Genomic DNA, 87,966 nt, shown 5'->3' on the forward strand with positions numbered 1-87,966 from the left:
TGCCCGCCTGAGGTGCAAGATGCAAAGCTGAAGGAAGCGACAGCATTCGCCAGAAACTGGAATGGCAAGGCTGATGGGCGTATTACAACCATGATGTCACCACATGCACCCTATACATGTCCTCCTGATTATATAGAACGGATCGTTCAAGCAGCACATGATCTGGATTTGCCGATACATACGCATATGTCTGAAACACTCCGTGAAGTTCTTGCCAATGAACAGCAGTATGGCTTAAGACCTGTAGAGCATCTGGAGAAGCTTGGCGTGTTTACGCGTCCTACCCTGGTTGCTCATGGTGTGCATCTGACAAATGAGGAAATCTCGATACTTGCTAAATATTCGGTCCATGTTTCCCATAATCCGGGCAGCAATCTAAAGCTGGCAAGTGGTATCGCGCGTGTGCAGGAGCTGCAGCATGCAGGGGTTAAAGTTTCCCTGGGGACGGATTCATCTGCTTCTAATAATAATCTTGACATGTTCGAAGAGATGAGGCTGGCAGCGCTGATTCACAAAGGAGTGTCAGGCGATCCGCTGGCGGTTCCGGCAAAGGAAGCATTAAGAATGGCTACACTGACAGGTGCGGAGTCTCTCTGGCTTCCGGATGTGGGTCAGCTTAAGGCTGGCATGAAGGCAGATTTTATCGCACTGGATCTCGACCAGCCCCACTTACTTCCGAAAACAGATTTCATCTCTCATATTGTTTACTCGGCTTCGGCAAAAGATGTAATCGATGTGTGTGTTGACGGAAATTGGATCGTTCGCGGCGGAGCCTGTCTGACCCTTGATGAAGAACGGATTAAACGTGAGTTTGAGCTATGTTTTGAAGGGCTGCTTGGTTAGCTTATCTTTAGCTGCGCTTAAAGCTCTTGGATCTAGGCCGCTAAGAAAGGAGCTGACACAATTTGATGACCTGGAAAAGGAATTTGATTATTACTGTATTTATCCTTGGAACTTTGATTTTTGTGCTCAGTCGTTTTTACATAAATGTGCAGAGCGAGTATTGGAGTGAGGAGTCCAAGGCGGTTCAAACTGCTTACGCGAAATCGGCTTTGAAGAAAGCTTCCAAAGTTGAAGCCTTCTATGGGGACAAGCCTCTTCAGATCATATCCGGTGAAGACGAGAACGGTGAACAGATTTTCGTCTGGGTTGCTGGTGAAGAGGTTCATGTTGAGAAGGCTGCTGACGCTGCTTCGGAGCAGCAAATTCGCGACACGATGAAACAAAAGGACCCAGCACTCGAGCTAATGCGAGTGATGCCTGGCTTAATCGAAGGCAAGTATGTATGGGAAGTTTTTTACAAGAAGAAAGAAGCCTCCGGAACCCGGTATTATTATGACTATTACCATTTTCATGATGGAAGCTTTATCGACACGTATCGGCTCAGCCTGCAATAAGGTTGGGCTTTTCAAACTTCCCTTCCACACTTTACATCACCATTTTTGATATATAGTATGCTATACTATTCGTATAGTAATTTGTATTAAAAATCGTTTATAGAAAGGGGGCGTTGGCTGATGAAGCTGCGTCTCTTACCCGTAGCTATAAGTGTGATTGTTTCTTTCGTTATTTTATTCGGGGGCTGGTTCGCCTATCATAGCTTGGCCATGGAACAGCCCTTAACAGGAGTCATCAATAAGCTGCCAGGTGTAGAGCATTCTAGTATAGCTATGAATAGCGCACAGGTTAAGATAGAATTAACTTTAAAGGAAGATGCAGACCTTCGGGAAATTGTTCGTAACATTAACTTGGAGGGTGCTTCCATTGTTGGCAAACGGCAGCTGGTTATTAAGCCTGTTGGCAATACCTCTCCTGAGCTGGAAGCTTGGTGGTCCAAGGCTTTATTCGATGTGGCACAAGCGATGGAAAACAGGCAGTATTCAGATATACCGAAAAATTTGGAAGAGCTGGCCTTATCCGATCAGGGAATGAAGGTAGATACGCAGATGGATGACAGCTATGTATACGTCAGACTTACGGATGGGACAAACAGTAAATTTCTTATGCTGCCCCGCATATCCGCTAAGATAGGAGTGTGGCCTAATGAGTAAGCTCGGTAAAGAGATATGTATTGGATTTATTCCTGTGTTATTGATTTTTCTGATGTATGTTGGAATTAATGTTATGCCGATTTTATTTATTGGTGCTGTTGCCTTCTTTTTATTTTTTATGATACGCGGCAGAGCAGGTATGGGAGCGGCTCCTGGCGACCGGAAAAATAAAGGACGTACACCGGCGTTCTTAAATTTTGATCAGATCGGCGGGCAGGATCGTGCCAAGAAAGAGCTGATGGAAGGGCTCGATTTTCTGATCAAGCATGAACAGATTAAGAAGCTTGGTATTCGGCCCCTTAAGGGGATTTTGCTCACTGGGCCTCCAGGAACGGGTAAAACCTTAATGGCCAAAGCATCCGCCCATTATACGAATTCTGTTTATGTAGCTGCTTCAGGCAGTGAATTTGTGGAGATGTATGTAGGTGTCGGAGCTAGCCGAGTGCGTGACCTGTTTAAAGAAGCGCGTACCAAAGCACAAAAGGAAGGCAAGGACAGCGCAATCGTATTTATTGATGAAATCGATGTGATCGGCGGCAGCCGTGACGGTGGTCAGCACCGTGAGTATGATCAGACGCTTAACCAATTGCTGACAGAGATGGACGGCATTCATACGGACGAAAGTCCCCGAATTCTAATCATGGCGGCGACTAACCGCAAGGAAATGCTGGATAGTGCTCTGCTGCGTCCTGGCAGGTTTGACCGGCATATCGATGTGGAGCTTCCTGATAAAAAAGGGCGCTTGTCTATTTTGTCCATTCATATGAAAAACAAACCGATTGCGAAGGACGTTTCCATGGAGCAAATCGCAGAGGAAACCTTCGGATTTTCCGGAGCCCAGCTTGAAAGCGTGCTGAATGAAGGAGCTATTTATGCGCTTCGTGAAGAGAAACCGGCCATTGAGCAGCAGCATTTGTCATCGGCCATAGACAAGGTGATGATGGGTGAACGGACAGATCGTGAGTCCACTCAAGAAGAGAAGGAACGGGTAGCTTATCATGAGCTGGGACATGCTATCGTTGCCGAAATCATGCGTCCGGGCTCAGTCTCCCAGGTGACAGTAAGTCCGCGGGGGAAGGCGTTAGGTTATGTAAGACATAATCCGCAGCAGGATCAGTATTTGTATACCAAGGAACATATCGAGCAGCAGATTATGATTGCGCTTGGCGGCTCAGTAGCTGAAGAAATATTCTACGGAGGACGGAGCACCGGATCGCGCAACGACTTTGAACAAGCTCTGCAAATGGTTCGCAACATGATGGATTCAGGCTTAACCTCACTTGGCATTGTCCATCGTGATATGGTCACGAAGGAAGAGCTAATGAAGGAGAATGCAGCCATTATGGAGGAGTTGACGAACCGTACAAGAGAACTGCTCGATAAGCAGCGGAATGTATTTGAACATTCCTTCCAAATCTTGATGAAGGAAGAGGTTCTTTCAGGTACAGCATTCCGGGAGCTTCTAACAAGCAGCAGCTCTAGAATTGCTTAGTCCAATGTTACCGCCGCCCTTCCCGGGGATTGGCGGTTTTTTAATGAAATATGCGGTGGAACGATGTATCATAGAGGAAGAAGGGTTATCCTAATATCCTATGTCAGATGAATGTTCATGGAAAGGAGCAGCGTACATATGACCTACAAAACAATTGGCGTCGTGGGCGGAGGCACTATGGGACAAGGCATTGCCGAAATGCTGGCTGCTCGCGGATTGGATGTAAGGCTAGTTGAAAAATCACCGGAAATACTTGAGCATGCTCTAAATATGATCACAGTCAGTCTTGATAAACAAATTAATCGCTGGGCTTTAACCGAAGCAGAGAAAAAGCTGATACTTTCAAGAATACATAAAGCCGATGCCCTTGAAGACTTGGCTGGCTGCGATATGGTCATTGAAACGATCAGTGAGGATATGAACGCGAAGAAGCATATTTTTTTTCAGCTGACTCAAATTTGTCCTCCTCCTACTATATTGGCCAGCAATACTTCAGCTTTAAGCCTGACGGAAATCGCTGCCGTAACGACAAGCCCGGAGCGTATTATCGGGATGCATTTTCTGCATCCTGTGGCCAAAATCCATTTGGTAGAAGTTGTCCGCGGTATGAAAACCTCTGATGCAACCTTTGAAGCGACTCGTCGCTTTGTAGATGATATTATCCAGAAAAAAAGTATTAAGGTATACGAATCGCCCGGCTATATCACAAGCCGCTTAATCTGTACATTGATCAACGAAGCCTTGCATACTTTATCAGAGGGGGTTGCTTCTGCTGAGGATATCGATACAGCTATGCGCATCGGCTATGGCTTTCGTTTTGGCCCGCTTGAAATGTGTGACCGCTTCGGACTCGATTCTGTACAAGCTGCGCTGGAGGAAATGTTCCGTGAATTTGGCGACATCAAATATCGTCCATCTCATCTGCTTAAGCAAATGGTACGGGCTGGTCATCTTGGTGTCAAAACGGGAGAGGGCTTCTTTCGTTACGATGAGGACGGTGATCGGCTATGAGAATTCTAGTTATCAATGCAGGAAGCTCGTCACTCAAATATCAACTGTTTGATATGGCGAATGAAACTGTTCTGGCTAAAGGTAAGGTAGAGAGAATCGGGATGGATACAGCCATTCTGACCCATGAGCCGGATAGTAAACCGGAAGTCCGTGAAGTAAGCGAAATTCTTGATCACACAACGGCTATTCGCAGAGTGCTGGATATGCTTGTTCATCCCAGGGATGGATTGCTGCGGGTAATCTCAGAAATTGATGCAGTCGGTCACAGGGTGGTTCACGGAGGAGAAGCCTTTAAAGGCTCTGTGCTTGTAGATAGTGAAGTGAAGCGGGAAATCAAGAAACTTTTTGACCTTGCTCCGCTTCATAATCCTGCCCATATATTGGGCATTGAGGCTGTAGAGACCAATATGCCGCATGTACCGCAGGTTGTTGTTTTTGATACTGCGTTTCATCAAACGATGCCTCCGGCTGCTTACTTATATCCGGTTCCAATGGCCTTCTACCGCAAACATAAGGTGCGCCGTTATGGCTTTCATGGAACTTCCCATCAGTATGTCAGCGAGCGGGCTGCCGCTTTTCTGGGGCGGTCACTTGAGCAGCTCAAGATTATTACCTGTCACATAGGAAATGGTGCGAGCCTGAGTGCCGTTATGGGTGGTAAATCGGTGGATACCAGTATGGGGATGACTCCATTGGAGGGACTGATGATGGGGACGCGCAGCGGCGATCTTGACCCCGCTATCGTTCCTTATGCCATGGGCAAGGAGGACTTAACGATCGGAGAGGTTAACTCCATGCTTAACAGACACAGCGGCCTGCTGGCGATCTCAGGAACAAGCAGCGATATGCGGGAAATTGAAGAAGCAAAAGCAGCCGGAGATAAACAGGCGACCCTGGCGTTTGATATGTTTGAGTACCGCTTGCGGAAATATATCGGAGCTTACGCCGCGGCAATGGATGGCGTGGATGTGCTCGTGTTCACAGCAGGAATTGGGGAAAATTCCGAGCTGCTGCGCCGTTCAGTATGCGAACGCTTAACCTTTCTTGGCATTGATCTAGATGAAGAGCTTAACCGTACTGGCAGTGGGACGGAGCGAACCATTTCACGACCGGGCTCAAGAGTCGAGGTGCTGGTTATTCCAACGAATGAAGAGTGGATGATCGCAAGAGACACTTATGTCCTCGTAAAGGAAAGGGGATTGTTGAAGCCGAATGTTGTACAATAAGAGGAATATTATGAATTCCAATTCCATTACGGGGGGAAATCCATTTGAGCACTAAAAGTACAATCGGAGAAGTGAAGCATCATTTAGGTGAATCCGTGACGATCGGCTGCTGGCTGAACAAGAAAAGATCCAGCGGAAAAATCCAATTTTTACAGCTTCGGGACGGTTCAGGCTATGTGCAGGGCGTTGTCGTTAAAAGCGAGGTTAGCAGCGAAGTATGGGAAGCCGCGAATGCGCTGACGCAGGAAAGCTCGCTATACATTACTGGAAAGGTAAAGGAAGATACCCGCAGCAAGGGTGGCTTTGAGCTTGATGTTGAACATATCGAGATTATTCAAATAACAGAAGACTATCCGATTACGCCTAAAGAGCATGGCGTTGATTTCTTGATGGATCATCGTCATCTATGGATTCGCAGTCCTCGTCAGCGTGCTGTTCTGGTTATCCGTGCGCAAATCATTCAGGCTGTTCAGCAGTTTTTTAATGAAAGAGGCTTTCATCTGGTAGATCCCCCAATTTTGACGCCTTCCTCCTGTGAGGGAACGACCAATTTATTTCATACCAAATATTTTGACGAGGATGCTTTTTTAACTCAGAGCGGTCAGCTTTACATGGAAGCGGCAGCTATGGCACTAGGGAAGGTGTATTCATTCGGTCCAACCTTTCGTGCAGAGAAATCGAAAACTCGCCGGCATTTAATCGAATTCTGGATGATAGAGCCTGAGATGGCTTTTATAGATCATGAGGAGAGTTTGCAGATTCAAGAGCAATTTGTCGCTTACATTGTGCAAAATGTGCTTACGCATTGTCGGGCGGAACTGGAGGTTCTTGAAAGGGATACGGATAAACTGGCTAAGGTTGCAGGTGCGTTCCCGAGAATCTCGTATGATAAAGCGGTGGAGCTGCTGAAAGAAAAGGGCTTTGAATTTGAATGGGGAGAAGATTTCGGCGCTCCTCATGAAACAGTAATTGCTGAGCAGTATGAAACGCCTGTGTTTATTACCCACTATCCGACTGCACTCAAGTCCTTCTACATGAAGCCAGATCCTAATCGGCCGGAGGTGGTGCTTTGTGCGGACATGATCGCGCCAGAAGGCTATGGAGAAATTATTGGGGGCAGTCAGCGCATTGATGACCCACAGCTAATGGAGCAGCGATTCCAAGAGCATGAGCTCTCAAAGGAAGCCTATCAATGGTATTTGGATCTGCGTAAATATGGCACCGTGCCACATTCCGGATTCGGCCTCGGGCTTGAGCGTACCGTTTCCTGGATTTGCGGCTTGGAGCATGTGCGCGAGACGATTCCGTTTCCAAGACTGCTTTACCGCCTTTACCCTTAAATGTTAACTGAGCAGAGAGAGAAGACAGAAGGAAGTAGAGAGGGGAGAGCGGGAATGAAAACAACAAGCATAGAGCAGAAGCATGAGCAAGCACTACTACAGGCAGCTATGAAGGAAGGGACTGTGGCGGTTCCTACGCTGCTTTTAAAATATTACAAGAGACTAAAGCTTAGCGAGCTTGAGGCCATGATTCTCATCCAGCTTATTGCTTTTCTCGATAAAGTGAAAAATGATTTTCCAACAATCGAAGAAATTCAAGCGCTAATGTCAGCGGCGCCAGAGCAGGTTATTGCTGGCATACAGAGGCTGCTGAAGGAAAAGTTTATTTCTATAGATGAAGATATCGATGAGATATCGGGTATCCAGTATGAAAGGTACAACCTGGATCCACTGTATACTAAGCTGGCCGCTGCTTATTTAGAGGAGCAGGCAGCTAAGCGAATACGTCCAAGTAAAACCATTCATGCTGATAAAGGCAAGGATATCTTTTCAATTATTGAGAAGGAATTTGCCAGGCCTCTTACACCAATGGAGCTTGAAGGCATTAGCAGCTGGCTGGACAAAGATAATTATCGGGAAGAACTGATATTGGCAGCTTTGAAAGAAGCTGTATTCGCCGGTAAAGTACACTTTCGCTACATGGACCGTATCCTGCTGGAATGGAGCAGAAACCGGGTTGCTACGGTCGAACAGGCCAAAGAGTTTACACAGCGGTTCCGCAATTCCCGATAAAATTGGCTGGATGACAGCAAACACGAGATAACAATCTGAAAAAGATTTGAAAATAACAAGCGCCCCTAGTTTCTTGCGAGGAACTTAGGCGCTTGTTGTTTGTGATTGTGAGGCTGAACGGGTTACTGGTAAGGGAACATTCCATATTCTCGGCCCTTACAGCGGACACGATTGCCCCTGCCAACGCACACAACCTAGAGGAGCTGGTGCTTTAACGATGTTTTTCATCGCTAAAAGTATCAGGTGCTCTCCACAACCTTGGTTAGCGATGTTTTTCATCGTTAAATCCCTGTTATTCAACTTGAGTGGGCCATCCGACCTCTTTTAACGATGAATCATCATTAACGTGCGGATTGACCTGGAAAGGACTTGCTTTAACGATGAAAAACATCGTTAAGTGAAGCACACCACACACACTCAAACCCTTTACCGGTGTAATACTCAACATAATCAAAGTAGTCACTCCAGATTTCCACTCAACACATATACATTCCAGTAAGTTCACAAAAAAGACCGCTCATGATGCATGAAGGAGCGGTCTTTCTAAACCTATAAGAAAGCTTGAATGCATAATACCGATAAAGTAGTCACTATCCCTTTCCATCAGGAAAGAAAAGTCTGCAGGCTGTCCCTTTGAGTTTAGGGTATTCATCACTCGGAAGAAGCCATAGCTGACTTAGCACCGTTATCAACACACGCCTCAAAAGGACGCAGCAGCAAGATGCTTATTTAGACGAAGGGTTCAGCAAATTCCAGCGATACACATATTCGAACAAATATTCAAATGCCTCCAAGTGACGTTTGGCCTCAAAGGAGTTAGCTCCCCACGCATAAATGCCATGCTTTCTTAGCACGATACCAGGAATTTTGGGCTGCAGGGCGCCTTCAACTAGTGCTGCAATCCGAGGTATTTCCGCATAATTAGGCAGGATCGGAATTTCAATATGAGCATCCTCCTCCCAGATGTTAAAGCCTTTGATCAATTCTACACCATCTACGGGAATATGCCCCTTACTCCAGTAAAGCTCCGAAACTATATTATTAAACACAGTATGAACGTGAAAAATTGCGCCAGCACCCGTCAAACGGTATATTTCCGAGTGAATCAGCGTCTCTGCAGAAGGCTTAAGCGCTGTGGCTTCTGTAGGAAGGCCTTTCTCATTTACGAGCAGAAAATCCTCCGGGGTTTCTACAGATTTGTCTTTACCACTTGAGGTTATAGCAAAGGTAAAGGATTCAGGATCAAAGCCGCCAACGCGAACGGAGAGGTTGCCGCTAGTAGCTGGAAACCAGCCTTTTGCTGCAAAGCCTGCTTTGATGCTGCGCAGCTCGGCAAAAGCCCGCTGCTTATCTTCCAAACGTATAGGTTCAGTCATTGTAGTTCATTTGCTCCAATCTATCGATAATGTCAAAGAAGGTTTCGAAAGGTGTGAAAGGAAGCCCCAGTTCATCGCAAAGTCCGATCAGATGGGATCTGGCAAAAATCGTTTCAACCAGCTGTGCTCCAGCAAAATCAGTAACGCTATCTCCGATTAAAATACGCTTATACTGCTCGCTGTCGTAGGATCGGATAATCGTTGTTTTGCACATGCCGCATTCGTTGTGACAATGCTCGTCACAGGGGTGAGGCCAGAGAATTTCTATCGTTTCTCCGTCAAAAGAGCTGGAGTTGCAGTAAATATTTTCTGCTTTAATATCAAAGGGAGCCAGCAGCGGGTAAACAAAAAAATCAATGCCCCCGCTGGTTACCAGCAGTTTGATATCATTAAGCTTGCAATAATCGATAAAATCACTAAAGCCATCGCGAATAACAGCATTATGAATGGAATAGCTAACGATCTCTTCTCTGAGAGAGGAAGGAAGTAGGGCGAACATATCACCTACACCTTTACGCACGGATACCTTTTTGCTGAGAACCTGATCCACAATTCCCTGCCAGCCTGGCGGGTCAAAGTGCTTCATAATAGCTACAATATTATCACTAAGGGTAATTGTGCCATCAAAGTCGCAAAAAATAACAGAAGGCTTGCGTGCTGACATGTTAATCTTTAACCCCCCAGGTTTCTATAGCAATCTGCAGCTCCTTATGCGTGCTGGCGTACTCCCGAAGAGGAATCTGCCGCTGGCTCGCTTCAATAGCTTGTCTAAATGCTTGACCGCCAGCAATTGTACCTAATGGGTGCCCATGGATACCTCCGCCTGCATTGACAACGACTTCTTCTCCGAAATCACGCAGGATGTGAGGGACAAGGCCCGGATGGATGCCAGCGGATGGAACCGGGAAACTTGGCGCAAGCTGTGACTTTTCTCCATCTGAAGCGTACAAGTAATCTTTGTTCAAATCAGTCGTAAGCAGCATGTGCTTAATAGCTAAATTTTCTTCGAGCGGCATAACAACCGATCCATACGGAGAAGGGAACAGGACCAGATCGGCACCAGCCAGCCTCATCAGCTTGCCCAGCAAAACTGAGGCAGTAATACCGTAATGTGGAGATGGATAAAAAGCCCCGGCCATTGCGGGATGAGCCATAATCGGGACGTTGATTTCCGGATCAGAGCTAAGCTCGTGAAGCACGTCAAAGCCATAGGCAAGCACATTGAAAAGGATGGCGTTGGCCCCGGCCCGGATCGCCTTCTTGGCCTGTTCAGCCAGCTTTGAGGTAGGTCCGGTTATGTTGACTGCATAGAGCAGCTTTTGACCGGTTTCCTGACTTGCTTTAGCAGCGGCTTCCATACATACTTCAATTCGCTTCTCAAGCGGCGTAAGTGGATTCTCGAACAGGATCTCATCATCCTTAATCAGGTCTACGCCCCCAGCTGCCTGCAAATAAAACTGCTCTCGCAGCGCTGGCAGCTCATAGCCTACAACGGATTTAAATATACTCATCAGCAGCGGACGGTCGTGAACACCCAGCAAGTTGCGAATTCCTTGTATGCCGAATTTAGGACCTGGGAAGGACGAAAGGAAATCGGAGGAGAAGGAGAGATCTGTGAGCTTGATTCTTCCATCCATCGAAAGCTTGCCAAATATAGTAACGAGCAGTGCGGGGATATCGCGGCTGAAATTGACATCGGGATATGCAATGCTGATGTCCGCATACCGGTCTGCAGAACTTTCCCCATTCACAGGCTCATGTACAATCACTGAAATAACTTTTCCCAAATGCTTTTCCATTTGCGCTTTCTGCGCTTCGGGCAGCTCAGTCCAGCTTCCTACGGTTAGACCAACTGCGATCCCGTTTGCTTTTTTGGTAAAATCGGCTTTTTCGTCGTAGCAGCGATAAGTTGCTAGGCAGTATGCATTCAAATAAGTCACCTGCTTTTCTTTGATCGTTTTGAAACATATGTTAAACGATATATTGTTAAAAGATACAATTTAATAATTATATTTTTAAAAGTTACAAGGTTAGAAGATATAAATTTGTTATTCCATTATAATCCTGGATTAGTCTTGCTTAGCTGTGATGATTTGCTCGCCCATTTGCTTAGCGCGTTCTGCTGAGCTAGTTACGGCAGTAACAACGCCCTCTTTAAACTGATAACGGTCCAAAGCTTCAATAGCTGCTTGCGTAGCTCCACCAGGCGAAGTTACTTTCCGGCGAAGCTCAGCTGGATCTTCTTGTGTTTGCTGAACCATGTGCGCTGCTCCAAGTAAAGTTTGGATAGTTAATTTCCGTGCTTCTTGCTCCGGTAATCCGCCTTCTACAGCAGCATGAATCATTGCTTCAATAAAATAATATACGTATGCGGGTCCGCTGCCGGATAAGCCGGTTACGATTTCCAGCTTTGCTTCTTCTACGATCGTAACGATACCAACAGCTTCGAACATCTGGATGACCAGCTGGCGGTAAGCCTCCCCAACGCTGGCAGAAAAGCTGATTCCCGTCGCCCCTAGGCCTATAGTGCTCGAAGTATTTGGCATCGTGCGGGCAATAGGCATGCGGGAGCCTAATAAAGTCTCCATTTTCTCAATGGAAAGTCCGGCAATAACAGATATGAGCAGCTGGCGTTCATTTAACAGCACCTTAAGCTCTTGAAAAGCTGTGACAGCATCCTTTGGCTTCATACAGACAACAACGACATCTGCTTGGCTGATGTAAGCTTCACGCTGGGAAGTATCTGAGGATACATGAACGCCATATTGTTTGTGAATGCGATCCAGCTTAGCCTGATCCGAGCGATTCATTACGTAAAGCTGCTCGGGCTGGGTTATATTGCGCTCAATGAGGCCGCGGAATAAAGCTTCCGCCATGGAACCGGCGCCAACGAAGGCAATGCGTTTTTGAGCTATAGAAGAAGTCATAAGTGCCTCCTGATTGATTTAAATGAAATCTAAATGAAATGATCTTAGAGCAAGTATATGGCTGATTTTTATAAATTAGCGAATTTGTCCACTTCCGTAAACGCGGAATTTGGTTGTCGTAAGTGCAGGCAAGCCCATAGGACCACGGGCATGAAGTTTCTGTGTGCTAATACCAATTTCCGCGCCAAAGCCGAATTCAAAGCCGTCAGTGAAGCGGGTGGAAGCATTGTGATACACGGCTGCTGCGTCCACTTCCTGAAGAAAGCGGCTGGCATTTGCTGCATCTTCGGTTACAATGCATTCGGAATGCATGGTTCCATGCTGACGGATATGATCCATGGCTTCGTCCAGATTGCTGACAACCTTAACGGACAAAATGTAATCACCATATTCCGTATCCCAATCCTCTGATGAAGCATCCTTCATATAAGGAACCAGGGCTTTGGCCTTTTCTTCTCCACGCAGCTCGACATTAGCCTGGGAAAAAGCATCAGCCAATGAGGCTAGGTGTTGAGCTGCATAAGCTTCGTGAACAAGCAAGGTTTCCATGGAATTACATACAGAAGGGCGTTGGACCTTAGCGTTTAAGGCTATCTGCACAGCCATTTCGTGTATAGCAGATTGATCGATAAAAGTATGGCATATACCAGCTCCGGTTTCAATGACAGGAACGGTGGCATTTTTGACCACATTTTGAATAAGTGAATGGCCGCCTCTTGGAATAAGCACATCAATCAATCCGTTAAGTTTAAGCATCTCATCTACAGATGAACGATCTGGACTCAGTATGAGCTGTAAAGCATTCACTGGAATAGCTGACTGACTAAGCGCGGAATGAAGCACTTCGACGATCCGCTCGTTGGAATTCAGAGCAGAGGAGCCGCCGCGAAGCACAACAGCATTGCCTGTTTTGAGACATAGTGCGGCTGCATCCACAGTTACGTTCGGTCTGGCTTCATAAATAATGCCGATAACACCTAGGGGTACGCGAATTTTTTCGACCAGCAGACCATTGGGCCGGCTAAATGTTTCCAGCTTATCGCCAATTGGATCCGGCAGCTCAATAACTTGCTTGAGACCTTCAGCCATGGCTGCGATGCGCTGTTCATTTAATGCTAGCCGATCCAATAGGGAGGCGCCAATTCCGGATTCTTCGCCCCTTTTCAGATCGAGCTTATTTGCTTGTATAATGGATTCCTGCTCGGCAACTAACGCATCGGCCATAAGGAGCAAGGCATCGTTCTTTTGTTGTGTGCTGAGGTTTCCCATTGATTGAGCTGCTTGTTTAGCCAGCATTGCTTTTTCTTTGACTTCACTCATTGTTTTTACCTCCTGTGTGTAGATAGACTCTTATATTTTAACATATTTTCATTTAGCGCAGAGGCACCCATTCATCGCGGTGAATAACCTCGATTCGAGTGACCTCGACTCTCTTTTGTACTTCCTCTGTGGAGAGTCCGGCAGCAGCAAGCAGCTGCCAGGAGGCGTAGTTGACAACCCCGCGGCCGATAGGCAATTTGTCCAAGCCAACAACCTCGACGACATCACCGGGGTGAAAGTCGCCCTCAACCTCCCTGACACCAGCCGGCAGCAGGCTTCTTCCTTCGGAAAGGAGTGCCGTCTCAGCCCCGCTGTCAACGATAATGGTGCCCATCGTCAGCGAGTGGAAGCCGACCCACTGCTTCTTCATCGACAGGTTGCCGAGCTGTGTGTCGAAGTAAGTGCCTTTGCCGCTACCATCAGCGGCCAGTGACAGGTCGCCGGGTGCATCGACCCGGCCGACAAATACAGGCACGCCGCCGCGCATCGCTATGCGGGCCGCTTCAAGCTTGGAGCGCATGCCGCCTGTGCCGACAGAGCTCCCCGAGCCTCCCGCCATGCGATAAAGCTCATCGCTGATTTGATCCACACGCTCGATACGCTGGGCGCTCGCGTTCTTTCTGGGGTCATCCGTGTAGAGGCCGTCCATGTCTGTAATGATCAGCAGCATGGCTGCTTTCACCAGATTTGCTACCAGTGCCGACAAGGTGTCATTGTCGCCGAACTTTAATTCATCTACCGAGACAGTATCGTTCTCGTTAATAATCGGAATGACACCGCGGCGAAGCAGCTCGTCAATCGTCAGCAGGGCGTTGTTCACCCGCTTCCGGTTAGAGAAATCATAACGCGTCAACAGAATCTGCGCGACGCCGATATCATGTCCTGCAAACGCTTCGTGGTAAGCCTGCATGAGGAGAGCTTGCCCGACAGCTGCGGCTGCTTGTTTTTCGTGGAGCACTTTGGGACGCGTCTTGTATCCAAGTGACGTGAAGCCTGCTGCAACAGCTCCGGATGTTACAAGAAGAATTTGCTGGCCGGATTGTTGAAGCCGGGCAAGCTCGGAGGCGAAAAAACGAATTTTATCGGGATTAAGTCCGCCTGCTTCTGATGTTAAAGAGCTGCTGCCAATTTTGATTACTACTCGCTGCTGCATGTTTGTAACACATCCTTAATTGAGTCCTGAATGCAAAAAAGACCTCCGTCCTTGTAAAGGACGAAAGCCTGGGAACTTCCGCGGTACCACCTTAAATTGACGCTTGAGGGCGTCCAACTCTGGTTCCCTTGGTAACAGAAGGGTGCTGTTCAACTCATCGCTGACCGTTCAGGGGCGGGTTCGGTGCCGTTACATGGTAAGCTCTCTCAGCCAGTGAAGCTTACTCTCTGATGCATGATGCTCGGTTCCTACTATTCCCATCACTACGTTCATTTTCTTTTTTATAAGAATAGCATGGGGGACGATCTTTGTAAAGGAAGCTGAGCCTGGAAGTACAGCCTGGAAGTCAAGCTTGGAAGTCAAATCTGGAAGGCAAGCCGCCTGCTAATCAAATAGATGCAGCTTGCCTATACGCTGAACAGCTTCTTCGAGCCGTGCTTCTGAGGAAAGCAGACCGAGCCGCACATAGCCTTCCCCATGCGTACCAAATCCAATGCCCGGAGCTGCAACTACTTTAGCCTCCTGCAGAATAAGGTCAGCGAGCTCAGCAGAATTGCGTCCTTTGGGGACGGGAAGCCAGGCGAAGAAGGAGCCGCCTGATGGCTGTGCCTGCCAGCCAATCGTATCCAGCGCACGAAAGAGTGCATTACGCCGACCTTCATAGAGCGTACTCATCTGGAAGACACTGTCCTGTGGACCCGTGAGGGCAACGGCAGCTGCAGCCTGAATGCCCCCAAAAAGTGAGCAGAAATAGTGATCCTGAATCTGGTTGATCAAAGAAATAACCTTGCGGTTGCCTAGCGCGAAGCCAACGCGCCACCCCGCCATATTGTACGTTTTGGACAAGGTGTAGAATTCCACGCCTACTTCCTTGGCGCCAGGGGTCTGCAGAAAGCTAATAGGCTTCTGACCATCAAAACCGATAGCTCCATAAGCAAAATCACTAGCAACGACGATACCATGTTTTTCAGCAAAGGCTACCGTATCCTCGTAGAAAGAAGCAGGAGCAGTAACTGCAGTAGGATTGTTAGGGTAATTGACGAACATAAGTTTTGCACGTTTCAAGTCCGCTTCGCGCAGTGCCGACAAATCAGGCAGGAATTGATGCTCTTCCTTCAGCGGCATGAACACCATCTCCGCTCCTGCCAGTGCAACACCAGACCAATAGTCGGGATAGCCGGGATCAGGTACGAGGCAGACATCCCCCGGGTTCAGCAGACACTGGCTGATTTCGACCAGGCCGGTTTTGCCGCCGAAAAGAATAGCCACTTCGGTCTCGGGATCCAGATCTACATCGTAATCCTCTTTATACCGCTTGGCGATCGCTTCTTTCAAAAACGGATAACCGGTGAAGGGGGGATAACGGTGATAAAGCGGATTTGTCGAAGCCTCCTGCAAAGCTTGCACAATATGCGGGGGCGTAGGTTGATCCGGATTACCTTGACCCAGATTAATAACATCATGGCCAGCAGCAATTTGCTCATTGGCTTTGCGTACTAAATTAGCGAAAAATTGGGTAGGCAGATGAAGCATCCGCTCCGCTGGTTGAATAAGCATAGGGCTTTTATTTGCAGATGATATTTCCATAGTATCACACTCCGAAAAGAAGGAATTAAGCTATCAGCAATAATGTAACATGATTTCGGTGCGCTGTATAGTGAGCATTGAACTCAGCCACCAATTCCTCTAATATAGAATCAAAAGTATCAAAGAATCAAATTCTCTAGTTATGAAAGGAGCTTTCAATGTCTGCAATAGATAAATTAACCATCTCACTTTTGCAAATGGATATTGCATTGGGGGATCCTGACGCCAATTTCAATCGGCTGGAGCAGCTTATGAACGAGGCCGTTACAGCAGAAGTAAAGCCAGATATATTAATGTTTCCCGAAATGTGGAATACCGGCTATGCCTTAGAAGAAATTCATCAGTTGGCGGATAAAGCGGGAGAACGCACGAAAGCGTTTATTTCGGAATTTGCCGCTAAGCATGGCGTTCATGTGATTGCCGGATCTATCGCGGAAAAACAGGGTGAGCATGTGCGCAATACCGTGTATATATTTGACCGAGAAGGCAAAGAGACGGCTGAATATTCGAAAATCCACCTTTTCCGGCTGATGGAGGAAGAAAAGTATTTGACCGAAGGTGAACAAATCGGCAGCTTTGAGCTGGAGGGTATACCGGCTGGAGTTATGATTTGTTACGACATTCGTTTTCCCGAGCTGGCCCGTAAGCTTGCGCTGGGAGGAGCGCGTATTTTGTTCGTGCCTGCAGAATGGCCTAATCCGAGGCTGCATCATTGGCGCACTCTTTTAATGGCAAGAGCTATTGAAAATCAAATGTATGTTGTTTCTTGCAACAGGGTCGGGAAGAGCGGCAGTACCGAATTTTTTGGTCATTCAATGGTTATTAATCCTTGGGGAGAAGTGCTTGTTGAAGGTGGAGAAGCTGAGGAAATTCTGCAAGCAACGTTTGAACTTAGTGAGGTAGATCAGGTCCGCAGCCGCATACCGATTTTCGAGGATCGCCGTCCACAGCTGTACTGAAGCTTCAATCCTGTATAATTGCATTAGAAATAAGTCAAGAGGAGTTGGAAGCGATGATTAAGCCTTATTTGCTGCCGCATGGCAAAAATATCAAGCTGAAAGACTACGATCCTCAGGATACAGGCGGTTTGGAAAATAGTGAGAAGCTGAAGGCAGAGGTCCAGAATTTAAAGGAAAAGCTTGAGAACTTGCAGGACAAGCTGATTGCTGATAAAAAGCGCTCGCTCTTAATCGTATTTCAAGGGATGGATTGCAGCGGGAAGGATGGCGTGATCAAAAAGGTCCTGTCTTCCATAAACCCGCAGGGCTTTCAGGTAACAAGCTTCAAGAAGCCAAGCGAGGAAGAGCTTTCCCATGATTTCTTGTGGCGTGCGCATAAAGCCGTCCCAGCTGCCGGTCACATAACCGCTTTCAACCGCTCTTATTATGAGGATGTGCTTATAACCCGTGTTCATGGAAACATATCCAATAAAGAAGTAAAACGCAGATTTAATCATATACGAAATTTTGAGCAGCTCCTGGTTGATGAGCAGGTAAGTGTCGTTAAAATATTTTTGCATATTTCGAAGGATTTTCAGATCGAAAAAATCAATGACCGTCTTACCAATCCGAAAAAGAAATGGAAATTCGATCCCAGTGATCTTGAGGAAAGAAAGTATTGGGACGATTATTGCAGTGCCTATGAGGACGTATTTCGTGAGTGCAGCTCCAAAGAAGCCCCGTGGTATATCGTTCCGGCCAATGAGCGATGGTTCCGTGATTATTTGGTGCTGCGGATTATAGTGAAGGCACTTGAGAAAATGAAGCTTGAGTATCCTGAGCCAAGTCCAGAGCTGGAAACGATCATCCGATCCATGAAGCTCGATCCTCAAAATCGGAGTGCTGCGCTAGATTCGGCAAATATTTGATTTTTTTGAGATTCTTTTGTACAATATACGCAATATGCAAATCACATTAGGAATTCGGCAATGAAGGACCAATAGTATCTGCAAGACCTTATGTACAGCGAGCCGGGGAAGGTGCAAGCCCGGTCAGAAGGAGCAGAGAAAGGGCAGTCTGGAGTCGGTTTTTGAAAAAGAGGGTACGCCAGATGACTGGCGCATCAACTAGGGTGGAACCGCGGGTGCAAAGCTCCCGTCCCTAGGCATTTTAGATGCCTGTAGGGATGGTGGCTTTTTTTGTGATTTTTTAATGCTTTACAGGTTTGACTTACAGCTGCAGTTTTGATGAGTTAGTATGTGAACAAACAAATGAAGAGGGGCGAATTGGAAATGAGTATAAGTATGGAGCAAATCGTGGCTTTGGCTAAGCATAGGGGCTTTGTTTTTCCGGGATCAGAGGTTTACGGCGGCCTGGCAAATACATGGGATTATGGTCCTCTTGGCGTAGAGCTGAAAAATAATATTAAACGGGCCTGGTGGAAAAAATTTATTCAGGAATCTCCTTATAATGTTGGCTTGGACGCGGCAATTCTGATGAATCCGCAGGCTTGGGTCGCTTCCGGACATGTAGGCAACTTTAATGATCCAATGATCGATTGCAAACAGTGTAAAGCCCGTCACCGTGCTGACAAACTGATCGAAGGCAAGCTGGCTGAGAAAGATATTGAAATTATTGTAGACGGTATGACATTTGCCGAAATGCAAAAGCTGATCCAGGATCATGATGTGGTTTGTCCGGATTGCGGCAGCAAGGATTTCACAGACATTCGCCAGTTCAATCTGATGTTCAAGACTTTCCAAGGCGTGACTGAATCCAGCTCCAACACCGTTTACCTGCGTCCAGAAACGGCCCAGGGAATTTTCGTCAACTTCAAGAATGTTCAGCGCACTATGCGCAAAAAGCTTCCTTTTGGAATCGGCCAGATTGGCAAAAGCTTCCGTAACGAAATCACTCCGGGGAATTTTACGTTCCGTACCCGCGAGTTTGAGCAAATGGAGCTTGAATTTTTCTGCAAGCCTGGTGAGGATATGGAGTGGTTTGCTTACTGGCGCAGCTTCTGTCATAACTGGCTGCTAAACCTAGGCTTGAAGCCGGATAATTTGCGTTTGCGCGACCATTCGGATGATGAGCTGTCCCATTATAGCAATGCAACGACGGATATTGAATATAAATTCCCGTTCGGCTGGGGCGAGCTTTGGGGAATTGCCGATCGTACCGATTTTGATTTAAAGCAGCATATGGAGCACTCGGGTGAGGATTTCAATTATATCGATGCTGAAACTAAAGAACGTTATATCGCTTACTGCATCGAACCTTCGCTGGGAGCAGATCGCGTGACGCTTTCTTTCCTGATCGATGCCTTTGAGGAGCAGCAGCTTGAAGGGGACGATAGCCGGACTGTATTGCGTTTTCATCCCGCTCTAGCGCCAATTAAAGCAGCGGTATTTCCACTCTCGAAGAAGCTTGCGGAAGGAGCCCAGCAAGTTTTCGCGGATCTGTCAAAGTATTATATGACCGATTATGATGATTCGGGTTCCATCGGCAAAAGATACCGCCGCCATGATGAAATTGGCACTCCGTTCTGTATTACTTACGATTTTGATTCCGAGCAGGATGGTCAGGTTACGGTGCGTGACCGTGATACGATGCAGCAAACACGTATGCCAATTACCGAGCTGAAATCATTTATCGAAGAGAAGCTGCAGTTCTAAGTTAGATGACGAAATCAAGTACCTCGCTATAGGGAAAGTACGTCATCATATTGTGCAGCGGAGGCGAATACACATGTACAGAAATCATCGCCTCCCTGCCAGTGTTGCTCATTTGATGAATGAGTCCGGCAGGTACGATGAGTGTTTCTCCAGTCTTGACAGTACATTGTCCAGCTTGCACGGGGTATCCGTACTTGTCTGTTAAGTAGGTCGTATTCATAAATTCACCTTCAATAACAAACACACAGCCTATAGAATTTCCATGGCCATGGATGGCAGTTGCTCTCCCGGCAGGTATCTGAACAACGACAGCCTCGACCGCATCATTACGAAACAATGTTTTTCTCGAGTAGGGAAGACTTCCGGGATCGCTGCTATACTTTGGGGCCTGCTTCAGCAAATCGCTTAGGGAATTAAATAAGCCTTTTATTTGCTCTATAGTAGGATTTTCTAGCGTGCGGAACTCTTGCTCCAGTCGACTGATAAGCTCCATGTAATCTCCATCTCCTCACTGAACTTGTTTCATCAAGAAACCTTTGATTTCTCATAAGAAACTTTGATACATGGTATGCTTTAACAACAAGCTGGGTGTCAGGAGTGTTTGAAATTATTCGTTAGCACACTTTATGGATTTGTATACATAACAAAGAAGCAAGGCATCCTTGCTTCTTTGTTATGTGTTTTACTGAGCTAAAGGATAAGAGAGGTTATCATTTCTAATTGAACTAAGAAAGCTTAGGTTTTAAGGAAGAGTATCCCTTAGCAGCCATGAAGCAGCCCGCCTCCGTCTAATTGTCCCCAATTCTGCCCATTATGCTTTTGCAGTTTATTTTACGATGTTTTTTATCGTTAAGTAAGTGTTCCCAGGTCAATCTGTCACTTTAGTGATGTTTTTCATCGTTAAAAGCGGACAGATGGCCTTTCTAGGTGCATAAAAGAGATTTTAACGATGTTTTTCATTGTTAAAGTAAGGTTGTGGGGGCGACCTCGTGCTTTTAGCGATGAAAAACATCGTTAAAGTAGCAGACAATCTCGGTTGCGCGCGCTGGCAGGGGCCATCTTCATCCCCAGCGCTTGCTCCCGCTAGGAATCTCCTCCAGCAAAGAGAAAACTTCTTGTTGGCTGTCCGTTTGAAGCTTGGTGTTCGTGAGGTAGTAGCTGGAAGAGGGAGTGGCTGTGGGTGGAGGAGCGATAGCGCCCGCCTTTAAAGATTTGTTCCAACCCCCTATCCATTTCATTCGAAGGAACAAATCTTTAACAGCGGCTGGAGCCCACAGCCATTCCCTCCATAACGCTCCTAAGTTTCGAACACGCACCTCAAAGGATCGCGACAAGGCGTCCTTTTTTACGATCTTGCATCCATAATTTGTTTCATGGTTGCAATAAAGGCTTCAGCAGCTTTAGAAATGTATCTGCCTTTGCGATAGGCGATGACCAGCGTTCGAGTCGGGTGTCCTTCTAGGTGCAGGTAAGTGGGAGCCAGCTCGCTTCTACTTCTTTTGGAAATAAGAAAAGGCACAAAAGCAATACCCATACCAGCAGCAACAAGGGACTGTATAGTTTCCATGTTACTGGATTCAAATACAATATTCGGTGAAATGCCTGCCTGTTGGCAAAGCTGGGTGGTGAGCTTGCGAAAGCCCTGCCCGTTCTTTAAAGCTATAAAGGGCTCCTGCTTTAGCTCTCCCAAATGAATAGGATCGGAACGTGAAGCCAATGGATGCTGAGGATGAACAGCCAGTACAATTTCTTCTTCTAATAAAGTTTCATAATAAAGCGAGTCATCTCTAAGCGGAAGGGAGAGCAGGCTAATATCGGTTTGGCCGCTGCTTGTAAGTGTCTCCAGGTTAAAGGAGGTTTCCTCGACCAGCGAAACTTCAATTTCCGGGTAGGCAGCCTGGAACGCAGGGACGACATAAGGGAGAATGGTTGAGCCTGTGATAGGCATGCTGCCGACGATGAGCCGTCCTTTTTTCATCTGTGAGATATCTTCCATTTCTTTTTTCAGCTGCTCCACCAGGTCGAGAATTTGTTGTGATTTCTCTACAAAAAGCGACCCGGCATGTGTGAGCTCAACAGAGCTTGTGCTGCGCTGAAAGAGCAATACTCCCAGCTCTTTTTCCAGCTTGGACAGCTGCTGGCTGAGAGAAGGCTGAGCGATATGCAGCTTTTCTGCGGCTCTGGAGAAATTGCGTTCAATGGCAATTTGAATGGCATATTGAAGCTGTCGTAATTCCATGTTTTTCGCCTCCCGAGTCAAATTATAACCTGCTGTAATCATAAAAGAAAATAAATCTGGATGGATATAGAATGGAGGTAGGATGGAGATAGGACGGATATAGGTTGGATATCATGCATTCATTAGAAAGAGACCACTTATAGTTATTACTTATCAGACTGATAGGTTTTATGTCTTGCTGCAATAACCGAGGAATGTTACAATTCTATTACAAGCTTTTGTGCGCTCCAAATGGAACGGACTTAACAAATAAGAGGTGATTGCAAATGAGTAAGCAAACTATGTTCGAGAAGATTTGGAATAATCACGTTATTCATCAGGAAGAAGGCAAGCCGAGCGTTATTTATATCGATTTGCAGCTAGTTCATGAAGTGACATCGCCCCAAGCTTTTGAAGGGCTTCGTTTAAGTGGACGGAAAGTCCGCAGACCGGATTTAACTTTTGCAACGATGGATCATAACGTGCCAACGAAAGACCGCTTTAACATTTCCGATCCGATTTCCAAGCAGCAGATTGACACGCTTTCCCAAAACTGTCGCGATTTCGGCGTTACCTTGTTTGATCTGGACAGCATTGACCAAGGCGTAGTTCACGTTATGGGTCCTGAACTTGGCCTTACACATCCTGGCAAAACAATCGTTTGCGGGGACAGTCATACATCTACGCATGGCGCGTTTGGCGCTCTTGCTTTTGGTATTGGTACGAGTGAGGTTGAGCATGTTATGGCGACACAAACTTTGCAGCAGTCCAAGGCAAAAACACTTGAGGTCCGCATTGACGGCAGACTGAATCCGGGCGTTACAGCCAAGGATTTGATTCTGGGCGTTATTGCCAAATACGGAACTGATTTCGCAACCGGCTATGTGATCGAGTACACGGGCGAAGCCATCCGCGGCCTTTCCATGGAAGAAAGAATGACTGTATGTAATATGTCTATTGAAGCAGGAGCAAGAGCAGGTTTGATCGCTCCGGATGAGACTACTTTCAACTACCTGCGCGGACGTGAGTATGTTCCTCAAGGTGAAGCTTTCGATACGGCAGTTGAAGCTTGGAAGTATTACACAACTGACGAAGGTGCAGTGTATGATTATGTGGTTGATTTTGATGCTGCATCCTTAGTACCACAAGTAACTTGGGGTACCAGCCCTGGTATGGGAACAAGTGTAACTTCTCTAGTACCGGATCCGCAAAGCTTTCCTACGGAAAATGAGCGCAAAGCATCGGAGAAAGCACTTGAATATATGGGTCTTACACCCGGTACGCCAATTACCGATTTGAAGCTGGATGTTGTATTTATTGGCTCCTGCACAAACGGACGTATCGAAGATCTGCGCGCTGCAGCTGCAGTAGCCGAAGGCTATCAGGTAGCTTCGCATGTTCAGGCGATTGTTGTGCCAGGCTCTGGCCGAGTGAAAATTCAAGCTGAGAAGGAAGGCCTGGATCGCATCTTTACTGAAGCGGGCTTCGAATGGCGCGATGCCGGATGCAGCATGTGTTTGGCTATGAATCCGGATTACCTGACTCCTGGTCAACGCTGTGCTTCCACGTCTAACCGTAATTTCGAAGGGCGTCAGGGACGCGACGGACGTACGCATCTGGTTTCACCAGCAATGGCGGCGGCAGCTGCTATTGAAGGACACTTTGTAGATGTGCGTGATTGGGAATTCAAAGCTTATCAACAAGCTTAATTTATAGAAGTAAAGGAGAATCACCCATATGGAAGCATTCCAAAAGCATACCGGCCTGGTTGCTCCGGTAGATCGTGTAAACGTAGATACTGACGCCATCATTCCAAAGCAATTTTTGAAACGAATTGAACGTACCGGCTTCGGCCAATTTCTTTTCTTCGAGTGGAGATTTGATCAAAGTGGTGCTGTCATTCCTGATTTTTCGTTAAACCAACCACGTTATGAAGGAGCATCCGTGCTTATTTCAAGAGCAAATTTCGGCTGCGGTTCTTCTCGTGAGCATGCACCTTGGGCTATTCTTGATTATGGATTCAAGGTTGTAATTGCACCGTCTTATGCTGATATTTTTTACAACAATTGCTTTAAAAATGGTATTTTGCCACTCAAGCTGTCAGAAGAACAGGTCGAGGATTTGTTCCAGCGTACCGCGAAGCATGAAAACTACAAGCTGCATGTTGATCTGGAAAACAATAAGTTAACGGATGACTACGGTCTTCACATTGAGTTCACTCTTGATGAGCATCGCCGCCAGTTCTTATTGCAAGGTCTGGATGATATCGGTCTGACACTTCAACATGCAGATGCGATTTCGGCGTATGAAGTAAAGCATAAAGAGCGTTTGGCATACAAATAAAAGCAATATACATGAAGGAACAACAGACAATTGCTGCAATAAATTTGGCCGCTGAATTTTAGCGGTCTTTTTTTTGCAACTTTTGGTATTTTTTTGCGTCTAATAGGTTAATAGTTTGTCGAAGGATCGGGGGTTTTGCACGATATCAAGCGATTTTACCGCACGAATAGCTAAACTGCATAATATGTCGCTATGTCGCTAGGTTTCTTTGGAGGTCCAATTATTTTTTAATATTATTTCTAAACTACATAGAGGTGAATAATGAAAATATCAGCAGCTTTTTTGTCACTGTTAGTTTGCATGCTTTTATTGCCTAGCTTTGTACTGGGGGCGAAGCCCGTTGAAGCAGCGAAAGCAGTTACTCCTGTTACCCCGCCTAAACCGATCAAATTATTTATGGATGGAAAAGAATTAAATCCTGAAGTTGCACCCCTTATCAAGAATGATAATACGCTTGTACCTGTGCGGATTATTGCTGAGGAAATAGGGGCCAAAGTGAGCTGGGATGGGAAGAAACGCCTGGTTACCGTGGAAAAGGAAGATGTTGTCATCCAACTGACGATTGATAACAGACAAGTCATGGTCAAAGACAAAAAACAAGAGATTGAGGTTGCACCTATCATATTGGAAGGCAATACAATGCTTCCCGTCCGTTTCATCGGCGAACTGCTTGGTGTAAAATTTAATTGGGACAAGGTGACTTATTCCGTACATATGTTTAAGCCGGAGGTGCCTGCTCCGAGTACACCACCTACTACTGAAGAACCGGAAACACCCGGCGAGAAGCCAAACCCGGATCCGAATACGCCTACTCCGAGTCCAAGTCCGGATCCGAAGCCAGATCCCGGTTCTGAGGGGGGCACTAAGGATCCTGGAACGGGAACTGAACCAGGAACAGATGGCGGTAAAGATGTGCCGGTCGATCAGACGATCCATGTCGTACAATCTATCGAAACAAATGGTACTGATTTGATCGTCAGAACGAGCAATGGTGTGATCAAGCCAACGGCTTTCAAATTGGACAATCCTAACCGTATTGTTTTTGATCTGCCCTACGCAGAGCTGGATACAGCGCTGAAGAATCAGATGGTAGGAACTGCTGGAGAGCTTGTGTCCAATCACCCGCTCGTTCAAAAAATCCGTTATTCCAATTTTTCAAGTACGCCGCCAACAGTTAGAATCACGCTTGACTTAATTGGCATGGCGGATTTCCAAATGCTCACATCAACAGACCCGAATGTTTGGAGTGCAACTATTTCTGAGCATAAGATTACTGTTGTTATTGATGCGGGACATGGGGGGACGGATCCTGGGGCAATTTCGTTAACTGGGAAAAAGGAGAAGGATTTTACCCTGCCGATGGCGAAGAAAGTGAGTGAACTGCTCGCACAGGATAAGAGGATCACTGTTTTGCAATCCCGACCAGACGATGTTTATGTGGATCTGGATGGCAGAGTCAAATTTGCAAATGATGCGGGGGCCGATCTATTTCTTTCTATTCATGGAAACAAGCACACGCCAACAGTTACAGGTGTAGAAACTTACTACTATAGACCGGAAAGTCTAGCTTTTGCGAACATTATTCATAAATATACGGTTGCTGGAACAGGATTTACAGATAGAAGGGTACGAAAAGAAGATTTTAGGGTAATTAATAAGACTAAGATGCCGGCAGTGCTGGTGGAGGTCGGTTACTTATCCAACAAAAACGATGAAGCCGCCATGTATAAAGATGATTTCCAAAATCAAGTAGCAGCCTCCTTAGCCGCCGCCATCAAAGAATACTTGAACCTCAAATAAGGAGTGTGAGTACTATCATGAGAAAACGATTATTTCAAGGGATGCTGCTAACAGGTGTTATTGTGCTGGCTGCAGCAGGATGTGCTAAAAATGAAAAACCGCTGACACCGGCCCAGCCGCAAGAAACGGCAGTGTCTACTCCAATTACACCGGAGCAGACCCCTGTACCGACGCAAGAACCGACACCAGAACCAACGCCTGAAATGAAGAGAAAAGCTGTTAAGCTGTATTACACAGATTCAGAAATAACCAAGCTTATCGAAAAGGACGCTGAGATCACCTACGCTAAGGATGAAGATGTATACGCAGCTGCCCTTGAAGCTTTGAAAGAAAGTGACGATACAAGCCTGGTTTCACTCTTTAAAGATATTACCTTTAAAGTTTCCGGGGATGTTAAGGAAAAAGGAGAGCTCAAGGTCGATCTGATCTTTGGACCTGATGCACAGCTAGGATCTATGGGAGAATCCTATTTTCTCCAGGCAATTCATAAAACCGTCTTTCAATTTCCAGAAGTGAAGTCACTTTATATAACCAAAGATGGCCAGCAAGTAGAAAGCTTAATGGGGCATGTGGACTTTCCGTATCCAATCAAGCGGGTTGACTAATTTCAAGATAGAGGAGCTATATCGGAATATGAAGAAACACAAGTTAAATAAATTGATTTTAAGCTCGATGATTGCTACAAGTCTTGTTGCGAGTCCTGTATATGCAGAATTAAATAATGGAAGCGGCTCTTCCGTATCCGGTAAAGTTAAGCTTTCCTTTCCTGATGTGAAAGAAAGCTATTGGGGAACCCGCCATATTACTAAATTAGCGATAGAAGGAATCATAGACGGTTACGAGGACGGTACTTATCGTGCCGAGAATTCTGTGACACAGCAGGAAGCTATCGTCATGGCGATACGGATGATGGACCTGGAGGGTGAAGTAAAAGCATTGAAAGAAACGACTGTTTTTCCGGAGTTTCTTGGAGTCGATGACTTTTTCAGAAATTATGTCGCAGTAGCCCTTAACAAAGGTTTGATTACACTTCCAGAAGAGAAGCTGAATACCGACGGATCAAAGACAAAATGGGGGGCTCGCAAGGCTACAAGAGAATGGGTGGCCAAAATTGCTATACGTGCTATCGGTCAGCAATCCATTGCGGAAAGCCTTGCTTCAACACCTACTTCTTTTACAGATAATAGCAAGATCGATTATTCCGAGCTCGGTTATATCAATGCAGCGGTTTCTCTGAAAATTGTAGATGGATTCGAAGACGGAACGTTCCGTCCCAAAGGTGCTGTAACACGTGCACAGATTGCCACATTCCTGAGCCGTTCCCAAAAGGATTTGGCTAAGCCTTCTTCCAAAATTGCCAGAGGCTACATGAGCAGCTTGACGGGCGACAGCATTGCGCTTATGGACAAAAATGGCGAGGTAACGAACTATAAGCTGTCTAATGATGCCACTTTTTACGGTAACAAGAACGATACTAAAATATCGCCTGAGGCGATTAAAGAAACCTATGAGATTTCGGTCGTGCAAGTCGATGGAACTGTATACATGGTGGAATTGATTAGTGACCAGCTGCAAATGGACGTTTATGAAGGTGAATTGCTGGCCACTTATGTAGACAAGATGTCCCTTGCTCTTCTAAGAAATAATCAATACGAGAACTATAACTTGTCACAAAATGTGTCTATAACAGACGCGGCGGGGAAAGAGCTGAGCTTAAGTTCACTAGTCAAAGGAAGCCAGATTGAATTAAGAAAAAGCAAGATTGCCAAAAATCCGGAAATTACCCAAATCGTCGTCAAGCAGGTTCCGGTGAGCAAGTCCTCCGAAGGTACGATTCAAACGATTAGCAGGGAAGAGAATGCGCTGCAAATTCTGGAGGCATCTACCAGCAAGTCTGAAACCTTCAAATTTTCCAACCAGGCGATTTTCTTATTTGCTGATAATTCTTCAGCTGATTTTAATTCAATTCATGTTGGAGACACCATTGCCTATGAAGTTGTGAACAATCAAATCGCTAAAGTAATCATTAAGAAACAGGCGGATATTGGCATAACTGTTGAAGGAACCCTTACTGGGATCGATGCCGATAAAACGTATATTACGATTAGTAAGTCTAATGGCGAGGCGCTCGCATCTTACTTTTTGGCTGACAACGTTCAGGTTCAAATTGATGGTCTTACTACAGCCGGTGTATTCGATTTGGAAAAGGGCGATGTACTAAAGCTGGATTTGCTGAACAATAAAATTACAAAGATTACTGCGACTAACCGGAGCATTAACAATCAGTATTTTGCGAGGATTGTCAGCTATGAGCCTACTTCTAAATTTTTGATGCTGGAAGATTATAAAGGCAAGCCACTCGCGTACAAATTATCGGAAAGCACACTGCTTTACTATTATTCCACTACAATGCCTTTTGCTAATTTCGGTAGTGTGTTTACACCAGGGAAAAGAGTAGATTTGCAAATATCTAATGATAAAGTCATCTCGATTCGTTTTGCAACGCAAATGGAGGGGACGATCAGCCAGCTCAATTTACTGACAAATGATATCACCATAAAGGGTGAAGGCGGTCAGCTAGTCAGCTTTAAGCTGGTGCAGGTTCCCGGAGTGGAAATCCCGAACAGAACATCAAGCAAATTAGCTGATTTGATTATTGGTGATCCGGTTACAATTACCTTTAGTCCCGATCAAGTAAATATCAGTAAAATCACTGTAAATAAAACGTTTTTATATAAAACGATTCTTACTAACAGCACGACCAAAAGAGTGACCGTACAAAACAATCTAAATACTACCTATGAGTATTCGCTGGATCAGGTTCCGTTAGTTAGAGAGGATCAAACAACAGCAGCTTTCAGTGATGTATTAGCCGATGAATATATAAAGCTGAGCTTTAAAGGTAATGTAGTTACAAAGGCAGAGCTGATCACGCCGATCCGGGCTGAAATTACGGCTGTGGATGCGGCCAGCACAAGCATTACGGTGCAGGACTTCGCTGGAAAAAGCAAGGTGGTTGGTCTCGGAGCTAATTACGCTGTTAAAGGCAATGGCGGAACTGCACTAACCTTCGCTAATCTAAAGGTCGGTGACCGTGTGCAAGTGCTGAAGGATGCGGAAGGCAAAATGGTCATCCAGGTAGCCTCTGCGTTCCAGAAGGAATTTGCTTCCTACAACAATGTGCTGAATCAGCTGGTGTTTAAGGCTGGAAATGCGGGAGACAAAAATACGTATAACTTATATCCAAGAGCTTATTATCATAAAGGCAGCGAGGTTTTGTCATTAACTTCCTTCGCAGCAAATGATGCTGTGATGATTTATGTGCTGGATGATAAAATCGTTGAAATGTCAAAGAAATAACCCCGTATTCAAAAATAACGAACATGCTTGAAACATATGTAATCTATCATCCGTCTGTTTGGGTAGAGTCTATCTATCCTTGCAGACGGATTGTTTTTGAGGACATTTCGTTAAATTTTTGCGGAAATTGATAAAAAATTTGTAAATTAGCTGTTTCAAGGATTGATTCTAGACTCACAATTCGCTACACTTGAACATATTACACCTAGGAAAGAGGAGCTATGAAGCAGAAGCAGGTCAGGCATATTTTAGACATTATGGGTGAAATGTTTCCGGACGCACATTGCGAGTTGAATCACAGCAATCCTTTTGAATTGACGATTGCAGTTCTGCTTTCAGCACAGTGTACGGACGAGACCGTGAATAAAGTAACGCAGAGCTTGTTTCAAAAATATAAGCTGCCTCAAGATTATTTATCTGTTCCTTTGGAGGAGCTTGAGCAGGATATACGCCGGATCGGATTGTTCCGCAATAAGGCAAAAAATATCCAAAAGCTGTGCCAGCTCCTGCTGGACAAATATGACGGACAACTTCCACAGACACATGAAGCCTTGGTTGAACTTCCTGGAGTTGGGAGAAAAACGGCGAATGTTGTCGTCTCAAATGCTTTCGGTGTACCGGCAATTGCGGTAGATACTCACGTAGAACGCGTTTCCAAAAGGCTCGGACTAGCAGGCTGGGATGACTCGGTGCTGGAGGTCGAAAAAAAGCTGATGCGGATGGTTCCAGAGGATGAGTGGACCCTTACTCATCATCGTTTTATATTTTTTGGCCGCTATCATTGTAAGGCACAAAACCCGCAATGTCCTCTTTGTCCGCTGCTTGAAAGCTGTAAAGAAGGAAAAAAACGTATGAAACCAGCCGTATCTAGGAAGGCTAGCAGTAAGAAGGAAATACTAGAAAAATGAAATGAAGGATGGGATGGAAATGAAATGCATCGCTGTTTACACCAATAATTTTGAAGTGTTTTCCGATATTTACGAACAGGTGTTGAGCACACCCCTTAAGGAAAACGAAGAAAAGGAAATCGATGGAGTGACAGTCAGCGAAGCAGGAGAAGTGCCGCAAAACTACATAGACCGGATGAAGGCGAAGCCGGAAGTCGTAGTTATGAAAGAAAAAGGCAGAGATATTACGATCCTTCAGCACCGCAACGTGTTTGAAATCTTTTTGCCGGAAAAAGAAAAATCAGCGATTTCCTAATTCGGATTTCACGTTAGTCTGACGATCAGACTTAAAATCTCCCTAGTGGAGATTTTTTCTTGCAGCTTTAGAAAGTTTAAGCTCCCGCATGATTGAGGCGAGGAGCCTTCTTTCTGGGTTTATCTCATAGGCACGGAGGAAATGATGGATGAATAAAGTCGAAGCTGCCGGCGCAGTGACCATGCCGGAAGCGCTACAACGTATACAATTGGCTTTACTTGAAGCTGGTGATAAGAATCATGGGGACAAGCTGCAGGAATTGCTCGAGAAAATGAATGTCGGGCGGATGAATATTGCTTTTTGCGGTCATTTCTCGGCAGGGAAGTCGACGCTCATCAACCAGCTTTGCGGTTATCCGCTGCTGCCCTCTAGTCCGATACCTACAAGCGCTAATATCGTAAGTATCCGAAATGGAGTATCGGGGGCTGCTGTAACCCACAAAGAAAATGATGTCAAGGGAAGATTGCAGGAGATAGCGCTGGATGATCTTGAGGCCTATTGTGTGAATGGTACAGATATAGAAAGTGTAGCTATTACGTATCCGATTCCACTGCTTGGCGATCACACTGCACTGCTGGATACACCAGGTATTGATTCAACGGATGATGCACATCATCAATCGACAGAATCTGCACTGCATTTAGCGGACGTTGTGTTCTATATCATGGATTATAATCATGTGCAGTCCGAAATCAATCTCGCTTTTACAAAGAAAATGAAGGAATGGGGAAAACCGCTCTATTTACTTGTTAATATGATTGATAAGCATAAGGAGCACGAGCTTCCTTTCTCCCGGTATAAGGAGGATACGCTGCAGGCATTTCGCAGCTGGGGCGTTGAACCTGACGGCTTGCTGTTTGTGACGATGAAGGAGCCCGGGCATGTCCATAATGAGTGGAGCAAGCTTCGTTGGCTGATTAAAGGATTGATTGAACGGGGCGAAGAGCTTCGTTTATATAGTGTGGATGCTTCTGCGCATTATTTGATTCAAGAGCATGGCACGTGGCTTTCGGAACGCAATGCGCCGCTCAGAGCCGAGCTCCTGGAGGAAGCCTCGCAGGCTAGCGAGGATGGCGAGAAGCAGGAACAACAGGCAGCGGAGACTCAGGTTGAGCTGGAGAGAGTTCAGGCTTTTCCTGAGGATCTGTCAGCTGCACTGCGTAAGGAGATCAGCAGCATTATTGAAAATGCGAATATAACTCCGGCTTTGACTAGAGACAGGGCCGATGCTTATTTGCAAAGCCGAAAACCCGGTTTTAAGGTTGGATTTTTTTCCCGTGCAGCTCAGACAGCAGCTGAGCAAAGCAAACGGCTGCAGGCGTTTACCGAGGATCTCGCTGAGCAGGTGGAAGCTCAGCTAGACTGGCATCTAAGAGGGGCCTTGAAGAAGGCATCCGCTGCAAACGCGCTGCAAACGGAGCAATTAACTGCGGAGATTGAAGCGCTTCGGGTAGAAGTGAAGCCTGAATGGCTGGCGGAGCAGGTCAATGCTGGAGCCAGCTTCGATGGCGAATATACACTTGTTTATACGAGGCTGGTTGCGGCCGAGATTAAGCAGCTTTACCGCAAGCAGGCGTTTGCGGTCATAGATTTGCTTGCGGCTGCAAGCAGTGAGCAGGCTGCGGAAGCGGCCAGCGTGCTTACGCAGCAGCTGGCGGCGCTGGCTGAGCGCTTGCGTGCCGCAAGAGCGCTGCAGCAGCTCGCGCACGATGAAGCCGCTGCGCAGCAGCAGCTGCTGCAAATGGCAGCCTGGCGGAAGGTGCTTCCGCCACAGCTGCCTGATTTGCAGCGCTTTACGCCCATGGAGGAGACTGCTGCCGCCCCGCTAAGCGGGGGGCTGCACGTCGTGTCCTCCATGGACACGATTTTGAAGGCTGCCGCTGCATCGGCAGCCCAGTCCGCGGCAGCGCAGCCGGAGGCCGCTGCTGCGGCGCCTACCGTGACCGCAGCAGGCGGGCACGGGCGGCGCATGGAGCGCAAAGCCGCAGCGCTGCTGGCGGCTTCGAGTCTCATCGAGGCGCAGCCGTCGATGAGGTCGCTCGCGCGTTCCATGCGCGAGAAGGCGGAACGTCTGCGCGAGCGGACGTTCACGATTGCCTTGTTCGGCGCCTTCAGCGCCGGCAAGTCGTCCTTCGCCAATGCGCTGCTTGGCGAGCGGGTGCTGCCGGTTTCGCCGAACCCGACGACGGCGGCGATCAACCGCATAGTGCCGCCGCAGGAAGGCTGGCCGCATGGCACAGCCAGGGTAAGGATGAAATCAGCTGCTGTCATCTTGCAGGACATCTTGTATTCGCTGGAGCTGCTTGGCCTTCAGGCACATGATATGACTTCGGCATTAGCACGTATAAGCGGCTTGTCTCCTTCGCAGGTAACAGCTAAAGGAAAGCCTCATTACTCATTTCTGAAGGCGGTCGAAAAAGGCTGGGAAGACGCGAAGGATAACCTGGGCAGCGAGCTGAGGATCAGCAAGGAGCAGTTTACCAGCTATGTGGCTGATGAAGCGAAATCCTGCTTTGTTGAGCTGATTGATTTATTTTATTCCAATCCTTTGACGGACCAAGGTATTATTTTTGTCGATACACCGGGGGCAGATTCGATTCATGCCCGGCACACGGGGGTCGCATTCAATTATATCAAAAATGCAGATGCCATTTTGTTCGTCACTTATTATAATCATGCCTTTTCTCAAGCCGACCGTGAATTTCTGCTCCAGCTGGGGCGGGTGAAGGACAGCTTTGAAATGGATAAAATGTTTTTTATCGTCAATGCAGCTGATTTAGCCGCTAGTGAAAATGAACTATCCGGTGTGATCAAACATGTAGAAACGAATCTGCTCCAACAGGGCATCCGAAATCCAAGAATTTATCCGATATCGAGCTATTTGGCTGCTGAAGGAAAAATTAACGGGAATAACGAGCTTGTACAAGGATCAGGCATCGAAACGTTTGAAAAAGATTTTATCCGTTTTACTTTCGAGGAGCTAAGTGAGGTAGCCATTCATGCTGCTAATTTGGAGCTTTCCAGGGCTGATCATATGATGCAGCAGTGGATTGAGGGAGCTCAGGAAAGTGAAGCAGAGCGTAAAGCAAGAAGCGCGCAGCTTAAGCAAGCGGAGGTAAAGGCGATACAGTTTATTGCAAGCGCGGATGTGCTGCCTGAGCAAAAGGAGCTGGCCAAAGAGATCCAAGAGCTGCTTTATTATGTGAAACAGAGGACGACATACCGCTTTGGAGAGCTGTATACACTGGCCTTTAATCCGGCTTCTTTCCGGGAAGATACACATGACCTCAAGAAAGCTTTGCTCTCTGCCTGGCAGGAGCTGCGGCGAATGATTGCTTTTGATTTGTCTCAGGAAGTGCTGGCTACAACGCTGCGGGTGGAAAATCGGATGAATCTTCTTGCGTCGAACAAATATAAGGAATGGAACGAACAGATAGGTGCATGGATTGAGGGCTATGAGAGCGGTGCATACGAGAATCGTTCTTTCGCCACCCCGGAGATAGCCGCCCAATTGGTTGCTCCTGAGGTCTCAGAGAAGCTTCTGTCGAGTTTGTTCCGCAACGCCAAATATTTCTTTGAAGGCGAAGGGAAAGCGAAGCTGCGTGCGGAGCTGGAAACGAGGCTGAATGAGCCGATCGCAATATTAGTAGAGCAGCAGGGCAAGGAGCTTATAGAAGCTTATGCAGATCAATTTGAAGCTTGGTTAGGAGCGCTAAAACAGCAGCATGAACAGCAGCTTTCCGAACATGTCAGGGGACTGCTTGATGCTCTGGAAATGAAGATTGACATTGGCGAGCTTAATAGATTGCAGGAGCAGTTAAAAAGCCACATGTAGTTAGCAGAAGCCTGGCCTATGGCCAGGTTTTTTGCTGCTATTAATCCCTAATCATTAACAGCGTCGTAGCAGCCCGTCTCCCCCTGCCTTGGAGGCCAAGCCTTGGACTCTACCCATAGTAAATTCTGCAAAAGTGCAGGATTTTTCACCTGAAATTGGGTATTGGCCGAGAATTGCTGCAAAAGTGCAGGAAAATAGTCACTTGGAGCGCTCAAACGGACAAGAGAGGCCTAAAATCCTGCGGATTTGCAGTATTTTCCTTTTATAGGTGCATTCGGGTCCGAAAATGATGTACTTATGCATCTTTTTTGTCTCCCATGGTTGGTTCTTATTGAAATGTATGCTATAGGCGGGGAAAGAGAGTAGTGGAAATAAACATGTATGTTAATCAACAGGGCTTGGCACATCTATTTTTTATCCACAGTTAATCGACAGCCACTTTTTGATCGCTAAATGAAGTGTTTTCAGATCAATGTGTCAGTTAATGATGATTTTCATCGTTAAAAGAAGAGGGATGGCCCCTTTGGGGGGATAAAAGGGATTTTAAGGATGTTTTTCATTATTAAAGTCAGGTTGTGGAGACGGTCCGTGCTTTTAGCGATGAAAATCATCGGTAAAGTAGAGCAGCAGGTACTCGCAGCTCCATTTCCTCATCTAATCTTCATCTATTCATCAGATCTTCTTCCTCATCTATTCCTCAGCTCTTGTCTATTCCATTTAAGAGAAGTGGAACAAATATTTACCAGCTGTTTGACCTCATACCCAACCCTTATAACATACACAAGGGATGAATACGCCCTCTAAGGACGCCTCAAGTCGTACCTCAAAGAACACTGCAAGTCGTTTTCCTAATGTTCACTGAACCTCTGTTTTAGACCTTTTAACCATAGAAAAAGAGTAGATTACCACCTCATACTAACTCATCCAAAATTGTCCATAGAACGGCTTATTTAGTTTATTTTGGGCTAATTTGAGCTTTTGGGCTGGCAGCCAACGGTCAAAAAAAGACCTAGTAATCCGATTCACAAGCTATAAAGGAAGCGCTTACAAATTGTATTTTAGTAGGTGATTTATTTCACTAACTCTTTATGTGGAAATAAAAAAATAGAATTGTTTTTAAAAGGCTTATAAGCGGGGTATTTGGATGATTTCGGAGATTGAAGCTGATTAGGTACCGTTTTCGTGTGGATATGAAGCTATTAGCTTTTATATTCCGATATCCTCTGATTGCTCCCTGCAGGGGATGATGTTACTATTCATAAAGATAAATTGCAAACGCAATTTATTACCAATTTAGCCCGCTTAAGGAGGGTGTCCCGAGTGGACGTATTTAGGCAATTGAAATCATTTTATTGGCCAGAAAAAAAGCTTTTGTTCGTATCTATCTTCTGTTTGATAGCTGCAACGGCACTAGGTTTGGTGTATCCGAATTTGCTTCGTTATTTAATTGATGAAGTGATCGCCAAGCGTCAATTCGAGCTAGTCCCCATGCTCTCGATTTTTGTAGTAGTGGTCGTATCCTTCAAAGGACTGCTGCAATTTCTTCATGGATTTACGGGGGGGAGACTCGGCAACAGGGTAGCTCATTCTATGAGAACTGCTCTTTACAAAAAGCTTCAGTATTTATCTTTTCAGTATTACGATCAGGCTAGAACAGGAGATTTGATGTCACGCTTAACGGCCGATTTGGAAGCGATTCGCCAGTTTATTGGCTTCGGCTTTGCACAAATTCTGAATGTGTTCCTGATGCTGATTTTTGGAATGTCGATGATGTTTACGATTAATTGGCAGCTTACGCTGTTAACCATGGTTACAATGCCATTTCTGGCGTTTACCGCAATTCGTTTCGAAGGCAAGGTACATCCGGCATTTCGTATGGTTCGCCAATCGATGAGCACGATGACAACTGCTGTACAGGAGAACATCACTGGGGTACGTACAGTAAAGTCTTTTGCCAGAGAACCGCATGAGGTTGATAAATTTACGATTCGTAACAACGATTTCAAAGCCAATAACATTGAGACGGCCAGTATTTGGGCTAAATACTTTCCGGTAATGGAAGTACTTGCGAACCTTAGTGTAGTCATTTTGCTAGGAGTCGGGGGTTTCATGGTTATAAGGGGTCAAATGACACTTGGTGAGCTGGTCGCATTTTTCAGCTTAATCTGGTACATTATCGGTCCTATGTGGGGACTTGGCTTCCAAATCAATAACTTTACCCAATCCAAAGCATCGGGTGAAAAGATTCTGGAAATTTTGCATCAATATGTGCATGTCAAGGATCATCCGGATTCGATTGAATTAAAGGCCAAGGATGTAAAAGGGGATGTGGTCATGGATCATGTGACCTTTGCCTATCCGGATAAGCAGCCTTCGTTATATGATTTTTCAGTCCATGCGCCTGCCGGTTCAGTAATCGGTTTACTAGGCGGGACAGGATCTGGTAAAACCACCGTGGTCAGTCTTTTAATGAGAGCTTATAACGTTAAGGACGGTTCAATTTCGCTGGATGGTACAGATATTAAAGACATTAAGGTAGACAGCTTGCGGAAGCAGGTTGCTACAGTGTTCCAGGAAACCTTTCTGTTCTCCTCCAACATCCGGAACAATATTGCTTATGGCAGGAAAGATGTGACGATGGAAGAGATCATTCACGCGGCCAAGCTGGCAAAAGCGCATGATTTTATTATGGAGCTGCCCTTAGGTTATGAAACAATTGTGGGAGAAAGAGGATTAGGTTTATCAGGCGGCCAAAAGCAGCGGATTGCTATAGCCAGAGCCCTGATTAAGGATCCTAAAATTCTAATTCTCGATGACGCTACAAGCGCCGTAGATATGGAAACCGAGCAGGAGATTCAAGCAGGCTTCAAGGAGGTTATGCAGGGCAGAACGACCTTTATTATTGCTCACCGTATTTCCTCGCTCAAGCATGCTGATGAAATCATTGTGTTGAAAGAAGGACGTATTGTGCAGCGTGGAAAGCATCATGAACTCTTAGAGCAGGAAGGTCCATACCGGGAAACCTATAATATCCAGTATGCAGACCGTCCGGAAACCCGCAGCTATCAAACTCAGTTAGAAGGAAGGTTGGCCAATTGAGTACTTCATCTAAGCAAAGCGACGATCCTTTATTTACTGAAGCTGAGCTCAAACAAGCTTCCAAGCAGAAGGAGCAGCAGCAGCGTTTTGTTTATCAGGATGACGAGCTGTTCGACAAGCCTTTTGACTGGAAGCAAGTGAAGCGGCTGGCCGGCTATATGAAGCCATACAGCAAGCAAATTCTCCCGATTATCATTATTATGATGATTGTTGGTGCTATTACGAAGCTGACCGTGCCGCTGCTAATCAGTTTTTCCATTGATAATGCAATAAAAGGTGAGAACGTCAAGCTGCTCCTTATTCTCGTTGGCACTATGCTGGCTGTGTATATTATCCAGTGGCTTGCTAACGTGTATCGGATCCGTTATACGAATGCAATTGGTCAACGAGTGATCTTTGATTTGCGGCATGAGCTGTTCAGTCATATTCAGAAGCTTTCCTTCCGATATTTTGATACGAGACCTGCGGGTTCCGTGCTAGTCAGGGTTACGAATTATATTAACTCTCTGCAGGACTTATTTACAAATGGTGTCGTCAATTTAATGATTGACTGTGTTCAGCTTTTGGGTATCATCGTTATTTTACTTTCGATTAATTTCAAGCTGGGTGCTGCGATTATCATCACGGTTCCTATCATGTTTCTTGTCTCTACAAAACTGCGTCAGAAAATACGCATGGCTTGGCAGGTAGTACAAATCAAACAATCGAGAATCAACTCGCATTTGAATGAATGTATTCAAGGAATCAGGGTAACTCAAGCTTATACGCAGGAAAAAGAAAATATCGATTACTTCGAGGACATGAACGTCGACAACCGCTCCGCCTGGAACAAAGCTTCTGCATTGAACCAAGCATTCGGGCCGATTATTGAAGTGACGGGTGCTATCGGTTATTGTATTCTTTTCTGGCTGGGTGCTAATCTCATTAAATCAGAGGAAATTACAATCGGGCTTTTGGTTGCTTTTGCGACGTACATCGGATATTTCTGGGAGCCTATCAACCGTATGGGACAAATGTATTCCCAGCTTTTGGTTGCTATGGCTTCAGCAGAACGAATTTTTGAAACGATCGACGAAGAGCCTTCCGTAGCTGAAAAGCCAGGTGCCAAAGCGCTCCCAAGCATTCAAGGAAACGTCAAATTTGAGAATTTGGTCTTTGAATATGAGAAGGGCAGACCTGCACTGAAGGGGATTAATCTGGATGTTAAGGCCGGCGAGTCGATTGCACTGGTAGGCCATACGGGTTCTGGTAAAAGTACGATCATGAATCTATTGTGCCGCTTTTACGATCCAGTTGAAGGCAAAGTGCTCATCGATGGACAAAATGTTCGTGATGTTACGATTCAAAGCTTACGTTCACAGGTAGGTGTCGTGCTGCAGGATACCTTTATCTTCTCGGGAACGATCCGCGATAATATCCGCTTCGGCCGTCTGGAAGCTACAGATGAAGAAGTGGAGGAAGCGGCTAAATCTGTGGATGCTTATGATTTCATCATGAATCTTCCGCACGGATTTAATACAGAGGTTGAGGAGCGGGGCAACATGCTTTCCATGGGCCAACGTCAGTTGATTTCATTCGCCCGCGCACTTCTGGCCAATCCGCGTATTCTTATTTTGGATGAGGCGACAGCGAGCATTGATACGGAGACTGAGCTGAAAATTCAGGAAGCGCTGAAAATTTTGCTGGCTGGGCGAACCTCCTTTATCGTAGCTCACCGTTTATCGACCATTCGTAATTGTGATAAAATTATCGTGCTCGATCATGGCAGAGTGATGGAAAGCGGCAGTCATGAACAATTGATGGAGCAGCAAAAGATCTACTACGGCCTCATTCAGGCACAATATAAGTATCTCCAGGACGCAGTTTGATCGATCTTAGACACAAGTCGTCTCTAAAGTGTATTAAAATGTTTGCACCTCTCTCTGCTAAAGCAGGGAGGGGTTTTTTTGACTTTTCTTTAATGAGAAAAACGCTTCGCGGCGTCCTTTGAGGTGCGTGTTCGTGACTTGAGTGCGTTGCGGAGAGAATGGCTGTGTGTTCCAGCCGCTGTTAAAGATTGGTTCCCTTAATTGGAATGGATGAGGAGGCAGGAACAAATCTTTAAAGGCAGACGCTACCGCTCTTCCGCGCACAGCCATTCCCTCTCTTTAGCTACAATCGCACGAATCACACGAACACCTAGCTCAAACGGACAGCCAGCAAGGGTTTTTCTCTAATGCATGGGAACGCTCTGATTCCATTTACATTTTTACCGGCGAAGTCCCCTTAGGATGTCTTTGATTTTCGGATTTTCAATTCCGCTGCCAAGTCACATTGCCCATCTATTGCATCTGCAATAATTGGTCCGATGTAATGTCAAGCACAAGTCCCTAGGTTGCAAATTGATTCAAGAAGCTTTACTCTTAAAGTTAATTCATTGGTATTAAGAGTATAGGGGGCTTCAACGTGAAGACATCACGCATGACATGGGGGATAGTGGGTGTAACTGCGTCCCTGGCAACTTTGCTTTTTGTAGGAGGCTTTATTTATGCTTCGGGGCAGATTCTCTTTCCCAGCGCGGCTTCCAGTGATTTAATTGTTACACCATCCAAGCAGCAGCCGGATCAGGCTGTAGAAGTGAAAAATAAGCTGGAAATTGTTGCTTTAGGGGATTCCTTGACCGCGGGAACAGGAGATGGTGCAGGCAAGGGGGGCTATGTAGGACGTGTACGGGAAAAGCTTGAGAAACAGACAGGCAAGCCGGTTTATGTAACTAATAATTTGGCCATTCCGGGTTACAGGGCGGATCAACTGCTGGAGGATTTATCCCAGACTAATACCACTGATGCTTTAGCTGATGCTGATGTCGTAGTTTTAACGATTGGTGCAAATGATATTTTTCAAGGCGGCGAAGGTATTTTTAGTGGTGATAACTGGGAAGAATTTAACGTTAAAGCAGCCGAGGAGAGATTGGAGCCAACACTTGGGAAAGTGGAGCAAATTTTGACCCTGATTCATAAGGCTAGTCCAGAGGCTATCATTTTCTATGTAGGTCTTTACCATCCTTTTTTAGATTTAGACCCTGAGCGGGAAGGCTCGGTTGTTGTACAGAAATGGAATGACAGCGTATTTCAAGTGACCAATCGGTATTCCAATATGGTACTGGTTCCTACTTATGATTTATTTGAGCGGAATTTGATTAAATATTTGTCGCCGTCGGATCATTTTCACCCTAATCAGGATGGTTATGAGCGTATTGCTGATCGAATTGCCCAAATTTTGAAGTAGAAAGGAGGAATTCAGGGTGCCGAAGCAGAAGATGGAGCCTGAGGTTGTACTTAAGGTCAGTAATGTCAAAAAGACAATCAAGAATAAAGAAATCATTAAAGGGATTTCCTTTGAGGTGTATGCGGGTGAAATCTTTGGGTTTCTAGGACCTAACGGTTCCGGCAAAACAACGACGATCCGGATGCTCGTGGATTTGATTCGTCCTTCCGAGGGCTCTATTTCGATATGTGGCTATGATGTACATAAGAATCATAACGAAGCGTTACAATATGTGGGATGTATAGTGGAAAACCCTGAGCTCTATTCTTATTTGACAGGCTGGGAGAACCTGGAGCACTTCGCCAGAATGCTTCCGGATGTCGATGAACGGCGCATTCAGGAGGTAGTGGAGATTGTCGGGATGGATCAACGAATTCAGGACAAGGTCCGGACCTATTCACTTGGTATGAGACAAAGGCTGGGAATCGCTCAGGCGCTTCTGGGACGGCCTAAGCTGCTGATTCTCGATGAGCCTACCAATGGTCTCGATCCTCAGGGGATTAAGGAAATGCGCGAATTTATCCGTAAGCTTGCCGAAGGTGGACTCAGCTTATTCGTTTCCAGCCATTTGCTTGGGGAAATTCAACAGATGTGCGATAGAGTAGCTATTATAAGCCGTGGCCAGGTTATTCAGGTGGGTGAGGTAGAGGACCTGATCAGTAAGGCGGGAAACAAAATCGTTTGGACGGTAGCACCCGGTGACCAGGCAGAGACTTTGATGAAGGCGTCATCTCTTGTACAAGCTATCGAGGGAAGCGGGATTGCTCCAAGGTTAACAGACCCGGATATCAGGCAAATCGTCACGCAAATGAAGGATGAACAGGTGCCTGAGCTGAGCCGTCTGCTGATGGAAGCAGGGATTAGGCTGTATGCTGTTGAAATAAAAAACCCAACGCTCGAAGATTTGTTCTTGAGCCTTACGGAGGGTGAGAGAATTGAATAATCTGTATGCACTTGTTAAGAACGAATGTATAAAAATGATCAAAAAGAAACGTTTCTACGTGATTATTTTAATCCTACTCGCTCTAATTCCGATCTTTACATACGCACAAATGAAAGTGGCTCAGAATGCTCAGAAGCAGTTTGGCACGACAGACTGGAAGGTAGATCAGCGGCAGAGCATCAACGATATGCAGAAGCGGCTTGGCAGCTCGCGGATTCCTGATGAATGGAAGATGAACCTGAAAGCACAAATAGAAATCGCGACGTATTATTTGGAGAAAGATGTAAATCCCAGCTCTCCGAATGCGGTCACATTCACCCGCGAATTTGTGAAAAATGCGGTAGGTTTATTCATCCCGCTTATCATTATGGTTATTTCCGCAGACATCGTATCATCAGAGCATTCTACGGGTACGATTAAATTATTATTGACAAGACCGGTCAGACGGTGGAAAATCCTAATGAGCAAGTTAATTACACTCGTACTATTTACATCTCTGGTTGTGCTTGCCACAGGACTCCTGTGTTATCTTATATCAGGTAGTGTTTTTGGTTACGGAGGATGGGATTTACCAGTCTTCATAGGCATGCAGGTAAACGGGGGAGAAGTAGATTTCAGTCATGTCAGGGCTGTCAGTCAATGGCTGTTTATTGTGATGGAATTCGGTCTTGTCTGGGTTTCGGCTCTTGTTGTAGCCCTCATATCGCTGATGCTTTCAGTGCTGGTGCGCTCAACGGCGGCTGGTATGGGAATTATGCTTGCTGTTCTGATATCTGGAACCATTCTTTCGAATATGGTTTCCTCATGGGAGACGGCAAAGTATTTGTTTATGGTTAACCTGGAGCTTACGGATTATTTGACAGGTGACACTCCGCCAATTGAAGGTATGAATCTTGCCTTTTCGCTAAGTGTGCTTGCCATATGGGCCATTGCTTCATTGCTTGTTTCCTTCTCGGTCTTTACCCGAAAGGATATTTATAATTAATACTTGTTATGACTAAAAGGAGGCTCTTTAATGGCCGATCAGCTAGAACAATTTGCGAATCAAGCTACCCGTGAATCGGATTACAATGCTGATGACATTCAGGTGCTGGAGGGGCTTGTTGCGGTTCGTAAAAGACCAGGGATGTACATCGGCAGCACGAGCACTTCAGGACTTCATCATCTAATCTGGGAAATTGTGGATAATGCAGTGGATGAGCATCTCGCTAAATACTGCTCGAAAATCCAAGTGACAATTCATAAAGATCAGTCTGTAACGGTACAGGATAATGGGCGGGGTATTCCTACGGGGATGCATAAGACAGGCATTCCAACACCACAGGTTGTTTTCACCATCCTTCATGCCGGCGGCAAGTTTGGAGGTTCAGGGTATAAGAAATCCGGTGGTCTGCATGGTGTGGGCGCGTCGGTAACGAACGCGCTGTCTGAATGGCTGGAAGCAGAGATATACCGGGACGGCAAAATTCACAAGCAGCGGTTCGAATATTGGATCGATAAGGACGGCAAGGAGCATGTTGGCGAGCCAGTTGGCGGCTTGGAGGTCATCGGGAACACAAACCGGACCGGTACAAAGGTTACATTTAAACCTGATAAAAGAGTGTTTCAGGGGGGGACAACCATCCATTATGAAACGCTGGCAGAACGTCTGCAGGAAATTGCTTTCCTGAATTCCGGTTTGCAGGTTTCGATCAAGGATGAGCGTACAGACAAGCAGGATACCTTCCAATATGAAGGAGGGGCCAGTCAATTCGTTGCTTTTCTGAATGAAGACAAGACCGTGCTTCACAATGTGATTCATTTTGCCTCTGAGAAGGATGATATTGAGGTTGAGGTGGCCCTGCAGTATAACGATGGATATACGGAGACGATTGCCTCTTTCGTTAATTCAATTCCAACACGCGGAGGCGGAACACACGAGACAGGATTCAAGACAGCTTACACACGTGTAATGAATGAATATGCCCGCAAGGCTGGTCTTGTCAAAGAGAAGGAAAAGAACCTGGACGGTACTGACCTGCGGGAAGGTATGATGTCCGTTATTAATATTAAGATGGGCGAAGTTGAATTTGTTGGACAGACTAAGGATCAGCTAGGCAGTGCAGTAGCACGGAGTGTAGTTGATGCGATTGTTTCGGAGCAAATGGCGGTCTTTCTTGAAGAGAATCCGCAGGTTGCCCAGATGATGCTGAAAAAAGCCGTTCAGGCTTCCAAAGCCCGGGAGGCAGCACGTAAAGCCCGCGAAGAAATCCGCAGCGGCAAAAAGGGAAGGAGCGAAAGCTCCAATCTGAATGGCAAGCTGACCCCGGCGCAATCCAAGGATTTTGCCCGCAATGAGCTGTTTATCGTTGAGGGAGATTCAGCGGGAGGATCGGCCAAGCAGGGCCGTGATTCGAAGCATCAGGCGATCCTGCCGTTAAAAGGGAAGCCGATGAACCCTGAGAAATCCAAATTGATCGACGTGATGAAAAATGATGAGTACAAAGCAATTATAGCCGCCATTGGGGCAGGTGTAGGCCCGGAGTTCGAGCTGGAAGAAAGCAATTATGGCAAAATTATTATTATGACCGATGCGGATACGGATGGCGCCCATATCCAGGTGCTGCTGTTGACCTTCCTGTACCGCTACATGAAGCCTTTGATCGATGCGGGCAAAGTATATATTGCACAGCCACCGCTCTACAAGGTGACCAAAAAAGCAGGTAAAAACTCAACGATCCGATACGCTTGGACAGACGACGAGCTAATGGCGTTGAACAAGGAGCTTGGAAAGTCAACGGAGCTGCAGCGTTACAAGGGACTTGGAGAGATGAATCCGGATCAGCTGTGGGAGACGACAATGAATCCGGAAACACGCACGCTCTTGCACGTGCAAATTGAAGATGCGGCAAAGGCGGAACGCAGGGTATCGACGCTCATGGGCGATAAGGTAGACCCACGGAAACGATGGATTATCGAGAATGTGGATTTCACGGAGTATGTGGAATAAAGATAAAAAAAGAGTGGTGACTTAGATTGAGCATGGAGGAGAAATATTTACCAGCGTTACTTGAAGAGGTTGTAGGGGATCGATTCGGTCGTTATTCCAAATATATTATTCAAGACAGGGCTATTCCGGACGTCCGGGATGGCTTGAAGCCTGTCCAACGGAGAATTCTGTACGCGATGTATGATGCCGGAAATACGCCTGACAAGATTTATCGGAAGTCGGCGAAGACGGTTGGGGATGTCATGGGGAACTATCACCCACACGGAGATTCTTCCATCTACGAAGGGATGGTCCGTATGGCACAGCCATGGAAGATGGGGCACGTGCTAATCGACGGACACGGCAACTGGGGATCGCAAGATGATGATCCTGCTGCTGCTATGCGGTATACAGAGGCGCGTCTATCTGAGATTGCTATGGAGCTGCTGCGTGATCTTGAGAAGAGGACCGTTTTGTTCAAGGATAACTTCGACAATACTACGAAGGAGCCCGTTGTGTTGCCTTCAAGGTATCCGAATTTGCTCGTGAACGGTGTAAGCGGAATTTCATCAGGCTTTGCGACTGAAATTCCACCCCATAATTTGCGTGAAATCATAGATGCCTGCATCGCTTTTATTGATAAACCGGATATTACGCTCGAGGAAATAATGGGCATCGTCAAAGGGCCGGATTTCCCTACAGGCGGCATTATTATGGGTGAGGATGGCATCCGCGATGCTTATCTAAGTGGTAAAGGGCGTATTTACATACGCGCGAAAACGGCTATAGAGGATATGCGCGGCGGTAAACAGCAAATCGTTATTACGGAAATTCCTTATCAGGTCGTGAAGTCCAGGCTAGTTACTGCCATGGAAAATATTCGTCTGGAGAAAAAGGTGGAGGGAATCGCCGAGGTTCGCGACGAAAGCGGACGCAACGGACTGCGGATTGTCATTGAGCTTAAGAAGGAAGCGGACGCTCAGGGAATCCTGGCGTATTTGTTGAAAAAGACAGACCTTCAAGTGACTTATAATTCCAATATGGTTGCTATTGTCAACAAAACACCCCGGCAGCTCGGTATTAAAGAGATGCTCGAAGCGTACATCCAGCATCAGAAGGAAGTTGTGACGAACCGCTCGCAATTCGATCTGGAGAAAGCGGAGGATCGGGCCCATGTGCTCGAAGGCCTGGTTAAGGCGCTTAACATTCTGGACGAAGTTATCGCGGCCATCAAAGCATCGAAAAACCGCCAGGACGCGCAAAATAATCTGGTTGCGATGTTTGGCTTCACAGAACGCCAGGCGGATGCAATTCTTGTGCTGCAGCTCTATCGACTGACTAATTTGGAGATAACCTCTCTTGAAAAGGAATTGCGCGATGTACAGAAAACCATTGCTTATTTGCGCGGCATTCTCGGCAGCCTTAAGAAGCTGATGTCTGTCATCAAGGATGAAATGGGCGAAATCCGCAAAAAGTTCGGCATTGACCGCCGATCCGAGATTCAAGGCGAGGTAGAGGAGCTGAAGGTGAATCTGGAGGTCATGGTGAATCCGGAGGACGTTTTCGTTACGCTATCGAACGAAGGATACCTGAAACGCACGAGTAAGCTTTCCTTTACCCGCTCTGGCGGGGAACTCGAGAGCAGTGGTGTCAAGGGTGGCGATTATATCCGTTTTTTACTCGATGTTAATACAATCGAAAGCCTGCTGATTTTCACCAAGAGAGGCCAGTATTATTTACTGCCGGTTCATCAGGTCCCAGAATACAAATGGAAAGAGAACGGAACTGCGATCGTAAACGTAATCCCGATACCCAAAGAGGATCGTATTGCTGCAGTCATTCCGATTAAAGGTTTCGATGATCCTGATAAATCGCTAGTTTTTGTTACCAGCAAGGGACAGGTTAAGCGTACAGAGCTCAAAGAGTATATGACCAACCGTTCCGGTGGCATCGTAGCTTGTAAGGTAGCTGAGCAGGACGAGGTCATTCATGTCCAGCTCAGCGACAACACAAAGGATATTTTGTTAGTTTCCAGGCTGGGAATGAGCATCCGCTTCCGTGAGCAGGAAGTCAATACGATGGGCCGAGCGGCAGCCGGCGTTCGGGGAATTGCACTTAAGGCAGACGATGAATTGGTGTCTGCGGAATGGATTTATGGGGATGAGGGCGAGGTGCTGGTCATCTCCGATCTTGGATTCGCGAAACGATCGCTGGTCGTCGATTATCTGCTTCAAGGACGCGGCGGCAAGGGCATACCAACCTTTGAATTCAAAGAAGGGAAGCGTGTCAAACCAAACGGTTCGGCGTTAATCCGCACCTTTATTGTCAAGATGGATTATGTGATTACGGCTATTATGTCCAGTGGGGAGCGGGTTCGCTTTTCGACGGAAAGGGCTCCGCTCGAGGACCGCAAATCACAGGGCAAGCAGCTTATACCTGTAACAAAAACAGACTTCATACTGGAGGTTCTCAGAGCCCCTCAATCATAACTGATAGACGGTGGATCCAGCTTATCTGCAAGCTGAAGAACCAACTCTACTACGGCCCACAATGGCATTGGATCATCCATTCGATCCAGGCATTGCGGGTCTTTTATTATGCCTAATTCCAAAGCCCTTTTCCCAAGCTCAAGTTTCCAAGCCTCCACAACACATCATCCCTTCTTGGCCGTTTGCTATGAGTATTATATGTGGGCACCTGGCAAAAGGTTAATCCTGCGCCTATCGACATTTTCCTTATCCGTAAACTCTAATATCGACATTTTCCTTGATGCGCTGCGGTTTTTGTCTGAAAATATTAATGCCGTTAATCTTTATTCCACTGCTTAATAGTGCTATACTTCTTGTACACAGGTTCCTGAGGACGGATGTTTCCGGAGCTGTTCTTGGAGCTTTCCTGTAAGTTAGGGTTTGGGAGGGTACTAAGATGTATACGGATGATTTCGGTAAAATATGGACGAAGTTAACAAAGGAATTGAGAATGCAAATGGAGACCGGGCTCGCACCAACCCTGACGGAGGGACAGCTTCATGTGCTTGAGCTGCTGATTGCCGGGGAACGAATGAAGCCTTCGGATCTGATTGAATTTCTGACAACGACTCCGGCAGCTATTACAACTTTGCTCGACCGGATGGAAAAAAATGAGTTGATTGCCCGCGAACGCGATGAGAAGGACCGCCGTGTTGTCTGGGTCAACGTTACAAACAAAGGAAAAGCGGAATGCAAGCGAGGCATGGACATTCGGGACAAGCTGCTGAATGCCTACCTGAGCCGCGTTTCCGCTCATAATCAAAAACTGCTGATTTACTTACTCGGGAAAGTTGCGAATTAATTCCGGCCAGAGCTGCCAGGGATGCTGCTCCGGAGGGAGTGAACGAAAGCGGAGCTCCTCCTTCAAGGTTGGGTGCTCGAACGCAAGCCCGGTTGACCATAGGGCCAACTGCTGACCAGGCCGATTCACGCTGCTTCCATAACGCTGGTCGCCATAAAGCGGAGACCCGGCAGCCGCCAGCTGGACACGGATTTGATGGGAACGTCCGGTGTGAAGCTTAATACGGACCAGGCTGAGGCCGTCCTTGCTCCCCAATAGCTGGTAATCGAGTATGGCTTGCTTAGCCCCGGCACTTCCTTCACTGACGACATGAACCGTATTGGTTTTCGTATCCTTCAGCAGCCAATCAATGAGGGTTCCCTGAGGATGCTTCAGCTTCCCATGGATAACCGCGGTGTAGATCTTGTCCAAAGATCGGCTGCGCACGGTTTCCGATAACCTGGAAGCGGCTTTAGACGTTTTGGCGAACACCATAACGCCTCCCACAGGCCTGTCCAGACGATGGACGAGCCCGAGGTATACATTGCCAGGTTTGCCGTGCCGAAGCTTTAAATCGGCTTTCAAGACGCTCAGCAGGTCAGGATCTCTGGACTCATCCTCCTGAGTCGGCATATTGACAGGCTTGACGACGACAAGGATATGATTATCCTCATAGAGTACCTGAATACTTGCCATACGTTATTGCTCCCAACGGCCTAAGATGCCACAAGGAAGCTTTAAGCCGGAATGTGTAATCGGCAGTCCGATTTCGCCACTAGTAATAGTACCAGCGAATTCACGCTTCATGGCCAAGGTTAGAATATTTGACAATACGGTTGAGGAAATACCTGTCGTATAGGAATTGATGAGCAAGAACAATGGATTGTCAGATAAAATGGACATGCAGGACTGAATGAAGGGGAAGAGATCATCTTCAAGCTTCCAGGTTTCACCCGCGGGTCCCCGTCCATAAGAGGGCGGATCCATAATTATGGCATCATATTTGCTGCCGCGGCGCTGCTCCCGCTGCACGAATTTAAATACATCATCGGTAATGAAGCGCACCGGACGGGAGCCTAGACCGGAGAGATGAAGATTCTCCTTGGCCCATTGCACGACACCCTTGGAGGCATCCACATGGCATACCTCGGCACCGGCATAAGCGCAGGCAACGCTAGCTCCGCCTGTATAGGCGAACAGATTGAGCACTTTGATGGGGCGCCCGCTACTAGAGATTTTATCCATCATCCATTTCCAATTAACGGCCTGCTCCGGGAATAAACCGGTATGTTTAAAGCTCGTTGGCTTGATGTGGAAGGTCAGCTTGTTATCATAAGTGATCTGCCAGCGGTCCGGAAGTTCTTTCCGGTATTTCCATTGACCGCCGCCGCTTGAACTTCTATGATAATGAGCGTCAGCTGTGAGCCACTGCCTGCTTTCCTCCAGAGGCCATATGACCTGCGGGTCCGGTCTTCGGAGTACATAGCTGCCCCAACGCTCGAGCTTTTCTCCGCCACCCGTATCGAGCAGCTCGTAATCTGTCCAATCTTCTGCATAGAACATGCTGTAAACCATCCTTTTTGCTGTAATCTTTTCAGCTTCATTTGATTTCTTGGGACCCGGCGGGTAACCGGGTCATGTAGAGTCACGTAGTGCAAGAATAAGCCAGCACAGTGGTGCTGCTCTTCTATTCTTTCCAGAGGGCTGTCAGGACAACCCTGTAAACAGGATGTTTCATCTTATACGGGCCAAGGTTATACATGTAAGTATGGTTTAAAACCTGGTTATAAAATTCTGATTTTAAAAGTCTGATTTTTCAAGAAGTTTAGGCAATTCAGTTTGAACAAAATTGGAAAGCAGCTCATCCAGCAGCTCTGTTTTTAGATCTTCCTTTACTTGCTCCAAGGTTTGGATATCGCGGGATTCAACTTTAATAATATGATAGCCGAAATCGGTAAGGACGGGATCGCTGATCGTGCCGATAGGGAGTTTTGAAGAAGCCACTTTGAATTCCTCAACAAAGCTCGTTAACGGGGCGTCTTCAATTAATCCACCGAGGTCCGAAGATCCGGGATCATCAGAGTATTCCTTGGCTAATGCTGCGAAATCACCTTTGTTTTTGAGCTTGGTCTGGACTTCTTGAGCCCGCTTTAGCGCTTCAGCTTCCGTACGTAGAGGCTCGTAGTTATCATCCTCCAAACCGATTAGAATGTGGCGCAAAGTGACAGAGGTGTAGGTGTCTTTATCTATCGCGAGATTGTCTTGATATTTGGCTTTAAGCTGGCTTTCTGTGATAGTTGAGGTAAGGAAGTCTAAACCTGATTGATAACGAGTCAAGAAAAGCTCCAGGTCAGCTTCTGTTACATTAGCAGCTTTGATATCTTTGGCAAACTGATCAGAGTAAGATTTCCAGTCCTTGATATGTTCCAAAGCTAATTTTTTGGCATTTGACTTGATTGTTGCAGAAGCACGGCTGTATAGAATCTCATCTCTCAGCAAATTATTGAGTGCCTCTCGATTATATTCAGGTGTATCCTCGTAGGAGCCTGCAAATAGTAGCTTCTCAATGTTCAAATAAGTATCGAATTGCTTCTGGGTTACTTTGCCGCCTCTATAGGTTGCTACGATATGGTTCGGATTTTTTCCCATCCAAATCGTATTGTTGGCTTCATCCCATTCTACGGGCTTGCCCAGAGATTCGCTGATGAAACGGAGAGGTACATAGGTGTTCCCTTCATAAATAAAGCCTTTGCCTTCTTTGGGTGCTTTTTCAACACCGTCAAACATATACTTCAAGTTCCGGAAGTTCACCTCAATTTTTGTGCCTGCTGCCATAACCACACTACCGCTTAGGAGGGTTCCAATGGTTAGTCCTACAATTAAACCTTTCATCTTGTCTTTCATGTTATGTAATTGCCACCTTTCGAATCGAGATATAGATAGGTTTCACCGGAAAGGTTGAAAATCCTTTTTTTTCTTCCTGAAAGATTAAAGGAATTTCCCTGACAGATGTAGTATTTAATCATTTACAGTATTTTGATAGCATTTATTTGCTTTTGCAAGCAACCGACTCTAGAGAGGGGGGAAGACATGAAGAGCACAGTGCCCAGCTCGGAAGATTTGTTTTTATTTCATGAAGGCTCCCTGTATCAAAGCTATAAGCTATTAGGCGCGCATGTAAATAAGGAGGAAGGTTCAGAGGGGGTTCGCTTTAGCCTCTGGGCGCCTCATGCCCAAGAAGTTCGGGTGATTGGCGATTTTAACGAATGGACGGGCCATAAGCATATCATGAAGCCGCTGAGCACGCTAGGTGTATGGACTTTATTTATACCGGAAGCGCGGGAATACGATTATTACAAATATGAAATTCATACACGTGACGACAGAATATTGCTCAAAGCAGATCCGTATGCCTTTTATTCAGAGCTGCGGCCTGGAACGGCTTCAAGAGTTTATGATTTGGAAGGCTATGAATGGCAGGATCAAGCTTGGCAGAAGCTTCAGGCAGAGACAACCAGCTATAACCAGCCTCTGTCCATTTATGAAGTTCATTTGGGCACTTGGAAAAAAGAAGAGAGGTATAGTGACGTCCTTTATTCGTACAGGCAGCTGGCAGATGAGCTAGTGGATTATGTTGCAGATATGGGGTACACGCATATCGAGCTGATGCCGTTAGCGGAGCATCCTTTTGACCGGTCATGGGGCTACCAGGCAACCGGATATTACTCCGTAACAAGCCGTCATGGCACGCCTAAGGATTTCATGTACTTCGTGGACCGCTGTCATCAGCGCGGCATCGGCGTTATTATGGACTGGGTGCCTGGCCACTTCTGCAAGGATGATCATGGCTTAAGGCAATTCGACGGCACGCCGATGTATGAATATCAGGATCTGCGCAAAGCGGATAAACCTGAATGGGGGACGCTGACCTTTGATTTCGGCAGACCGGAGGTGATCAGCTTTTTAATTTCCAATGCGGTATTTTGGATGGATGTCTTTCATATCGATGGAATAAGAGTTGATGCGGTAGCCAGCATGATTTACATGAATCTAGGCAAGCCACCCGAGCTTGCAGTCAAGAATGAATTCGGCGGCGAGGATAATCCCGAAGCTATCGCTTTGCTTAAGAAGCTCAATCAGGTGATTTTCTCACTATACCCCAACGCGCTGATGATGGCTGAGGATTCCACGGATTGGCCCATGGTAACGGCACCTGTTCATGCTGGTGGATTGGGATTCAATTATAAATGGAATATGGGCTGGATGAACGATATGCTGCGCTATATGAAGCTGGACCCGCTTGAACGCAGCTGGCATCACAAGCTGATAACTTTTTCTTTCATGTATACCTTCAGTGAAAATTATATTCTTCCTCTATCCCATGATGAAGTGGTTCACGGTAAACGTTCGCTGCTGCACAAAATGCCAGGCGATTATTGGCAGAAGTTCGCCAACCTGCGTGCCTTTTATGGGTATATGATGGCTCATCCGGGCAAGAAGCTGCTGTTCATGGGAGGGGAATATGGTCAATTCGATGAGTGGAAGGATCTGGAGGAGCTGGACTGGTTCCTGCTGGATTATGAGATGCACAGCAGCATGCACCATTATGTAAAAGAATTGAACGCTTTCTATCGCAATGAGCCGGCCTTGTGGCAATATGATCATCAGCCTGAAGGCTTTGAGTGGATCAATCCACATGATGAGAGTCAAAGTGTGGTTGCATTTATTCGCAAGGGCAAGCAGCGTGAGGATGATTTGATACTCGTCTGCAACTTTACTCCTGTCATGCATCCGGATTATCGCATTGGTGTGCCTGGAGCTGGCGTGTATCAAGAAGTATTCAACAGTGATTCAGCGGGCTACGGCGGTTCAGGTGTTTGCAATGCCGATAAGCTGATCACGGAAAAAAGAGAATGGCATCAGCTGCCAAATAGTCTGTCCATTGTGGTTCCACCGCTTGCAGCCGTTTTTTTCAAGCGAATTGAAGGTATGCCATTTGACGATGATGAAGGGGGAACACCGGAATGCGCGACAAAGAATGTGTTGCCATGCTCCTTGCAGGTGGAGAAGGAAGAAGATTAGGGGTGTTGACCAACAAGTTGGCCAAACCTGCCGTTCATTTTGGAGGCAAATACCGGATTATCGATTTTACGCTTAGCAATTGCACCAATTCAGGGATTGATACCGTAGGTGTACTGACCCAGTACCAGCCGCTCGTGCTCAATTCGTATATTGGAATCGGCAGCTCCTGGGATCTCGACCGCAAATACGGAGGTGTCACCGTCCTTCCTCCCTTCATGGAACAAAAAGGCGGGGACTGGTACAAAGGAACAGCGGATGCGATTTACCGGAACATTGCATTTATCGAGCAGTATGATCCTGAGTATGTATTGGTCATTTCAGGCGACCATATTTACAAAATGGATTATGACCTCATGTTAAATTTTCATAAAGCTAACGATGCTGATGCCACAATAGCTGTTATTGAGGTAAAATGGGAGGAAGCCAGCCGCTTTGGCATCATGAGTGTGGATAAGAATAACAGCATTACTGAATTTGCTGAAAAACCTAAAGTGCCTGAAAGCAATCTGGCTTCTATGGGTGTATACATATTTAGCTGGAAGGTCCTCAAAGAGTACCTTATCAAAGACGAGGATGATCCGGAATCAAGCAAGGATTTTGGCAAGGATCTTATACCTGCGATGCTCAGGGATCAGGCGAGAATGTTCGCTTATCCGTTCGAAGGCTATTGGAAGGATGTCGGGACGATTCAAAGCTTGTGGGAAGCCAATATGGATTTATTGGATGAGAACAATGAGCTGAATTTGAACGATAAAAATTGGCGGGTATATTCGGTAAATCCTTATCAGCCTGCACAATATGTCGCCCCCACAGCATCGATCAAGAGATCGCTCGTTAACGAAGGCTGTGCTGTATTCGGAACAGTCGATCATTCTGTGTTGTTCTATGGCGTTCAAATCGGGGAGGGCAGTCTGATTAAAGATTCTGTTATTATGCCAAATGCGCAGATCGGAGCCAATGTGATCATTAACAAAGCAATTATTGGAGAGAACACGGTCGTTGAGGATGGGGCTGTAATTGGCGAAGAGGATGGCGAGATCGTACTGATTGGTGGCAATGAGCGAATAAGGGCAACTTCAAATCAGGAAGGGTGAGTGCGCATGAAAAAGGTTATGGGTGTTATTAATTTAGTGAATGAGCCGGATGATTTGGAGGAGTTGACTTATTTCCGCTGCCCCGCATCTGTGCCTTTTGGCGGACGCTACCGCTTGATCGATTTCACTTTGTCGAGCATGGTGAATTCAGGGATAGACAACGTGGCGGTGTTTACACAGCATAAATACCGTTCCTTGATGGATCACCTCGGGTCGGGCAAGGAATGGGATCTGGACCGCAAGAGAGACGGCTTGTTCGTATTGCCTTCGGTGTTAGATGAGCCTACAGGGATTTCAAGAGGAGATTTATTTCAGTTTTATAGTCACCGGGATTATTTCTACCGTGGCAAGGAAGAGCTCGTTATTATTTCCCGCAGCCATATGGTGTGCAACATTAATTATAATGAGGTCGTGAGCTATCATCAGGATATGCAAGCAGATATTACGGTCATTTATAAAGAAGTCGACGAAGAGATACCAGCGAAATTCCGCAGACTTGCCGTCAAGGACGATGGCCGGGTAACATTGATCGAGGATCATACAGGAAGACTTCGCACGAATAAGATTTCTATGGAAATGTATGTCATGAGCAAGGCGCTCCTGCTTGATATGGTCGAGTCTTGCCTTGCCCAAGGCTATGATCACCTCGTTAGAGACGGCATTATGAAAAATATCGATAAGCTTAGCGTTTACGGCTATAAATACGAAGGCCATTTGGGTATTGTTAATTCGATTCAAAGCTATTACAGGCAGAGCATGCAGCTGCTTGATCCGAAGGTGTGGCGGGAGCTGTTCTTCCAGAAAAATTTGATTTATACCAAGGTTAAGGATGAACCACCAGCCAAGTATCTGGACAGCGCGAACGTCAAAAATTCCTTGATTGCTAACGGCTGCATCATTGAAGGCAGGGCTGAGAACTGCATCTTGTTCCGAGGTGTGAAAATTCGCAAAGGCGCGTATGTGAAGAACAGTATTATTTTGCAAAACTGTGAGATTGAAGAAAATGTCATTATTGAAAATGCCATATTGGACAAGGATGTCTTTATCAGCAGAGGACGCGTCCTTACCGGGGATTACAGAGCGCCTTTTATTGCTGCCAAAACGAAAGTCATCTAAGCACTAGACATAGATTGCTCCATTCCAAGGTTAGCTAAAGAAAAAAGTTTTGCTCAAGCAAAACGCTAAGGAGAGGAACTATGAAAATACTGTTTGTTGCTTCCGAAGCGGTGCCTTTTGTCAAATCTGGCGGTTTAGCCGACGTGATCGGTTCTTTACCGAAAGAGCTTAAGCACCAGGGTGTGGATGTTAGGGTCATATTACCTAAATATGAGGATATTCCTCATACATACAAAGAAAATATGAAGACAGCAGCTTCATTCGATGTGCACCTGGGCTGGAGAAAGCATTATATGGGTATACAAATGCTGCAGCATGAGGGAGTTACCTTCTATTTTGCAGATAATGAGTTTTATTTTAAGCGCAAGGGATTGTATGGTTATGGAGATGAAGCGGAGCGTTTTGCCTTCTTTTGCCGTGGAGTCATTGAAGCACTGCCTTACTTGGATTTTCAACCGGACATCATTCATTGTCATGACTGGCAAAGTGCAATGATTCCGGTGTTGTTGAAGGCACATTACAGCCACTTATCTTTTTTTGCCTCGATCAAAACGGTGCTCACCATTCATAACTTGAAGTATCAAGGGGTGTTTGGGCGGCCTCTGCTGCAGGACTTGCTGGGTTTAAGCGATGACTACTTCTCAGGCACTGCCTTGGAGCTGCATGGAGGCGCCAGCTTTCTGAAAGGAGGCCTGCAGTTTGCCGATCGAATTACAACGGTCAGTCAGACCTACGCCGAGGAGATCAAGACACCTTATTATGGCGAAAACCTGGATAGCTTGCTTCGTTACAGGAGTGAAAGCTTAAGCGGGATAGTGAACGGAATTGATTATGAGTCCTACGATCCTATGAATGACCCACATTTAGTGGCGCCTTACCGGGATTCTCTCAGCAAAAAGCAGCTCAACAAGCTTGCTCTGCAAGAGAGGCTTGGGCTTCCAATCGATGGGGCGGTACCCATGTTCGTTCTAGTTACACGGTTAGTGGAGCAGAAAGGGCTCGATCTTATTGCCTATCTGCTTCCTGAACTGCTATCTCTGAATGCTCAATGGGTTGTACTAGGCACAGGGGAGTATGGATATGAACAGCTTCTGCGGGATACGGCTTACACCCATCCAGATAAGCTGTCTGCCCAGATTACCTTTGATGATGGCTTGGCCCGCCAAATCTATGCAGCTTCTGACTTTTTCCTGATGCCTTCCCAGTTCGAGCCTTGTGGCATCGGCCAGCTGATTGCCCTGCGCTATAGATCAATTCCCATCGTCAGGGAAACGGGGGGACTCAAGGACACAGTCCAGTCGTATAATGAGGATACGGGACAAGGTACAGGCTTCAGCTTCAGCAATTATAACGCTCACGACCTTCTTTATACGATTCGGAGAGCTCTTCATTTCTATAGTGATGATCCGGATGCCTGGAAGAAAATACATCAAAATGTGAAAAAAAGCGATTTTAGCTGGAAGAAATCTGCCCAACAATATATAGCGCTGTATAAAAATGAGCTGAACTAGCCCCGATTGCTGCGGTATTGGATGGGCTCGTGATTGCCCGTCGTCGGAATCCCGTAGTCTGAATGACGACTGCGGGTTATTCTCGTTTGAACATTGCAAACAAGATTCATGTTGCAGCATCAAAAAAAGCCTGGCAGTAGCTGATTCGCTGCCCGGGCTTTTTTTATGATCGGAAAGTAAGAGCGAGTGCTTCACTTAACGATGTTTTTCATCGTTAAAGCGAGTGTTTCTAGGCCAACAGTCATGTTAACGATGAAAAACATGCTTAAAATCATCAGGTCCTTCTCATCTGCGCCAACACTTTATCCCCCAGCGCCTGCTCCCGCTAGGAAATCTCCTCCCACCAAGAGAACTCTTGCTGGTTGTCCGTTTGAGCTTGGTATGTTCTGATGTCCTAGACTCTGTAGCTCAGGAAGGGAATGGGTGTGGGTGGAAGAGCGGTAGCGTCCGCATTTAAAGATTTGTTCCAACCCCCACATCCATTCCAATCAAGGGAACAAATCTTTAACAGCGGCTGGAGGCCACAGCCATTCCCTCCCTTAGCACTAACGTCACATACATGCACATCAAAGGACGCCCAAGACGTTATTCTCAAATTATGCGTGCCTCCAGGTTGTTTCTTCTCCACTCTTGGGGCAATCGGGAAAAACATCCCCATGTTTTAAAACTATAAACTCTCCGTCAGCATCTTCATACTTACCGGATTCAGTTACTTTCTGTCCTGATTTGTGAACGTGGTCAGCGTGTCTCCATGTAGTGTGCTCGTTGCTTATCGGGCAGTTGGCGAATAGCTCGCCTTCCCGGTAATCCTTGGACTCTCCTTGTTCACAGATGTAGGTGCCGGTTTCGGGTACGGTCTCCTTTGTACGATGTAAATTCATAGGCGTTTTCATCATTGGCTCATCCTTTCGATGTAACATGAAATATGAATCTAATCGATTTGTCTTATTGATACTTACCCAGTTTCTGCAGGTATTAATCAGGGTTGATATTCAAACTGTCAAGGCACAGGCAGTTCTTTGGGTACGATAGTTTATTAGGGGATCAATCAGGCAATACTTGATTGTATACAACGCTAGGAGTTTAACTTTACTGAAGTTGAGCAGCAATAAGAAAACGCGGTTTCTAATTTTAGATTTACCTCGATTGAGGTTTATCTCATCACCCTTTAAATGGTACGAGAGAGGGATGTCTATGAGTTTTTTCAAAAAATTGATTTCCCACCCAAATAAGGATAATCAATCACAGCAGGCCCAGCAGCAGGGACAACAATCGTCGCAGCAGCAAACTCAGCTTCAGACTAGTTGTTCGACCCAATTGCTGAACACAAGCATGTACGACAATCTTCAACAAATAAAAAAAGCGTTCGGTAACAGTACCGATTTAGTGATAAGGGAAATTCGCATTGGGGAAAATGGGCTTGAGCAAATTGCGATTATCTACATTGACGGAATGGCTGATGAAAAAACAATTACAGACTTTATTCTTGAATCCCTATTAATAGATACCAAATTGTCTGATGCCGATGAAAAAATTACTGAAAGCCCAAGCCCATTGCTTATTCAAACGCTGAAGGATTTTGTCCTTTCGGTGGGTACTGTCCAAGATGTTACCGATTTTGATAGCTTGTATAGCTCAGTCTCATCAGGCAATACGGTAATCTTACTGGATGGTCATGCCCAAGGGATCACTGCGAGCACGAAGGGCTGGAAAGATCGAGGTGTCACAGAATCGCTCACTGAATCTGTGGTCCGTGGTCCAAGGGAAGCGTTCTCGGAAACTCTGCGTACCAACACTTCGCTAATCCGGCGTAAAATCAAAAGTCCAAATTTATGGATGGAAACGAAACAAATTGGCCGGGTGACCCAAACTGATGTTGCCATTATGTACATTAAAGGGATCGCTAACGACAAAATAGTCGCTGAGCTTCATCAGCGGCTTGACCGGATTGACATTGATGGCATCCTGGAAAGCGGGTATATTGAGGAACTGATTCAGGATCAGACCTATACACCTTTTCCAACCGTGTACAATTCGGAGCGGCCGGATGTCATCGCGGCCGAACTGTTGGAGGGGAAGGTCGCCATCATCATCGACGGGACTCCATTTGTATTGGTAGTTCCTGCTCTGTTCGTTTCTTTTCTGCATGCTGCAGAGGATTATTATCATCGGGCTGATATTAGCAGTCTGGTTAGGTTCCTTCGTTACATAGGCATGTTCATTGCTTTTCTGGGGCCATCGGCATACCTGGCTGTGACGACGTTTCATCAGGAAATGCTGCATACCAATCTGCTAATCAGTCTGGCAGCGCAGCGGGAAGGGATCCCCTTTCCTGCCTTTATCGAGGCTCTTCTTATGGAGGTATCCTTTGAAATCTTAAGGGAAGCTGGTATTCGTATGCCGAAAACGATCGGACCGGCCGTGGCGGTAGTTGGAACACTGGTCATCGGGCAGGCAGCAGTTGAGGCTGGAATTGTTTCCCCGGCTATGGTTATTGTTGTAGCCATAACGGCCATCAGCAGCTTTTCATTTCCCTCCTACAGCATGGCCAACTCTTTCCGGATGCTGCGTTTTCCGTTAATGGGTCTTGCCGCCTCATTTGGATTATTTGGTATTATCATTGGAGTGATTGCGCTTATCCAGCACCTTAGCAGCATACGTTCCTTTGGTGTCCCATATTTAAGTCCGTTTGCGCCGTTAATTCCTTCCGATCAGAAGGATGCGCTTATCCGGGTGCCTTGGAGAGCAATGACTTCACGCCCCCGGCTGATTAATCAAAAAAATATAAATCGAGAACGAAAATGAACCGCCACTAAACGAAGGCTTGGCAAATAACACAGGAAAGGAAATTCGCTTTGAAAAAAAAGACGATCTTATTCCTCTGTTTTCTTGTTGCAGTTATGCTTCTAACCGGTTGTTGGAGCCGTCATGAATTGAATACGTTAGGGATCGTGGTCGGAATCGCTATCGATAAAGCCGACAAGCAATATGAGGTTTCTGTGCAGATTGTAAATCCAAGCGAAATATCTACACAAAAAACAAGGGGCAGTGGGCGTACACCGATCACGGTATTTAGCGCGAAAGGCGATACTGTAGCAGAGGCTGTAAGAAAACTGACGTCTGTGACCCCCAGAGAGACCTATTTTTCTCATGTTCGTATTTTTATCTTGTCTGAACCATTAGCCAGAGAAGGTGTTAGTAAGTTATTGGATTATATTTCGAGAGATCATGAATTTCGTACCGATTTCTATTTCACTATTGCAAAGGGTTCGTCGGCTAAGGAAGTGCTATCTTTCATGACTGCTGTGGATAAAATTTCGAGCAATAAAATGTTCAATTCCTTGGAAATAGCTGAGAAGGAATGGTCTCCGGTTACAACGATTCGTCTGGACGATCTGATTAAGAGCATTATGATTAAAGGGAACAATTCAGCTATAACGGGTATGCGGATATTAGGCAATAAAAAGGTGAGCGGAACGAATAAAAATCTCGAATCCGTAGTGCCTCCGGCGATTTTACAAGCTTCAGGGCTGGCGGTTTTCAATAAAGATAAAATGGTTGGATGGTTAGATGATACGGAAAGTAAGGGCTATACCAATCTGACAGATCGTTTGCAAAGGACAGTAGTAAATGTAGCCTGCCCGAAGGGCGGAAAGCTTTCCGTAGATGTTACTCGGGCACAAACCAAATTCAAAGGAAAAGTAGAAAATGGCAAACCGAGTATACAAGTTATAACGCGAGTGGAAGCTAATGTGTCGGATGCTGAGTGCCAGATCGAGTTGAAAAAGGCCGAGACACTAACTTATTTAGAAAAAGAAGTGGAGAAGGAGATGAAGGACCATAGCGAGGCTGCTCTTAAAAAAGCAAAGAAGCTGAAAACAGATATATTTGGTTTTGGTGAAGCGATTCACAGAGCGGCGCCAGATTATTGGAAAAAAGTAGAAAAGGAGTGGGGGCAACATTTTCAGGAGCTTTCTGCTGATATTCAGGTTGATGTACGTATCAAGAGATTGGGAACAATCGGCGAACCTCTTATTAATAAATTAAAGGAGTAATGGTATGCTGGCAGTTCTTGGAATCCTCGCAGTAACCGCAATGATTATTTGGTTTGAGGTACCTTCTCTTTGGAAAAGAGGGCTGAAAAGAGAATTAATTGTATTCTCCATTTTGCTCATCTTGGGAGCAGGAGTAAGTATAGCGAAATCATCACATATTCAAGTTCCCAATCCATTGGATATGATGAATGTTATGTTTAAGCCGCTGGGCGATTTCATATTTGGAATAATAACGTAGTGGGAAGGAAACACACATGCTGGGAAAAGAATTCATATCCGGACGTCAATTGGCGATTTTAGTTTGCCTTTTTACAATTGGCAGTGCGATCCTAGTTATTCCATCGGGTCAGGCTGCTTATGCCCAGCAGGATGCCTGGATTGCAACGATCCTCGGAACTGTAGCGGGAATAGGTATAGTATGGCTGTATACTTTGGTGGGCAGTCTCTTTCCTACACTTTCCCTGGTGCAATTAAGTGAAAAATTATTGGGGAAGTGGTTAGGGAAAGTCATTTCTTTTCTTTTTATTGGCATATTTTTTCTAGGTGGTCCGATTTCCAATGTGTACTATATCGGAAGCTTTATGACTTCGCAAATCATGCCTGAAACTCCGATGGAGGCATTTAGTATTCTTTTTGTGCTTACTGCAGTGATGGGAGTACGTCTTGGTTTGGAAACTATGGCACGCACTGCGGAGATCTTATTCCCATGGGTCTTGTTATTATTTTTTCTCTTGGTAATGTTTATAAGTCCTCAGATCAAAATGGACAATATATTGCCTATACTGGAGTCTGGGTTAAAATCAACAGTACCTGCTGCGCTAACTTTTTTAAGTGCCGCAGCTTTGCCGTCAGTCCTCCTCCTAGTGATTAATCCCTCCCAGATGAATCAGCCTAAAGAGGCTCGCAGAGCTTTTTTGATTGGATATTTAATGGGTGGAATGGTTCTGATCATTATCGTTACATTATGTATTTTGGTGCTTGGTCATGACTTGACAACAAGAAATACGTATCCAAGCTATGCTTTAGCCAAGCTGATTAATATTGGGGATTTTCTGCAGCGGTTAGAGGTGCTCATGGCTTTTATATGGATTATTACTCTTTATTTCAGGATGTCGCTGTATTACTATGTGACCCTTGTAGCTATTGCCCAAATTTTTAATTTGAAAGACTATCGTCCTCTGGCGATACCCTTAGGTTTGCTAATGCTGGCGCTCGCTCCAATTGAATATCCGACCAGTATTTTTGATGAATACACTACGAAAGTTTATTGGATTCCGTATGCATTGATTGCAGGGCTCATTTATCCTCTGGTTCTGCTTGGTATCGCACGCTTAAGAAAACATTTCCAGCCTGAATCCCCTGTAAATCAAGCGAAGTAGCAGTTCCACTTGTATTCATAGGCAACTTACTGGTAATCTTGTATAGAGGATAGAGAAAAACAAACAGCAGGATGGAAGGAGATATGAGCACTATGTTAAATGAAACCCTTAGCGAAGCTTTGAACGAACAAATGAATTTTGAATTTTATTCAGCTCATGTTTATTTGGCAGCGGCGGGTTATTGTTCCGCGGAGAGCTGGGACGGATATGCGAACTTCTTTATGGTACAAGCGGAGGAAGAACGTTTTCACGCGATGAAAATCTATAAATATTTAAATGACCGGGGAAAAAGGGTCAAGCTGGCTGGCTTCGAAGCTCCTAACAATGAATACTCATCGATTCTTGAAGCATTCGAGCACGCCTATGCTCACGAAATCGTTGTGACTAAGCGGATTTATGATCTTTCCGACTTGGCCATGAATGACCGCGAGCATGCAACGATTCAATTCCTCAAGTGGTTTATCGACGAGCAGGTAGAGGAAGAAGCGATGTTCGATTCCATTATCCAAAAGTTGAAACGGATCGACAAAGACAGCAACGCCTTCTTCATGCTTGACGCCGAATTTGCGAAGCGTTCGTTTACACCTCTGGCTAATGCCTAAAAGAAACAATAGCTTTACAAGGAAAACCTTTCAGCCCGTGCGTGCGGGTTGGGAGGTTTTTTTTGAGGATTTGCTGGAAAAGTGTAAGTTTTCTAGAGCAGTAGCAGCCGCCTAAACAGAATGGAGGGATTGCTTGACTTAACGATGTTTTTCATCGTTAAAGGAAGTGTCTCCAGGTCAATCAGCAAGTTAACGTTGATTTTCATCGTTAAAAGAGGGCGGATAGCCCATCTGGATGATTAAAAGAGATTTTAATGATGTTTTCATTGTTAAAGTAAGATTGTGGACACGATCTGGTACTTTTAACGATGAAAAACATCGCTAAAGTAGAGGCTCTTCATCGCACTTTCATCGCTCTTCATCCCAGCGCCATTACCCGCTACGAGTTCTCTTCCAACCCAGAGCAAAACCCTTGCTGGCTGTCCGTTTGAGCATGGTGTTCGTACGATTGTAGCTGAAAGAGGTAAGGGGTATGGGTGGAAAAGCGGTAGCGTCCGCATTTAAAGATTTGTTCCAACCTCAACATCCATTCCATTCAGGGAACAAATCTTTAACAGCAGTTGGAGCCCATACCCCTTACCTCCTCAAGCACTAGCGTCACGAGCACGCACACCAAAGGCCACCGCAAGGCGTCTTTCATTATTTATTTAAAGACAATTTAAAGATTTGTCTTTAATAGGGGTTTGCTTTTACAATAAGAGTATTCCAACATTCGAAAGGAGCAAGACAATGAAAACGATTCAAGATTTAGAGAATAAGCTGGCTCAGCCATCTGCTGATTTAATCCGTGATATTGCTGCAATAGATGGAGATATTATGCTGCTTGGTGTAGGAGGCAAAATGGGTCCGAGTCTTGCGAGACTGGCCATGAATGCGATTAAAGAAGCAGGTGTTCAAAAGAAAGTGATCGGCGCTTCCCGGTTTTCTTCCGGAGATGTAAAGCAGGAGCTGGAAGCAGCCGGAGTAGAAACAATATCTGTTGATTTACTAGACGATGCGCAGCTGCAGAGTTTGCCAGATGTGAAAAATGTCATTTATATGGCTGGTAATAAATTTGGTACTACAGGTAATGAACATTTTACGTGGGCGATGAACGCTTATTTGCCGGGTCGTGTTGCAGAGAAATACAAAGATTCACGTATCGTTGTGTTTTCCACGGGTAATGTGTACCCAATGACTCCGATCGCTTATGGAGGTGTTTCTGAAGAGGATCCGACTGGCTCTAATGGGGAATATGGACAATCCTGCTTAGGCCGCGAGCGTGTGTTTGAATACTTCTCCCACAAGCATGGTACACCGCTGGTTATTTACAGGTTGAATTATGCGATTGATATGCGCTATGGCGTATTGCTCGAAATGGCAAAGCAAGTAAAAGCAGGAAAGCCTATCGATGTTACAATGGGAAGTCTCAACTGTATCTGGCAGGGTGATGCCAATGAAATCGCGATCCGTGCCTTGAACGTTTGCAGCAACCCGCCGAAAGTGCTTAATGTATCCGGACCGGAGACCATTTCACTGCGCTGGCTGGCAACGATGTTCGGCCAAAGATTTGGAGTTGATGTATCCTTTGTCGGAGAAGAATCGCCTACTGCATATATTAGTAATTCGGCGAAAGCCCACCAATTGTTCGGGTATCCAAGCGTTTCATTGCTGCAGATGATTGATTGGACGGCTGAGTGGTTAAATGCTGGAGGTCATGTGTGGAACAAGCCAACTCATTTTCAGGAGAGAGAGGGGAAATACTAAGTATGAGTACGAGAAGAGAACTAAGCCAGGAGCAGACAAAAGCATTGCATGATGGATTGGTTATTCCCGCACATCCGCTGGCATTAAATGCATCGAGGCAGCTGAATGAACGCTATCAAAGAGCATTATCCCGTTATTATATGGCTTCTGGAGCAGGTGGAGTTGCGGTTGGCGTTCACTCTACCCAATTTGAAATTAGAGACAAACAATTTAACCTGTTTGAAAAAGTGCTGGGTCTTGCTGCAGAGGAAGTGAAAAAAGCTGAATTAAACCGCCCTTTTATCCAAGTAGCTGGTATTTGCGGTCCTACGGAGCAAGCTGTTGAGGAAGCGGAAATCGCAGCGGGACTTGGCTATGATGTAGGGTTAGTCAGTATGGGCGGCTTGCAAAGCTTGACCGAGCAGGAGCTGCTGCGCCGAATTGAGAAGGTTGCCGAAATTATTCCGGTATTCGGCTTTTATTTGCAGCCTTCCGTTGGAGGAAGGGTACTAAGCTTCGATTTCTGGAAAGAGTTTGCTGATATAACCGGAGTAGTTGCGATCAAAATGGCACCTTTTAACCGTTACCAGACTATCGATGTGGTACGTGCCGTATGCGGCTCTAAGCGTCGGGATGAGATCGCTCTCTACACTGGAAATGACGACAATATCGTAAATGATCTGCTGACAACATACCGTTTTACAATCAATGGGCAGCCTGTTGAGAAGAAAATAGTAGGGGGTCTGCTAGGACATTGGGCCGTTTGGACACATAAAGCGGTTGCTTTGCTTGAAGAAATAAAAGCAGTGCGCGGGGACGAGAGTATTGCATCTTCATGGTTGACACGCAACATAGAGGTGACGGATTCAAATGCAGTATTGTTTGATACAGCGAACGGCTTCGCAGGCTGTATCCCTGGAATCCACGAAGTACTGAGAAGACAGGGACTTCTGGAAGGAATTTGGTGCTTAAATCCGCACGAAGAGCTGTCTCCGGGACAAAGCGAGGAGTTCGACCGTATTTACCGCGATTATCCGCATTTGGTTGATGATGAATTTGTTTCCGCTCATTTGGAGAAGTGGCTTTCTTAATGATAGAATAAAAGGATGAAAAGGTAAGAGAAAAAGTGAGGGATCGCTGATGCGCTTTAAGGATGTATTTTCCATAATCGGCCCCGCTATGGTTGGACCTTCTAGCTCCCATACGGCGGGTGCCGTAAGACTTGGGAGAGTAGCTCGTCATTTGTTCGGCAGCTTGCCTGATGCTGTTGAGATTGTGTTCTATGGTTCCTTTGCGGATACTTATCAAGGCCATGGAACCGATCTTGCGATCGTTAGCGGTTTGCTTGACTATGATACAGATGATCCTCGTATTCCGACATCTCTTATTATTGCTGCCCAGCTTGGCCTGGATATTCAGTTCAAGCAGGGCAAAGGGCAATCGTGGCATCCGAATACAGCGAAGATGACGCTGTATTCGGACACCCGAAAGTTAAGCGTAATCGGTGCGTCTATTGGCGGCGGAAATATTGAGATTATCAATGTCAATGATTTTGATGTGAAGTTCACGGGGGAATACCCCACATTAGTTATTTTTCATCAGGACCGGACTGGGCTTATCGCTGATGTCGCTGATTTGCTCCGCCGCGAAGCGATCAATATCGGACATATGGACGTGGACCGTAAAGGACGAAGCGGTGATGCGATGACGGTTATTGAGGTGGATAGTACGATGACGGAGCCATTGCTGCAAGAGATCAGCGGGATGTCCGGGGTTTATGAAGTGAAAAAAGTGGAACTCATGGAAAGAAGGCTTTCGTGAAATGAGATTTCGTACACTGAAGCAATTGGTACAATGCTGTGAAGCGGAAGGGCTGAGCATCGCTGAGCTGATGCTGGCGGATCAGGCCCATCAATCGGGAAACAGCCCCGAACAGGAATTTCGCAAGATGATGGATTACTACCAGATTATGAAGGAAGCTGTAGCCAAAGGACTGACGGAAGACACTACCTCGCGCAGCGGGCTCACAGGTAAGGATGCTCAGAGGGTGATGAGCTTTATGAGCAATCAGGAGACATCCTTGGGTGAAGAAGCCTGTCGTGCTATGGCGTATGCTTTGGCGGTTTCCGAAGTCAACGCTTCCATGGGGCGCATCATTGCCACCCCGACTGCAGGCTCCTGTGGGATTATACCGGGTGTATTTATTAGTGCCCAGCAGCGTTTTGGCTGGGATGACGAACATATGGTCCGCGGCTTGTTTTGTGCTGGGGCTATTGGCTATGTCGTCGCGAACAATTCTTTTGTATCTGGCGCCGAAGGCGGCTGCCAGGCTGAGGTAGGATCAGCAATCGGCATGGCTGCCGGTGCAATGACAGAGCTGCGTGGCGGGACTCCGGCACAGGCTGTTCATGCCGTTGGCCTTGCACTCAAAAACACACTTGGACTGATTTGCGATCCGGTTGGAGGACTGGTGGAAATTCCATGCATCGTCCGCAACGGCTTCGGGGCTGTAAATGCATTAGCCGCGGCTGATATGGCATTGGCTGGTGTCAGAAGCGTTATTCCTTCGGATGAAGTGGTGCAGGTCATGTATGAGGTTGGCATTTCAATGCCGGAAAAGCATCGTGAAACGGCAAAAGGCGGACTTGCCCAAACCCCTACAGGGAAGAAAATTATGGATTCGCTTTATCGCAAGGGGAAGGACAAAAGCAAGCCGGAAGCAAAGGCAGAACCAAATGAAGACGTCAAAAAGTGAACTGAGTACAGAAGGAAGATATAGATTGTCTGAGAAGGAGGGAAATCATGATTCCTAATGCAGTATCGCAGAGCCTAATGTCGTCAGGCAAGCTGCTGGAAGAACAACTAATTGCTTTCAGACGAGACTTGCACAGCAACCCAGAGCTCAGCTTCGAGGAGGCTGAGACTGCTGCCAAGGTTGCGGAGGAGCTTCGACAACTTTCCCTGGATGTGAAATGTGGGGTTGGAGGGCATGGAATTGTTGCAGATTTACAGGGCAGCCGTCCCGGACGAACGATTGCACTTCGTGCTGATATGGATGCCCTGCCCATTCAAGAGGAAACGGGCTTGGAGTTTGCTTCCCGGCGTACTAATGTGATGCATGCTTGTGGTCACGATGCTCATACTTCTATTTTGCTAGGTGCTGCTAAATTGTTGGCACAGCATAAGGAGCAGCTTAGTGGGCGAGTGCGCTTTATTTTTCAATCTGCAGAGGAAATCAATGCTGGCGCGAAGGCGATGGTCGCTGAAGGAGTGCTGGAGGGTGTTGACGAAATTTACGGATTGCATAATCTTCCTACTTTAGCAGCTGGTAAGGTCGCTACTCGCCGCGGTCCTATGATGGCCTCGGTTGATCGCATCGAGATCACACTGGAGGGAAGAGGTGGTCACGGAGCCATGCCAGATCAGAGCATTGATCCGATTGTTGCCGCTTCCAGCATAGTGATGGGGCTTCAGACTGCTGTAAGCCGTGAGGTTTCTCCCTTGGAACCTGCAGTAGTTACTATTGGAAGTATTCATTCTGGAGACGCGAATAATGTGATTCCCCACCGTGCACACCTGACGGGAACGATTCGGACATTCTCACCTGCTGTTCAGAAACTTATGCCGGAAAGAATACAAAGAATTGTAGAGCGTATTGCGGAAGCCTACCGCTGCAAAGCGGAGCTGACTTATATCGAGCAGGTGCCAGTGCTGGCAAGTGACGATGCTTGTGTAGCTCATGCTGAAGCTGTGATCGATAAAGTTATAGGTTCAGACAATCGTCTGCCGGCTGACCCGACTATGGGGGGCGAAGATTTCTCTGTTTATTTAAACTATGTGCCGGGCTGCTTTTTTTGGTTGGGAGCTGGTCCGGAAGTTAATGCTGAACAAGCTTATGGGCTGCATCACCCGCAGTTTACGCTTAATGAGGATTGTCTCGCACAGGGAGCATCCATCATGGCTGCAATTGCCATGAGCCGTACGGGAAGCTTTGAATAAAGCTATGAAGCACTAACTGGTTGACGTCAGCTTTCCATAGAAGCTTCCTATATGATATTATTGGCATATGAATGAAAGGCTGGAGGCACGCGATGTCAGATTCAACGACAACTTCTTTACAGCACGGCATTGCGATCGGAATCATTGGACCGGATGCGCTGGTGGATAAAATCCTCGATACGATACGTGCCTTCCCCTCATTTTCGCCGGTAGCAAGAACCTTCCAGACGGAAGCGGAGGTTCTGGATATTGCGGCTGATTTGATAGGGAAGGTAGAAGTGTTACTTTTTTCAGATCCAATTTCTTATCAGCTGGTTAAGGACAAGCTTCATTTTCCTATACCGGTTCATTATGTGCCACTAACAGGAACAGGCCTATATCGGGCCTTATTTTGCATTGGGAAACAATCCGGACTCCGCACTCTTTCAATAGATACTTTGTCCAAACGCGCAGTTCATAGTGCCCTGCAGGAATTGGGAGAGCTCCACACTGAGGCTATTTTTTTCGAAGATACCCGTCATCCCTCCCAGGCAGAGCTCATTGCTTTTCATAAGCAGCAGTTTCAATCCTCTCGTTCAAGCGCGGCATTAACAGCTTTAAGAAGCGTATCTGAAGCTTTAACCGAGGACGGGATTCCCAACGAGTGGATAGCTCCAACAGAACAGGATATCGTCGTTTCATTAGAGAGGGCTTTATTGTCGTCTGATACAAGAAGAAGCAAGGAATCACAAATTGTGGTCGGGTTTATTCATGTGGACGACTTTAACAGGCTCGCTATTAAAAAAACCTCAGAGCATGAGGTTCAACGTCTGAAGCTTGACATTCACCGGATGATGCTGGGTTATGTAGAGTCTTTGGAGGGTCATCTTACCCATATGGGCAGTGAAGAATATTCCTTTATTACGACGCGCGGCATCTTTGAGCGGGAAACTGGCGGCTATAAATCGCTGCCCCTGGCTCGTGTAGCGGATAAGCGATATGAGCTTTCCCTCAGCGTGGGCATTGGATTTGGCCGTTCAGCGAATGAAGCGGGCACGCATGCACGGCTCGCACTCAGCCGCTCCAAGGATGCCGGCGGTAATATGTGCTTTATAGTACGAGAAGATCGCAGTATTATCGGCCCCTTGGAAATGACGCAGCCATTGGAATATGATTTATCATTAATTGATATCAGTTTATTAAAAGAAGCGGATGAAGTTGGACTTACCTCTGCGTATTTAAGCAAACTAATTGCCCGTGTCACACGTTCTGGTGTGACGGATTATAACGCCCATGAGCTTGCTGCAACCTTGGGTGTGACTGTAAGAAGCACGCACCGGCTCCTTCTAGCATGGCTTGATGCCGGCTTCGTTGAAATCATTAGCGAAGAGAGAGGGGCAGCCAGAGGCAGGCCTAAGCAAATTTACAGACTGAGCTTTTTGAAAGAGCTCTTCCGGTAATCACTAGTTATTGGGTGTGAGAATGAATAGAAGTATGAGAATGAGCAGAAGTATGAGTATGAGAATGAGTGCAAGTATGAGTATGAAGTCAGCATTGTTTTAGCATAACGCACAGGAGGAATCGTATGAAACTATCGGTACTAGAACTTGCAATGATGTGGAATGGGGCAACAGCCGGGGAGGCGTTTCAAGAGGCCGTTGATCTGGCCAAGCATGTGGAAGGGCTTGGTTATACCCGGTATTGGTTTGCAGAGCATCATAACACTGCTTATCAAGCAAGCAGTGCTCCGGAGCTGCTGGTTGCCCATATAGCAGCTTCCACATCCAAGCTGCGAGTTGGCTCGGGAGGAGTTATGCTACCCAATCACAGCTCGCTTAAGGTTGCCGAGAACTTCAGGACGCTCGAAGCGCTATATCCTCAAAGAGTGGACCTTGGCTTAGGTCGTGCTCCTGGCACGGATGGAACAACTGCGCTGGCTCTTCGTCGTTCGAATTCACCTCAAGCGCTGCATGCTGATGATTTTCCAGAGCAATTGACAGACTTGCTGGGCTTTCTATCTGGCGACTTTCCCGAGGATCATGCATACCGGCGCATGACGACGACTCCTGTTGTCTCCACTACGCCTGAGTTATGGATGCTTGGATCGAGTGATGGCGGAGCCAAGCTTGCCGCTAAGCATGGGCTTGGCTTGGCTTTCGCCCACCATATTAATCCAGAGATGGCTGCTCCTATGCTGAAAGCTTATCGGCACCATTTCGAGCCATCTGCTTTCATGGATAAGCCAAGGAGCATTTTTGCAGCTTCGGTCATTTGTGCTGCAACGGATGCTGAGGCCGAGGAGTTGGCTGCACCGATGTTACTGCAGTGGACCCGCTGGGGACAAGGGCAAGGACAAGAGCAGCATAAAGCATTGCCAACAATAGAGGAGGCGCTTGCTTACCGCTATACCCCCGAAGAAGAAAAGATCCGCCGTGGTAGTCTCACGCGTCATATCATAGGAAGCGTAGAACGCGTTACCAATGAACTGCGAACACTGGCAGAAGAGGCTTCTGCTGATGAACTGATGATCCTCACTATGACACCTGACCGTGAGGCACGTTTCCGCTCTTATGAGCTGCTGGCTGAGGCTTTCCTCAAATGAGGGCCACCGGAAATTGATACTCCAAGGCTTGCATCCACGTTAGGCTAACTTTCATAGAACATGACAAGTGATGAGCCTCTGAGTTAGGGCTGCTCACTTGCCATGAGATAGCAAATGGATTTATGGTTCAAGATTTCTTTTCATCTATTTCCTGTAGCTGCTGGATGGTCACCAACGAATAGTCATTTTGCTGCAAGTACTCAATGATCTGAGGCAGGGCTTCCACGGTATGGTCTAGATGACGGCCGCCGAAGCTGTGCAGTAGAATAATACCGCCAGGCTTGATTGTATCTTTCACAGTTTGAACAATCTTCTCGGATGAAGTACCTGCCCAGTCTCGCGGATCTACAGTCCAAGCTACGAGATATCGGCCTTCTGCCTGGAGCTTTTGCTTCAGATACTCAGGTGCAGCTCCGTAAGGTGCTCGAATAAAGGAAGTTGTCTCGCCCAGAATGTTTTTTAATAATTCATCGTTTTTATCAACTTCTGTTTTAATCTGCTCGTTGTCCAGCTTGTTCATATTAGCGTGTGAAAAGCTGTGATTGCCAATGGTATGTCCTTCATCATTGATCTGCTTCACAATTTCAGGGAACTTCTCTATCTGCGTTCCTACCAGAAAAAAGGTCGCTTTGACATTATGTTTTTTGAGAATTTCCAAGATCTTAGGTGTGAACTTGGCGTCAGGTCCATCATCGAAAGTCAACGCTGCTGTTTTGAGGGGCTGACTGACTGATTTCGCAGGCGTTGGTGAGGCCGATGACAAGGATGAAGAAGGTGAAGATGAAGGCGATGATGATGGCAAGGTGTTTATGGCCAGGACAGGAGCAGCCTCTTCCAAGGGTTCCACTGCAGGAGTCGAAGTTTGAACGTCTGGTTTAGTCCCCAGTTTGCCAGTTTCGCCAGATTTAGTGTTGCCATTAGCGGCGCTTACCGCAGTTGCGGAAATTTGATTCAACGGATCGTTTAATAAAGCAGAGATGTCTATCATTAGAAGAGTCGCCCCTAACAGAAAGCAGGCTGCAAGCAGCAGCGATCCCGCCAGCAATAGAACGTGCTTTTTCCCCCGTTTCTCTTTTTTGATTTCGACAAGTTTTGCACCCATTTCAATCCTTCCTTTCCTACTAATTTTGTCGAAACCACTCGACTTTTAATATAGATGACGATCTGCGAGTGTATATAGTTCAACACAAATGCAAATGATTTTATGGACCTTAACCTTATGTCATCGTTTATCATCATGGAGGGAGGTACAGATGAAAATTAATGATCTTGCTAAACGGTTAAATGTTACGCCGCGAGCGATTCGGTTGTATGAAAAGAAGGGATTGATTAAGCCGGAGAGAGGCGCGGAGAATGGATATCGCTATTACACGGAGCATGATGCTTGGAGACTGCAAACGATCGCGTCCCTCCGCGAGATCGGTTTAGGTTTGGATCAAATACAAATGCTGCTGGAGAAGTTTGATCAAGGAAACTCTGGAGAAGTGCATCATTATCTTGAAATGCAAAGAATGGCGATGGTTGCTAATTGGGTTGAACGGAGATATTCAATCCATATGCTTGACGAATTGATCCTCCGTTTCGAAGCTAAGCAGGGGCTGCACCTTGAGGATTTATTCCAGCTTGCAGAGAATTTGAAGCAAATCCAAAAAGGCCATTCATCCTGGCAGGATAAATGGGATTTCGACCGGTTAGCGGGCCAATTTGATCCTTCAGCCGCACTTTTTGCCGGGGGGCCGTTCGTTTCTGCGTTGGAGTACGAAAAGACGCTAGAGTTTATGGTGCAGTGGGTAGCTGCGCAGCCCAGTGAGCAAGGCTTGGATATTGGGACAGGCACGGGGAATTTGGCTGGCAAATTGCTGGCCAAAGGAGCTTCCATGCACGCAATCGATCAGTCAAAGGAGATGCTCGCCCGTTGTCGGGAGAAATTTCCCGGCCTGTCAGCTAAGCTTGGCAATGCACTGTCCATCCCTGTTGTGGACAAGCAGTTTCATTTTGTTGTGACTGCTTTTGCTTTTCACCATCTTGATGAGATCCAGCAAATTTTAGCGCTAGAGGAAATGAACCGTATCCTTAAACCTAATGGGCGAATCTGCATAAGCGGTCTAATGTATGAGGGCAGCACAGGTTCCTCTCCATATGGCAAAGAGACGGTTGCGGCATTGTCTGAAAGACATCCGGCCAATCGTCTCAAACTGCTAGAGTGGTTCCAAAGTCATGACTTTATCACAGTTCAGCATCAAATTAATGAGTGGATTCACGTTGTTTATGCTGTGCGGAAACATTAAACGGTTGTTTTAACTGACCCTGATCTCTTCTTAGATCTACTCGCATCCTCCTACATCCTCTTCGGAGCAGGCAAGCCAAGTATGCCAAGTGCATCATGCAAGGTATCTTTAAAACGCTCAGTGAGCCAAAGACGGAATCCCTTCTTGGGCTCTTCGGCTTTAAGAATAGGGCATACCGCATAGAAGTGATTGAACATCGTCGCTAATTCATAAACATAAGAGCATAGGGTATTCGGAGTAAGCTCCTTTGCAGCGGTTTGAAGAGTTTCTGGCCAATAAGCGAGATGCCTCATCAGTTTATATTCTTGGATGTCAAGCTTGCTGTAATCAATCGGCTCTCTATGTGCAGCTGCCTCGGCTTGAGATTTAGCGTTAGACTCCTCAAGAGCCTTATCCAAAATGCTGCAGGACCGCGCATAGGAATAAAGCAAATACACACCGGTGTTCCCGGACACTTCAGTCGCTTGATCCAAGTCAAAAACGACTTCGGTAAGCAAGTTGAACCTCAACAAGTAATAGCGGATAGCTGCCGCTGCGATCGCGCGACTGGATAGTCCGGCTTTACGGGAGCGTTTGGCATCAATAATTTGCTCCATTTGGTCCAGCAAAACAGCAACCTTAATCCCAATGCCCTGTCTGCCTGACATCGGATATGAATGTCTGCCTGCCGAGATATCTACGCCTAAGCCAGCCGCGGTATCAGGGCTTAAAGAAACAACGCCATAGCTGACATGTCTGAGCTGATTAGCTTGCTGCTCAAAGCCAAGAGCGAGAAGCGCCTGCTTCACCATCGCCTGAGGATATTCTTGTCTATGGTCAATAATGTTAATGACCATATCGGCTTTTCCGATAGGCCTCTTTACGCCTGTAGGATCCGTGGACCATAAGCGGTCGGCAAACTTTTTATAACGAAACTCTTTGCCCAAAACCCCAAATTTCCACAAATGATAAGCAATATCCTTAGCGGTATAGGTCAGGAGCCCGTTGGAACGGATCAGAACTTTATCCGCTTGATAATCCGCATGCCCGGGCCCATCTGAATCATCCTTGTCCCCCGGCTGCTTAAGTACCCAGCATCCCGTTAATTTCCCCTCTGTCTCTTGCTGGAAAATCGCTGTAGTTTTCAAAAGCTCAAAGGCATGTGACCAAAATCCCTCCCGCACGATACTGCTTTCCCAAACAAGGACATCATACTGGATATTAAATGGCTTCATTTCCTCCAGATGTTCCTTTACGATTCGTTCGGCAACCAGTAACCCCACCCAGGCCAGGTTGGAATTGCCTTGTTCCAGCTGGTGAAGCACAACTGCGCGTTCATTTTGCAAATCCGGATTTTCTTTGTAAGCATGATTAACCTGGGAGTAAACATCCCAACAGAAGTCACCGAAGCGCGAGTAAGCTTGTTCATTCGAGGGGGTATGAAGAATACCCACGACCGTGTCGGCTAGTTGGTTACCCAAATCATCAATATAATTATGCACCTCGACTTGATGACCGGTTCTTTTTAACATGCGGGTTAAGGTGTCACCTATACATGAATTTCGCAGATGGCCAATATGGGCAGACTTGTTCGGGTTAATCGAGGTATGCTCGATAATGACTTTGGAATGGCTTTGATCCGATAAAGAGAGTGTGCTAAAAGGCGTCGCCACCCATTTCTCCCAGTTTAAATAGAGGTTAATAAATCCGGGAGCAGCGACCTCGATTTGCTGAAACCAAGGTTGGATCTGAGTGTGCGAGAGCAGTTTATCCTTTATTGTATTAGCGATGACAAGGGGAGGCTTCTTTAAAATTTTGGCAAGCTGCATGGCAATATTGATGCTGTAGTCTCCATGCTCCAAGCTGGCAGGATGCCCAGCGATGATGCCCAGCTTATCTGGTCGTGGTTGACCAGCCTCTGCGAGCAGGACTTGCACAATTTCCTCGATAGCTAAGCTGATTTGTTTACTAATCATTCATGTTTCCTCCATTCAAATAAAATGACTACAAAATAAAAACAAAAAAGGCTCCCGTCTCTATAATAAGAGACGAGAGCCTGATAGGATCCCGTGGTACCACTCTAAGTGTTAAACCCTGGAAGGCTTAACCACTCGATTTCGTAACGGTCTGTGACCGGATTTGCCTACTTGCATGTTCAGCAAACCATTTCCCGGGTCCGTTTCATCCTTGACATACGTACCGGCTTACACTTACCCGGCTCGCTGCGACTGTCTGTCATGGCCTACTGTCCCGTTCATTAATGTTGATGCTATGTGGAAGGTGATTGTCTTGAAATATATGTTAGAAATATTTATACAGGAAACCTGAACAAGTGTCAAGTCTGAACAGGAATATGAACGTGAATTAAAATATTCAAGCTGTGAATAGTATTGACTTCTTTTTTTATATTATATATAATTCAAGAAAATATATATAATTAATTGTGATTAAGTATGATGTCTCCAATGTGTTTCAGATGTATTTCAGATGTGTTTCAGATGTAATTCGTGTTGCTTATTTCATTGGCTTATTTTATGATTTTGTAGGCTGTTGAAAAACTAAATATAACATAAAAGGTGAGCTAAAAATGAAAGAACCCAGCATTACGGCAAATTTGGCGGATAAACAAAGAATCAGTACGGATATTGTAGCTTTAATTAAACAGAAGATTATCGACGGGGAATTAAATCCAGGTGACCGGATTGTGGAAACTAAATTAGCGCGTGAGCTTGGTATTAGCCAGACTCCAATTCGTGAAGCCATCCGTCAACTGGCAGGAGAAGGCGTCGTCAATATCGTTCCCAATCGGGGCTCGATTATTTGCGATTTGACTGCCAAGGATGTCTTCGAAGTGTATTCGTATCGTGCAGTTCTGGAAGGGATGGCCATCAGACTGGCCGTTCAAAACACGACTATAAATGATGTCAAGCATCTGGAGCAATTTTACGTAGAAATGAAAAAAAAGCTCGATGATGATTCTATAGTTTCTCTATCTCAGGATTCCGGGTACATCCATTATTATATATTCAAACTTTCCAGGCATGCTGTGTTGATGTCTATGTTTGATTTCATCTCATTTCGTATCCAATTGATCAATCGGATTCTAGGGCACAAGTATACTAAAGAAAAAGAGGTTTCTGAGCATTGGGAGCTGATTGCGGCGCTGAAGAAAGGCGATCCGGATGATGCGGAAAAGGTGATGAGAGAACATATTCGCCGTGCTTATATGGAATTTATGAATATTGGGATGGTGGATCGTACGGAGCTTGTACAAAACGAGTGGATCTAGGAGTTTGTCCGACGAGGGACAATGCTGGAGGGTTAATTGTAACATTTCCCTTGTTTCGTCGGACAGACTCTTAAACACATGTCGAAGGAGTGGAAACTAGAGTGGAATCTATGAAGCATCGTTCACTAGAGTTGTTGGAAGATTTTATTCGTATTCAAAGTGTGAATCCCCATTATAAAGAAGGTGCCAGGGGAGAAGGAGAGCTAGCCAATTATATTGAAGGAATCTGCAAGCAAAAGGGCTTGAAGGTGACAAGGCAGGAGGTATTTCCGGGAAGGGATAATCTGATTATCGAGCTTAGAACCGGAAGACCTGATAAAACCTTGTTGTTTGAGGCGCATATGGATACGGTATCACTTGGCAGTATGGTAGATCCCCTCGTCCCCACTTACAAGGGAGATAGGCTGTATGGCAGGGGCGCTTGTGACACGAAAGGAACGCTATCAGGGATGCTCTACGCTTTGGAGGAATGTGCCAAGCAGCCGGAATTGCTTCACTGTGATTTGGTGCTGTGTGCTGCTGTCGATGAGGAGCATGCCTACCGTGGTTTAATGGCACTTATTGATCTGGACCTGCCCATTTCCGGAGCTGTAGTCGGTGAGCCGACCGAGATGGGAATTGTTGGTTCGCATAAGGGCTGCGTGCGGTTTGCTATACATACTCACGGTAAAGCCGCCCATAGCTCTATGCCTGAAGAAGGCGATAATGCTATCTACCAAATGATGCAAGTGATTCGTTATATTAATGAAGAGATGGAGCCGCAGCTTGCCAAGCGTTCTCATCCGCTATGCGGAACGGCAACGATTGTGGTCGGAATGATTCAGGGCGGGAAACAAATTAACATTGTGCCCGAGATGTGTACGATTGAGGTAGATCGCCGTATCATTCCAGGGGAAGATCCTTTCGAGGTGTTTGAGGAAATTCAGAGGGACCTTAAAGAAGCTATGCAGCACAAAAAAGTGAATTATACCGTAGAACCGCTGCTGCTTGACTGGGCACTGAACACACCTGAAGAAAGCGCTGTCGTTCACACCGCTCAGGAGGTCTGCCGTCAGCTCGGTCTGCAGGATGCGATATGTGGTGTTCCTTACGGTAGTGATGCCAGCAAGCTGCAGCAGCTCAAAGGAATACCTACCATTGTATTTGGTCCCGGATCTATTGCACAGGCTCATTCTAAGGAAGAATGGGTGCCCGTGGTGGAAGTGGAGCAGGCAGCCGAGTTTTATTTGAAATTAGCCCAAAATTACGGCAAATCAAATGCCTAACAGGAGAGAACTATGAAAATTACAGATCGCATCTATATTGTAGGAAGCGGCAATGCCGGCATGCAGCTTAGCCATAACAGGGATTGCAATGTATATATTTTGGATTGTGGCAGTGAATATGTGCTGATAGACGCCGGGGTTGGTCTTGACACAGACGCGATTACCCGTCACGCGGAGCAGGATGGTATTGACTTAAGCCGTCTTACGCATTTGCTTTTGACGCATCCGCATGGAGACCATGCAGGTGGAGCGAGTTATTTTCAAAGCAAATATGGATTGAAGGTGCTTGCAACTGCAGAAGCGGCTCCTTGGCTGGAGCAGGGGGATATGGAGAAAACAACCTTGGCGGATGCTATTAGAGCTGGGCTGTATCCCGATGATTTCATATTACAGCCGTGCCCGGTATCTCAAATCGTGAAAGAAAACGACAAGATCCAGATAGGCGATGCTCAGTTCCAGGTATTGGAAACTCCGGGGCATTCCGATGGACACGCAAGTTACTTATGGGAGCTGGACGGGAAGAAGCTGCTGTTCTCAGGCGATGCTATTTTTGCAGGTGGCAAAATCTATATTCAGAACAGTTGGGACTGCTCCATTCAGAAATATGCCCAGACGATGGCAAAGCTTAATGAGCTCAAAGTCGATATGCTGTTCGCTGGCCATGGCCCGTTTCTGTTGAACAATGCCTGGAAGCACATTGAAACTGCGCATCAGATTTTTGAACGATTGGATATACCACCTAATATTTAAAGGAGACTAAGATGAAACCATTAATAGACAAAAATCAATTTCTTGGATTAGAGAACTGCACATGGTTGTTCAACGGGGCCGAGACGCCTCCGCACCAAGTAGTAGTGGATGCATTTAACGATTATATTAACGCAAGGGCCAAAGGTCCTGAAGGCCGGGAGCACAACGCCGCAATTGAAACCAGCTGCAGGGCTCAGGTAGCCCAATTACTGCATGGCCGTCCAGAGGACATTGCATTTATGTCTAACGCCTCTGAAGCGATCTCCATGATTGCACAGTCGCTTAATCTCAAGGCAGGAGATAATATCGTCATCAATACCCTTGAGTTCCCATCAGGCGTTCTGCCATGGCTGCTGCTTGAGGAGAAAGGGGTGGAAATACGCAGAGTAGAGCACCAAAATTGGCAGATTTCTGTTGAAGATGTGCTTCAGGCAGTAGATGAGCATACAAAGCTCGTGATGACTAGTCATGTAAGCTTTATTTCTGGCGCCCGATTCGATTACCGCAAGCTGTATAGTGAGCTTAAACAAACGAATGCGCTGCTGCTTCTAGACGTTACCCAATCCTTGGGTGTGATTCCAGTTCATATGTATGAAGCGGATTTCGTGGTGTGCAGCTCTTATAAGTGGCTTTTGTCGGTTCATGGTCTGGGATTGCTTGGCATTAACAAGGAGCGGGTGGAGAAATTTACCCCAAGAGCAGTAGGCTGGAGAAGTGTCTCAGATCTTTTTAATCCGAACCGCTTTCATTCCTTTCAATTATTTGATGATGCCCGTAAATTTGAACTGGGGTATCCGAGTTTCCCGACCATTTACTCCTTAAATGCTACTTCAGCCCTGCTGTTAGAAATAGGAATCGAGAAGATCGAACAACATGTCCTGGCCTTGGGCCAACTGCTTATCGATGAGCTGCAAAAGCTGGGGCATCAAGTACTGACGCCGCTTCAAGGCGATCAAAGAGCCGGCAATATTTCCTTTGCTTACGATCCTGCGGAGGAAAAGGCTGAACAGCTTAAACGTGAGAAAGTCTACGTATGGGGTGGAGATCACCGCCTTCGCGCATCCGTTCATTTGTTTAATGATGAGTCAGATATCCAAAGATTCGTTAGTCTGCTTTCGCAAAAATAACATAAATAGCTTGATCACATACATTGATCATATATAGGGAGTGAATCACATGGGAAAAGTTAGAGTAGCTGTAGTTGGTTTAGGAAGCTGGGGAGAATGCCACGTTGAGACCTATGCGGCAATGCCTGAGGTGGAAATAACGGCAATTTGCGACACGCGTGAAGAAGTCCTGGAGCGTGTAGGCAATAAGTATGGGATTAAAAACCGTTTTAGCGATTCCGATCAGCTGTGGGAGCGGGACGATATTGATTTGGTAAACATTGTAACCTACGAGAATGCACATTGTGATCCTACAATTAAAGCTTTGAAATCAGGCAAGCATGTCCTGGTTGAAAAGCCTGTTTCCACACAGCTGCACGAAGCGAAGGAAATGTGGGAAGCTGCGAAAAGCAGCGGGAAATTCCTTGTTCCCGGTCATGTTTTAAGATTTGACGCCCAATATGCGGAAGTATTTGAGACGCTGCGCTCGGAGAAAATCGGCAAACCGGTCACCATGCTTTTGAAAAGAGGCAGACCGCGCTCATTGTTTAAGCTGTATTCGAGAATACATCCGGTGTACGAGTCCGCTGTTCATGATCTGGATATGGCGATCTGGTATTCGGGAAGCAGAGTTAAATCGGTAAGAGCCTATGCCCGTTCCGTTACAGGAGCAGCGGTGCCTGATATGCTCTGGTCTTGCCTGGAGTTTGAAAATGGGGTCATCGGGATTATCGAGAGCAATTGGCTGATTTCCGATCAGGCTGCAATTGGCATGACAGATGCCGTAGAAATTACAGCAGAAAAAGGAAGCGCAGGCTTTGAAACAAGCCGCTCCGGGTTACAGATTTGGAGCGAGGAAGGCAGATTTACGCCGGCCTTGAATGTGCACACGAATCAAAATGGCCGTGTTTTTGGCGCCTTGCGTGAGCAGTTGACCTATTTGTGCAGCTGTATTCTTCGCAACGAGGAGCCTTCGTACGTTTCTTTCCCTGATGCCATTCATGGCATTGAAGTAGCAGAAGCAATTATCCGTTCTTCAGAAACCAATCAAGAAATTTACTTGTAAGGGGCGAATGAACATGGCTGAAAGAAAATATGAATTTCGAAAACGGCTGGAAGAGGTTCATAAACCAAATCGTCGTGATTTGGATCGTAAGCCAAAGCAGGATGAAGTGGCCATTGCTGAAGGCTGGCAAATCGTCATCAGTGAATCGAGTGGGCCTTTAGTACGTAATGTTGCCCAGGATTTACAGGACTATCTGCTTGTCAGCATGCGGATATCTGTTTTGCTGCGTTTGGTGTCGAATGTTGAGGAAGCTGCTGTGAGCGGGGAGCGGGTCATCGTGCTGGCTGCAGCAGAAGAGCTTCCTGAGCTTGGCAAGGAGCTGGAGAAACCGCGCAGCTACCGTCTAGTTGCGAGTCCTGACCGTATTCTAATCTGCGGCAAGGACGAACGTGGCGTTGGACAAGGCAGCTATTATCTCGAAGATTTGATGAATTTAAGCGAAGCGCCTTATATCGCTGAGCAGGATATTTCGCGTGAGCCTTTATTTTCACCTCGAATGGTGCATTCCGGTTGGGGATTGGACCGTTATCCGGACTCCCATTTAAATGCGATGGCCCATTCGGGAATAGACGCCATTCTTGTAATGATCAAGGATGCCGATAAAACGACAGAAGGCTACCAGGATTTTAATTATCTGGTAGATCGTGCTGAACTTTACGGGATCGATGTATATATGTACAGCTATCTGGTTAGCGGCAAGCATCCTTCTGAGCCGGATGCCGAGCAGTATTATGATGGCACCTATGGCAAGGTGTTCAAGGCTTGCCCGCGCCTTAAAGGGGTTATTCTGGTCGGGGAATCCTGTGAATTTCCGAGTAAGGATCCGAATACTACAGGCAAATTAAGACTTGATTGGAATATCGACGAGCCGCAAACGAAGCCAAGCCCAGGCTGGTGGCCCTGCTACGATTATCCGGAGTGGCTGACCTTGATTAAGAAAGTGATCCACAAGCACAATCAGGGCGCGGATATCGTATTCTGGACCTATAACTGGGGCTGGGCGCCGAAGGAAGACAGGCTCCGGCTGATTGAGGCGCTGCCCGAAGGGATTACGCTGCAATGCACCTTCGAGATGTTCGAACAAACGAAGCGCGATGGCGTCACCAACGTGGGAGTTGATTATACGGCTTCCTTCGCAGGTCCCGGGGCCTATTTCAGCAGTGAGGCCGAAGCTGCTAAGAAAAGAAATATTAAACTGTACACGATGAGCAACACGGGTGGCCTCACCTGGGACATAGGTGTTATTCCTTACGAACCCATCCCTTATCAATGGGCTAAAAGACATGCGGCGCTGCTTAAGGCGCAAGAAGACTGGGGACTAAGCGGGCTGATGGAATCGCATCATTTTGGCTGGTGGCCTTCCTTTGTCAGCGACTTGACCAAATGGACGTACTGGAGCCCCAGCCCTCCTGCAGAAGCAACGTTCCAAGCGGTAGCGCAGCGTGACTTCAGCAGCGAGGCGGCACCGCTTGTGCTTAAGGCTTGGCAGCTTTGGAGTGAAGGCATCACGAACTATATTGCCACAAATGAGGATCAATATGGGCCGTTTCGGGTAGGTCCTTCCTATCCATTGGTGTTCTGCAGGTCTGTCAAGATGCCTGCGGCCTGGCATGCCATGTTCGGCAGCGATATTATAGAGACCAACTACAAACCAATCGAGGGACCACGTCAATCGCTCGGTGTATCCCGTGTTGATGTAGAAATCAAGCATTTGGAGCGAATGGCCTCCTTATGGGAGCAAGGAAATGAATCACTGGAGCAAGCGCTGCTTCTTACTCCGGCAAGGAAACAATGCGAAGGCCAACTGCTGCTGGGGATGAACCGTTTCATCCTTCATGCAGTGAGGACAACTTTACACGTCAAGCAGTTTTGGAAGCTGAAGCAGCGCCTGTTTAACGAGCCTGATCCAGCTAGAGCGGAAGCTGTGCTAGTAGAGATGGAGCAGCTGCTAGCTGATGAAATCGCTAATGCAGAAGCAACAATCCCGCTTGTCGAAGCCGATTCACGGCTAGGCTGGGAGCCCAGCATGGAGTATATGACCGATGCCGAGCATCTGTATTGGAAAATTGCCCACACCCGCAGTGTGCTTGAGAGCGAATTTGCCGATTACCGCAAATCGCTTGCGCTCACACAAATATAGTTTGTAAAAAATTGTCGTATGATCTTGTTTGAATAATTTGTTTGAATATTTAGAAAAGAATAGCCGCAGATGAGCAGTCTGAGGGCTGTTCTTTTCTTTTTTACCCGCTGCTTTACCTATAGAAACAAATACTTTGACATTATTCTGCTGCACAACCTATAATGAATTAAGAATAATTCTAATTAATGAGTAAATTTTACAGCAAACCTTAAAGGGGGAGCGTGATGGCAATACAAGTCAAGGATGAACGAATTGATAAAATTAACCGGCAAATGCAATCTAAAGGATATAAGCTCACGGTTCAACGGGAAGCTACAGTAGTAGTTCTATTGGAAAATGAGGAAGATCACTTAAGTGCAGAAGAGATCTTCATGCTGGTAAAAAGTAAATTTCCTGACATTGGCCTTGCAACCGTCTACAGGACACTAGACCTTCTCAGTGAACTGCATGTTTTGGAAAAATTAAATTTTGGTGACGGAGTTACCAGGTTCGATTTGCGCAACGATAACAATGTCCATCTTCACCACCATTTGATATGTGTACGATGCGGATCTGTCGATGAAATTATGGAGGATTGGCTAACGGAGCTGGAGGCACGTGTGGAGCGGGAGTTCGGCTTCCAGGTGCTGGACCACAGGCTTGATTTCCAGGGAATTTGCCACCGCTGCCGCAAAAAAACGGAATCCGAAGAAGCTCCCCAATGACAAATGGGGGAGCTTTTTTTTGTTTTCCTTGTTGACAAACACAAGATATTGATATAAATTAATATTCACAGACTACATATTGTTTCAATTCATACAGAATATTTTACAGTGATTGGAAGGCGTCCGCTTAAACCTTTACCACATTTTTTATCGTGTGTGACTGGTGCAGCAGGCCCTTTTTATCGCTAATGCACCTTTTTTTCACACAAGGAGCATTTTTTATAAGAGAGGTCAGGTGGAGAAGATGCTGGTTGCGTTTGATTCCAAAACAGGTAATGTACGCAGATTTATTGAAAAGTTGAACTTGAAGGCAATTCAAATTGAGGACAAGATGACCATAGAAGAGCCTTTCGTGCTTGTGACATATACAACTGGTTTCGGACAAATACCCGAAAAGGTCGCTTCCTTCTTAGAGCTTAACCATGAGCGTCTAAAGGGCGTCTCGGCAAGCGGCAATAAGAACTGGGGAGACGGCTTTGCAAAGAGCGCAGACACTATATCTGGATTGTATGGTGTGCCTGTGCTGAGCAAGTTTGAGCTTTCTGGCACGAAGCAGGACGTAGAAAGATTTGTACAGGGGGTGAGCGCAGTTGAAGCATATTGAGCTGAACAACCTGCTGATGCAGAAGGACGCTGACGGATTTTTTCAACTGGATAAAGACAAGGAAGCTGTTAAAGCTTTTATGGAAGAGGTTCATAGTAAAAGCATTCATTTTAGCAGCACAGCTGAAAAAGTACGTTATATGATCGAAAATGATTATTACGAGGATTTATACAAGCACTACAGTCAAGCAGAAGTAGAGGAAGTTTACCGGATTACGCATAGCTATTCATTCGAATTTCCTTCATATATGGCGGCTTCCAAATTTTATACAGATTACGCTGTGAAAAATAATGACCGCTCTTTTTATCTGGAGCATTACGCCGATCGGGTAGCGATCGTAGCCCTGCATCTGGCTGGCGGCTCGCTAAGTATTGCAAGTGATCTGGCGGCCTCCATGATGGAGCAGCGGGTTCAGCCTGCAACGCCAACCTTCCTCAATGCAGGAAAGAGCAGACGGGGCGAGATGGTATCCTGCTTCCTGCTGGAAATGGATGATTCACTCAATGCCATCAACTATGTTCTTGGAACCTGCATGCAGCTGTCAAAAATTGGCGGCGGGGTTGCTGTCAATTTGTCCAAGCTTCGTGGACGCGGGGAGCCGATCAAGGGCGTTGAGGGAGCTGCTAAGGGCGTTATGCCGGTGCTTAAGCTGATGGAGGATGCATTCTCCTACGCCGATCAAATGGGCCAGCGCAAGGGCTCAGGAGCAGCGTATTACAACATCTTTGGCTGGGACGTTATGGAGTTTCTGGACACCAAGAAGATCAACGCAGATGAGAAGGGAAGACTTCAAACGCTGTCGATTGGCCTTATTGTACCGAACAAGCTGTATGAGCTGGCAGAAGCCAACAAGCCGCTTGTCGTGTTTGGCCCCCATTCCGTATATAAAGCGTATGGTGTTCATCTGGATGATATGGATATGGATGAAATGTATGACAAGCTGCTTGCAGATAACCGCATCCGCACCAAGACGGTGATGAGCGCGCGGGACATGCTGGTGAAGATCGCAACCATTCAGCTTGAATCCGGATATCCGTACATTATGAACAAGACGAATGCGAACAAAGCGCATGCACTTAAGGATTTGGGCTCGATTAAGATGTCCAACCTGTGCACAGAGATTTTCCAGCTTCAAGAGACTTCGGAAATTGGCGATTATGGCCAGCCGGATTTCATTCGGAGAGACATCAGCTGTAATTTGGCCTCCCTGAACATCGTAAACGTCATGGAGCGGCGCAAATTGCGTGAATCTGTACACGAAGGCATGGTTGCTTTAACGGCTGTCAGCGACGTAACTCGTATTTCTAACGCACCCGGCGTGGTAAAAGCAAACTCGGAACTTCATTCCGTCGGACTAGGCGCGATGAATTTGCATGGCTATTTAGCCAAAAATGAAATTGCCTATGAGAGTGTTGAGGCCAAAGATTTTGCCCGGACTTTTTTTATGATGATGAATTACTATTCTTTGGAAAAAAGTGCAGAAATTGCTAAAGATAAAGGAATTACCTTTGACGGATTTGAACGTTCGGAGTATGCTAAGGGGACTTATTTTGACAAGTATACAGCTACAGATTATCGCCCGGCAACAGACAAGGTGAAGCACTTGTTCGAGGGCATGACGGTTCCGTCACCCGAGGATTGGCTTTCGTTGAAGAATAAGGTTCAGCAAAATGGCTTATACCATGCTTACCGGCTCGCGATCGCGCCGACACAAAGCATTTCCTATATCCAGAACGCAACTTCCAGTGTAATGCCGATTGTTGAGCCGATTGAGACTCGTACTTATGCCAACTCAACGACCTTTTATGCAATGCCATATATGAACCGCAAAAATTTCTTTTACTATAAATCGGCTTATCAAATGAACCAATTCAAAATTATCGATATGATCGCTGAAATTCAGTCTCATGTTGATCAGGGGATTTCAACCGTACTGCACGTAAATAGCGATGTGACAACGCGTGAGCTTGCCCGTTATTATGTGTATGCAGCGAAGAAAGGGCTCAAATCGTTATACTACACCCGGACGAACCGCTTAAATGTGGAAGATTGCGTCAGTTGCTCGGTATAAGCCTGATTAGGGCTGGCACAAACGGCCCAAGATGAAAAAGAGCAAAGGAGAAACACAATGAAAGCTGTTAACTGGAATCGTCCGGATGATGATTATACAAATACATTCTGGAAGCAAAATATTATGCAATTTTGGACCGATGAGGAGATTCCTCTTTCGGATGATAAAATGTCCTGGATCGGTTTAAGCGATGAACAGAAGGAGCTCTATATGAAGGTTTTGGGCGGCTTGACGCTGCTCGATACGCTTCAGGGCGGTGTAGGTATGCCTAAGATTGTTGAGCATGTAGAGGGGCTGCAGCGCAAGGCTGTGCTTAGCTTCATGGGCATGATGGAACAAATCCATGCCAAATCCTACAGCAGCATCTTCACCACGCTTGCAACAACCGGCGAAATCGACGAAGTGTTCCGCTGGGTAGAGAACCATCCGTGCCTGCAGACGAAGGCCGAAACGATCGCCCAATATTATAATGGGATTGAAACCCAGAAGGATTTGTATTTGGCGATGGCTGCCTCCGTTCTTCTGGAAAGCTACTTGTTCTACAGCGGATTTTTCTATCCGCTCTACTTGGCTGGTCAGGGCAAAATGACGAGCAGTGGAGAAATCATTGATTTGATTTTGCGGGACGAAAGCATTCATGGCTTATATGTAGGCGTGCTTGCCCAGGAAGTATATGCTGCCTTAGAGCCAGAGGAGCGTGAGGACGTATACGAAACGCTTCATGGGCTGCTGGCATTCCTTCACAAGAATGAAGAGCAGTACACGCAGGAGCTTTACGCAGCCGTAGGTCTGGTAGACGAAGTCAACACATTCGTTCGGTATAACGCGAATAAAGCTTTGATGAACCTGGGCTTTGACCCGTTCTTCCCGGAAGAGGATGTAAATCCGATTGTATTCAACGGGATCAGCACAAAAACGAAGCAGCATGACTTCTTCTCCAAAAAAGGCAACGGCTACGTTCGCACCACCCATGTCGAACAGCTTACGGATGAGGATTTCAGTTTCGATTGAATCTATATGTAGTTCCCGCCTAGGCGCTCAAATAAACTTCTTCCTCCTACTTTCGTAGGGGGATTTTTTTATGTGTTTATTTATGTATTTATGTGTTTATGTGTTTATTCGAAGGTGTAGGTTTTGGTGGAGGCATGGAGTAAATAAATTTCAATTACATAGTGCAAGCCTGTCTCCTCCTGAAGAAACGGGGGAGGTGCTACAACTTTACGATGTTTTTAATCGTTAACGCAAGGGTTTCCGGTAGTGTCAAGAAGTTTGTGTATGGAGCTAAAAGGGAACTCATGGAAACGCCAGATATTTATTTGTGATGGTGGGTGGTGTAGCCCAAGCGAAG

70 protein-coding genes and 1 other annotated feature (1 of these 71 cut by a window edge) are annotated in these 87,966 nt (G+C 46.3%); of the genes, 54 read left to right on the plus strand and 16 right to left on the minus strand.

All coding sequences use genetic code 11. The features are described from left to right. The 8 genes from J2Z66_RS30825 to J2Z66_RS30860 all read left to right on the plus strand — a co-directional run. Nucleotides 1-843: the 3' portion of an amidohydrolase gene (locus tag J2Z66_RS30825; RefSeq protein WP_209976604.1), read on the plus strand. The gene continues 453 nt to the left of window position 1, outside the view; only the last 843 of its 1,296 coding nucleotides appear in the window; its start codon lies off the left edge, out of view; it ends in the stop codon at nucleotides 841-843. 65 nt (nucleotides 844-908) lie between these two features. Continuing rightward, the gene (locus J2Z66_RS30830) at nucleotides 909-1,397 is read left to right on the plus strand and encodes a cell wall elongation regulator TseB-like domain-containing protein (RefSeq protein WP_245375971.1); all 489 of its coding nucleotides are present in this window, start codon (nucleotides 909-911) and stop codon (nucleotides 1,395-1,397) included. A gap of 120 nt (nucleotides 1,398-1,517) precedes the next feature. After that, nucleotides 1,518-2,051 (plus strand): hypothetical protein, encoded by a 534-nt coding sequence (locus J2Z66_RS30835; RefSeq protein WP_209976606.1) that lies wholly within the window; start codon nucleotides 1,518-1,520, stop codon nucleotides 2,049-2,051. Next, nucleotides 2,044-3,543: an AAA family ATPase gene (locus tag J2Z66_RS30840; protein WP_209976607.1), complete on the plus strand. Its 1,500-nt coding sequence runs from the start codon at nucleotides 2,044-2,046 to the stop codon at nucleotides 3,541-3,543. The genes J2Z66_RS30835 and J2Z66_RS30840 overlap by 8 nt, the downstream gene beginning before the upstream one ends. Before the next feature lie 138 nt (nucleotides 3,544-3,681). Continuing rightward, nucleotides 3,682-4,554, plus strand: a complete 873-nt coding sequence (locus J2Z66_RS30845; RefSeq protein WP_209976608.1) for a 3-hydroxyacyl-CoA dehydrogenase family protein — start codon at nucleotides 3,682-3,684, stop codon at nucleotides 4,552-4,554. Continuing rightward, nucleotides 4,551-5,780, plus strand: coding sequence for an acetate/propionate family kinase (locus J2Z66_RS30850; RefSeq protein ID WP_209976609.1), 1,230 nt, complete (start codon nucleotides 4,551-4,553; stop codon nucleotides 5,778-5,780). Before J2Z66_RS30845 ends, J2Z66_RS30850 begins: the two co-directional genes overlap by 4 nt. Nucleotides 5,781-5,824: 44 nt before the next feature. Next, nucleotides 5,825-7,120, plus strand: a complete 1,296-nt coding sequence (gene asnS / locus J2Z66_RS30855) for an asparagine--tRNA ligase (protein WP_209976610.1) — start codon at nucleotides 5,825-5,827, stop codon at nucleotides 7,118-7,120. Between the two features lie 54 nt (nucleotides 7,121-7,174). Then, nucleotides 7,175-7,852, plus strand: a complete 678-nt coding sequence (locus tag J2Z66_RS30860) for a DnaD domain-containing protein (protein WP_209976611.1) — start codon at nucleotides 7,175-7,177, stop codon at nucleotides 7,850-7,852. A 725-nt stretch (nucleotides 7,853-8,577) separates the two neighbouring features. On the opposite strand, the gene mtnB is transcribed toward J2Z66_RS30860, so the two are convergent. From mtnB to J2Z66_RS30895, 7 genes are all read right to left on the minus strand, one after another. Continuing rightward, complete coding sequence (gene mtnB, locus J2Z66_RS30865; protein WP_209976612.1) at nucleotides 8,578-9,228, minus strand: methylthioribulose 1-phosphate dehydratase; 651 nt, start codon at nucleotides 9,226-9,228, stop codon at nucleotides 8,578-8,580. Beyond that, complete coding sequence (locus J2Z66_RS30870) at nucleotides 9,221-9,892, minus strand: 2-hydroxy-3-keto-5-methylthiopentenyl-1-phosphate phosphatase (protein ID WP_209976613.1); 672 nt, start codon at nucleotides 9,890-9,892, stop codon at nucleotides 9,221-9,223. The genes mtnB and J2Z66_RS30870 overlap by 8 nt, the downstream gene beginning before the upstream one ends. Nucleotide 9,893: 1 nt before the next feature. Further along, entirely contained in the window at nucleotides 9,894-11,159 is a 1,266-nt protein-coding gene (locus J2Z66_RS30875) for a 2,3-diketo-5-methylthiopentyl-1-phosphate enolase (protein WP_209976614.1), read from the minus strand. Nucleotides 11,160-11,297: 138 nt separating this feature from the next. Beyond that, entirely contained in the window at nucleotides 11,298-12,155 is an 858-nt protein-coding gene (gene proC / locus J2Z66_RS30880) for a pyrroline-5-carboxylate reductase (RefSeq protein ID WP_209976615.1), read from the minus strand. A gap of 75 nt (nucleotides 12,156-12,230) precedes the next feature. Beyond that, complete coding sequence (locus J2Z66_RS30885) at nucleotides 12,231-13,499, minus strand: glutamate-5-semialdehyde dehydrogenase (RefSeq protein ID WP_312894849.1); 1,269 nt, start codon at nucleotides 13,497-13,499, stop codon at nucleotides 12,231-12,233. A 28-nt stretch (nucleotides 13,500-13,527) separates the two neighbouring features. After that, nucleotides 13,528-14,628, minus strand: a complete 1,101-nt coding sequence (proB, locus tag J2Z66_RS30890) for a glutamate 5-kinase (protein ID WP_209976617.1) — start codon at nucleotides 14,626-14,628, stop codon at nucleotides 13,528-13,530. Nucleotides 14,629-15,012: 384 nt separating this feature from the next. After that, the gene (locus J2Z66_RS30895; protein ID WP_281068908.1) at nucleotides 15,013-16,215 is read right to left on the minus strand and encodes a pyridoxal phosphate-dependent aminotransferase; all 1,203 of its coding nucleotides are present in this window, start codon (nucleotides 16,213-16,215) and stop codon (nucleotides 15,013-15,015) included. 158 nt (nucleotides 16,216-16,373) lie between these two features. Between J2Z66_RS30895 and J2Z66_RS30900 the strand changes: the two genes are divergently transcribed. From J2Z66_RS30900 to J2Z66_RS30910, 3 genes are all read left to right on the plus strand, one after another. Then, entirely contained in the window at nucleotides 16,374-17,174 is an 801-nt protein-coding gene (locus J2Z66_RS30900; protein ID WP_245375965.1) for a carbon-nitrogen family hydrolase, read from the plus strand. A gap of 53 nt (nucleotides 17,175-17,227) precedes the next feature. Then, a complete protein-coding gene (locus J2Z66_RS30905; RefSeq protein WP_209976618.1) occupies nucleotides 17,228-18,082 on the plus strand; it encodes a PPK2 family polyphosphate kinase in 855 nt (284 codons plus the stop codon). A 363-nt stretch (nucleotides 18,083-18,445) separates the two neighbouring features. Then, the gene (locus J2Z66_RS30910) at nucleotides 18,446-19,828 is read left to right on the plus strand and encodes a glycine--tRNA ligase (RefSeq protein ID WP_209976619.1); all 1,383 of its coding nucleotides are present in this window, start codon (nucleotides 18,446-18,448) and stop codon (nucleotides 19,826-19,828) included. Between the two features lies 1 nt (nucleotide 19,829). Here the strand turns inward: J2Z66_RS30910 and J2Z66_RS30915 are convergent, their stop codons facing one another. Next, complete coding sequence (locus J2Z66_RS30915) at nucleotides 19,830-20,321, minus strand: cysteine dioxygenase (protein WP_209976620.1); 492 nt, start codon at nucleotides 20,319-20,321, stop codon at nucleotides 19,830-19,832. An 852-nt stretch (nucleotides 20,322-21,173) separates the two neighbouring features. After that, nucleotides 21,174-22,067, minus strand: coding sequence for a LysR family transcriptional regulator (locus J2Z66_RS30920; RefSeq protein ID WP_209976621.1), 894 nt, complete (start codon nucleotides 22,065-22,067; stop codon nucleotides 21,174-21,176). A 266-nt stretch (nucleotides 22,068-22,333) separates the two neighbouring features. On the opposite strand from J2Z66_RS30920, the gene leuC reads away from it, so the two are divergent. The 15 genes from leuC to gyrA all read left to right on the plus strand — a co-directional run bounded on the left by leuC (nucleotide 22,334) and on the right by gyrA (nucleotide 47,392). Next, nucleotides 22,334-23,755, plus strand: a complete 1,422-nt coding sequence (gene leuC / locus J2Z66_RS30925; protein WP_209976622.1) for a 3-isopropylmalate dehydratase large subunit — start codon at nucleotides 22,334-22,336, stop codon at nucleotides 23,753-23,755. 28 nt (nucleotides 23,756-23,783) lie between these two features. After that, on the plus strand, nucleotides 23,784-24,389 hold the full coding sequence (leuD, locus tag J2Z66_RS30930; protein WP_209976623.1) for a 3-isopropylmalate dehydratase small subunit: 606 nt from the start codon (nucleotides 23,784-23,786) through the stop codon (nucleotides 24,387-24,389). 261 nt (nucleotides 24,390-24,650) lie between these two features. After that, nucleotides 24,651-26,189, plus strand: coding sequence for an N-acetylmuramoyl-L-alanine amidase family protein (locus J2Z66_RS30935; RefSeq protein WP_209976624.1), 1,539 nt, complete (start codon nucleotides 24,651-24,653; stop codon nucleotides 26,187-26,189). Nucleotides 26,190-26,206: 17 nt separating this feature from the next. Then, nucleotides 26,207-26,794, plus strand: a complete 588-nt coding sequence (locus J2Z66_RS30940) for a GerMN domain-containing protein (RefSeq protein WP_209976625.1) — start codon at nucleotides 26,207-26,209, stop codon at nucleotides 26,792-26,794. Between the two features lie 28 nt (nucleotides 26,795-26,822). Continuing rightward, nucleotides 26,823-29,549 (plus strand): S-layer homology domain-containing protein, encoded by a 2,727-nt coding sequence (locus J2Z66_RS30945; RefSeq protein WP_209976626.1) that lies wholly within the window; start codon nucleotides 26,823-26,825, stop codon nucleotides 29,547-29,549. Between the two features lie 221 nt (nucleotides 29,550-29,770). Next, nucleotides 29,771-30,457, plus strand: coding sequence for an endonuclease III (gene nth, locus J2Z66_RS30950; protein WP_209976627.1), 687 nt, complete (start codon nucleotides 29,771-29,773; stop codon nucleotides 30,455-30,457). 19 nt (nucleotides 30,458-30,476) lie between these two features. Next, nucleotides 30,477-30,752 (plus strand): NAD/NADP transhydrogenase alpha subunit, encoded by a 276-nt coding sequence (locus J2Z66_RS30955; protein ID WP_209976628.1) that lies wholly within the window; start codon nucleotides 30,477-30,479, stop codon nucleotides 30,750-30,752. 148 nt (nucleotides 30,753-30,900) lie between these two features. Next, nucleotides 30,901-34,587, plus strand: a complete 3,687-nt coding sequence (locus J2Z66_RS30960; protein ID WP_209976629.1) for a dynamin family protein — start codon at nucleotides 30,901-30,903, stop codon at nucleotides 34,585-34,587. 1,320 nt (nucleotides 34,588-35,907) lie between these two features. Beyond that, the gene (locus J2Z66_RS30965; protein ID WP_209976630.1) at nucleotides 35,908-37,686 is read left to right on the plus strand and encodes an ABC transporter ATP-binding protein; all 1,779 of its coding nucleotides are present in this window, start codon (nucleotides 35,908-35,910) and stop codon (nucleotides 37,684-37,686) included. Beyond that, nucleotides 37,683-39,554 carry an ABC transporter ATP-binding protein gene (locus tag J2Z66_RS30970; RefSeq protein WP_209976631.1) on the plus strand — a complete coding sequence of 624 codons (1,872 nt, stop codon included), beginning with the start codon at nucleotides 37,683-37,685 and terminating at the stop codon, nucleotides 39,552-39,554. Before J2Z66_RS30965 ends, J2Z66_RS30970 begins: the two co-directional genes overlap by 4 nt. Before the next feature lie 577 nt (nucleotides 39,555-40,131). Next, entirely contained in the window at nucleotides 40,132-40,953 is an 822-nt protein-coding gene (locus tag J2Z66_RS30975; protein WP_312894845.1) for a GDSL-type esterase/lipase family protein, read from the plus strand. Nucleotides 40,954-40,984: 31 nt separating this feature from the next. Further along, on the plus strand, nucleotides 40,985-41,935 hold the full coding sequence (locus J2Z66_RS30980; protein ID WP_209976677.1) for an ABC transporter ATP-binding protein: 951 nt from the start codon (nucleotides 40,985-40,987) through the stop codon (nucleotides 41,933-41,935). Next, entirely contained in the window at nucleotides 41,928-42,920 is a 993-nt protein-coding gene (locus tag J2Z66_RS30985) for an ABC transporter permease (RefSeq protein WP_209976632.1), read from the plus strand. The genes J2Z66_RS30980 and J2Z66_RS30985 overlap by 8 nt, the downstream gene beginning before the upstream one ends. A 30-nt stretch (nucleotides 42,921-42,950) precedes the next feature. Further along, on the plus strand, nucleotides 42,951-44,924 hold the full coding sequence (gene parE, locus J2Z66_RS30990) for a DNA topoisomerase IV subunit B (RefSeq protein WP_209976633.1): 1,974 nt from the start codon (nucleotides 42,951-42,953) through the stop codon (nucleotides 44,922-44,924). 32 nt (nucleotides 44,925-44,956) lie between these two features. Next, nucleotides 44,957-47,392 (plus strand): DNA gyrase subunit A, encoded by a 2,436-nt coding sequence (gyrA, locus tag J2Z66_RS30995; protein ID WP_376774519.1) that lies wholly within the window; start codon nucleotides 44,957-44,959, stop codon nucleotides 47,390-47,392. Here the strand turns inward: gyrA and J2Z66_RS31000 are convergent. Continuing rightward, nucleotides 47,383-47,550, minus strand: coding sequence for a hypothetical protein (locus tag J2Z66_RS31000; RefSeq protein ID WP_209976635.1), 168 nt, complete (start codon nucleotides 47,548-47,550; stop codon nucleotides 47,383-47,385). The genes gyrA and J2Z66_RS31000 overlap by 10 nt on opposite strands. 278 nt (nucleotides 47,551-47,828) lie before the next feature. Between J2Z66_RS31000 and J2Z66_RS31005 the strand changes: the two genes are divergently transcribed. Then, entirely contained in the window at nucleotides 47,829-48,233 is a 405-nt protein-coding gene (locus J2Z66_RS31005; protein ID WP_209976636.1) for a MarR family winged helix-turn-helix transcriptional regulator, read from the plus strand. Here the strand turns inward: J2Z66_RS31005 and J2Z66_RS31010 are convergent. The 3 genes from J2Z66_RS31010 to J2Z66_RS31020 all read right to left on the minus strand — a co-directional run bounded on the left by J2Z66_RS31010 (nucleotide 48,210) and on the right by J2Z66_RS31020 (nucleotide 51,116). Then, entirely contained in the window at nucleotides 48,210-48,908 is a 699-nt protein-coding gene (locus tag J2Z66_RS31010) for an RluA family pseudouridine synthase (protein ID WP_209976637.1), read from the minus strand. The two genes, J2Z66_RS31005 and J2Z66_RS31010, sit on opposite strands and share 24 nt — an antisense overlap. A 3-nt stretch (nucleotides 48,909-48,911) precedes the next feature. Continuing rightward, nucleotides 48,912-49,775: a class I SAM-dependent methyltransferase gene (locus tag J2Z66_RS31015; RefSeq protein ID WP_209976638.1), complete on the minus strand. Its 864-nt coding sequence runs from the start codon at nucleotides 49,773-49,775 to the stop codon at nucleotides 48,912-48,914. A 237-nt stretch (nucleotides 49,776-50,012) separates the two neighbouring features. Next, the gene (locus tag J2Z66_RS31020; protein ID WP_209976639.1) at nucleotides 50,013-51,116 is read right to left on the minus strand and encodes a peptidylprolyl isomerase; all 1,104 of its coding nucleotides are present in this window, start codon (nucleotides 51,114-51,116) and stop codon (nucleotides 50,013-50,015) included. Between the two features lie 186 nt (nucleotides 51,117-51,302). Between J2Z66_RS31020 and glgB the strand changes: the two genes are divergently transcribed. The 4 genes from glgB to glgA all read left to right on the plus strand — a co-directional run bounded on the left by glgB (nucleotide 51,303) and on the right by glgA (nucleotide 57,015). Beyond that, nucleotides 51,303-53,294 (plus strand): 1,4-alpha-glucan branching protein GlgB, encoded by a 1,992-nt coding sequence (gene glgB / locus J2Z66_RS31025; RefSeq protein WP_209976640.1) that lies wholly within the window; start codon nucleotides 51,303-51,305, stop codon nucleotides 53,292-53,294. Next, nucleotides 53,237-54,388 (plus strand): glucose-1-phosphate adenylyltransferase, encoded by a 1,152-nt coding sequence (locus J2Z66_RS31030; protein ID WP_209976641.1) that lies wholly within the window; start codon nucleotides 53,237-53,239, stop codon nucleotides 54,386-54,388. Before glgB ends, J2Z66_RS31030 begins: the two co-directional genes overlap by 58 nt. A gap of 6 nt (nucleotides 54,389-54,394) precedes the next feature. After that, nucleotides 54,395-55,504, plus strand: coding sequence for a glucose-1-phosphate adenylyltransferase subunit GlgD (gene glgD, locus J2Z66_RS31035; RefSeq protein WP_209976642.1), 1,110 nt, complete (start codon nucleotides 54,395-54,397; stop codon nucleotides 55,502-55,504). A gap of 80 nt (nucleotides 55,505-55,584) precedes the next feature. Beyond that, a complete protein-coding gene (glgA, locus tag J2Z66_RS31040; protein ID WP_209976643.1) occupies nucleotides 55,585-57,015 on the plus strand; it encodes a glycogen synthase GlgA in 1,431 nt (476 codons plus the stop codon). Between the two features lie 596 nt (nucleotides 57,016-57,611). Here glgA and J2Z66_RS31045 read toward each other — a convergent pair. Further along, nucleotides 57,612-57,911 (minus strand): hypothetical protein, encoded by a 300-nt coding sequence (locus J2Z66_RS31045; protein WP_245375967.1) that lies wholly within the window; start codon nucleotides 57,909-57,911, stop codon nucleotides 57,612-57,614. A gap of 298 nt (nucleotides 57,912-58,209) precedes the next feature. Between J2Z66_RS31045 and J2Z66_RS31050 the strand changes: the two genes are divergently transcribed. From J2Z66_RS31050 to J2Z66_RS31105, 12 genes are all read left to right on the plus strand, one after another. Next, nucleotides 58,210-59,820 carry a spore germination protein gene (locus J2Z66_RS31050; protein ID WP_209976644.1) on the plus strand — a complete coding sequence of 537 codons (1,611 nt, stop codon included), beginning with the start codon at nucleotides 58,210-58,212 and terminating at the stop codon, nucleotides 59,818-59,820. A 50-nt stretch (nucleotides 59,821-59,870) separates the two neighbouring features. After that, a complete protein-coding gene (locus tag J2Z66_RS31055; RefSeq protein WP_209976645.1) occupies nucleotides 59,871-61,070 on the plus strand; it encodes a Ger(x)C family spore germination protein in 1,200 nt (399 codons plus the stop codon). 4 nt (nucleotides 61,071-61,074) lie between these two features. Next, nucleotides 61,075-61,308: a hypothetical protein gene (locus tag J2Z66_RS31060; RefSeq protein WP_209976646.1), complete on the plus strand. Its 234-nt coding sequence runs from the start codon at nucleotides 61,075-61,077 to the stop codon at nucleotides 61,306-61,308. Between the two features lie 16 nt (nucleotides 61,309-61,324). After that, entirely contained in the window at nucleotides 61,325-62,449 is a 1,125-nt protein-coding gene (locus tag J2Z66_RS31065; protein ID WP_209976647.1) for a GerAB/ArcD/ProY family transporter, read from the plus strand. Between the two features lie 92 nt (nucleotides 62,450-62,541). Next, nucleotides 62,542-63,051: a ferritin gene (locus J2Z66_RS31070; RefSeq protein WP_209976648.1), complete on the plus strand. Its 510-nt coding sequence runs from the start codon at nucleotides 62,542-62,544 to the stop codon at nucleotides 63,049-63,051. A gap of 729 nt (nucleotides 63,052-63,780) precedes the next feature. Further along, a complete protein-coding gene (locus tag J2Z66_RS31075) occupies nucleotides 63,781-64,797 on the plus strand; it encodes an NAD-dependent epimerase/dehydratase family protein (RefSeq protein WP_209976649.1) in 1,017 nt (338 codons plus the stop codon). A gap of 2 nt (nucleotides 64,798-64,799) precedes the next feature. Then, on the plus strand, nucleotides 64,800-65,867 hold the full coding sequence (locus J2Z66_RS31080; protein ID WP_209976650.1) for a dihydrodipicolinate synthase family protein: 1,068 nt from the start codon (nucleotides 64,800-64,802) through the stop codon (nucleotides 65,865-65,867). Between the two features lie 49 nt (nucleotides 65,868-65,916). After that, nucleotides 65,917-66,597 (plus strand): L-serine ammonia-lyase, iron-sulfur-dependent subunit beta, encoded by a 681-nt coding sequence (sdaAB, locus tag J2Z66_RS31085; RefSeq protein ID WP_209976651.1) that lies wholly within the window; start codon nucleotides 65,917-65,919, stop codon nucleotides 66,595-66,597. Nucleotide 66,598: 1 nt separating this feature from the next. Further along, nucleotides 66,599-67,531, plus strand: coding sequence for an L-serine ammonia-lyase, iron-sulfur-dependent, subunit alpha (sdaAA, locus tag J2Z66_RS31090; RefSeq protein ID WP_209976652.1), 933 nt, complete (start codon nucleotides 66,599-66,601; stop codon nucleotides 67,529-67,531). A 47-nt stretch (nucleotides 67,532-67,578) separates the two neighbouring features. After that, the gene (locus tag J2Z66_RS31095) at nucleotides 67,579-68,775 is read left to right on the plus strand and encodes a M20 metallopeptidase family protein (RefSeq protein ID WP_209976653.1); all 1,197 of its coding nucleotides are present in this window, start codon (nucleotides 67,579-67,581) and stop codon (nucleotides 68,773-68,775) included. A 92-nt stretch (nucleotides 68,776-68,867) separates the two neighbouring features. Continuing rightward, nucleotides 68,868-70,214 (plus strand): helix-turn-helix domain-containing protein, encoded by a 1,347-nt coding sequence (locus tag J2Z66_RS31100; RefSeq protein WP_209976654.1) that lies wholly within the window; start codon nucleotides 68,868-68,870, stop codon nucleotides 70,212-70,214. A gap of 125 nt (nucleotides 70,215-70,339) precedes the next feature. Then, nucleotides 70,340-71,356, plus strand: a complete 1,017-nt coding sequence (locus J2Z66_RS31105; RefSeq protein WP_209976655.1) for an LLM class flavin-dependent oxidoreductase — start codon at nucleotides 70,340-70,342, stop codon at nucleotides 71,354-71,356. Between the two features lie 127 nt (nucleotides 71,357-71,483). On the opposite strand, the gene J2Z66_RS31110 is transcribed toward J2Z66_RS31105, so the two are convergent. Continuing rightward, complete coding sequence (locus J2Z66_RS31110; protein WP_209976656.1) at nucleotides 71,484-72,458, minus strand: polysaccharide deacetylase family protein; 975 nt, start codon at nucleotides 72,456-72,458, stop codon at nucleotides 71,484-71,486. 151 nt (nucleotides 72,459-72,609) lie between these two features. Between J2Z66_RS31110 and J2Z66_RS31115 the strand changes: the two genes are divergently transcribed. Then, nucleotides 72,610-73,644, plus strand: coding sequence for a MerR family transcriptional regulator (locus J2Z66_RS31115; protein ID WP_209976657.1), 1,035 nt, complete (start codon nucleotides 72,610-72,612; stop codon nucleotides 73,642-73,644). A gap of 50 nt (nucleotides 73,645-73,694) precedes the next feature. On the opposite strand, the gene J2Z66_RS31120 is transcribed toward J2Z66_RS31115, so the two are convergent. Next, entirely contained in the window at nucleotides 73,695-75,599 is a 1,905-nt protein-coding gene (locus tag J2Z66_RS31120; RefSeq protein WP_209976658.1) for an arginine--tRNA ligase, read from the minus strand. Between the two features lie 65 nt (nucleotides 75,600-75,664). Then, nucleotides 75,665-75,890 (minus strand) — a binding site (T-box leader). Nucleotides 75,891-76,210: 320 nt separating this feature from the next. Between J2Z66_RS31120 and J2Z66_RS31125 the strand changes: the two genes are divergently transcribed. The 10 genes from J2Z66_RS31125 to nrdF all read left to right on the plus strand — a co-directional run bounded on the left by J2Z66_RS31125 (nucleotide 76,211) and on the right by nrdF (nucleotide 87,629). Next, a complete protein-coding gene (locus J2Z66_RS31125) occupies nucleotides 76,211-76,912 on the plus strand; it encodes a GntR family transcriptional regulator (protein ID WP_209976659.1) in 702 nt (233 codons plus the stop codon). Nucleotides 76,913-77,022: 110 nt separating this feature from the next. Continuing rightward, entirely contained in the window at nucleotides 77,023-78,177 is a 1,155-nt protein-coding gene (locus J2Z66_RS31130) for a M20 family metallopeptidase (RefSeq protein WP_245375973.1), read from the plus strand. Nucleotides 78,178-78,189: 12 nt separating this feature from the next. Then, a complete protein-coding gene (locus tag J2Z66_RS31135) occupies nucleotides 78,190-78,927 on the plus strand; it encodes an MBL fold metallo-hydrolase (protein ID WP_209976661.1) in 738 nt (245 codons plus the stop codon). A gap of 11 nt (nucleotides 78,928-78,938) precedes the next feature. Next, nucleotides 78,939-80,054 carry an aminotransferase class V-fold PLP-dependent enzyme gene (locus J2Z66_RS31140; protein WP_209976662.1) on the plus strand — a complete coding sequence of 372 codons (1,116 nt, stop codon included), beginning with the start codon at nucleotides 78,939-78,941 and terminating at the stop codon, nucleotides 80,052-80,054. A 49-nt stretch (nucleotides 80,055-80,103) separates the two neighbouring features. Then, nucleotides 80,104-81,099 (plus strand): Gfo/Idh/MocA family protein, encoded by a 996-nt coding sequence (locus J2Z66_RS31145; RefSeq protein WP_209976663.1) that lies wholly within the window; start codon nucleotides 80,104-80,106, stop codon nucleotides 81,097-81,099. Between the two features lie 13 nt (nucleotides 81,100-81,112). Continuing rightward, complete coding sequence (locus J2Z66_RS31150; protein WP_209976664.1) at nucleotides 81,113-83,239, plus strand: hypothetical protein; 2,127 nt, start codon at nucleotides 81,113-81,115, stop codon at nucleotides 83,237-83,239. 224 nt (nucleotides 83,240-83,463) lie between these two features. Then, nucleotides 83,464-83,943, plus strand: a complete 480-nt coding sequence (fur, locus tag J2Z66_RS31155) for a ferric iron uptake transcriptional regulator (protein WP_209976665.1) — start codon at nucleotides 83,464-83,466, stop codon at nucleotides 83,941-83,943. 244 nt (nucleotides 83,944-84,187) lie between these two features. Then, a complete protein-coding gene (nrdI, locus tag J2Z66_RS31160; protein WP_209976666.1) occupies nucleotides 84,188-84,547 on the plus strand; it encodes a class Ib ribonucleoside-diphosphate reductase assembly flavoprotein NrdI in 360 nt (119 codons plus the stop codon). Further along, nucleotides 84,534-86,618, plus strand: a complete 2,085-nt coding sequence (gene nrdE, locus J2Z66_RS31165) for a class 1b ribonucleoside-diphosphate reductase subunit alpha (RefSeq protein WP_209976667.1) — start codon at nucleotides 84,534-84,536, stop codon at nucleotides 86,616-86,618. Before nrdI ends, nrdE begins: the two co-directional genes overlap by 14 nt. A 57-nt stretch (nucleotides 86,619-86,675) precedes the next feature. Further along, a complete protein-coding gene (gene nrdF, locus J2Z66_RS31170) occupies nucleotides 86,676-87,629 on the plus strand; it encodes a class 1b ribonucleoside-diphosphate reductase subunit beta (protein WP_209976668.1) in 954 nt (317 codons plus the stop codon). Nucleotides 87,630-87,966: the final 337 nt, after the last annotated feature.

The sequence above is a fragment of the Paenibacillus eucommiae genome, assembly GCF_017874215.1.
In the GTDB taxonomy this organism is placed as follows: Bacteria; Bacillota; Bacilli; order Paenibacillales; family NBRC-103111; genus Paenibacillus_AI; species Paenibacillus_AI eucommiae.

Excerpts from the sequence above, each read along its gene's own strand:
- J2Z66_RS30915 (WP_209976620.1), bottom strand. The coding sequence starts at position 20,321 with ATGGAGCTTATCAGTCGACTGGAGCAAGAGTTCCGCACGCTAGAAAAT.
- J2Z66_RS31110 (WP_209976656.1), bottom strand. The coding sequence starts at position 72,458 with ATGGGTGCAAAACTTGTCGAAATCAAAAAAGAGAAACGGGGGAAAAAG.
- J2Z66_RS30905 (WP_209976618.1), top strand. The coding sequence starts at position 17,228 with ATGATTAAGCCTTATTTGCTGCCGCATGGCAAAAATATCAAGCTGAAA.
- J2Z66_RS30920 (WP_209976621.1), bottom strand. The coding sequence starts at position 22,067 with ATGGAATTACGACAGCTTCAATATGCCATTCAAATTGCCATTGAACGC.
- J2Z66_RS31100 (WP_209976654.1), top strand. The coding sequence starts at position 68,868 with ATGTCAGATTCAACGACAACTTCTTTACAGCACGGCATTGCGATCGGA.
- J2Z66_RS30960 (WP_209976629.1), top strand. The coding sequence starts at position 30,901 with ATGAATAAAGTCGAAGCTGCCGGCGCAGTGACCATGCCGGAAGCGCTA.
- J2Z66_RS30830 (WP_245375971.1), top strand. The coding sequence starts at position 909 with ATGACCTGGAAAAGGAATTTGATTATTACTGTATTTATCCTTGGAACT.
- leuC (WP_209976622.1), top strand. The coding sequence starts at position 22,334 with ATGAGTAAGCAAACTATGTTCGAGAAGATTTGGAATAATCACGTTATT.
- J2Z66_RS30935 (WP_209976624.1), top strand. The coding sequence starts at position 24,651 with ATGAAAATATCAGCAGCTTTTTTGTCACTGTTAGTTTGCATGCTTTTA.
- J2Z66_RS31050 (WP_209976644.1), top strand. The coding sequence starts at position 58,210 with ATGAGTTTTTTCAAAAAATTGATTTCCCACCCAAATAAGGATAATCAA.
- proC (WP_209976615.1), bottom strand. The coding sequence starts at position 12,155 with ATGACTTCTTCTATAGCTCAAAAACGCATTGCCTTCGTTGGCGCCGGT.
- J2Z66_RS30945 (WP_209976626.1), top strand. The coding sequence starts at position 26,823 with ATGAAGAAACACAAGTTAAATAAATTGATTTTAAGCTCGATGATTGCT.
- J2Z66_RS31065 (WP_209976647.1), top strand. The coding sequence starts at position 61,325 with ATGCTGGGAAAAGAATTCATATCCGGACGTCAATTGGCGATTTTAGTT.
- glgD (WP_209976642.1), top strand. The coding sequence starts at position 54,395 with ATGAAAAAGGTTATGGGTGTTATTAATTTAGTGAATGAGCCGGATGAT.
- J2Z66_RS30940 (WP_209976625.1), top strand. The coding sequence starts at position 26,207 with ATGAGAAAACGATTATTTCAAGGGATGCTGCTAACAGGTGTTATTGTG.
- J2Z66_RS30870 (WP_209976613.1), bottom strand. The coding sequence starts at position 9,892 with ATGTCAGCACGCAAGCCTTCTGTTATTTTTTGCGACTTTGATGGCACA.
- nth (WP_209976627.1), top strand. The coding sequence starts at position 29,771 with ATGAAGCAGAAGCAGGTCAGGCATATTTTAGACATTATGGGTGAAATG.
- J2Z66_RS31075 (WP_209976649.1), top strand. The coding sequence starts at position 63,781 with ATGAAAACGATTCAAGATTTAGAGAATAAGCTGGCTCAGCCATCTGCT.
- J2Z66_RS31115 (WP_209976657.1), top strand. The coding sequence starts at position 72,610 with ATGAAAATTAATGATCTTGCTAAACGGTTAAATGTTACGCCGCGAGCG.
- J2Z66_RS30850 (WP_209976609.1), top strand. The coding sequence starts at position 4,551 with ATGAGAATTCTAGTTATCAATGCAGGAAGCTCGTCACTCAAATATCAA.
- J2Z66_RS30910 (WP_209976619.1), top strand. The coding sequence starts at position 18,446 with ATGAGTATAAGTATGGAGCAAATCGTGGCTTTGGCTAAGCATAGGGGC.
- glgA (WP_209976643.1), top strand. The coding sequence starts at position 55,585 with ATGAAAATACTGTTTGTTGCTTCCGAAGCGGTGCCTTTTGTCAAATCT.
- J2Z66_RS31125 (WP_209976659.1), top strand. The coding sequence starts at position 76,211 with ATGAAAGAACCCAGCATTACGGCAAATTTGGCGGATAAACAAAGAATC.
- J2Z66_RS30955 (WP_209976628.1), top strand. The coding sequence starts at position 30,477 with ATGAAATGCATCGCTGTTTACACCAATAATTTTGAAGTGTTTTCCGAT.
- J2Z66_RS30840 (WP_209976607.1), top strand. The coding sequence starts at position 2,044 with ATGAGTAAGCTCGGTAAAGAGATATGTATTGGATTTATTCCTGTGTTA.
- J2Z66_RS31095 (WP_209976653.1), top strand. The coding sequence starts at position 67,579 with ATGATTCCTAATGCAGTATCGCAGAGCCTAATGTCGTCAGGCAAGCTG.
- J2Z66_RS31005 (WP_209976636.1), top strand. The coding sequence starts at position 47,829 with ATGTATACGGATGATTTCGGTAAAATATGGACGAAGTTAACAAAGGAA.
- J2Z66_RS31030 (WP_209976641.1), top strand. The coding sequence starts at position 53,237 with ATGCGCGACAAAGAATGTGTTGCCATGCTCCTTGCAGGTGGAGAAGGA.
- glgB (WP_209976640.1), top strand. The coding sequence starts at position 51,303 with ATGAAGAGCACAGTGCCCAGCTCGGAAGATTTGTTTTTATTTCATGAA.
- proB (WP_209976617.1), bottom strand. The coding sequence starts at position 14,628 with ATGCAGCAGCGAGTAGTAATCAAAATTGGCAGCAGCTCTTTAACATCA.
- parE (WP_209976633.1), top strand. The coding sequence starts at position 42,951 with ATGGCCGATCAGCTAGAACAATTTGCGAATCAAGCTACCCGTGAATCG.
- leuD (WP_209976623.1), top strand. The coding sequence starts at position 23,784 with ATGGAAGCATTCCAAAAGCATACCGGCCTGGTTGCTCCGGTAGATCGT.
- J2Z66_RS31105 (WP_209976655.1), top strand. The coding sequence starts at position 70,340 with ATGAAACTATCGGTACTAGAACTTGCAATGATGTGGAATGGGGCAACA.
- J2Z66_RS31070 (WP_209976648.1), top strand. The coding sequence starts at position 62,542 with ATGTTAAATGAAACCCTTAGCGAAGCTTTGAACGAACAAATGAATTTT.
- J2Z66_RS31150 (WP_209976664.1), top strand. The coding sequence starts at position 81,113 with ATGGCTGAAAGAAAATATGAATTTCGAAAACGGCTGGAAGAGGTTCAT.
- J2Z66_RS31145 (WP_209976663.1), top strand. The coding sequence starts at position 80,104 with ATGGGAAAAGTTAGAGTAGCTGTAGTTGGTTTAGGAAGCTGGGGAGAA.
- gyrA (WP_376774519.1), top strand. The coding sequence starts at position 44,957 with ATGGAGGAGAAATATTTACCAGCGTTACTTGAAGAGGTTGTAGGGGAT.
- J2Z66_RS30980 (WP_209976677.1), top strand. The coding sequence starts at position 40,985 with ATGGAGCCTGAGGTTGTACTTAAGGTCAGTAATGTCAAAAAGACAATC.
- J2Z66_RS31045 (WP_245375967.1), bottom strand. The coding sequence starts at position 57,911 with ATGATGAAAACGCCTATGAATTTACATCGTACAAAGGAGACCGTACCC.
- J2Z66_RS31015 (WP_209976638.1), bottom strand. The coding sequence starts at position 49,775 with ATGTTCTATGCAGAAGATTGGACAGATTACGAGCTGCTCGATACGGGT.
- J2Z66_RS30895 (WP_281068908.1), bottom strand. The coding sequence starts at position 16,215 with ATGGAAATATCATCTGCAAATAAAAGCCCTATGCTTATTCAACCAGCG.
- mtnB (WP_209976612.1), bottom strand. The coding sequence starts at position 9,228 with ATGACTGAACCTATACGTTTGGAAGATAAGCAGCGGGCTTTTGCCGAG.
- sdaAA (WP_209976652.1), top strand. The coding sequence starts at position 66,599 with ATGAGATTTCGTACACTGAAGCAATTGGTACAATGCTGTGAAGCGGAA.
- fur (WP_209976665.1), top strand. The coding sequence starts at position 83,464 with ATGGCAATACAAGTCAAGGATGAACGAATTGATAAAATTAACCGGCAA.
- J2Z66_RS31120 (WP_209976658.1), bottom strand. The coding sequence starts at position 75,599 with ATGATTAGTAAACAAATCAGCTTAGCTATCGAGGAAATTGTGCAAGTC.
- J2Z66_RS30860 (WP_209976611.1), top strand. The coding sequence starts at position 7,175 with ATGAAAACAACAAGCATAGAGCAGAAGCATGAGCAAGCACTACTACAG.
- J2Z66_RS31010 (WP_209976637.1), bottom strand. The coding sequence starts at position 48,908 with ATGGCAAGTATTCAGGTACTCTATGAGGATAATCATATCCTTGTCGTC.
- J2Z66_RS30900 (WP_245375965.1), top strand. The coding sequence starts at position 16,374 with ATGTCTGCAATAGATAAATTAACCATCTCACTTTTGCAAATGGATATT.
- J2Z66_RS31020 (WP_209976639.1), bottom strand. The coding sequence starts at position 51,116 with ATGAAAGACAAGATGAAAGGTTTAATTGTAGGACTAACCATTGGAACC.
- J2Z66_RS31140 (WP_209976662.1), top strand. The coding sequence starts at position 78,939 with ATGAAACCATTAATAGACAAAAATCAATTTCTTGGATTAGAGAACTGC.
- J2Z66_RS30845 (WP_209976608.1), top strand. The coding sequence starts at position 3,682 with ATGACCTACAAAACAATTGGCGTCGTGGGCGGAGGCACTATGGGACAA.
- sdaAB (WP_209976651.1), top strand. The coding sequence starts at position 65,917 with ATGCGCTTTAAGGATGTATTTTCCATAATCGGCCCCGCTATGGTTGGA.
- nrdF (WP_209976668.1), top strand. The coding sequence starts at position 86,676 with ATGAAAGCTGTTAACTGGAATCGTCCGGATGATGATTATACAAATACA.
- nrdI (WP_209976666.1), top strand. The coding sequence starts at position 84,188 with ATGCTGGTTGCGTTTGATTCCAAAACAGGTAATGTACGCAGATTTATT.
- J2Z66_RS31080 (WP_209976650.1), top strand. The coding sequence starts at position 64,800 with ATGAGTACGAGAAGAGAACTAAGCCAGGAGCAGACAAAAGCATTGCAT.
- J2Z66_RS31060 (WP_209976646.1), top strand. The coding sequence starts at position 61,075 with ATGCTGGCAGTTCTTGGAATCCTCGCAGTAACCGCAATGATTATTTGG.
- J2Z66_RS30835 (WP_209976606.1), top strand. The coding sequence starts at position 1,518 with ATGAAGCTGCGTCTCTTACCCGTAGCTATAAGTGTGATTGTTTCTTTC.
- J2Z66_RS31130 (WP_245375973.1), top strand. The coding sequence starts at position 77,023 with ATGAAGCATCGTTCACTAGAGTTGTTGGAAGATTTTATTCGTATTCAA.
- J2Z66_RS31135 (WP_209976661.1), top strand. The coding sequence starts at position 78,190 with ATGAAAATTACAGATCGCATCTATATTGTAGGAAGCGGCAATGCCGGC.